Source organism: Halovenus marina (assembly GCF_051414115.1).
Taxonomy (GTDB): Archaea; Halobacteriota; Halobacteria; order Halobacteriales; family Haloarculaceae; genus Halovenus; species Halovenus marina.
Genome location: NZ_JBLKNZ010000001.1, coordinates 163,703 through 272,985, shown reverse-complemented (window position 1 = coordinate 272,985; position 109,283 = coordinate 163,703). Strand labels below are relative to the sequence as shown.

Sequence of the window (109,283 nt, the reverse complement as noted above, 5' to 3'; positions counted from 1 at the left end):
CGCCCGAGACTGACCCGTCGTATTTCACCACCAGATCGGTCGCTGCGTCGGCAATCGACTCCATCTGTTCGCGGCCCGTCTTCGTGTTCACGAGCGGGCGGATGTGGAGCACGCCGGGGCCAGCGTGGGCGTAAAACGTCGCGTAGGTGTCGTGCTCTTCGAGAATCTCCTGAAACTCCGCGACGAACTCCCGGAGGTTTTCGGGCGGGACGGCGGTGTCCTCGATGAAGGAGGCGTGTTTTTCATCGGTCGTCCGCGAGAGCAGGATTGGCATCGCGGACTTGCGGAGTTTCCAGATTCGCGCACGCTCGTCTTCGTCGTGGGCTTCGAGTGCGTCGAATGCGACGACGGGCTGGTCGCTCGCAGTTCGACCCTCGGCCGGACTGGCGACGTCGCCCGGTTCGGCTGACGGACAGCGGTCTGCGAGTAGGTTCGCCACCGTTTGCCTCCCGTCGGCGTCACTCTCGGCGTAGAACTCGACTATCAGCGCGGCCTCAGTTCCGGCGGGCAGCATCTCCGTGACGGGTGCGAACTCGGCTGTCTCGCGAGCCAGGTCGAGAAACACGTCGTCAAGCACCTCGACGGCCGCCGGGTCGTGTTCGAGCACCGCCGAGACGTCGTCGACGGCGTCGAGCAGTCCCTCGTAGGAGAGCAGCGCCATGCTCTTTGTCTCGGGGACTGGCTCCAGCGAAACCGTCGCCTCGGTGACGATAGCGAGCGTCCCCTCACTGCCACAGAGGAGTTTCGCGAGGTTGACCGTCTCGCCCGTGCCGTCGGGTTCACCGACGCCGCGAGCGGCCCCACGGATATCCTCGACCAGCCAGTCCAGATTGTACCCCGAGACGTTGCGCTTGAGGTCCGGGTACGTCTCCTCGATCAGATCAGCCTCCTCGTCGAGGATGCGGGCGACTTCGGCGTAGATGCGCGATTCGAGGTCGTCGCCCGCCGCGAGTTCGGGCAGATCCGAGAGCGCCACCTCGCCAACGCGAGTGACGGTGCCGTCTGCGAGTACCACCTCACACTCCTCGACGTAAGCGTCGGTCTTACCGTACTGGAGCGAGTGGGCACCCGTCGAGTTGTTCCCGATTGCGCCGCCGATGACGCTCTTGTCTCCCCACGCAGGGTCGGGCGCGAACTTCAGCCCCGCCTCGGCAAGCGTTTCGTTCAGCGATCCGAGTGTGACGCCGGGCTGAACGGTCGCCGTCCGTCCGTCGGGGTCGGTCGAGACGATGTCGGTCATGTATCGGGAGAAATCGAGAACCACGGCCTCGTTGACGGTCTGCCCCCCGAGACTTGTTCCGGCACCGCGTGGCAGGACGGGGATCGCTTCGCTTGCGCAGTACGTCATCACCGCCGCGACGTCGTCGGTCGAGCGGGGGCAGACGACGCCGATTGGCGTGACCTCGTAGAGGCTGGCGTCGGTCGAGTACAGCAGTTTCGAGTACGAGTCGAAGCGAACGTCGCCGTCGACACGCGCTCTGAGTGCCGCCGCCAGGTCCGGGCGCTCGACGGCGTTGCTCTGGTAGTCGTAGCCAGCGCGGTCGTCCGCGTTCGGGGGGCGTCCGTGCATCGTGTTGCTGGCCCGACGTGGCACACGGGAACGGATAAGCGTACGGGTCTCGGTACCACGCCACGAAGGCGCTGGTTGTACTATCACCTCTGGAGGCCCCGGCCTTTAACAACGTCTCCAAAGAGAGAGAAGGTATGCACGACCACGACCTGACCGGCAAGACGGCGATTGTGACGGGTGGTGCGGGTGGAACCGGTGTGGCGATCTGTCTCGCGCTCGCTCGCTGTGGCGCAGACATCGTCATCGCGCAGCGTTCGAAAACGGGCGTCGACGCGCTCACAGAGCGAATCGAGGAACTCGGGTCGCAAGCGGCGTACGTCGAGACTGACCTCGCAAACGACGAAGACATCGTCGCGCTCGTCGAGGCGACTAACGAGCGATTCGGCGGGCCGAACATCGTCGTCAACAACGCCGTCGACCCGAGCAAGGAACCCGCGGCGACGATGTCCCGGGAGTACATCGACCGGACGCTCGCGGTCAATCTCGTCGCCCCTTTTCGACTGGCACAGGAGGCCTACCCTCACATGCTCGAATCTGGGTACGGGCGCATCGTCTACATCGGTGCGATTCAGGCACACTCCCCGTGGAAGGGGTCGGCCACCTATGCGATGGCGAAGGCGGGACTGGAGGGACTCGTCCGGTCGCTCACGCTCGAATGGGCGGACACGAACGAGGCCGACATCACGGCGAACACGCTCCACGTCGGCGAGTACCGGAAGGGGTTCGAGCGCGACGAGTCGAAACCGCTCGAAGAGCAGTACGGCCACGTTCCACCGGAGGAAGACGCCGACGCGCTCACACTCGTCGGGCGCTGGGGACGGACGCGAGACATCGCAAACGCCGTGGCCTTCCTTGCATCCCCCGCGAGTGCCTTCATTACGGGCCAGTCGATCAACTGCGACGGCGGCCGCCTGATCAGCAGAAAGCCGGCACCGCAGTCACACCTCTGAGTGGTGTTGAGCATCCTCCGAATGTTGTTGCTGATAATTTCACCAGTAGATATATTTAGGAGGGGAATGCGATTTGGAGATATCCCCCATGAGTGACAGTTCGTATACATCCTCCGAAACAACAGACACCGAGCGGATCGAGCGAGAGACCGCCCACGAGCACTTGGTCGCGGAGTACACCGAGTCACTCGATGGATTAGACGAGCGCGAGCGACTCCGGCACGAACGCGACCTCTGGCGCGACCTGTTCAATCAACTCGTTGCCGAGTATCCACAGGGCATTCTCGTCACCGATACTGAGGGGACGCTCACCCACTGGAACGACGAGATGGAGGCCGACCTCAACATTTCCCGCGAGGAAGCAGTCGACAACTACGCACACGACGTTATTGGGGCGAAAGGCGAAGAGGAGACACTCGCCGAAGAGATCGTCCGAACGGAGCAAGCGATTGTCGAAGACCAGACCCGAGAGGCACCGACCACCGACGACGTGTTTCAGGTGTACGGGCTCCCGCTTCGCGCGCCGAACGGGAGCGTCATCGGGGCCTTCGAGGTGACGATGGACGTGACCGAACACATCGAACGCCAGCGCGAACTCGAAGCCCTCCAACGGGAGGTCCAGACGGAGGTGCGCGGGAGCGTCGACGACCTGATCGACACGTTCGACGAGGTGGAGTCCTTCGCGACCGAAGCCGATACGTTCGCGACCGACCAGACCGAACGGATCGACGAGATAACCGAGGAGGTGTCGATGCTGTCGGCCGCCGTGCAGGAAATCGCCGCGAGTGCCGACGAGATGAAGTCGGTGAGCAACGAGGCCGTCGAGCAGGCGACGGAGGGACAGGAGGCGGCAACCGAGGCCGCCGACGCGATGGCCGACGCCGAGAACGTGAGCACGACAACGACCGAGACGGTCGACCAACTGAAAGCACAGGCCGAAGAAATTGGCGAGATCACCGAGGTGATAAACGACATCGCCGACCGGACGAACATGCTGGCGCTGAACGCCTCCATCGAGGCCGCTCGCGCCGACCAGGGGGGAGACGGCTTCACGGTCGTCGCCGACGAGGTGAAATCGCTCGCCGAGGAGAGTCAGTCACAGGCCGAGGAGGTGAGCGACCTCGTGGAGGGAATTCAGGACCTGAGTGACGAGACCGCAGACAGACTGGAGCGGATGAACGAGGCGGTACAGCAGGCCCAAGATCAGATCGGCGACGCCACGTCCGCGCTCGACGAAATCGTGGCCGCAATCGAGGAGACCGCAGACGAGGCCACCGAGATTGCGACTGCGACCGACCAGCAGGCCGCCTCCTCCGAGGAGATTGCGGCCACCGTGGAGAACGCCTCCGGCGAACTCGAACACATGGCAGACCGGATCGAACAACTCGCCACCGCCGTCGACCGGAGCCGCGAACACGTCGACACGGTCGACGAGCAGGTCGCGTCACTGACCGAGTGAGAGGCCATTCTGTCGCTAGAGTGACGGACGGGAGAGAACAGAAGGTCGACTACTCGCTGTCTGACTGTTCGCTTTCCTCGGCGTCTTCGAGTGCCTGCCGAACCGCAAGCAGGTTCCGGTAGGTCTCCGTCTGGAGTTTCTCTGCGTCCCCCTCCTCGTAGGTGTAGTACCCCTTGCCCGTCTTGGGGCCGAGTTCGTCGTTTTCCATCTTTTCGACGACGCTCTCGGGCGGTTCGAACCGCTCCCCGAGTTCGTCGCTGAGGTACTCGTCGACGTAGTAGAGGATGTCCACGCCGCCGAGGTCGATGAACTCGATGAGACCCATCGAGGCCATCCGAAGGCCGACGCCGGACTGGAGTGCTCGGTCGATCTCTTCGGCGGAGGCGACTTCGTCCTCCCAGGCCCGGACTGCCTCGTTCATCGCCGCGGCCTGGATGCGCGCGCCGACGAAGCCGGGGCTGTCCCGGCAGACGATGGGTTCCTTGTCGAGGCTGTCGAGCAGATCCACGGTCGCCTCGACCGCCGCCTCGTCGGTGAACTCCGCCTGCGCGACTTCGACCAGCGGGACGATGAATGCGGGGTTCAGCCAGTGGGTGATGAGCAGTCGACTTGGGTCCTCGACTGCGGGCGCGAGCGTGTCGAGGCTGATCGAGGACGTCGTGGTCGCGAGCGTGCACTCGTCTGGGACATGCGCGGACGCGTCCGCGAAGAGGTCCTTCTTGATCTCCGGATCCTCGGGGAGCGCCTCGAACAGCCAATCTGCGTCCGACAGTGCCCCGTCCATGTCAGTCGTGAACTCGATCCGGTCGACCACGTCCTGTCTGTCGCCGTCGAAGCGATCCGCCTCAGCAAGAAAGTCCAGGTGGGATCGCACCTCCGAGCGGACGTGCTCGAACTTGTCTTCGCGCTCGCTCTCCGAGCGGTCTTTCACGTCGAGCAGTCGCACTCGGTGGCCAGCGGTGGCGAACACGCTGACGATACCGATCCCCATCCGTCCCGGGCCGACGACGGTGATCGTCGGGTTCTCGGGGACGCTCATGCCTCGAACCCCCGTTCGAGGACGGCCTGTACCTGTTCCGGATCGTCGGTGTCGATGCCGAGTCGAGCGAGGTTGCGGCCCGTCTCGCGGTAGGACTCGTCCATCAACACGTCGGCGAGATGCATCAGGGAATCGAGGGTCGGCGTCTCGACCCCGAACGTCGCGCCGAGCGACGACTGGAGGACGCCCGCGATGCGAACGTCCTCGTGGACGTATCGGTCGTCGAGCGAGGGCGGATCCTCGCTGAAGGTGTCGGCGGCCGTCAGTGCGTCCCGGGAGTTTGCGCCGTAGAAGTGTTCGCCCGTTTCGGGGCCGGTCCGGTAATACGCCTCCTGCGGGAAGTGTGGCTCTCCGTATCCCAGTGCCTCGCGGATGCGGATCCGCTCGCGGTCGACGGAGAGGACGACCTTCAGCGTCCGCTCGGTGACGCCGTGGCGGTGGACGTTGAACTCGAACTCGCCACACTCGATCGCACCGGCGTTGATGAGCGTCGGCGTGGCGTTGACGCCCACATTACTGTTGTTGAGGGCGGCATCGAGCGCGTCGACCGCGGGAAGCGCCGCGTCGTACAGCGTCGAGAAGGCATCGTAGGCGCGTTCCATCTCGTTGCCGGGGAACGCGCCGACGGGGAGTCGAACTGCATCGAGGTTGATCGTCACCTCGCCGGGGCCGGATTTGCGTGTCACGTAGGGGAGTGTCGGTGTCTCAGCGACGACGACGTCTGCTGGCGGGTCGGGGAGGTCGTCGATCGCCTGTCGAAAGATGAGCGAGCCAGCGTTGCCGGGACAGACGAAGACGGCCTGTCCGTCTTCGAGATGCGGGGCGACGGCCTCGCTCACAGCCTCCTGAGCCGTCGTCGGGAGCGGGATCAGAACGGCGTCTGCACCCGAAATCGCCTCGTTCAGGTCAGTCGTCACGGTATCGAGGTCCACGTCCCGGACCGTCCCCGGCGTTCGGCGGCCGATGTAGTTTTCCGAAACGCGGAGTGTCACCTGTTCGTCGTCGAGCACCTGTCGGTGATTGTCGGGGGAGCGAACGTACCACTGGACGTCGAAGCCGCTGTCGGCGAAGTCCGCCGCCGCGGCGTACCCGCCGTTGCTCCCGCCGATAACTGAGACGGTCTGCATCACCCGAGAGAATGTATCGGGGGCACGTAAATCACGTGGGTGGACACAGCCGGGACAAAGAGTTCGGAAACTGTCTCCCGAACATTTATTCGTAAATTCGATCTACTGGCACACGATAACTATGCCAGCGGAGGACACGTCCTTCGGGACGATCACAGTCGACTGGGCGGAGGAACCGGTACCGAATCTGGCGGCGTTCGAGGACTACGAGGACGCCCGCGAGTCGTTCGAGTGGGACATCCCCGAGACGTTCAACATCGCGACTGACACAGTGACCAAACACGCCGACAAGCGCGGAAGTGTCGCGCTCTTTCAGGACATCGAGGACGGCCCGGACCGGACGCACACGTTCTGGCAACTCGACCGGCGCTCGAACCAGATTGCGAACGCGCTCGACGCGCGAGGGATCGGTGAAGGCGACCGGATCGCAATCCTGGGCACTCGGAGCGACAAGGTGATGCTCACCCATCTGGCGGCGTGGAAGCTCGGCGCGATCAGCGTCCCACTCTCGGTGCTGTACGGGCCGGACGGACTCTCCTTCCGCCTCGAAGACTGTGAAGCCACGGCGGTGTTTGCCGCGCCCGACCTGTTCGACACCGTCGCCGAATCGGTTGCGAACGTCGACACCGTCGAACTCATCGCCGGGTTCCGCGAGGAACCGACGATTGAGGGGTCCGAGACGATCCAGTTCGACGAACTCGGGGCCGACCGCTCGCACCAGTTCGACGCAGTCGAGACCGACCCCGAGGACCCGGCGATGATCCTCTACACGAGCGGGACGACCGGCAAGCCAAAGGGCGTCGTGCAGGCCCATCAGGCACTGATCGGCTGGCTGCCGAGCTTTCAGATGTGCTTCGAGTTGCCCTGGTCGGACGACGACCCACTGCTGTACGTGACGCCGGATCTCGCGTGGATCGGCGGGCTGAATCTCATTCTCGGCACGTGGCACTACGGCTGTCCAGCCTTCCGGTACGACTCGAACTCCGGGTTCGACCCGACCACAGTGTACGACAACATCGAGAAGTGGGGGCCGACGCGGGCCGTGCTCGTCCCCGGGATGCTCAAGCCGATGTCCGAACTCGACTCCTCGCAGTGGGACCTGTCGACGCTCTCGGTCGTGATGTCCGGCTCCGAACCGGTCTCGGAGTCGCTGTACGACTTCGTGACGGAGACGCTGGGTGCAAATCTAAACGAGATGTACGGGCAGACCGAGGCGATCCATCTCGTCACGACCTGCTCACAGTGGTTCGATGTCGAACCCGGCAGCCTCGGCTTCCCGGCCCCTGGTCACGACGTCGCCATCGTCGACGACGACGGCGAGCGCGTCGACGTGGAAGAGACCGGCCACATCGCGCTCCGCAAGCCCGACCCGGCGATGTTCCGACGACTCTGGAACGACGAGGAGGGGACCGAGAAGAAGTTCATCGGCGAGTGGATGGACACAAGCGACCTCGGCTACCGGGACGAAGACGGCCGCCTGTGGTTCAAATCGCGCGACGACAACCTCATCATCACGCAGGGCTACCGGGTCGGCCCGCCCGAAGTCGAGGACTCGATCATCGAACTCACGGAGGTAGCGAACGTCGGCGTCATCGGCGTCGAAGACAGCCAGCGCGGCGAAATCGTCAAAGCCTACGTCGAACCGCAGGAGGGCGTCGAACCCGGTGCCGAACTCAGAGAGCAGATTCAGACGCACGTCCGCGAGCAACTCGCGAAGTACCAGTACCCTCGCGAGATCGAGTTCATCGACGAGATGCCGACCACGGTCACGGGGAAGGTTCGCCGCCACGAACTCGAAGAACTCGAAGCACAAAACGGATAACCACTGTCGGTCGCCAACACGTTCCAAGGGCCGCCGACCAGACCGGCAAATCCGAGCGTTCAGGGACAGAAAGCAGCACAATCCGCCGTAGTTGATCGCTTTGTGTGTCACCGGCTCCCGCTGGATTTAAGTACGTAAGATGACCAGATCATCACGGTGTACACATAATGTCGCAGACACACACGTTCCCAGAGGTGAGGGTTTTCCATGGAATTTAATGATACGTTCACACTCGAAGACGTAACGATGGAGGAGGTGTGGATGGCCCTCTCCGACCCAGAGATGATCAAGGAAGCCCTTCCAGGCTGTCAGTTCCTCGTCGAGGTCGAAGACGACGATCCTGACTTCGATGCGCTGCTCGCAGAGGCTCAGGAGAACGACGAAGACGTTCCGATCCTCCCGGACGCGGACCCAGACGATGTCGCAGCCCGTGCGTTCAAGGAGGGTGGCAAGTACGCGGCAGTGATGCAACTGAGTGTCGGCAGCGTCAAGCCGACGTTCGAGACTGTCGTCACGATCGAACACCGTGAGTTCCCCGAGATGCGCTCTTCAGGCAAGGGGAGTGCGAGCGACAGTAGCTTCGAGATGAATGCCGGGATGGAGCTGCGAGAGATCGAGAACGGCGTCGAGGTCGATTGGTGGGCGGAGACAAGCGTGTTCGGCCGGATCGCAAACATGGGACAGCGCGTCATCAGCCCGGTTGCGAACCGCGTCATCAACCGCTTTTTCAAGAAGGTCCAAAAACAGCTTCAGGACGTCGGCGATGAGAGCGGGAACCTCCGTGACCGAATCAAGAGCTATTTCTAACCGATGAGTTCACACGAGATCACACTCACTGTCAACGGAACCGAACAGACGCTGACTGTCGAATCGCGAACGCTGCTCGTGCACGCGCTCCGAGACGAACTCGGCTACACGGGCCCGAACGTCGGCTGTGAGAGTAGCATGTGCGGTGCCTGTACGGTCGAAGTCGACGGCGACGTGGTCAAGTCCTGCACCATGCTCGCCGTGCAGGCCGACGGGGCCGAGATTACGACCGTCGAAGGATTGGCCGAGGCCCACGACGACCTGCATCCACTGCAGGAAACGTTCAACGAGGAGCACGGACTCCAGTGCGGCTACTGCACGCCCGGCATGATCATGACCGCAAAGGAGTTCCTCGAGGAGACCGAGGACCCGAACCCGGACGACGAGGAGATCCGGGAAGCGATCGAGGGGAATCTCTGCCGGTGTACGGGCTATCAGAACATCGTCCGTGCGGTCGAATCCGCAGCAGAACGAATGTACGGTGACGAAGCCGAGTCGGCGACCGACGGCGGCGTCCCGGCCGAAACTGGTGGTGACTGATCGATGTATCCCGACAGCTTCGATTACCACCGACCGGAGAGCGTCGAGGAAGCGCTCGATATGCTCGCGGACAACCCCGGAGCGGAACTGCTCGCTGGCGGGCACAGCCTGCTCCCGACGATGAAATCCGGGCTCTCCAGCCCTGATTCGCTCGTCGACATCAGCGAGGTCGACGACCTGACCGGAATCGAGTACGGCGAGGAGACGATCACGGTCGGCGCAGCGACGACCTACGCCACCGTCGTCGACGACGACCAACTCTGGGAGGAGAACACGGTTATCGCCGAGACGACCCACGCAGTCGGTGACAAGCAGGTCCGGAATCGCGGGACGTTCGGCGGAAATCTCGCTCACTCCGACCCCGCGTCGGACCTCCCGGCGGCGGCGCTCGCTGCCGACGTGACCGTTCACGTGCAGGGTCCAGACGGCGAGCGAGCGATTCCCATCGACGACTTCTTCCACGGGATGTACGCGAACGACATCGCGGAAGACGAGATTCTGACGGCCGTCGAAATCCCGCGGCAACCCGATGCAAGCGGGGCATACGTCAAAAAGCCCAGCCCATCGTCGGGCTACGCGCTCGTCGGCGTCGCCGCAAACCTGCAGGCCGAAGACGGGACGCTCACCGACGTTCGCATCGCCGCAAACGGCGTGATGGACCACGGGGTCCGTCTCGGCCCCGTCGAGGACGCGCTCACCGGCGAGTCGGTCGACTCGCTTTCATCGGAGGAGATCGAGGACGCCGCCGCGCACGCGCCCGACGACCTCGACGAGTTCATGGTCATGGACGACATGCAGGCCTCCCCCGAGTTCCGCCTGCAACTGCTGAAGGTCTACACCGAGGACGCAGTCGAAGCCGCACTCGACTCGCTGTAATCGACGATGAGTGGGACACACCAGCCGAGCGCGTTCGAGGACATCTCCGAGGAGCGACTTCGAGAGGGCTTCGAGAGCGCCGACTACGTCGCAGACGACGACATCGTGACCACGGTGTTGCTCGCGCTCCGGCTGGGGAAGCCGCTGCTCGTCGAGGGGCCTCCCGGCGCGGGCAAGACCGAACTCGCGAAGGTGCTCTCCGAGGGACTCGCGACGGAACTGATCCGTCTGCAGTGTTACGAGGGGCTGGTCGCCGAGAACGCGCTGTACGAGTGGAACTACACGAAACAGATCCTCGCCGTGCAGTCCCGAACGACCGGCGCGGAGACCGACGAGTCCCTGCCTGAAGCGTCCGTGTTCTCCGAGGAGTACCTGCTCGAACGCCCGCTCTTGCGCGCACTCCGCGCGAGCGAGGACCGCCCGTCCGTGTTACTGATCGACGAAGTCGACCGGGCCGACGAGGAGTTCGAGGCGCTGTTGCTGGAATTTCTCTCCGAGTTTCAGGTGACTGTCCCCGAACTGGGAACGATCACTGCCGACGTACCGCCGATCGTGGTCATCACGTCGAATCGGACGCGTGCGCTGTCCGACGCGCTCAAGCGCCGGTGTCTGTACCTGTATCTCGAACCACCTGCCGCCGACAAGGAGGAGGAAATCGTCCGACGGAAGGTGCCCCAACTCGACCGGACGATCGCCGCCGAGATCGTCGGGGTCGTGCAGAATCTCAGAAAGGAACCGCTTCGCAAGCCGCCGGGAGTCTCGGAGACGCTCGACTGGGCGAACGCACTCGCCGCCCTCGAGGAGACGTCGCTCTCGACAGAAACCGTCCACAGGACGCTCGGAACGCTGCTCAAGGAGGCCGAGGACATCGAGCGAATGGACGACGAGACGCTGGAAACGCTCGTGAACGCCGCTGGAACTGAGACATCACATGACGAAGCGTAACGGCGACGAGTCCGCGGATGCGGAACCGACCACACCGGACAGTCAGCAGGATGTGGCTGTGGCGGATCAACAGCAGAACGGCCACACGACGCCCACTGACCGATTCCGCGAGGAACTGGTCGCCTTTACCCGTGCGCTCAGACAGCAGGGCGCAGACGTGCCAGCGAACGCGAGTCAGACGGCCGCCGAAGCACTCGCCGAGATTGGTCTCAGCGACCGCGAGCGCGTGCAGCGCTCGCTGCGCGCTGCGTTGCTCACACGACCGACCGACTACGACCTGTTCGACCGCCTGTTCGCCCAGTTCTGGTCGCGGGTACAGGATCTCACTGACCCGACGACAGAACCGGCCGACGAGGAACAGACAGGTGGGCTGGAACCGCCGACAGTCGAAACGCCTCAGGGCGACGACGAGGAGCGAACGAGACGCGAGGGCGATGCTGGCTCCGAGGGCGTGCGTCGCGGCGTCACCGAGGGACAGTCGGGCGAACCCGCAGACGACAATACGAGTGCGACCTACAGCCCGGCCGGTCAGTCCGAGCGAGTCGACCCGTCTGGCGTGTTCGGCGACGGGGACCGGACCGAGACGGCGACGCAGCGACTGACTCGGGCACTCGCCACGCTGCCCGGCCGTCGGACCGAGCGAGCGAACCGGGGTCGACGCCTCGACGTTCGCCGCTCGCTACGCCGGAGTGCCGTGACAGGCGGCACGCCGCTGTCGCTGCCGAAACGCGACTTCACGCCGACCGAACTCCGCGGCGTCGTCTTCGTCGACGTGAGCCGGTCGGTGCTCGACGTGATCGACCGGGACTTTCTCGTTCGATTCCTCTGTGAGTTGCGGACGGAGTGGCGCTCGCTTCGGATCTTCCTGTTCGATACAGACGTACAGGAAGTATCGGCCGCATTCGACGCCGAGACCACGACAGCGGCCTACGACGCACTCGAACGCGCGGAGGCCCAGTGGGGCGGCGGGACCCGCATCGGCGGCGCGCTGACGGCCGTCCGTGACCGCCATCCGGGCGCGGTCGACCGCCGAACCATCACGCTCGTGATCAGCGACGGGCTGGAGATGGGCGACGTGTCGGAACTCGAAGACGGCGTCGTGTGGCTGTCTCAGCGCTCGCCGCTGGTCCTGTGGCTCAACCCGCTCGCCGCCTCACCGTCGTTCGAGCCGACCGCAAGCGGGATGCAAGCGGCTGACCCGTACGTCGACGGCATCTTCCCCTTTGCGGGCGCGGCCGACATCGAGGAACTGGCTCGACAGCTCGAACAGTACACGGGAACCGAACCACTTGGCTATCACCGAACTGGAGTACACACATGACAGACGACGAATCAGAACACTGGAGCGTCCCCGAGTCCGCCGTCATGCGAGCGCTCGACCGCTCGCTCGGCGACGACTCTGCAGTCCTTGCGACCATCATCGACGTCGAGGGCAACGCCTTCCGCCGCCCGGGCGCGAAGATGGTCGTCTCGGAGGAGAGCGCGGGTGTCGGAAGCATCACCGCTGGCTGTCTCGAAGACGAAGTGCTGGATCTGGCCGCGGAGGTTCGCTCGGACGGCCGGGCGCGCGTGGAGCAGTTCGACCTGACCGGCGACGACGACGTGTGGGGGCTCGGACTCGGCTGTAACGGCATCATCGACCTGCTGGTCGAACCGCTGACCGACGACTACCGACCGGTCGTCGACGCCTACGAGAGCGGCGAGGACATGGTCGTCCTGACCGTTCTCGACGGTGACGGAATCGAACAGGGTGACCGGATGCTCGTCCCCGACGGCGACATCTCAGGGGCGACGACCGTCGTCGGCGACTGGCCGGAGTGGCTCGTCGACCAGTTGGAGAAGCCAGTCGAGACGCTGCTCTCGGCTGGACAATCCGATACGCTGGAGGTCGAACACGAAGGTGAGACAGTCCGCGTGTTCGTCGACAGCGTGACTGCACGACCCGACCTCGTCGTCTTCGGCACCGGCCACGACGTGACGCCCGTGGTCGAACTCGCCGACCGGATGGACTTTCGGGTCACCGTCATCGGCTTTCGGGGCGGACTCGCCACGGCCGAGCGGTTCCCGAACGCCGACCGCGTGCTGTCGACGTCGCCAGCCCAGATCCACGAGACGCTGGCGTTCGACGAAGACACCTACGCCGTCGTGATGACACACAACGTCGTCGACGACACCATCACTATCGAGGAGTTGCTGGAGACCGAGACGCCCTACATCGGCCTGATGGGACCGACAGAGCGATTCGAGGAGGTCGTCGAGGATATCGAGGCAGACCGAGAACCGCTTTCCGACGCCGAACTCGACCGGATCTACACGCCGGTCGGACTCGACCTCGGCGGCGGCACGCCCTATCAGATCGCGTTGAGTATCGTCGGAGAGGTGCAGGCGGTCGCCAACGAACGGGACCCACAGCACCTCCGCGACCGGAAGTCCCCGATCCACGAGCGCGTGGAGGTGGACCGATGAGCGACCACAGCCGCGTGTCACTAGTTGCCACGCACATGAGCAAACCTCATGACACTGCACGCCGAACGAACTATCAGACAGACTGACTCACTACGAACCCATGACAAGCAACATATCTGACGCAACGGAATCGGACAAGGTAGTTGGCTCGCCAGTCGACCGTGTCGAAGACCGGGAGTTCACCACCGGTCGCGCGACTTACACGGATGACATCGACGTCGCGCGGGCAGGCCACGCCGCGGTCTACCGGAGCCAGTACGCACACGCAGAGATAAACGACATCGACACGAGCAAAGCGGAAGCGCTGGACGGCGTGATCGCCGTCTTCACCGCGGAGGACATGGACGAGGCGGAGACACCCGCGCCGCGAAAGATCCCCTCGATGTCGACGGATTACATCGAGGTGCCACCGGAACTGTTCCGGCCGGTCATCGCGCGCGACAAGGTTCGCTATCAGGGCGAACCGCTCGCCATCGCCATCGCGGAGGACCGCTACCGCGCACAGGACGCCGTCGACGCAATCGAAGTCGACTACGAACGACTCGATTCCGTGACGGACCCCGAGGAAGCGCTCTCCGAGGACGCGCCGACGCTCCACGAGAACTACGAGGACAACCTCGCCTACGAGTGGGAGTTCGGCGACGAGGAGGCCGTCGAGGAGGCCTTCGAGGAGGCCGCCCACACCGCGAGCGTCAGCGTCGACGAACAGCGCATCATCCCCGACGCGCTCGAACCGCGAGCGGCCATCGCCACGTACAACTCGGGCAGCGACGACCTGACGATCCAGATGAGTACGCAGACGCCCCACTCCGACCGGTCGGCGATTTCGGGGATCATCCGCCATCCGGAACACAAGATCCACATCGACGCACCCCGCGTCGGCGGCGGGTTCGGGGCGAAGATCCACAACTACGACATCGAGGCGCTCGTTCCGTGGGTCGCGCGCGAACTCGAACGGTCGATCAAGTGGCAGGCCAAGCGAACGGAGATCCACCAGACCTCCTCGCACGGCCGCGGGCTGAACTACGAGGGCGACATCGCCCTCGACGAGGACGGGAACATTCTGGCGATCAGAACCGAGGGACTCGCCGACGTGGGCGGGTACGTCTCCTCACACGTCCACATGCTGACGACGATTTTCTCGGTGGACCTGCTCCCCGGCCAGTACGACCTGCCGGAACTGCACGCCCGCATCGAGGGTGCGCTGACGAACGCGACGCCGCTCGATTCGTTCCGCGGCGTCCACGAAGTCTCTGCGATCACGTTCACCGAGCGACTGGTGAGCGCCGCCGCCGAGGAGATCGGCATGGACCCGGCCGAACTCCGCCGGAAGAACTTCATCCCCACCGACGCCTTCCCCTACGAGTCAGTCACCGGCGAGCGCTACGACAGCGGCAACTTCCACAAAGCGCTGGACAAGGCGCTCGATCTGGCCGATTACGACGAGATCCGCGAGCGGCAGGAAGCACGAAGTGACGATGACGACCGCTATCTCGGCGTCGGCCTGTCCTGTTACGCCCACGTCAGCGGCGTCGGCCCCGCGGACATCTGTAAGAAGGCAGGCATCTTCAAGACCCACTGGGAGTCCGGTCGCGTCACGATCAACCCATCGGGTACCGTGACCGCCTACTGCGGGACGATGGACTTCGGGATGGGGCACGACACGGCCTACGCCCAGATCCTCTCTGACGAACTCGGCGTACCCATCGAGGACATCGAGATCATCGAGGGCGACACCCGCCAACTCAACGACGGAACCGGTACCCACGCGAGTCGGAGTCTGGTCGTCGGCGGGTCGGCGCTCGTCGAGAGCGCACGGGACGTAGTCGAGGACGCCCGCGAAATCGCTGCGCACGAACTCGAAGCGGCCGCGGAGGACGTGGAGTTCGAGAACGGCGAGTTCTACATCTCCGGCGCGCCCGAGCGCTCGCTGACGATTCAGGACATCGCCAACTCGGCCCATCGGGCCTTCGACCTGCCCGGCGAAGTCGAGCCAGGGCTCGAATCGACCGCGTACTGGCTGCCGGACGAACTGACGATGACGACGGGAACACACGTCGCCGTCGTCGCAATCGACCCCGACACGGGCGAGATCGAGTTCGAGAACTACGTCGCAGTCGACGACGTCGGCAACCGCGTCAACCCGAAGATCGTCGAGGGACAGCTCCACGGCGGCATCGCCCAGGGCATCGCACAGGCGATGTACGAGGATGTCGCCTACGACGAGAGCGGCAACATGATGACGAGTTCGCTGCAGGACTACGCGATGCCAAAGTCCTACCACGTGCCCGAGATGGAGATCGACGGGATCTCCTCGCCGTCGCCGGACAACCCGCTCGGAGCCAAAGGCGTCGGCGAAAGCGGCCCGACTGCGGCCAACGTGGCAGTCATAAACGCCATCTGTGACGCACTGAAGCCGTTTGGCTTCGGCGAGGAAGTCGACACGCCGATCACCCCCGAGGACGTCTGGCGCGTCATCAACGAGAGCGACTAGATGCCGACCCGACGAGTCGAGAACTGAACGGTCTGTTTCTGCTGTCCCGGGCGATCCGTCTCGTGGTAGAATCGAACGGGGCGCAACATCGTGCGGAAACCTCACGTGACGAGGCGTGATGCTGTGAATTTATTACGCGGGATAGAATATGTGAGGATGATGCCCAAGCGTATAGGATTCGACGTAGGTGGTACCTTTACCGATTTTGTTCTCGTCGACGAAGAGAGTGGCGAACTGGACGTGTACAAGTACCCAACCGACCGGGAGAACCCCGCTCGTGGGATCCTCAACGGGATCGACGAGTTCCTCGGCGAGGTCGACGCGTCGCTGGATGACGTCCGGCAGATCATCCACGCAACGACTCTCGCGACGAACACGGTCCTCGAACGGAAGGGCGCAGAGACGGCCCTCGTCACGACCGAGGGCTTTCGCGACGTGCCCATCCTCGGGCGACAGAAGCGATACGACCTCTACGACCTGTTCATCGAAAAGCCCGACCCCATTATCGACCGCGAGGACATCTACGAGGTTTCCGAACGGATTCACCCCCGCGAGGACGTCATCACGCCGCTCGACGAAGGCGAGGTGCGCGACCTGGCGAACGACCTCTCCGAGGAGTACGAGTCGGTCGCCGTCAGCTTCCTCCACTCCTACGACGACGACAGCCACGAGGTCGAGGCCGAGTCGATCATCAACGAGGAAGCGCCGGAACTCCAGACCGCCCGCGCGTCGAACATCTCGAAACAGTACCGCGAGTACGAACGAACCAACACCGCCGCAGTCGATGCCTACATCAAGCCCCGCGTCCACGAGTATCTCGGCAAGATCGGGGGCTCACTCGACGAACGGGAGTACGACGGCTCCTTCTTCATGATGAAATCCAGCGGCGGCGTCGCGACCCCCGAGATGATCCAGGAGTCGCCCGTCCAGATCACCGAGTCCGGCCCCGTCGCGGGCGCGCTCAGCGCCGCCCACCTCGGCCAGACGCTCGGCGAGGACAACATCTTCTCCTTCGACATGGGCGGCACCACCGCGAAGATCTGTTTCGTCGTCACCGGCCAACCAAAGCGCACCGACGTCTTCGAGGTCGACGAAGCGAAGATGAAGGAAGGCAGCGGCCTCCCGATCAACCTGACCGTCGTCGACATGATCGAGATCAGCGCAGGCGGCGGGTCGATCGCTGGCGTGGACTCGACTGGCCGCATCACGGTCGGCCCGGAGAGCGCGGGCGCACAGCCCGGTCCGATCTGCTACGACCGCGGCGGGACGGAACCGACCGTCACCGACGCCGACCTGGCACTGGGCTACATCAACCCCGACTTCTTCCTCGGCGGCCGGATGGACATCGATGTCGAGGGCGCACACGAGGGGATCGAGCGCACCGTCAGCGACCCGCTCGACATCGACGTGCCGAAGGCGGCCTGGGGAATCAAAGAGATTGTCGACAACGAGATGACCCGCGCGAGTCAGATCCACGCCTCCGAGCGCGGCCTCGACCCGCGGAAGTTCGCGATGATCATGTACGGCGGTGCAGGCCCCGTCCACGGTGCCTTCATCGCCCACGAACTCAACGTCCCCCGGGTGTACGTCCCCGAGGGCGCGGGCGTCGCCTCCGCCGGTGGCTTGCTCGTCGCCGATATCGAGTTCCACCTCGACCAGACCCACATCACGGAACTGACCGCAGACGCCGTCGACGACATCCTCGACATCTACGAGCAACTCGAAGCCGAGGGGCGCGAACTCATCGAGATGGCAGGCGGGGACGACGTCGTCGTCGAGCGCGAGGCAGACATGAAGTACGTGGGACAGGCCCACGAGATCGGCGTCGAGATCCCAAACGGCGAGCTCGGTGCCGAGGACGTCGAGACCATCCAGCAGCGGTTCCACGACACCTACGAGCGCACGTACGGCTACAGCGACCCCGACGAGGACGTCGAGGGGATCACCTGGAAGGTCACCGTTCGCAGCCCGACGGAGTCGATGTCGCGGACCAAGATCGAGGGAGGGTCCTCGCGCGCAAGCGACGCGCGCAAGGGCACCCGCGAGGCCTACTTCGAGTCCGCAGGCGGCTTCACCGAGACGAGCATCTACGACCGCGACGAACTCGGGCCGGGCGCGACGCTTTCTGGCCCCGCCGTCGTCGAGGAGATAAACTCCACGACGGTCGTCCCGCCGGGTGACCAGTTGACCGTCGACGAGTACGGCAATCTGCGGATCGACGTTGGAGGTGCACAATGAGCGACCAAGACACACCTGAGACAGACAGCGCAGACATCGACTCGGAGAACCTCGACCCGATCACGTTCACCGTCATCTGGGACCGACTCAGCGCGATGTGCAACGAGATGGGGTCGGTGCTCCAGCGAACCGGAAAAAGCGAGGCAGTCTCGCTCGGACAGGACTTCTCGACCGGCCTCTTCGACAAGGACGGCCGCCTCGTCGCACAGGGCAACTTCAGCCCCGGCCACCTCGGGTCGATGCCCTACGCCGTCGAACACGTCCGCGAACGCTTCTCGGAGGAGGATCTGGAACCCGGCGACGGAATCGTATTGAACGACTCCGAGATGGGGTCGGGCCACCTGCCCGATATGTTTCTCGTCTCACCGATTTTCGTCGACGACCAGATCGAAGGCTACGCGGTGACCATCGCCCACATGATCGACGTCGGCGGGCGCTCGCCCGGGTCGCAGGCCACCGACGCGACCGAGATCTATCAGGAGGGGCTTCGCCTGTTCCCGACGAAGGCAATCGAGGGCGGCGAACTCACCGACTGGTTCACGGAACTCATCGAGGCGAACGTTCGCCTCCCCGACATGGTGATCGGTGACATCAGAGCACAGCAAAACGCCAACCACCGCGGCAACGAACTGTTCAGCGAACTGTTCGACGAGTACGGCCGCGAGACGGTCTACGCGACCATCGACCGCCTCATCGACGTCTCCGAGGAGCGCGTCCGCGAGGACCTGGAGGAGATGCCCGACGGCGAGTACAACTTCACTGATGTGATGGACAACGTCTACGAGGGTAGCGGCCCCGTGAACCTCGAAGTCACTATCGAGATTGCGGGCGACGAGATGATCTTCGACTACGAGGGGACCGACCCCCAGACTGCCTCCGCGATCAACAGTTACATCAACTACACGCGGGCGTACTCGGCCTTTGTCCTCAAGGCGATCACCGAAAAGTACCTCCCACAGAACGAGGGGATCATGCGCCCGATGACCGTCCGGGCACCCCGCGGCAGTTTCCTCAATCCCGAACCGCCGTGTGCGGCAAACGCCCGCCCGATCATCAATCAGCGCCTCGTCGAACTCAATCTGGGCGCGCTCGCGAAGGCCGTCCCCGATCAGGTCATCGCAGCCAGCAGTCACTTCGGGAACCCCAACTTCAGCGGGACTGACCCCGAGACCGACGAGCGATTCATCCTCTACGACTTCATGATCGGCGGCGTCGGCGCCGCCGGCCACAAGGACGGCGAAGAGGGCATCTGTTCATCGTTCAACGTCACCAACATCCCGGTCGAACTCCACGAGACCCGCTATCCGGTCGTGATCGAGGAGTTGTCGCTCCGTCCTGATACCGGCGGCGCGGGTCGCCAGCGCGGCGGCCTCGGCCTCCGGAAGGACCTGACGCTGCTCGGCGAGAACATCACGTTCACCAACCTCCTCGAACGAACCGAGTCCAGCCCGTGGGGACTCGAAGGCGGCGAGGGTGGCGAGAAGGGACAGACGATCCTCAACCCCGGCGAGGACGGCAAGGAACTTCACCCCAAAGGCGAGTACAGCCTCGAATACGGCGACACAGTGAGCTTCCAGCTGTCGGGTGCTGGCGGCTTCGGTGACCCGACCGAGCGCGACCCCGAGGCCGTGCTGACGGACGTCCAGAAGGATTACGTCACCCGCGAGGAGGCACGCGAAGCCTACGGCGTCGTCCTCACCGAAGAGGGCGACGAACTCGCAGTCGACGAGGACGCGACCGAACAACGCCGCGCTGAAATGTAAGTCTGGAGTTTGGTTTTACGCTGACTGCGATTCGTCACGCAGATCCGCAGGATGGTCGATATCGCGCCTGACACCGGGGTCGCCAGTCTCGATTCCGACTGCTTCTCCTGACTCGGTGAGGAGTTCCCTGCCGCCCACGTCGCCCTCGATGTCGGCCAGCGTCTCGAAGTACTCGGCACCAAAGAGAGTCGGATTGCCGCGCTCGCCCTGGTAGGCGGCCGCGAGAATGTTTGCGATGCCGTACCTGTACGCGTCGGCAAGCAGGTCGACGGTTCTGGTCGTGACCCACGGCATGTCCCCTAACGCGATCAGCGCCGCGTCCGCACCGCGTTCGCTGGCATCGCGGATTCCCTCGCGAAGCGACGTGCTCTGACCCGCTCTGTAGTTGTCGTTGACCCGAACCGTCACGTCGAGGCCAGAAATCGCCTCGCGAACCCGTTCTGCCTCGTGGCCGACGACGACGGTGACGCCGTCGAGCGAACTCTCGACGAGCGCTCGAGTCGCTCGTGTGACGACCGGTTCGCCCTCCACCGTCGCCGTGAGTTTGTTTTCCGCTCCGTATCGGCTGCTCGTCCCCGCCGCGAGGACGACCCCGCGGATGACGGTGTCGGGTCGCTCGAACGTGTCGGGAAACGTCGCCGGATCACGAACAGGAAGGTCGGTGAGACTCATCTCACTCGACGACCGGGTAGGGGACCACGTCGACAGTCTCCTCGGCGGGAAGGTCGGACTGGGTGAGGACGAACCCGTCGGCGCGGGTCGCTCGCGTACTCGAAGAGAGGACGCTCGGGTCGAAGGTTCGCTCGTAGACCGACAGCGGCGAGTCGACGTGACCGAGTGGGGTGGCGGTTCCGTCGTTAAGCGTGACCGGAATCGCGTACTCGAAGCCCTCGGGGCCAAGATCAACGTCGACTGCCATCGTCGCTTCGAGGGCGGGCAGCGCCGACCGGCCGGTGAAAAACGGCCCCATGACGAGCGTCGAGACGGTGTGTGCGCCGAGTGGCTTCCCGGGGATGGCGAAGACGACCGAATCGTCGACGGTGGCGACGGCGATGGGCTTGCCCGGGCGGAGTCGAACCCGATGGAAATGCACCTCACCGAGGTCTGAGAGCGCCTGCACGACGTAGTCCTTGTGCCCGACGCTCGTCCCGCCGGTGGTGATCACGACATCGTACGCGTCGGTGAGGTTGGCGAGTGTCTCGCGTACTCGCTCTTCCTCGTCGGGGACGGTGCCCTCGTAGGTCGCTTCGTGGCCCCACGACCGGACGAGCGACGCCAGCATCGGGGAGTCGAGATCCGACTGTCTGCTCTCGTGGATCTCGGTCCCGGTCGCGAGCACGCCCGTCGAGAACTGCTCGTGGACGGTGATCTGGTCGTATCCCAGATCCCCCAGAAAGATGGCGTCTTTTGCCGAGAGCGACTCGCCCGCGGCGAAGAGTTGCTCTCCGGCACTCACGTTGCTCCCGCGTTCGTAGGCGTAGGTCCCCGGTTCGATGTCCGCCCCGGTGAGTTGTCCGTCCGTGACCTCGGACTCCTCGCGTTTGAGCACCGCGTTTGCTTCAGGTGGGAGACTCGCGCCGGTCGCGATTCGCACTGCCTCGCCGGGTTCGATAGACGGCGGTTCGTCCTCGGGAAACACCTCCTCGTCGAGTACCGTGAAGGGGTAATCCTCGCTCGCGTCGAAGGCGAAGCCGTCCATCGTCGCGTGGTCGTGTTCGGGGATGTCCGTCTCCGCGACGATTCCCGCTGCGAGCGTTCGGCCACCGAGTTCGTCGATAGGAATAGACTCGGTTCCCTGCGTCGCGAGCGCCGACTCTCGAATCGAGCGGACGGTCTCGACTGACTCCGCCCGCCAGATCATGTCGTCGTGGTCGTGTGCCATTACCATCGTGTTGTCCCGGACTGGGCAAAAGGCTACCGTACGGACGTTGGCTGGGGGTTGAGTATGGGAGCTATGCAGGTGCCGATTATTCAGACAGCCAGAAAGCCCTCGTGCTCTCGGGTCGGGGGACTTGCTGCGCGCTTCACTCCCTTCGGTCGTTGTAGTGCTTGCTGCGTCCACCTTCCCCGAGAGACACCGGGAGACGCAGTCTCCCGAGCAATCGGCGCGCAGCGCCGATGACGGCCCCTTTCAGTCCCACCCGCATAGACAGGGTAATCAGCCGAATCGGGTGGGACTGAAAGGGGCGAGTCTCTGGACGAACTCCGGCGACGCAAGCAGGGCGAGACCTTCGGTCTCGCTTGCCGTGCGGGCGACTCACGGGTCGCCCGCAGACACACGCAACGACTGAAAGGAGTGAGAAGCGCAGCGAGCCGAAGGAGTCCAGAGACTCGGGGCTTTCTGGCCGTTTGTGACTCCAGTAAACTCAATACATCCTATCCAAAATCCGCACAGAACACAAAACCCAAGCGAGTGGCTTCCGAGAGTACACCCATGACCGTCGACAGCATCGAGACCGATATCGTCGTCGCTGGCGCTGGCATGGCGGGCCTGAGCGCTGGCGTGCAGGCAGTCGAACGCGGCAACGACGTGGTAGTTCTTGAGAAAGGCGAACGCGCGGGCGGGTCGATGCGAATCTCCGCAGGCCTGATCTGGTCGTACGAGACGCTCGCAGAGGCACAGGAAAACGTCCCGAAGGGCAACCCAGCGCTGCAACAGCTGGTCGTCGAGAACCTCGACGACGGGTTCGAGTGGATCGAGTCGCTCGGCGTCGAGGTGAAAGAGCCACCGGTCGAACTCCCGACCGGCGACGTGGTGACGGCACCGACGCCCGGCGCGAACTGCGGCAAGGTCGACTCCGACGAACTCACTCTGCAGATGGTCGAAGAAATCGAGAACGCGGGCGGGGATGTCCTGCTCGAAACGCCGATGACCGACCTCCGAACCGACGAGGCAAACCGCGTCATCGGCGTCGACACACGCGGGCCAGATGGTCCGATCCAGATCACCGCAGACGCAGTGATCCTCGCAACGGGTGGCTTCCACGGCAACGAGGAGTTGCTCCAGCGTCACGTGACCCCACACGTGGAGAACCTCTGGATCCGGTCGAACCCGTGGAGCACCGGCGACGGACTCGAAGCCGCCCGCGACGTCGGCGCGCGAACCACCGGCGGGATGCACACCTTCTACGGGCACAACCTCGCCGCGCCGCCCGCCGAGGTGACGCCCGACACGTTTCTCGATCTGACCCAGTACTATGGCCCCTTCGCCGTCGCCATCGACCGCGACGGGGAGCGGTACACCGACGAGTCCGAGTCGGATCTGGAACACACGCTCGCACAGGACACCGCGCTGGAGGCTGGCGGGCGCGCCTACTACGTCGTCGACGGCGACCTCTACGAGGACGAGGTGTTCAGCATGGGTCGGGTCGGCACCATCATCGAACGCTCCGAGGAGGCGGGCGCGGAGGTACTGCGCGCGAAGACGCTCGACGGTCTCGGCGAGGAACTGACCGCGGCCGGTGCCGACGGAAGCACAGCCGTCGAGACCATCCGCGAGTACAACGAAGCCGTCCGCGATGGGAGGGCAGACCTGCTGAACCCACCACGGCGCGAACACGCCAGCCCGCTCGATTCCCCGCCATTCTGTGCGGTAGCCGTTCAGCCCGGAATCACGTTCACGATGGGCGGCATCGCCGTCGACGAGCGACTGCGCGTGCTCGACAGAGCGGACAGTTCCTCGTCACTGTTCGAGTACGACGACTACGCTGAGGAGGGGCGAACACGACCGGTCCCCGGCCTCTACGCGGCTGGCGTCGACATCGGCGGCGTCAACAACCGTCACTACATGGGCGGACTGGCGCAGGCGCTGGTCACAGGACGACACGCTGTCGACGTGATCGCAGAGAAGTAAAATCCAGTTCTGTCTTGCCGTTCCTACAGGTCGTATCCGCCAGCAGGGTCGTCAGCGCCGCGAATGGAGAGGCCACTGTCGGCCTCGATGATCGTCCCAGTCGACGCACGGGAGTCTCGCTCCGAGGCGAGCAGGACGTAGTAACCAGCGTACTCCTCGGGCATGGGAATTTTGAGCGGGTAGCGCTCGTCGATTTCCTCGGGGACGGCCGAACTCGACTCCTGACCGAGCGCGTCCGTACCCGAGAGGTTCGTCGGACTGTATCCGGGCGCGACGCCGTTGACGCGAATCTTCGGCGAGAGTTCGTAGGCCAGTTGCCGGATGATACCCGCGATGGCGTGCTTTGCGGGGGTGTAGAGAATTCCGCCAGTCGCGGGGTAGAAACTGGAGTAGGAGGCGGTAAAGACCATACAACCCTCGGATTCGATGAGTTCCGGGAGCGCGGCCTTCGCGCCGAGCATGTAGCCGAGCACGTTCACGCCGAACAGTTCCCAGAAGCCGTCCTGGAGTTCCTCGGGCGAGAGGTCGTTGAGATGCACCGCGTCGTCGAAGATGCCCGCGTTCCCGACGAACACGTCGAGACCACCGAACTGGTCGACTGTCGCTTCGACGGCGGCCTGATTGTCCTCCCACTCGGAGACGTCGCCCTGCATCGCGTGGACGGCGTCGGGGTACTCGTCGTTCAGTTCCTCGACGCGCTCGTCGACGAGTTCGAGGACGGCGACCTGTGCGCCCTCCTCGACGTACCGGTCGACGACGGCACGGCCGATGCCGGAGCCACCGCCGGTGAGGAGGACGCGCTTGCCGTCGAGGTCACCCATCTACGACCCCTCCCCGAGGAACGTCGCCGGTGGCGCGGCGCCGCCCCAGCGCGAGACGGTATTCGTCGAGGTGTCGATCTCTCGGACGCCCGTCTCGGCTTCGTGGTCGACGGTCGCCACCTCGGCGCTGATCTCGATCCGGTTGCCGCCCGGCGTCCACAGGTACAGAAAGAGGTTCGCACCCGCGTTGTGGCGGCTCGGACCGTACTCGATATCGTGTCCGTTGTCCGCAAGCGTGTCTGCGAGGCGCTTGATGTGCTCCATCGAGTCGGCCTCGAACGAGAGGTGATGGAGTGTGTACTGGACGTTGTCGGCCGTCGAAATCCCGACGTCGTGGTGGAACTCGCCCGAGCGTAGCCAGGCCTGAATCGAAAAGCCCGACTCGCCGACAATCTCGTCGGAGACCTGAAAGTCGAGGTGCTCGGTCAGCACGTCCTTGTCCTCGTCGACGTTCCAGCTCATCAGGTTGATGTGGTCGACGTCGAGCGGGGCGACCGCATCGCGGTCCTCGTGGGTCTCAGTCGGGTGGTGATACGATGAGTCAGCCACGGTCACTAGTTCCATGTCCGCGCCGCTCGGAAGAGTGAATCGGACGCCTTCCTCCTGGTTTGGCTCTGCGCCGTCGGTTCGCTCCGTCTCGATGCCCGCAGACTGGAGTCGCTGTTCGTAGGTCGCGAGTTCCTCGCTGTCGTCCATCCGGACTGCGAAGTGGTCGACGCCAGTCTTGCCTTCGACCAGCCCGACGTCGTAGTTCTCGTCCATCCCACAGCCGAGATAGACCGCTCCGTCCGACCGGTCGATCTCGACGAGACCGAGGACGTCCTTGTAAAACTCGACTGCTGCTTCCAGATCCGTCACGCGGAGTTGCGCGTGCTCAAATCTCTTTACGCCTGTCATACTCTCTGTTCCGACCCGTACCGGTTTATAACTTGCTTCACCGGCTGGGGAGTGTTCAGGTATACTGTCAGAAAGCAGTTGGCCGCTGGGTCACTCAGTGGCCGTGGTCGTGGTCGTCGCCGCCGGGGCCGAAGGGCGTTTCGAGCCACTCGGTGAACGTCTCGTGCGTTCGCGTCGTCAGCCAGGCGAGTTCCCGTGGCCCGACTTCGATGTCGTAGCCGAGCTTCGGTGCCTCGATTCTGAGCCGTGGGCCCTCTGGTGTCTCGATGTGTTCGAGTTCGGCGAGTGCGAACTCGCTGCTGACTGTGATCGGGTCGCGGTCCGCTTGCACGGCGTCGCTTTCGGCCACTGCACTTCCGGCAGCCGGAAGTTCATCGGCGGCCTTGCTCGCGAGTTCCTCGCTGTCCTGCCAGGCGACGCTTTCGAGCATGATCGCATCCAGCCGGATCGACTGGTCGCCGGAACGAATCTCCAGTCGCTCGCCCATCCGCGTGAAAATCTTCTGGACGACGACGTCGGCGGCCTCGTCTGCGAGCCGGATCGGTTCGCCGGTTGTGACGGTTCGTGTTGGTGTCATGGTCAGAAGAACACCGAGATGTTTTTCATCGGAAGGACGGTGTGGTCGAGGAGGATGTCCCGCTCGGCGAGTTTCAGGTCACCGTCGACGCGCCGGAGCGTGTCCTGACGCTCGGCGGAGAGCAAGACTCCTTCGGTGTCTTCGCCCTGGCCGCGAAAGAGCAGGAGGTTGGTCTTGGTCTCGACTTCGTCACCGTCGGTGTCGACGACGCGAACGTTCGAGACGTGATGGCGCGTCCGGGAGGGCGGGTCCTCCGACCACGCGAATTCGGACTGGAAGCGCTCGACGCGCGCTTCTAGCGTCGAGTAGTCCTCGCGGTAGTTGAAGCCTTCTTCGCTGAACTCCGAGCGCTCGGCGCCCTTTTCGCGGCTGGTCCGTATCGGCATGTCGTACTGGACATCCTCGGTCATCAGCTCCAGCCAGTCTTCGAGTTCCTTCGCATCCAGCAGTTCCGCCTCCTCGTTGTAAAACTGGACGCACTCGTAGTGCAGTTCCATGTCCGTCGGGTGCTGTTGTGATTGACTCATTGTTAGAGGTGGTCCTCGGGGTAGCTCATGCCGACGTCCTCGCCGCTCATGGCCTTGTGCCAGTTGCCGTGGAAGGTGCGACAGGTCCCCTCTTCGAGGTTGGTATCCCAAGCGACGCCCGGCCCTTGGAAGTCCTCGTCGATCGATGCTGACGACGCCTGCTCAAGCCCCATCTGATAGTTCATCTCGAAGTTGCTCTGTTCGGCGTACACGGAGCCTGCGGCGTCAGCGATGCCGTCCCAGACGGCGAAGTCGTCCTGCTCGAAGTTGCCCGAGGGACTGAAGGTGCCGAGTGCCACGTCGTAGGCGCGCTGCTTGTACTCGTCGGAGGCTGCCGCCGGGGCGAGCACCCACGACCACGCCTCCATCTCGCCGGGACCAGCAGGCTGCCACTGTCGGAGCGAGAGAAAGCCATCGAGGTCCTTGTCGGGGTCGTTGGTTGCAGCAAGATGAATGAACGAAAGGTTGGGAAACACTGTCGCGGTCGCCGCACCGCAGGCCGCGGCCACGTCGGCCTGTGCGTCTGACAGCTTCGAGGTGTCGACGTATTCCTTGGGGTAGCCGAAGTAGATCTCGTCTTCGGGTTTGAGCAGTCGGAGACTCGTCGACCCCGAATCGATGTGGGTGACGTGACGCTGTGTCTCCTGACCTGCCGTCCCCGAGATCTCCTCTGAGCCGAAGCCGACCTCGAAGACAGAGCGGTGTGCAACACCGGTGTGGTAGCTGTCGGCAGAGAAGTTGTCAGAGCCGGACTTCCAGTCGCTGTCCGCGCGCCAGCGGTGGGGTTCCCCGATGACTTCCATGCCGCCTTTCGCGATGTCGAGGTGGATGTCGAGATACCATTTGAAATCACCGAGATACTCCTCCAGCGACGGCCCGTCTTCAGCGAGCGAGGCAAAGACCATCCCCTTGTAGTTCTCGACGCGTGGTGCGGCCGACATGCCCCATTCGCTCGGGTCGAGGTTATCGAACGCCTGATGTTTCAGCGGGATACCGGCGAGGTCGCCCGTGTTTTTGAACGTCCAGCCGTGGTAGGGACAGCGGAAGTGTGAGCTGTTGCCCTGCTCGGCACGGCAGAGTTTGCTGCCGTGGTGCGTACACGAGTCAAACAGGACGCGAATTTCGTCGTCCTCGCCCCGAACGAATATGAACGGGTCCTTGCCAATATAGCGCTGTGAGTAATCACCAGGTTCGGGAATCTCCGTCTCGTGACCGATAAAGACCCAGTTTTGGCCGAAAATTCGTCGGAGTTCTGCCTGGTGAATTTCCTCGTCGTTATACACTTTCGCCGGAAGCCGACCATCCTTCAACGCCTCACCATGACGCTGGATGATCTGCTCTGCCCTGTCGGATATCTCGAAGTTGCCAGCACCCACAGATGGTTGTTCGCCCTCATCGTGTGGACACGCATCTCTGTCTTCTGTCGCCATACGCAAATGCAATCGCTCCGTGAACTTAACCATTAGCCATCTAAACCTACGAATTTCAACAGTTTCAGGATCTACGATCCGGTGAGATCAAGACGAGTCAGTACCGCTCAGTGGCGACACACACGACGGTCCGTTTCGTGACTGGATGTCGACAACCAGATTCGACCGATCACGAGACGGATCCGGCGACTTATGAAATATAAATATTTTTAGTTATAGTACCTAAAAACTTTGTTAATATATCGATGTTAGTCTGGATGTGATCGGGCTGAGAGTATTGGTACGTATCCCAGTGAATGAACGCAATACACACCGTTATCGTAGGTAATACGTAGATAGAGAGGGATACGTTCGGTTCGGCAAGTCTGAAGGGATATAATTTGTTGAAAGCCGATAAAGGGGTATAAAACAACAAAAAGTAAGAATAATAGACGAGGAGAGAGAAGATCGAAATTTACGAATAGTATTGAAAGAACAGTCAGTACAGCACAGTGTTGTCAGATTAGAGGGAGTTAAATTATACAACATTCCATATATAAAAATGGTAATGAATATTATATTTATGATATCGTAGCACTCGGAACCAGCTATCGGTAGTTGTCTCGCAAATGGGTCGGAGCGACAGTGTTTGCGATAGAGCAACGAAACGAACGTGTTACCAGTCAGATAGCGCTCACGAGACGGTTCTGTCCGACAATCTATCGGTACAGGCGGTGCGAGGGGGCGTTACTATGTCACTCGCGGATCAGTCCCGCAGCTATCCGTTCGGCAGTGCGCTGTTCCCCCCTGTCCCCCGTCGTTTACCTGTGCCCCTGACCGAGCACCAGCGCAACGACGTTGACCGCCACCAGCGCGACGAAGGCGATCACCGTCTGCTGGGACTGGAGCCCAGTCGCGAGCAGCGGCAGGTGAAGGAACGGCAAGACGACAGCGGCCCAGAAGGCAAGCTGTCTGACCGGACGGACGAACAGGCCGGACAGGCCTGGACCGTCTGCATCGCCGAAGAGTACATCAGGGTCGGTGATAGAGGATCCCGACATCGTACCTGGTGCAACGACCCATTACCATATAATACCGGACGAGAGTTGCCGTCGTTTCGAGTCGTTTCACTCTCGCTGTCAGACCGCCATCGTTTTAATACCGGCCGAGAGCTCTCGAAACGTTTTATGCAGCGCACTCTATCCGTTTCCGAGAACTACGATAGAGACCTCGTGCGGGCCGTCAGGTGTTGGAATCTGGGCCCGGTTGCGAATACAGGATGGAATCGTCTGACGCCAGTCAGCCACGCGCTGTGTGTGGTACTCGCGATGAGCGTCGACCGAGTACGTTCGGTCCGGGTCTGCCCGGAGCTGCTCTTCAGTGTCGGCGGGCGCGGATACGGCGGCGGGTCATCGAGGACCGTCTCCGGGTCGATGTGGACTGGCCTGGGCGTCTCGTCGTACGCACCCCGTTCGACGTGGAGTCGAGCACGCATCCGACCGCTGAACGGCGGGGTGAGGCGAACGACAGCGTGTTCGCCGCTCGTCACGTTCGTCTCCAGCGCAGTCACGACGTCCTCGGCGCGAACGACGACGACTGAGACGACGGTCGGGTCCGGGGACTCCGCCATGGACGTGGCTTCGAGTGGACCTCTAAAGACGTTGCGCTCCAGCGTGTTCTCGTGATGGCGCTGTTCTGATACTGTCGGCTGTGTCATCTCGGAACGAATTCGCCACACAGGGCGGCGAATAGTTGTACGTCCGTACAGCCGACAGTATGACGTGACATGCGCTGAACGGTATTTTCACGACGAGAAGTCGGCCAGTACTGTTTTATTTTACCTCCCCGTTGTCCATCGATATGTTCTGGGCTGGAGGGACAGCGGGAGAGTGGGCCACGACGGTGCTGGTGAGTGACGGTCGTGTGCTCGACTGGCTCGCCGGACCGGGGCGCACTGCCGAAATGGATTTACGCGGACGGTGCACAGACACATCCGTGAACCGGGCGACGCCTGCATCCGAGGTGGCAACTGATGAGTGACCGCTTGCCGACGATCCTCGTCGTCGACGACGAGGAGGATATCGCAGATCTGTACACGACGTGGCTCGACATCGAGTACGAGGTCCGGACGGCGTACGGCGGCGAGGAGGCACTGGAGAAAGTCGACGAGGATGTCGATATCGTCTTTCTCGACCGGCAGATGCCAAAACTATCGGGTGACGATGTGCTCGAACGAATCCGCGAGCGGGAACTCGACTGTCGGGTCGTGATGGTCACTGCGGTCGACCCCGATTTCGATATCGTCTCGATGCCCTTTGACGACTATCTCACGAAGCCGGTGATGCGGGAGGACCTCGAGAACGCCGTCGCGACGATGCTCGAACGCGACGAGTACGGCGAACAGTTACAGGAGTACTACGCGCTGACGGCGAAGAAGGCGACACTCGAAGTCGAGAAGACCCCGAAACAGCTCGAATCGAGCGACCAGTACCAGCAGATGGTCGAACGCGTCGAACAGCTCGAAGCCGAGGCCGACGAGACCATAACCCAACTCGACGACGACTACGAATCGCTGTTCAAGGATTTCCCGGGCGGGGAGTAGATCGACCAACGTGTGGTATTTTGTATCTCGGCCGGTATGGTTTCGTATGAAGATCCGTCGTCCGCGTCGCTCGCGACGATTTCGTCCGGCGGATTCGGCACAGCAGATCGTCGGCGGGTTCCTGCTTGCCGGACCGTTCGTCGTCACCGAGGAGGTCTGGACACTCGCGCGGGATATGACAGCGGTGCAGACGTTCGTGACGATCGGGATCGTCTTTGCAATCGGCTATGCGACGTTGTACAAGGCGGATACGAAACGCGACCCCGACGACGAACAGGAGATCGCGGGGGTGCCGACACGATTCATCTCGCTGATGTGTGTCTCCTTTGGCTCGGTGGCGATTCTGGCACTCGCCTTTGGCGCGCCCGACACCTTTCTCGACACCGTTGAATCCACGCGGGAAAGTGCGGTGATCACCTTCAAAGCCGTGAGTGTCGGTGCCGTCTTCAGCGTCGTCGGCGCGGCGACTGCCGACAGCGTCTTCTCGCGGTGAACACGCTCACGCGATCCTCCGGTGAGAGGCCGTGCCGCGTTTTCGTTGTCTCGTCCGACTGGTCGGTACAACCAACTGGTTTATAACCCGACGATTCGTTGAACCGACTGCACGGAAGGTAAATTGTGGCAGAGGAATTTCTGATCCCGCTGGTTGCGGGGATCATCGGGCTGGGAGTTCTCGCCCAGATTCTCGCAGCGCGACTCCGGGTCCCGAGCATCATCTTCTTCCTGCTCGTGGGGGTGATCATCGGACAACCAGGCCTGGGGCTCGTGACAACCGAGACGTTCGGCGATGCCATGCCAGCAATCGTCGGCCTCGCGGTCGCTGTCATCGTCTTCGAGGGGGCCTTCCATCTGGAGTTCGACCGGATCCGGGAAGCACCCCGGGCCGCCGTTCGACTCGTGACTGTCGGCGCGGCTATCGCGCTGGTCGGCACTGCAGTCGCCGTCAACCTGCTGATCGGATTGTCCTGGGAACTGTCGTTCGTGGTCGGTGCGCTGCTGGTCGCCACCGGCCCGACAGTCATCACGCCGATACTCGCAGTCGTCCCGGTTCGTGACCGCGTCGCGGCGGTGCTGGAAACCGAAGGGATCGTCAACGACGTGACCGCTGCGATTACGGCGGTCGTGCTCTTCGAGGCAGTGAACCCAACCGTCGCCGCCGAGGGACTGATCCAGGGGTTTGCGATCCGTCTCGGTGAGGGGTTGCTCGTCGGCATCATCGTCGCGGGCCTCCTGTACTATCTGTTGCGGTACATCGACCTCTCGCCGGGCGCAGCACCGCGAAACGCACGGCTGATCGTCCTCGCCGGAGCGCTGGTCGCCTTTGCGGGTGCGAACCAACTCGCGAGCGAGGCTGGCGTCGCCGCCGCTGCGACTGCCGGTCTCGTCCTCGGGAACATGGACATCCCATACAAGGCGGAGATCACCGACTTCAAAGGCGACATCACGCTGCTCGTCCTCGCGTTCGTGTTCATCGCGCTCACCGCTCAGTTGCCACCGGGGGCAATTCTTGATGTGGGACTCCCAGGAATCGGCGTCGTGCTCATCGTCGCGCTGGTGCTCCGACCAGTCCTGGTGTTCGTCTCGACTATTGGCGACCGGTTCACCGTCTCGGAGCGACTGTTTATCAGCGCAATCGGCCCGCGCGGGATCATCCCGGCGTCGGTCGCGACGCTCTTTGCCGTCGAACTCCGGACCGCCGCCACGGAACTCAACGACCCCGCGCTGGCACAGCAGGCAGACCTCCTGATCGGGACTGTCTTTCTGGTCATTTTCGTCACCGCCCTCGTCGAGGGCGGCCTGGCACGCTACATCGCACAGTACCTTGACGTGATACCCATGAGAGTTATCATCGTTGGAGGCGGACAGGTGGGCCGTTCGCTCGCCGAACGCCTCGAAGACCGCGGCGAGAACGTCGTCATCATCGAAGAAGACGAGAACGTCGTCGAACTGGCACGAAACGAAGGCTACGCCACCGTCATCGGCGATGGCACCGACACGGAGGTGTTACGTGAGGCCGGTGCAGAAAACGCGAAAATCGTCGTTGCCGCCACCGGTGACGACGACGTGAACCTGCTGGTCTCGCAACTCGCGAAGTCGAAATTCGACATCGAGCGAGTCATCGCGAAGGCGAACAACTCCGACAACGTCGATGCCTTCGAGGATCTGGACGTGCGCACCATCTCCGCGGCGATGGCCTCCGCGTGGGCCATCGACAACCAGATCGAGCGACCCGCAATCGCCCACTGGATGACCGACATCGGCCGGGTCGGTGACGTGCAGGAAGTCGAGGTCACCAACGAGGAACTCATCGGGAAGACCGTCCGCGAGATCGGCCCGATGCTCCCCGAGGCGTGCCTGATCGCCCTCCTCAGCAAGGGCGACCACGACTCGGCCGAGGTGCCGACTGCAGACACTGTCATCGAACGTGGCGACCACGTCACTCTGCTGGGTCGGGCCGAGTCCGTCAAAGACGGGATGGCGCTCGTCAATTCCGAGTGATGGTCGTGCGCGATACTTACGGAACAATATTTCCTTTAATCGGTATCGCTGACATCGTACTCGCCACGGACAGAACTGATTCTTAATGAAGTACGCAATTGCTTACTACATAGTAGAATCTCACTGAGTTCTTAGATACACCACTATTTCTACGCTCTTCCGTAGGAAATCGGTGATACCGGCGGGATTTTCACTTCTATCGAATGGATCGGAAGCTCGTGAAACCGACGGTCGGATCCGAAAACTACGACATCCACAAATTCCCAAACTGGCAATATCGCTCTACATCAACTACGTACTCCACACCAGCGAATCAAGTAATTGCAATATAACAAAAACGATCGAACCCAGTGTTTGGGTATTGTGATTCGGCGGCGCACGTATCTCAGTCTCGTGTTCGCCGGGATAGGTGACGGGTGGACAAGGAGGGAGACGAATGGGAACTTGGTCGAGGGACAGAAGCCGACGATACGCCCCAGACGATTCTCGGCACGGTTCCAAGAGCAGAAACTCGTGCCCGAGGACGGTGACGAAAGCTATATTTTCGGCGAGTCGGCGGTAATGGTCGGTCAGACAGCCGTCGTCGGGGCGATCGGGGCTGTCACTTCGGACGGCGAACGTACTGGTGCTGCATACGTGTTCGAACAAACTGGTGGGGAGTGGGTGCAGCAGACGAAACTCACGCCCCGGCCTGCAAACGAAGACGCCCGGTTTGGCAAGTCCGTCGCAGTAACGAACGACGGTACGCGAATACTTGTGGGGGCACCTAAAAGCACTGGTAACACAGGGGCAGTATATGTGTTTGAATTGGGGGAGGACAGATGGAGCCAACAGGCTATTCTCAAAGGTACTGATGTTGAAGCCAAAGATCAGTTTGGGTGGTCGGTCTCGATAGATGGCGATACAGCTCTGATTGGGGCCAATCAGGCAGCTAGGTCGGATGAACTGGGTGTCGGGGCAGCATATGTCTTCGTTAATCGGGACGATCAGTGGCGACAGGAAGCCAAGCTCACGACTGAGGACGTTGATGCGAACGACAACTTTGGCACGTCAGTAACACTCAAACGAGACACAGCTTTGGTAGGCGTGCAGCCGTCTGAAACAGGTGCCGAACCAAATGTCGAGCAACGAGTGCTGCGGGCGGCGTACGTGTTTACGCGGGATACTGAACAGTGGCACCAGCAGGCGGAACTGACCGTCGAGGGGTCGGATCGCGCCGGGTTAGCAGTTGCACTCGATGGGGACAACGCACTCGTTGGCGCACCAGACATCGATGCGGTATACGCATACGAGCGAGGGGGTACAGGGTGGAGCCAGCAAACCGAACTCACGGCGACAGATCGTGATGGTGGAGATTGGTTCGGGGAGTCACTCGTTTTACATGACAACACCGCTATCGTCGGTGCACCCCGTGACGAGGATCCGAACGGTCGACTCGCCGGTTCAGCGTATGTGTTCCTCCGGGACAGCGATGGGTGGATCCAACACGCGAAACTCGCTGCCAGCGACGGCAGCACCGACGAGAATTTCGGGAGAGCAGTGGCGATGGCAAACGATACGGTTCTCGTCGGTGTCCCCTGGGACAGTGAACCGAATGGCTCCCGGTCAGGATCTGTGTATCTGTATACGATATCGAGGGATGAGACTGTTTCTAACACCAGAGTCAACACGACCACAAGTAGTGACACTGGGCCCACTCCGGGAGAAACGACCAATAATACCGAAGCTCAACCCGGAGAAATAGACGGTGATGATACTATGACCGATCAGACCACTGGTGAAGACGGCACTGAATTCACCTTTTTGAGTGCAATCGCTGTCTTTACGGGAGCGGGGTATCTGCTGTGGCGCTGGACGAAAGGCACAGATGACTGATAGGAATGCGTTCTATTTTCGAACTGCTGAATCGTTACCTTCGTCCGATTCGTGTAGTGTTTTGATGCGTTGAGTTTGACGGGGACGGTGCGTTTGACCTCCATCCTCTATTTACGTACTAACCTTCATTTATCTGTCATACGCCTATATTGGTGAGTCAGCCCTGCCGTTATCCGTGGTTGTTGCATAGAGCTTACGCGCTTCCTTCCACGGCTAAAGCCGATGGACTTCCGCGCTGTTACCGCTGTGAGACCTCCAGGTTCGTCACCCTCTGTTGGCATATCAGACTCATCACTCGCGATGTTCGTTTTTCGTCAGAATATGCCCGGGGAGGGCTCTATACCAGACCTTTACATGCCCGCCATCCGTTGACGTCTCGTAATGCCCGACGACCCGCAACGCGCTGTCGAAACCATGCGCAACAAACTCGACAGCGGCGAGTACGACATCACCGACGCCGACCGGGAGATTCTCCTCGAGTTGGACCGGACGATACAGCTGCTCGGACCGAGTGAAGTGGGGACACATCAACATGAGTTTCTCCTCCGCCGGAACCTGAAGCTCGCCAAGGACGTCGGCGGCCTCGCCGCCGCCCTCGAGGACCGCAGCGCTGCCGAGGACCTCGTCACCTGGATCCATCGCAAACAGAACGGCTCTCCGGAGACGAACAAGGACTACCGCGTCGCCCTCCGGAACTTCGGGAAGCACGTCACCGACGGTGACAATCCCCCGGAAACGCTCGAGTGGATCCCGGGCGGGTATCCCAGCGACTACGACCCGGCCCCAGATCCCGCGAACATGCTCAAATGGGATGGTGATGTCTTGCCGATGGTTGAGGCCTGTCACAACTCCCGCGACCGAGCGCTGATCACGCTCGCCTGGGACCTCGGCCCTCGACCCGGAGAGCTGTTCGACCTGACGCCGAACGACATCACGAGCCACAAGTATGGCCTGCAGGTTACCCTCGACGGGAAGACGGGGCAGCGCTCGCCCGTTCTGATTCCGTCGGTCCCCTACGTCCGCCGCTGGCTCGACGATCACCCCGGTAACGGATCCGACCCCCTGTGGTGTGGATTGAACACTGGCGACTCGATTACAAACAACCGCATCCGCGATGCACTGAAAGATGCTGCCGACCGTGCTGGGGTCGACAAGCCCGTGACCCCAACGAACTTCCGAAAGAGCAGCGCGAGCTACCTCGCCAGCCAGAACGTCTCGCAGGCACATCTCGAAGACCATCACGGCTGGACGCGTGGGAGTGACATCGCCGCTCGGTACATCGCCGTCTTCGACGATGCGAACGAACGTGAGATTGCACGCGCCCACGGGATGGACGTCGAGGCCGACGAGCCCGACGCCGTGGGCCCCATCATCTGCCCGCGGTGTGAACAGAAGACGCCACGAGAAAAGGACGCCTGTGTCTGGTGTGATCACGTGCTCTCCCAGCAGGCTGCCGAGGAGATCGAGGCGCAACGTCAGTCCGCAGTGACTGGGATGCCGAAGGCCGACCGTGACGTCCAGGAGGCGCTCGCGACTATCGAGTCCGAGCTCGGTGACGACGTCAGCATTCGCGTCGAGATGCTCGACGAGTGACGCCTCAGACATCGTACCCCTCCTGCCGGAGTGTTTCGAGTGCGTTCTGGGCGTACTGTGCGTAGTCGATATCAGACTCGGCCACGATTTTGAGTTCCTCGCGAAGCTCGTACAGCCGGTCGAGATTCGCCTCTCGTTTCTGTTCGTGGTCGGGGAGTTCGAGTGTACTCATAGCAAAATCACCACCAGGAAGATCGTGGTCAGGCCGAGCAGCATCGTCAGCAGGCCAGCCTGCAGCGGCGTCGTCGTCGCGCGCTCGCCGGGACGGTAGTCCCGTTCGGGCGTTGGGTCAGCGTAGTCTGCGGGGACGACGGTCGTGAACTCCGAGACGCCGGGCTTGGTGCTCGTGGCAGTCACGACGTCGCCCCGATTCGCGAGGATATGAATGCAGACCTTGACGTGGCTGACCGAGTAGCGGTCGGAGTACTCACCGACAGCTTCGAGGGTCGGCCACCCGTTGAGTCCTGTCTCGATGTCCGCTCGCCCGGCGAGCCCCTCGACGAGTCCGCGGACGTGGTCGAGCGCGTCCTCGCTGGCTTTGTTCTGTGGCGTCATCCGAACACCGCCTCCAGTTGCTTGCGCTCTTTGTCCAGCTCGTCGTCCTCACCGTCGTAGGCGGCCTCGGCCAGCGAGTACAAACACCGACGTCCGTCGTCTGGGTCCTGGCGCTTCTCGACGATACCGTCCTCCTGGAGATTGGAAAGGTGAATGTGGATGGTGTTCTCTGCTCTTTCAGTCAGCGTTTCAAGCTCGGTGACCGGCAATTCACCTTCCAAATCCAGCGTCTCGACGATCTCCCACGCCGTCGGCGGGAAGTTCTCTTCGTCGAGAAGCAGCGTGGATGGGTCGTCACGCTCAACGATTCGGTTCGGCTCGACGACGACCACGTCGCCGTCCGGGCTGTATTCGATCTCGTCGCCCGGCACGACGTCGAGCATCTCCCCGACTACCTGCTGGTTCTGCGGACACGCCGAGTTATCGGCCTGATAATCCATGCAGTCGTCGGGGCCGGGTCCCGGCGCGATCTCGACGCGCCCCTCACGCTCGCGGAAGTGAACGCGCTCGGTGTCGAAGTAGTCACACACGATGCTCGGGACGTTGAACTGCGCGCCCGTTCGGTGGGACCCTTCGGTAACGTCGACGGTGTCGTAGTGGCCGAAGTCCACCGGTTCGTATGGGTTTTCGGACTCGGCTTGGTCGCCCTGCTCGTTGGTATCCTCTGGCTCTGGATCTGCCTCGTCTTGGTCGTCGAGCGTCTCCGGCGGGTATATCGACCCCGGGACGCCCTCGTCGACGTCCTCCGGGATTACGAGTTCAACCGTTGCCTCTACATCACCAGTTTGGAGCGTTTGGACGTCTCGGATAGGTTCGACGTCGACGCCAGCATCCTCGAGGGCACCCACGACCTCGGACAGCGCTGCGAGTTGTTCACTCGTTGGCATCGACGTCACCTCCCTCGAACGTCATCTCGAACTCGATTACGTCATGGAGTGGTTCTCCGTTGAGTGTCGCTCCAGTGTAGGCCTCCTCGACGTCGACCGGCTCCTCGCCGATCGCGCCGAACTCGTGAGCTTCGATCGCGAAGCCGACTGCAACCCACCGATGGGGCGCGGTGACCGGCGGGCCGATCGGCTCGACGTCCTCACCGTCGTCATCACTGCTACTCGACGAGAGCGTGATCAGCGGATGACCAAACAGGTCCGACCGGGACGTCGAGCCGCTGCCGTCGTCGATGACGACCGCCTCGTAGGCAGTGCCATCGCTGGACTGGCCGACGCGGACAGAGTAGTCGCCCGCCTCGACCGTCTCGATAGTCGTGATGTCAGTCACCGTCATCACCTCCGACGAAACAACTGCTACAGGGCAACTCGCCGGGCTCGACGTGCGGACACGCGCCCTGGTCGACCTGCTCGCCCTCGCGACGGGCGGCTATCGCGTCGTCGTGATCGAAGCGTTCGGGGTCAGGGTGGCGCTCCGAGGCCGACGGGCCCGTGGGGCCTTCGCCGCTGGCGTTCCAGCCGCCGTCGGTGACGGGTTCGTCGCGGTCAGATACCGTATCTACTGAGCGATCACGCGCCTTTGCGACTACCTCATCTGACGACCCAACCGTCGTCATGTGACCAAACTCGAACGTGGTATGCGCCTCCGCAGCGGCAAGTACGTCGGCGTACTCGTGATCATCAGGAGTTGCGAACCAGTCGCAGTCGTGGCAGTATGCGTGAACACCTGACCGATCAGTCCCGTCCACAGTCTGACCGCCGTCGGCGACCAGCGGCGGCGCAGCGCCACCGCTGTCATCATCGTCGATGCCGACAAGATCCTTCCCGCACTCGCTGCAGCGCCAGTCACCGTCGTCGTTCGCTGCGCCACAGGCTGGACAGGTCGTCGTCATCGGTCACCTCCGTCCTTCGCGACGCCGCCGTCGAGCGTGCTCTGCCCCTGGGCGTCAGCGTCACCGAGGCCTTGCTGCTCAACCTGCCACTCGTCGTCGCGGTCGTTTTGGTCGCTCGCCGTGCCGCCGACCGGGCCGGTCGACCGGTGCTCGTCGCGACCGCACTCCTTGCATAGTCGCGAGCGCGGAGTCGGGCACCCACAGCGATCGCACCCCATCAGTCGTCACCTCCGTTGGTCGCGCCCTCGACGTCCTGGCCGCCGTCTGTTTCGACAGCCTGTTCAGCGTTCGGACACCCGTCGACATGACCAACGGTGCCGCGTTCCTCGCCAGTCGCGCCACAGCGGTCGCACTTCCAGAACGTCCCACTCGTGATCTTCTCGATCTCGGTAAGCGTTCCGCCATCCGTGACGACTGGGGCGTCCTCGGTCTCCCAGACGAGCGTGGTGTCGCTGGCCTCGAGCTCAGCGATGCGCTCGCCGGAGACGACCAGGACGACGTCGTCATCCTTGGCGGCCTCGCGGATTGCGTCGCCCCGTTCCTGGTAGCTCCCGCCGATGACAGCGCTACGATCCTTCTCGTAGAGATACCAGCCGTCAGTGTCGACGGTGTCGTCGAACTCGCGGAGCTGCTCGGCGTTTCGGCTGGCGTGGGCGTTCTCGTCCGGGCACTCGTCATCGCGAAGGTCGGCCCGGTCTGGGTTCCAGTCCTGGCCGCCGTCGGTGACCGCGCGTCGTTTGATGTGCCACGTGACGGGCGAGGTGCCGTCGGCGCTCCAGCGCTCGACGGTGAAGTGGGTACTCTCGCTGCGAAGGACGGCCAGTGCCGTCCCGATCTGGACAGGTTTCGCGTCGAGTTCGTCGGCAAGATGCCGGGCTTTGAAATACTCCGCGTCGTCGACGACGTCGTCAAGGTGGTCGGTGAGTTCGTCGATGACGGCCTGACTGACGACGCCGCCGGTTTTATCCCTGGGACTCGTCGATTCGTCCAGGGCCTGTTCCCTTGCCCCTGTCTGATTCCCTTTCTGCGCGACGGCGTCGTCAGATGTCATCAGGACCACCTCCGAGTCGTGCGTCGAGATCGGCGAGCACGGCAGCCGCCACCTCCGTCTCCGGCGTTCCGTGTATTTCGCCGCAGTTCTTCTCGTAGTCGATGAAGTCAGCCTCGTCGAGCGTGTCGAGGTGCGTCTGGTACAGCGCGACGTAGACGCGTTTTCGCTGGGTGGACGTCACCTCCTCCGGCGTGCATCCCGCTTCGTAGGCTGCGATGTGTCGCGAGAGGTCGCCGATCCGCATCGGCGCGGTGCGCTCGGCGAGCGCGCGGATGACGAGGCGGCGGCGCTCGGACGCCAGCTGGTCGAGTAGCGTGTCGATGTCGACGCCAGCCGTCGGGTTCGGCCGGTCGTCGGTCGTGTCGGCGCCAGGGGCGAGTCCGGACAGCCTGTCGACGAGGCCTGCGAGCGGGCCGGTGTCGTCGGTAGCATCGTCTTTGTCGCTGGTAGGTGGTCTGTTACTATTCGTCCGTCGGCCTGATGTGTCGAGTGCAGTCAGTTGCATGGTTGCGTGTCCGGACTGCTTGGGACAGTCCGGGCGATTTTACCGACCGACGAGAACAGACCGAGCGGCGCGTGGGGCCGGGAGTCTTTTATATGCTCCCTGTCTATCGCCGCTCGGTCTGTGTGTCGGCCGCGTTCAGCGGGCGATGCATGGGCCGGTCATCGCGTGCGAGCAGATCGATTGGATGGCGGTGTGCTCGCACGCGACAGTGGCTAATTTGCGACCTGTTCCTGCCCGGCGTCTTCCGTTTTGTCGAGGAGATCGTTGATCACTCCATCGAACGAATCACCGGGGCCTTTCTGCGACCGTAGGCGTTCCCACGTATCTCGCTTGATTCTGATCGACGTATCCTCCGTCATACTTGCCTCGCATGTGTGCATACGTGCCTTGCACAAATAGATTAGGGTTGTTGGTATGCGTAATTGCACACAAAGTATCCTCTTGGGGTTAGGTATAAAACTGTGCAAATGCCACATGCATACATGTCCGACGACGATGTCAACATCCGGATCAAACGGGATACGTGGAAACGGTTGAACAGTCGGAAGGAACCAAACGACTCGTTCAACGATGTGCTCGAACGGGTCCTGGATAAGGTGGAGGCTGAAGAGGGAAACGGGAGCAGGATGACGCCACCAACGGCTGACTGACCTTAGCATATTCTACGCCACCCTCGCGACCCGGTGGAGCGCGTCGTCCAGCCAGTCCGGCTCGTCGAGATCCGCCAGCTGCCCATCTCGCCACGTCGTCTCGATCTCCTTCAGCGAGCCAGTGCCCGTGACCGTGAGCAGCCAGCGACGGCCGTCCTCATGGGAGACGTCCAGTCGTGCGCCCGCGCCATCGGGGCCCTTGTGTTCGATCGTGAGGTCGTTGCCGTACAGGGTGATGTCGATAGAGTCCTGTGGCATACAGGCTGACCGAGGGGCTGATTGGGGTTAAAAAGGTGCTAGATGTCCGGGTCGTAATCTTCACTAGGAACCCAATCATGGCGTTCCCATCCCTCATAGTGTTTTAACCGAATCTCAATTTTATCGGCATCCCAAGAACATTGGTGATATAGATAGTCAGCCAGGATATTGAATTTGCTATTATTCAACTGAATTCCTCGCATCCCACAATCGAGAATGAACCTTGCATCACGTAACTCGTCGAAAAGATCTTTTGCTTCCCCCTGTTGATCGACGCGAATCCCTGCTCTATTGACCGTGGTTTCTTTGTCCACTGGACTTCCGTACCGGTGTTTTGAAATCAGATATCCCAGAATACTGCAAACAATATCAGGCTCACTCATTCGATTAAAGTTCTACAACCGCCCCGACAAAAAAGCGGGTGACAATTTAGGTTGGCACCATCCCAAAAGCTATATGCATTCCGGCATCTGAGATAATATGCATGACAAACGATAGTTCCAGTGACGATTTTGACGTCAAAAAATCTCGGCTGGAAACGAACCCGAGTGGTTGGATGACACTCACGCGCTATGAGACGGTCCGGCTGATCGTCGACGCATTATTAGAGGCACCACCGGGATACCAGTTCAACAAATCGGAGCTTGAGCGGAGAGCGGGCGTCAGCCGTGAGGCAATACGTGAACATATTCCGCTTTTGATAGAGTTGGGTGTCGTCGAGGAGATTGATAATGGTGCGTGGGCCGAGTATCAGCTAAATGACGATGGGAAGGTTACAAGACAAATATTCCAGTTAAATAATGCAGCCAATTCTGTGCTCGCTGGCGAGCGAAAGAATGTAAGGTCAAAGCCCATCCCAGCAGTAGAGGAAGCCATTCAAATTGACGAAGAAGCCACTCATCATGTGTTCCAAGGTGAAGACGAAGTGAAACGTGAGATTGGAGCGCAGACTGGAGCGAGTGATGAGTTGATCGATCTCCCGCCATCTCAACGTTCCGTAACTAATGCCCAGTAGAGAACGGATCCGTGGGTCACTTGTTGAGATAACCGAGGGTTTGCAGGAGATGGGCTACGAGATAGATGATTTCTCAGGTCCGATAAAAGAGGATGGGGAAGAGGTAGAACCAGAAAAGATAGAAGATGAAGAGGATGGACGATTTCGATATTACCTTACAATCAAGTTAGAAGGAAGTCAATGTTACATAGTTTTTGACACTGCATTCCGCCATGCCGAGATAACATATCCTCTAAATATTGCTAATACCGTTTCCCGACAATTAGAAACCGACGAGATAGAAGAATTAACCGGTGAGTCGGTCGATTGGGAGAGTCTTGATGAATTGGAGGAATCGGATCTAAAAAGAAACGCTGCGTTAAAGGTGATAGACAACACTGACCCATCGACTGCACATAGAGCATCTTTTAATTTATCTGCATACACGAGTACTGCTCTTGTAGACTATAGACATCGGTTGGCTGAGAATAATTTTCCTATCGAATTTCAATGTACGAGATCTATGTTCCCTTACACGGAAGATGTGACATTACAATATCTTGATGATAGAATTATGCCCGTAATTATTGCTGGCGAACGGGGACGTCGATATGCACAGTATTCATTCGCCATCGAGAAAGAGGACAGACAACCTGCAGAATATGAAATTGAATCGTTATAGGGGTAGAGATATTCACTGAATTTGATACAGAGCCGTTTCATGGGACTTAACACACCCATCACAAACAATATATGTCTGGTTTCGGTTCCCCCCTTGGATTGTGACAAGATCGTAGTCCTCTAACTTCTGCAGTTTCCGCCGCCGAGCACGCTTCGAAAGCGGTGTCTGTTTACGTCCAGCGTAGGCCTGATCTGCAGTCCGTTCATATCGCTCGTGCAGCGTCTCCCCGTCGATCTCTCCGGCCTCGCGAATCAACTCATACAGCACGTGATGGTGGAACGGCAGCGACGCCAGCTGTTCTTCGCGAACGCGACGCCGTGCGCGCTCGTAGGCCTCCGGAAGATCGTCCTGGTCGATGGTCCGCATCCCCCGGTCGCTTGCGACCAGCGCTGCCTCGCGGAGCGCCTGGATACCGAACCGCGCGACGCCCGCGACGTCGTCGGCGATCGTCTCCAACTCCGCGCGCCCGGCGGCCCCATGCCGAAGCCCCTGACTCGCCCGCGCCTCGAGGATGTCCGCGAGCTCGTCGACACCATATCGATCGAGGCCGAGCTCCTGCCAGTCGAACGCCCGGCGTGGGCGGTCGTCGACGCGCGAGAGCCAGCTATCGACATCGTGGGTGATCGCGACGATCGAGAGTGGGTCGACGTCGGCGAGCCGATCGAGGACGCCCGTCGTAGGGACGTCGTCAGCCTCGTCGAGCACCGCGATGACCGGGCCATGCTCGGCGACGCGCTCGCGAAGGGCGAGACAGAGGTCCTCGTGGGGCGTGTTGCTCGCGGGGTCCTCGCCAGGGAGGTCCTCGAGGATCGACCGGATGATCCCGGTGTCGGTCTTCCCGAGACAGCGGACGCGGGCCACCTGTACCCCACCCTCGTCGCGAAGGCGCTGGAGGGCGTGTCGCGTCAAGACGGTCTTGCCGACGCCACTGGGCCCGTGCAGCAGGACGTCCTTCGCGCGCTGCTCGGCGAGCGCGGGCGACCAGGCTCGCAGGAGTGTGTCGACGGCGCTCTCGCGGTGGAGGAGTCGCCGCGGAAGGTGGTCTTCGTCGAAGATGCGCTCGTCGACGATCATGCGAGTCGGAGGTGATGGGTGGCTGGTATATAAATCGGTGCGTCATTTCCGGGTCGGAGAGATATTGCGTGTGGTTTTACAACAACGGCCGTACATGTCCCGGGCATGGAACGACGCCGATACCTCGCCCTGCTCGGCTCGGCGACAGCGCTGCCGCTCGCTGGGTGCTCTAGTGATGACGAAAGTGATGGTGGTAACAGTGGGGATGACTCTACACCAACAGAAACTCCGGAGTCGACACCTACGACCACACCAACAGCGACACCGACGGAGACGCCAGGACGTCCAAATTATAGTCTTAGTGTGAGTGGCGTTCCTGGATCTGTCGAAATTGGTGAAGAATTTACCTATGAGATTACGTTGTCAAACGATGGCGGAAGTACTGGCGATGCGGTATTCGGTGTTGATTTTTCAACCCCAGGCGAGGAGTGGCAAAACGTCGCTGAACAAACGGTTCAAATTGCTCCTGACGAATCCAGAACGCGTGAATCCGACCCGTTCTCATTTAGTCGGATGCGTGTTGTACAATGGCGATTCTGGCTCGAAGGTGAGGACAACGAATCGTACACGTATGAGACAGATGTGGTGAGTGCCTCGTTGGAAATGGAAGAGGGGTATACGAATCCCGAGGACGTCTACGTCGAAGCAATACGGATACAGATGAGCGATTTCTATTCGTATCGAGACTGGCAGGATGAAGTCACAAGAGAGTATGCTGATGAAGGGTCAAAGTGGGCATTATTGATGTTTCGTGCCGAAAACAAAGCCGACTCACCCAAACTGATCCCGTTCCGTGACGATGTCGTCCTGCTTTCAGGCTCGTCACAATTTGATCCGGTGTATATCAATAAAGAGGAAGACATGTATGAGAGTGGTGAGGTGCAACCTGGCGTTGTTCGCGAGGGATGGATTCCCTACGAGATCCCCGCATCGCTCTCAAGAGATGACCTGCAGATCATCTATAGCGGCTCAGACTTTGAAGGTGAATGGCGTGTCGTGTGGCAACCGTAAAAAGGAAAGTTACTCACAAACTGAGTGATCGTGTAGTGGGCCGAACTCCTTTCCTGCGAGTCGGCAAGCTGCGTCGTGAACTATCTCGAAAAGCGTCTCGTCGAGATTCCCACATTCATCGCATCTGAAACAGACAACCTCGTCGTGATGGATGGAGCGGCCTCGATCGGTCGTATCCCATTTCAAGACGGTAAACAGCGTATCGCTACGATACTCTCCTGACTCTTGCATATTTATTGGTTCGGGGTTGTTGCCGTATCGCGAGCGCCCATGGCGGCCAGACAGGTCACACCCAGGTTCGTGGACGATTTGTTCGAGAGTTTCATCGCTCTGATGGCAGATCTCACACCACCACCCAAGCGTCTCACCATGATGAATGTCGAGTTCTGGACGTGATTCAGCTGCCACCAAACCGATGATCGGCTGATCGGGAAGTGGATCTGGTCGAACGTCCATCAGGCGATCACCCCTCTATCTGGGTTTTCAAGCATCCTGTACCTCCAGGTGGGAGTGGACAGCGACGTCTGTCGATGCTGCGATCATCTCATCCAGCTGATCGTCAAGCGTCTCCAAGTCGTATAGGAGATCGATGTCAGCGAGCCATCCATACATCGCGCGTTCACTCGCGACCATAGCGTGTAGCATCCGGTCAACGGTCAGACTCTCCGTTTCGCCGAAGGCTGCCCCGACCGAGTGCTGCTTGACGAGGTCGTCATCGTGTTTAACCGCGTAGCTGACTGAAATAGTCTCTCGCTCATCGCTCCACCGCACCTGTACTTCGACTGCGACACGCTGTAGTTTCACCTCACGGCCGTTTTCCACATCGCGACCGGCTTCCATCGCGATAAGTGGACTGTACTCTGGTTCGATACTGCGGACGCGGGTTTCGTACTCAGGCATCGGCCACCTCCAAGTTCTTAAGAAGGAGTTCGTCGACGCGAGCGTCGGCCTCGAGCAGCGGCGTCAGATCGATCTCGCCGCGCACCATTCGCACCCGACGGATGTGCTTGCACCCGTCGGCGCCGAGTTCATCGGAACGATGTTGCCAGTCACCGCAGGTACAGGCTGGGAGGTCGGGCTCGACGACGTACTGCTCGCCGTCGCCGTTGTCGACGAGGAACAAACCGTCTGCGAGTTGCGCCGTCGCCATGCGCTCGCAGGCCGCTCGGACGCTGCGGACGGTCGTCGCGGGCGTGTCGACGTCGTCAGCGGTCGCCATCTCAGGCACCCTCCTGCACCGCGTCGGTGAGCATCTCGACGAGTCCGACGCCGTACTCGCAGTGGCTCCAGCCCCAGCTGTCGTCGACGGCGTCCATCCAGTCGTCGACGGACTGCGTGTCGTCGAGCAGCCGACGGCCGCGCGAGCCGTCCGGGTGGACGATATGGATTGTCTCCGTGGTCGTGTCGTAGACGTGATGGGCGTCGCGTTCGTCGACGCCGAGCGGGATGTAGTTCGATCGTGGGTCGGTACTTCTTTCAGCGCGTCGTGCGGAGTTTGAAATGCTTCGACTCATGATTCGGGTCGGAGCGCGGTCGGGCGTGCTCCAACACGCCCCGGCCAATTTCTGACCGGCGTCCCGCGCTTCCTATCTCATACTCTAGTCGCCATGCACATTAAACTTACGTTGTAATGTGTAGTAGTACGCTTACAACAAAATACTTACAACGTTGGCACACATCGGTACACTTGTGAGTACGACAACCGACAGCCCAGGTATGCTCAACCCTGGCGACTTGAACGAGATGGATCGGCAGTTGCTGGCGTACCTGTCGGACGGCCGCGTGACACCGGCATATGCTCGAGCACGTCTCGATGACGAGGATGTAGGCGACTACAGTCGAGGGTACGTACAACAGCGCCTGGCTCGGCTGGTCGAGCACAGTCACGCAACCAACCTCTACGACACGGGCCTCTACGAGCTCGTCGACGACCCTCGCGAGGACGATCATGGCGATGGCTGACCCGAAGACCACCGACGCGGACGTCCAGATCACCGTCGGCGAGACCGATTCCAGCGAGGAGTACCGCCTCCCTGTTGAGGATCTGCTCACCGGCCGGGCGTTCGTCACCGGGAAGAGCGGCAGCGGGAAGTCAAACACCGCTAGCGTCATCGCCGAGGAACTCCTCGAACAGGGGCATCCGTTCCTCGTGGTCGACATCGACGGCGAGTACTACGGCCTCAAAGAAGAGTACGAGGTGCTGCACGTCGGCGCCACCGACGAATGCGACCTGCAGGTCGGCCCCGAGCACGCTGGCAAGCTGGCCGAACTCGCCCTCGACCAGCTCGTCCCGATCGTCCTGGACGTCTCCGGCTACGTCGACGAAGACACCGCCGACGAACTCGTTCACAACGTCGCGCGGGAGCTATTCGTTCGCGAGCAGGATGCCCTGCAGCCGTTCCTCCTGGTCGTCGAGGAGATCCACGAGTACATCCCCCAGCAGGGTAGTCTCGGCGACACCGGCGAGATGCTCAAGCGCATCGCGAAACGTGGCCGCAAGCGCGGGCTCGGCATCGTCGGCGTCTCGCAGCGACCTGCCGACGTCGACAAATCGTTCATCACGCAGGCCGACCTGCTCGTCTGGCATCGCCTCACCTGGGACAACGACACCGACGTCGTCAAGCGCGTCGTCGGCGACACCTATGCTGACGCCGTCGAAGACCTCGACGATGGGCAGGCGTTCGTCCAGGCCGACTGGGACGCCGCCGACGTCGAGACGGTGCAGTTCCGTCGGAAGCACACCTTCGACGCTGGTGCGGCGCCCGGCCTCGAGGACGTCGACCGCCCGGAGCTCAAGAGTATCGGCGATGACCTCGTCGACGAACTCGAAGAGATCTCCCAGCAGCACGACCGCCGCCAGGGCCGGATCGCCGAACTCGAAGCGACTGTCGAAGAGAAAGAGGAACGCATCGCAGAACTCGAGGACGAACTCGATGACGCTCGCGACCTCCAACGGCTGGGTGAAGCGCTCGTCGACGGCCTCCAGGGCGAGGACGACGTCGCCGATGTCGACCGGGAGCTCCTCGAGGAGAAAAACGAGACCATCGCCGAGCAGCGCGACAAGATCGACGCGCTCGAAGACAGACTGGACGACCTCGAAGCCGAGCGCGACGAACTGCAGAGTGAGGTTGATCGCCTCCAGGGCGTCGAGGAGCGCGTCGAGCAGGCCGAGGCCATCGAGGAAGAGATCGAGGCGGTCAAAGCGTGGTTCGCGAGCGCCCCCGATGCCCTTCGGGACGTCGACGATCGAGCGCGCGACCTCTTCGCGGCGGTCGGAGACCAGGAGGACGTCGACGAACAACTCCGGACGGAACTCGAGGACGCACGCGAGCGCATCGACGAACTCGAGACCGATAACGAACGTCTCCGCGAGGAGGGAGGCAGCGCTGGCGGCGCGAGTGAGCTATCCGATCTCGTCCAGCACGACGCAGTCCAGGCAGCCGTCGACGTCGCGAAGGACAGCTGTGACCGGTCGCCGGAGCACATCGACCGCGTGCTGGCGGTACTCGCGAGTTCAGACGGCGGGCCGTTATCGGTCGCAGAGATCGAACCCTTGACCGAGACGTCGGAGACGACCGTCCGGCAAGCGTGCAAGGCGCTGTTCGAGGCTGGCGTGCTGCGCCGGGAGAGTGACGGCCGGAGCCATCAGTACGCGCTCGACGAGGACTTTCTGCAGCGTCGGATCGAAGTCGCTGAGCAGCAGGTCAACTAGCCAGCCCTCGAAGTCCAAGAACGAGGGCGGCGAGTGTGATCCCGCCTACTGCAGCGAAGGTCATGTACTGGATAAACCCAGTGAGTAGCCATTCTACCATGGCGCGATTCTGTCAGGCCCCGATTTCACAAAAATGTTTGGTCAGATCACATCTGACTCCATTCCACTCTGCGACGGACAGCTTTGAAGGCACTCGCGTCGAGAACCACCATAGGTGGTGACCAACCCAGGACCCTCATGCTCGGCGCTGCTGACACTCGTGGTTGTCAGCGCTGTCCTGGAAGGACTTGACCTCGTTTAGCTCGTAGAAATGGGAGCCGGTTGGGGGTCTGAAACTGAACAGATAGGGGGATGGCACCGGCTCCATTCGATGGTACTTCGCCGACGAGTATAATGCCTGTGGCTGCGCTCCCGGAAACCCGGAAGCCACCCGGGTAGCCTTTTCTTACCCCCGCCCGACAGCCATCGTATGGCACGATGTCCAGAGTGCGGCACGGAAAACCCAGCGACCGTCCAGCATATCGACACTCCGACCGAGAGCTATCAGCTGCTCGTCTGTGAGACGTGTGACGTCATCCTCGGTGGGAGCGTGTGACAGCGCTGCCGCTGGTTGTTGTGGGGAACCAAATTGAGGAAGAGCGGTAACTAGGAAGAGAACCTACGGGAGCGATGGCCTCAGACGCTCCCAAGGCCCCAACCTATTTGGGAGGCCGCCAATTGCCCATTTGTTATCAAAAAGTATAAAATGAAAGGATAGTTCAGTGCTCAGACGGCTATCGAAATGAGTATTTGACCCACTATCAGGTGACGGATCCCACGGTAGTCAGTCCTCAAAAATGTCGATGCCAGCCGACTGGAGCGCGTCGGCGACGATCTCGTGGGGGTCGCCCGACACCTGTTGGTCACCGCCGACGTGTGCGTCGGGGTCGGTCACGCTGGGCTCGTAGTGGCCCAAGACATCGTACCCGTCACCGTCGGCCGCGGGGAAGATGTGGACGTCCTGCTGCCAGCCAGCCCCAGCGCTGTCGCGATACACAACCGAGAGTCCGTACTGCCGTCGGCCGTCAGGGTGCGTCCGGAACTTAACCGTCGAGAGCGGGTTCCAGCGCAGTCCGGCATCCCACAGCGCTCGCAGGAGTGCCAAGAGCCCGACGTCGACGGTCGCGATGTACTCGTCGCGACGCTCGGAGACGTCAGTCAGAAGTCGCCGACCGATGGGTGGCCGCCGGACGACCGGGTCGAGCAGTCGCCACAGCGCACGTCGAAGTCGGTCGAGTGCAATCGCACGCCGTGGGCCGACGTCCCGCAGCGCGAGCACGAGGGCCAGCAGCACGGCGCCGAGAATCGATACGAGTCGGGGGTCGTTGAGGATGGTCTCTGCGAGGGTCATGGTCAGCCCGGGACAGCCGACAGCTGCGGCTGCCCGGAACGTGTCAGAACGGACTGGTTCTCAAGCACCAAAGCGGTCAGTCGCGGTCAGGACTGGTCGTAGAAACATCCCGCGTTTGGATATGGTCAGTTGGGCCCGCTTACTGGTCGACTTCGCGCGTCTGGATGTGGGTCGCGGGAACGGCGTCGATGATCGCCTGCTCGGTGCTGTCGGAGAGATCGGACATGTCAAGACTGTCGATCCGAACCTCCGTCCGGCCTGCAGACGAGACTATCATCAGATCCCTGCGATTAATTTCCGAGGTAGATGCCGAAACCGAAAATCCAACTCCTCCGTCTGACGGGAGCAGTTGGCCATCGACGGCCGCCCCGGACACGTCGGCCCTGAATTCGAGACAGATCATGGCCGCCACCCCACTTCCAAATAGTCACAAAAGGCCCTGTGAGCTGGGTCAGCACTTTTGTATGCCCACCCGAACACTCGCTGCGACTCAAAGTCGGGAATGGCTGCTAAGTCAGCATCTGGGGAATCTCCTTTCCGGGGGTCGCTATCAATATAGAATCCGGTGTGCCCGGCCGACAAATAGATCCCATCAATATCTATGAGCACGGTATAGCTGTGTAGCTGGTTGTCCATCGTAGGGTAATTGACCGCCCCATCAGCATCTGTGCCGTTACTGTCAACCCTCACGTTTCCGGCTGTCTGGTCGCCCTGGGCAGGAGCAAAGAGGGCTACATTAGTGGCAGTCACATCGTCCGAGAGAGATTCTTCGAACATACCCACGAAAACCTGATCAGAAAAATCACTAATTGATCTATCGATCCCCAGCGTGGCCTTGATGAGGAGCGCCCCGACAGACCGTTTTTGTGCCCAATCGCTGTCCTTGCCAGAACCACCAGACGTAATCAGCCCCGTGTCTCCAACGGCCGTAGAGCGCGCCTCTGCTTGGTATCTGTTGAAAGTCGGGACTGCTCCACTCCCGGAGACAGTAAGTACCGTCTCTTCAGCTTCTTTCACCGGGCCACGATACCCCCACATCCACCGCCCGTCACTCTCGTCCGCGCCGTCCGCGAGTTCAGACTGACTACTCCCTGCGTTCGACACCTTATCGTCGAGATTGTCTTCAACACGCTGGACAGTCTGAACTTTGACCCACGAACTGCCGTCATAGGCCTTCGCCACGGGCGGACTATTCGTCGTATCGAGCCACCAGTCTCCCGATTGACCGCCGCTGGGTGTACTACTCCCTACGAACTGAAAGTCTTGTCCAACTGGTACGAGTGTCATGTTCCGTCCTCCACGTAAATACGGTCCTCGTCTTGCACGTACACCTGGGTCCCCTCGGGCAGCGTCGTCGACACGTCCCCAAGCGTCGGGTAGACGGGGAGAGTCAGTTCATCGGCTGCACTGACCGCTCCGAAGTCGCCGCTATCAGCCTGGACGGTCGGTCCGAGTGCCCGGAGATCCGACGTGCCGGTTACTCCCGAGCCGTCCGTATCGATGGTCCAAATCTCCGTTTTCGGATCGTTCGATCCGAAGTCGCTGGCGGGGCCGATGATGACGGTGTCTCTGACACCGTCCTGCCAGCCGACGTAGAGCGTCGTCGTCGCCGACGCTGGCAGCGTCACGGTCGTCGTCGTGTCTCGGGCGAGGTACGCCCCTCGGACCAGTGCCTCGCCAGTGTCGATCGTCACGTCGAGCGACGACGCGGAGTGAGACTCGTCGAAAGCGTTCAGCGCGCCGGTCGCCAATTCCCCTTCAGAGTCTGCGACGAGACGTTCAGCGCTGGGCTGCACCCAGTCTCCTGAGCCGTACCGACGAGCGACGCTCATCTCCCGGCTCCGGTACTTCCGGCCGAACGAAACATGGACTTTGTCAGTCATCGTATTACGCGTCCTCCGCGGTCAGGTCGACGTCGATCGTGACTGTCGAGTCGGCATCCTTCTGGATGGGGCTGATGAGCGCGTGGTTCAGCAGCGTCCCGCCGCTGCTGGCCGTTGTCAGCCCGACCTCCGCGAGCGTGTTCCCGTTCAACTGCGACGAGTCGATGAACACGGAGGACTTGAGCGTCGACGCGACGTCGATGGAATCGGTGATACTCACGACGCCGACCTGGTTGTTGAGGCTCGTGTCGCCGGTCGACGGCTGTGTCCCGTCGTCGCTCCCGACCGCCAGATGCGACGCGTCGATGTCGACCGTCTGATCGGGGTGGAGGTCGTCGATGGCGTACTCGTGGAGCCCGACACAGGTCACGTTCGAGACGTGGTCAGTCTCGCGGGGCGGGACGCCACGAGTCCGTTCGAGTTTCTCCTCGCGGTCGAGATCGTCCCACTCGGGATATCGAGCGCGGAGTTCGTCGAGGTCGTGGACGCGGACGTAGACGTTCGCTGTCCAGCCGACCTCGCTGATGATATGGCGATACCACGGTCTGAGCTGGCGCTGGAGCCAGCCGATGACTGTCTGTATCATGGTGTACTGATATGCTGATGGCTACCCGACGCGGTCGTCACCGTCGGCGACGGACTCGTCAGCGACGAACTCGCCGCCAGTCTCGACGGTCGTCGTGACCGTGTCATCGAACCCGACCTGCTCGTCGACGAGCCGGTCCTGGAGGCGCGCGGCGACGGCGTCCCGAAGCCCCAGCTGCTCGTCGACGATGACGTCCTGCAGCCGAGCCGTGACATCGTCACCAAACCCGAGTTGCGCCTCAACGAGTCGGTCCTGCAGCCGGGCGTCGATCGCGTCGGAGAATCCAAGTTGCTCGTCAACCTGCCGGATGATCCGCAAGATGCCCTCAGAACGGCGGCCAGACTTGAGTCGCTCGACGTCCTCTTTGATCGAACGGAGACGCTTAACCGCATCACGCAGCGGGTCATCAGTCATAGGCTACTTGCCTCCTGAAGTGTCAAATCGGTCGTCAGTCGTGCCGCGTCATAGCTCGTCGCCCGCTCGGTGACGATATACGCGCCGTCGACCGGCGCGCCCTGCCAGTCGGTCGCCGTCGTGTCAACGACATCGCCAGGTGTGAGTCGGTGCGCCCGCAGGCTCTCGGCTTCCCCGCTGATCTGCCAGGCTGGCCTCGTCGCATGGCGGAGTCGCGAGGTCGCTTTATCCTGGACAGCCTGGAACGTCCCCAGCGAGTCGTCGGTGATCCGCTCGTCCCGCCGACGGTACTCATCCGCTGCGCCGGAATCGCGCGCTCGCGTCAGGAGCGGGTACGGGTAGCTGGCCGTGTAGGTCATGTTGCCCGATCCGTCGGTGCCAACGTCGTGGCCGGTCGAGCCAGTGGCCTCGACGATCAACCAGGGATTCTCGTCCGGCGGGAGCGTGTGATCGGGCAAGATGAACGTCGTCAGCCCGTCACTGTCGAGAAAGTCTGACGCGAGTTCTTTGGTTGCGATGTCGCTGGTGCGATCATTAATCGCGATGGGCGCGCCACCGTCGTCAGCCTGCAGTCGGACGACCAGTTTGTCCGATGATCCCGAATCGCGCTGCGTGTAGACCTCGACACGGTCTACCTCGGATTTGCGGGTGTTGATCCGAGTCGTGAGTCGGTCTGTCTCGGTGACACGCGTCGTCGTCGACTGTGTGGTTTGCTCGTCGTCAACCGCGTAGTCCGTGCCACCGTCGACGCGGACGAGTGTGATGAGGTCGTCATCCGACCCGCTGATCGAGATCTCGTTGCGGAAGTCACCGGGCGTGAGTGGGTGCTTAACGCTGATCTCCGACAGCGGCTCGAAGACGAGACTGGTGCCGTCCTGCGCGACGACCGCGTCGGCGATCGGCGCGAGGTCCTCGACGATGACTGATCGGAGGTCGCGGCCATTAAGAAACAGATCGGTGGTCTGAGCGACCGTCGCGATCTGCGACCGATCGATTTCTGGAGCGTCAGTCACGAGTAGGCGGTCGAGGATCGCGGTGTCGGAGCCCGCGATCTGCCGATCCTCGAAATCGTTGTAGGCCTGTCGCCACGAGAGCGTCGCGAAGACAAAATCCCGCGCCGGAATCTCGATTTGTCGGCGGCGCGCACCCTCCAGCGTGTAGGTCGGCGGTTTGGCGATAGCCGTCCAGCGCCGAGACAGGCCGCCACCGCCAGCGAGTGCGACGTCGAACTCCAATCGATCGCCGGTAGTCAACCCGAGGTCGTCGTAGGTACCGTCAGTATTGTCGATCGTGATTGACCCCTGGTCAATCTCGCCCTGCGCGCGTTCGCTGATATCGACTGACTGGATGCCAGTGTTAGATATCGTCGCGAACGCCGTGTTCTCCTGGGGCTTGTATGCCCGCAGCTCGACGTCAGTGACAGTGCGCGTCATATGTCGTAGGCGTCGAGTTCATCCCGGAGGCCACGGGCTGCGGCCCGCCCCTCGGCGCGGCTGGACGCTTCGATGCGCTCGATGTGGATCGTAGTTCCTTCGATCGGCGCTGGGCCGCGGTCGTCGACTTGCGCCGCAGGGACGACGCGCTCGCCAGCGTGGACGTTTAGCAACCCGCCCGTGTCGATGTAGCCACCCGTCTCAGCACCTTCCAGCGTGTCGATCGGTACCCCAGGGATGTTGACCGAACCACCACCATAGGGACCGATCTGTGGGAATCTGACCTCGTTGGGTACCCCAGGGACTTTGCCAGCTGGCCCTGTGTCGATTATGTTGCCTCCATACGGTCCGATCTGTGGGACGCCGATAGAGTTAGGCAAGAAGTTATTAACTGATCGAATTGCGGTATTGATCCCGCTGCGGATCTTATTCTTGATGCCTGTTGCGATACCAGTGATTGAGTCAATGACTTCGTCAACGATCGCGCCTCCGACGTCGCCCAAAACACTTCCCATATTGTTGACGAGCCAGTCTCCTGCATCAGAGATCTCGTCTTTCAATACAGAGTTGCCAACGAGTCCGGCGAAGAGTCCTTTTACCCCCTCGATAATCGAATTGACGATCGACGCACCGACTGCGCGGAAAAGCTGCGGGGAGTTGCTGACGAGCCACGTCGCTGCATCAGCCAGCATGTCCCAAATCTCGCTGTTTTTCCCACGCAGGGGATTCGTGAAGTCGACGAGAGCTCCGCGGATTGCATTCCCGACGCCTTCCGCGGCAGCACCGAGGAGTTTTGGCGCGGTGGTACTGAGGAAGACATCCGCTTGATCGACCGTTTCGCTCAGGACTCCCGAAGATCCATTCGGCCCGACGAGGATGTTTGAGAGAGTATCGACGCTATCAACTGACGCGCTTACGACGGCACCAAAGGCTTCCTCGACTGCCGTCGTTCCCTCAGACTGGAGCCAGTTCTGCGCATCCGACACAGCGGTATCAGCCACAGCGGTGAGTCCGCCACTGCCACCAGAGCCAACCAGCGTTGTCTCGATACTCTCGAAGGCACTATCGGCCGCTGAGGTGAGTGAATCAAACCCGCTACTCCATTTGCCACGAGATAGTTGCAAGATACCGTCGCTCGCGCTGCTCAGAGATTCCTGTAGGTCGCCGATGCTTGCCTGGGTCGTCTCGTTTTCGTTGACGAATGTCGTCAACGCGGTCGACGCATCGCCGAGCGCCGACTGGGCTGTGTCAGCTGTCGACGTCAAGGCGTCACGGACCGACTCGTATTTCGTCATATCCTGGACCAACCTATTCGTTTTCGTGCGGATGTTGCCGATATTCTCGGTCCAAGCAAACCCAAGGCTACCCACTGCAGCTGTCACCAGTCCGAGTATCGGGTTGATTCCTGTGAGTCGTGTCGCTACAGACCCAAGTACAGGTGCAACCAGCGACGCTTTCGCTGCGGTTGATTGCTGGGCACTGGAGAGGTTGTTGAACTTTCCAGCCACGTCAGCGACCTTCGATCCAGCCACTTCCAGCGCAGGGACGACGTCCTCGAGAACTGTTAGCCCGAACTGGTTGATCTTCGGGATAGCCGTTGTCGCCGCACCAGCCAAATCCGGGACCAGTTCAACTATTCTGTCAGTTGTGTCGGCCATCTCTTCCATGATCGGCACAGCATTATCAGCGAGATAGCTCCCGAAGCGACGGACGGCTGGGAGCGCGTCGCGCCCCATATCCATCATCTGAGCGACTATCCTCGGGATAACGTCGAAAGCCGCCTGTCCGGCATCGCGGAGTGCTGCAGCGAACGGGCTGAGTGGACCGATCGCTCGCTCGATCCGACGGATGAATGCTGGCAGCGCATCAATTGCATCGCCGATAAGCGGCGTGAATTCCGAGCCAAGTGTCATCGCCGTCTCGTGGAGCTGAGCGCGCGCGGGCTCAAGTTCATGAGATAGGCCCCCCATCGCGGTCTCCACACCTTCAGTACTGTCGGCAACCTCCTCGCCGTAAGCGACCATCCCCGTCCCGATCACAGCGGCTAAACCAGTAGCGACCCCGCCAGCAGCGGTCGCGAGTCCACCCATCGTGGCCGTCAGTGGGACGGCCGTCGCCGACAGCGTCGCCAGCGCCGGGATGAGCGACGCCGAAGTCGCCAAGGCGAGGCCGGATGTGGTCGCAGACGTCGTGGAGATCGTTGCACCGAGTGCACCGACAGACGTCGCGGTCGTCGTTGACTTGTCGCCAAGCCGTTCAACGCTGCGAGCCGCACCACGAGACTGGTCATCCAGTTCGTCAGTCCGGTTGATCGCGAGCTGGAGGCTGCTGACGTAGTCTCCAGCGTCTGCCGATACCTCGGCATGCATCGGGTTTCCTACCATTATTGAAAAGTGTCGAGTTGGCTATTCGAAGCCGAGATCGTCGAGCATCTCCTGGCGGCTCTGCTCCTGTCCACGACGGATCTTCCGGCGTTGCTTGTCAGCGCTGCCGCCATCACCACCCGCGAGTTGCTCGGGGTACTCACGGCGGAGATAGCCCAACTGGAGACGGGCGAGTTCCTGTTGCGTGTACTGTGCCCGAGTCATATTGTCGAGGCCGCAGTCAGCGTGAAGGAACGCGTCCATCTCGGCGATCAAGTCCGTCTTGTCTACTCCGCCTGTGCCGCCGTGTCCGCTGCCGTCTCCACGGTCTCTGCTGAGGGTTGTGCCGTCTCCGTGCCCTCCTCTCCGTTTCCCTGAGCGACATCCTTCGCTGCTTCGTTGAGTTTATCGACGAACTCGTCAGTGTCTTCAGCGTCGAAGATCTTCGCCAGGATGACCCCAGTGTAAGCGTCAGTGATGGCTGGACGGAGATCCTCGTACGACTCTGCGCCCTGGAAGTCCGACGGTTCGTAGCCAGCGAACTCCTCGAGCAGATCGAGGACGAGATCCTCAGCGAGTTCGGCACCATCGTCATCTGCGAGTCGTTCCCGCCACTCGTTTTGCTGTCCTGTCGTCGGCGGGATGACCTTCAGTTCGACAGTCTCTCCATGGACCTCCGTCGTTTCCGTGACGGGGAGTAGTTCGCCGTCGCCGTTTCGCTGATGTGCCAGGTCTGTGATCGACCGTGGCTGATCGTTGTCACTCATGAGTTAGGCCTGTGAGAACTGGATCATCGGCTGGCCGCTCGGTTCGAACGTCTCGGACATGCTCGCGACGGCCTGGTCAGCCGAGACCGACCGCGTCGCGGAGTCCGTCGGGACTGCGTTCGGAAAGACGACCAGCCCGCCGGAGAGCTCGTGTTCGAGGTTGTGCTGTTCTTTCTGCAGTGACTCCAGCATCGAGTTGTGCGAGACGTATTCTCCGCCGATGTCAGCGTCGACAGACACAGCCCGGTTGCCTTCGTCCACTGCCGGGAGTCGCGTGGAGTGGAGCGAACTCGTCTCGGTATTGTTCTCAACTGACCAGCCAGCGCTGTTGACGCGTGGCCGGACCGCACTACCGGACGGCCGCTCGAACCGGTCGCCGACGAAGTGCTCGAAGGATGTCCCGATCTCGCTGGCGTGCGAGCCCGTCCCAGTTGCAGGAACGCCGCGGTCACCGTCAACGGCCTGACTGTCGTCGCTGTAGGTCAGGCCGCCCTCGATCTCGCACACGACTGTCGATGAACTCGATCCCTCGATGGTGATCTCACCCTCAGGGTTATCGTCGATGAAGACGGCGTCGATGTTCTGGAACGACGTCGATCCGGTGCCGCCCATCGAGATGTCTTCACTGGTGCCGTCGTCAGCTTCGACGGTGACCGTCAGGCCTGAATCCGCGCTGGACTCTGTGCTGGAGACGGAGAGCGTCTCCGCAGACGAGAGCTGATGGATGAGATACGACCGGACTTTGACCGGCTGTGTCTCCATACTCCACAAGATCGGTTGCTCGCTACTGGGGTCCAGATCAGGTTCGTTCGTATCCGGGACGGCACCACGCACGACCGTGTACTCGCGGACGCCAGCATCGTCGTTGCCGCCGGGATACTTCCGGCGATAGACGATGCACAGCGACCCCGGGAGTCGATTGTGCTGATCCCGGACGAGACCGTAGCCCGACGGATCGTTCGGGACGACAGCTTCAGTCGTGCCCTGCGAGTCAGTCGTTCCGAGCGCCGTCCCAGCGCTGCCGCTGTTGTCGATCGAGACGGTGATCGTGCCGGACAGGCTACTGCCGACCTCGACGCGCTGGATGGTCGCGAACGTCGTTGATCCCGAGATAAACGTCGTCCCGTCACTGCCGTCAGTCGTGATCGTCTCTGACGTGCCGTCGTGCGCGTAGATCGTGACTGGGATGTCCGTATCGCCCGCATCAGACGATGCGATACCGACCGCAGAGGCCGAGTCGACGATCTCCGGGCTCTCGAAGTTAACGGTGACCGGGAAGCGTTGAAGGTCGTACTCGATGCTCGCCGACGGCTCTTCTGTGCCCCGGTTGTGATCGAGTGCATCCGGCGTCCCGAGCGCATCCTGCCGGCCGAGGCTCGCGCCCGGTTCGAATTCAGCGTCGCGGACTGCGTCGCTGAAGTACTGCCAGTCAGGATCTGTCGGGAAGACGCCACGGGACGGTTCGACTGCCCATTCGAGACGACCGGGCAGCAGCCCAGTCTCAGGCGTGCTGTCGTCACTTGCGGGACTCATTCGCTATCGCCCTCCGTGTCTGTTGGTTCGAAGTCTCCGGAGGGGTGTTCGAGCAGCTGCTCGCCAGCCTCCTCCGAGACCCGGACTTTTCCGTTTGTCGTGACCTCGCGCTTCTCCGTCATCCCGTATTGGGGATAGAAGATCGCCTCGAGGTCGTCGTTGAGTACGTTCATGTACATGATTCGTGCGCCGGGTTGCGGCCCCGGCTGGCCGGTGTGCTACGGAATCCGCTGCCAGCTGTAGACGACGATACACTGCTCGATCCGCACGGTCGGTGTCGCCTCGAAGTCGTCCGGAGCGTCCGCGCCGCGGTAACCCCCCAGCGGTGAGATCTCCGTCTGATGCGCCTCGGCGTTCGCGAGGCAGACGTCTTCGACCTCGTCGATCAGCGTGTTCACGAGCGTGTCCGCGTCGACGGCGTCGTGTGTCGCCGAGTCGCCCGTGTACGTTGTACCTTCCTCAGCCCGGGCGGTCGCCAAGAGTTGCCCCTGTCGGTCCTGCCCGGGGCCGTCCGGTGCGAGGAAGTTGTAGCTCGTGCTCCCGGGCGTGGTCTCGTTCGTCCGCTGGATCGTCAGCGATGGGTACGCCTCGCCGACGTCGTCGAGTGAGTTCCCGACCGGGATGAACGCGTCCGCCTGTGGGTCGCCCTCCTGGACGTCGTAGCCGACGGCAGTACTCGGCTCCCAGTCAGGCAGGAGCGCATCGTCGATGAACACCTGCTCGGCGGGCCCGGACAGTCGCGTCTTCGTCATACTTCGACGACCTCCAGCACAGTCAGACCGTTGTGTTTGTCGACGTGCGTCGATACCTCGTACCGGATGCCAGTCGCCGTGTCACGGATGTGCGCCGGAGCATCACTCTCCTCGCCCCAGCCAGTCCACTGCTGGCCGGTGTCATCGCGAACACGTACCTCAGCGTCGATCTCGGCGGTCGTCCCCGAGCGTTGTCTGTCTTCGTCAGCGCTCGGCGAGTCGACACGTGCATCGTAGGTGGCGTCAGGCGAGCCCGGGAAGTCAGGATACGAGACGTCGAAGCCATCGCCCTGCGAGTACGACACCGCGGGCTCGAACACTTCGATAGTGGTGTTGTGGAGTTCGGTGGAGTGAACACGCCGAAGCGCGTTCTGGAGCCGATCCCGAGTCATGCTGTGGCTTCCTCCTCGAAGTCAGCCGGATCCAGGTCGACATCTGCCCGGGACGCCACGTCACCACGTGTCTTGAGTTCAGCCGTCGAATCGACAGCCTGCACAGATGCACGTAGCGCGCCCGTATCGATCAATCCCTTCTCCGTGATGATCTCCTTCACACGGCGTTCGAGAGCGAACGCGATCGTCTCGACGAGTTCGTCAGCCGAGTCGATCGTCCGGAGTGATTTCCCGGTGTTGTCGGCGACAAACGACTCCAGGTCACGCTGAGCTTCGACAAGTGCGGGCCTGAAAAACGGCTTCGCATCCATCTTGCTCGTCCCAAACTCGAGATAAATCGAGTACTCAACGGCAGTCCCGACCTGCATCGTCTTTGAATCCATCCAGTCGCGACGCTCCTCTTTGAGCGCCTCCAGCTGGGCGCGGACGCCGCTGATGTCGAAGCCGAAGTCGCTCATCAGTCGTTGATCCCCTTCGCGTCTGGAACGTTGACCGAGGGCGCAGGCTTGTCACTCGTCGCGAGTTTGCCCGTCGGGTCGAGCGTGACGGCCATCTGACCGTACGTCGAGCCCGAGAGACCCTCGCCAGTCTCGCCCTCGAAGGACACGTTGCCGCCGCCTTCACCGGCGGATGAGACTTGACGCTCCGGGCCTGTCGCGACGAGGTGTGCGGTCAGCTGCGTGACCACGTCGTCGCGAACGTCAGCGTCGACGGTATTGCCGCTGGTTAGGTTGTCGTACATCCGACCGGCCGCCTCGATGAACGGCGACAGGTCGGCGATCTCTGTCGACCCGAGCACCTGCTCGACGTCGTCGTGTTCAACTGTCATGGAGCGTGAAAACGGTGTTACTCGTCCGCGAGGTCGCCAAGGCGGTTCTCGACCGCCTCACGAACACCGACACGATCGTCGGCGCTTGCTTCAGTCGACCCGATGGCGAAGACCGCTGCAGGGTCGTCGATGTCAGCGAGCTTCTCCTCGACCTCACCGACGGTGTGCTCCGAGGGAGAGAACGGGAGTGTTCCGCTTTCGCCGAACACATCGTCTTCGAGACTCTCGGGCACCTCGATGTCCACGTCTGCCGACTCGACGTCTTCTTCTGCCTCGGTCTCGTCGTCGCCATCCGCTTCGTCTTCGATCTCCTCGACGTCGTGTGGGTGCGCTGCAGCGATACGCTCGGCAACGCCGTCTGGAATCTCGTCGCCGGGTTCGATGACGCGATCGTTGGCGTGATCTCGGTAGGCGTGTGTGCCTGTCCAGCGGTAGGACATCTCAGATCACCTACGCGACCCCGTCGTAGTCGACGACACCGAGGATGTCGTCGTAGGTGCTTCGGAAGAACGGCACGCGGCTGGAGAGTGCCTTGTACCGGGTCGCCATCGGGCCGGGCTCCCAGGAGAGGTTGGTCGGGCCCTGCGCGTTGACCACGCTCATGACGCGGCTGTCGCGCACGACCATGACGACCTCACTCTCCGGGATGAACGGCGTTTCTCGGAGCGTGACGTACGGATGATCCTGCTGGATGCGCTGTCGGATGGACATGTTGCCATCGCCGCGCGGGTCGGATTTGTCCAGCGTGCTGTTGTGCGCCTGGTTGTAGTACAGGTACACGCCTCGCGAGCGCGGCATCAGGTTGCGTTCGTCGTTCGCGCCGACAGTCTCCAGGTCAGACACCATCTTCTCGATGGTGTCTTGCGGCGCTTCGAGGTTCGACGTCGAACCATCGCCCCACGTGTCCGGTGCCGAGCCCGTGATTCGAGCGTCGGTGTTGAGGTAGCCGTCGACGCCGAACGTCTGCCCATTCGGCCCTTCGACTTCGAGACCCCAGCCGTTGGCCATGATGTCGTCTTCCTTCTCGCGGATCAGACGACCGGCCTCCTCGGCGAGTTTTGCTTCCTTGTCCGAGCCCATGTTCTCCGACTGAGCCTGGTCGCGGGCTCCGATCGAGTAGTCGACGTGGATGATCGGCTGGGCGATGCCGACCGGAACGGTCGCAGTATCGTCCTCGTCGCCCTTGGCCTGGCCATCCATAGAGACGGACGCTTCCTGCTGCATCTGGCTCTCGGCCTGTTCGGTGTAGATGGTGAACGACAGGTCAGAGCCGACGGTGTCGATCCCCATCGCGTCGTCGAGCAGCGTCAGCTCGACTTCGACCTCTTCGATGATCTCGTCCGAGCGGTTGACCCACTCGTCGTAGTCGTACAGCTGTGCGTTCGCCCGGACGCTCGTGCCGTCGTCAGGCCGAGGGTTGAGATACCCCTTGATGAACGCGCCGTCGAGCGTGTTCCAGAAGTCCGGGCCTTTTACTGAGTTGGCACGGATCTGCTTGCGTGCCTTCTCGCGAGCGTTCGCAGTCGGCCCGAACAGGGCCTGTCGATGCAGCTGCGTCGGCGGTTCCAGATTGTCTGCTGTTCCGATGTTGGTCTCCATTGTCAGAGCACCTCCACAGTGAGGCGGGCTCGTTCACCCGCTGCCGCACCGCTGTTGTCGTTCGCTTCCCGTGCGACGGCGACGGCCGCACCGCCCGTCGTCGTGATCTTCAGCGACCCGTCGTCGTTGGTGCCGAGCCGATCGCCCGGCGAGACGTTGGCGTCACTCGCGGACGCCAGGTCGGTACCAGATGCGAGGAGCGCGTTCTGCACTCTCTCGCCAGCCGTGAACACACGCACCTCGACGAGCGTCCCGCTGGAGATCGTCTGGTCGATCGGATCCGTGTCCGACGTGTCTTCCTGCGGCGGCGTCGACGGTACCATCGCGAACTGTGCCTGCGGGCCCAGCTGGTCGACCGTCGAGACGGCATCGTAGATCGGTTCGTCGTTGGCGTTCGTGCCCGTCTGAACGACGATTTCGCCTGGCGTGAGAGCGCTACCTGCTTCGCCCTCCTTGTAGCGCGCTTCGTCGTAGGTTCGCCCGGCGATCTCAGTGATTGACTTCGACATCAGAGATCACCTCCGATGCTACCGTCACTGTACTCGTCGAGGTCGTCGCCACCACTCGCGTTCGCGGTCGCACGGTCAGCCGCGCCGGTCGATCCGGGCAGCGTTCCGTTGCTCGACAGTCCTGCTTCGATGTCCTCGAGGACACCCTCCGGCGTCTCCATCAGCGTCTCCTTGTCTTCGGAGTCGTACTCCGCAGAGTTGGCGATGATGCGCTCGACGCGCTCTTCCTTCTCGCTCTGCTGCTGGGCGTTCGCGACCGCCTCGCTGACGTCGCCCTCGGTGACGAACCCTTGCTGTTCGAGGCCGTCAGCCAGTTCGTCGATCGTCATGTCAGCGAGCGTCTGCCCGCTACCGCTGGTTGTTTCGTCGTCCTCTTCCTCTCCGCCGTCGCCTTCCTCGTTGGCGACGACATGCTCGTGTGTCGACTGAAGGCACTGGTCACCCATGCCCTCCAGCGACTCACGCTTGATGTTGCTGTTCGCCGTGATCTCGTTGATGAGTTTGTCTCGTTCCATAGTCGATCCCGGCATGTCTGCCGGGTCAGAACTGCCTCTGGCAGAGGGTCGGATGACACCGTAGCCACCCTTCTCTCCAGAACCATCCACAGGGGATTCCGCCCCCATCGTTTCGTTCGATGCAGTCAGCCCGAGCGTCGACGCAAACCAGTCCCGCATCTTCGACAGTGCGTTCGACGTCGGCTCGCCATCCTCGGTCGACCCGAAGAGGTCGTCAGGCGCTTCCTCAAGCATCTCGTTGACCCACTCAGACACGTCGTCGGCGACGTTCTGACCGAGGCCCTCTACGCCGCCACGGCCACCCGAGAGTGCCGCGTCGATCGCGACCAGGGCTCGAGTGTTGACCGGGGCGTCGGGCGCTGTCCGAAACGGCAGTTTCCAGTTGATTTTCGCGTCCCGGGACTCCTCGTCGGTCGGATGGACAGCGTGGGTCGCATCGAGGAGGTCTCCGGCGTCGTTGTCTTCGCTGGGGTTCGGCAGACTGGCGATCGCGTCACTGCCGTCCCACTCGTCGTCTGTCCACTCGTCGACATCGTCGGGGCCGATATCGGTCAGCGCGTAGTTGACCGCGTTCGCGCTCGTGTCGCGACCGGAAGAGCTCGCTCCGGTGGGGTCATCACTCGCGTTCGCGACCGGTGCCCGAACCATCTCGGCGTTGGCCGTCGCCTGCTGCGGCTGGAACCCACAGCCATCTTCGAGCGAGCAGACGCCGTCCTTGTTCGGCAGGATCGCGATGCTGTCTGCGTTCGCGATCGCCTCGGCCTCCTCGCGGTACTCGCCGTCGTACGTCCCCGACGGGAGTGGCTGCGGGAAGTACTGCGAAGAGACGTCGAACGACTCGCCATCCTCGAGTGCGTCGAGGAGCGCTGACGCCGCGTCGGCATCCTCCCGAGAAACGGCCTCGCCGTTCGCTATCGCCTCCAGCCGATCGGCGTTGTGGGCGAGGTCAGCCGAGACTGACCCGTCGCCGTTCCTGGTCGGATTCTCCGCATGGCCGATGACCTTTCGTCGACGAACCTCGTCGCTCGCGTTGGCGGCGATGTAAAAGCCGTCGTAGTCCGGGTCGTACCACGGACGGTCAGGCAGGTTCTTCGGATGGTTGATCGTCAGCGGTTGTTCGTCCCACGCCAGCGTCGAGTTCGCGACCGACTGTTCGGGCACGTACCCGCCAGCGAGTTCCATCGGACGGATGAAGGGGACGTCCTTCGCGACCAGATAGCGATCGCCGTCGATCGTTCGTTCCTCTACCTGGTCGGGGTCGACGCTGTTCGCGATGAGTGTGTAGTGCATGGTATCAGGCTCCTGAAAGTACCGTTCCGGGCACGCGCTCCGAGAGTGGCGACGTCGGCGGCTCACCACCAACACTGGGGAGGATCACGCAGCGGCCATTCGGGTGCGATGGCGGGGCCAGCCGGTAAATCTGGCCGCGCCACTCGACCGTTCCGGAGCGCATCTCGTCGATGGTCAGCTCGGCCCCGGACAGTCGCCGACAGAACGCGCAGGTGTCGTCATCCTGCGTTGCCTGCCACTCGCCGTGGGAGACGACGTCAACACCAGCACGCTCGTAGTTCCGCAGCGTCGATTCCGTGTGTGCGTTGATCGTCTCCGTACGAGCGAGTGTCTCTGCCCGCATGTGCTGAATGTCGCGCACCTCAGCAGTGATCTCCCGAGCCATCTTTCGCGGGTTCCAGCCCTGTGCGAACCCACGCGTGACGGTGTCGCGAACCTGCGGGGCTGCCTCTTCGGTGACCGTTTCGAGGTTCTCGTAGGTGCGAGTGTAGAGATCTCGCAACGTCTGCTCGAAGATCGGCCGCGTCGGGATCTGGTCATCCGGGATGTTCTCGAGCGAGACGCCCTGCTGGAAGAGGAGCCCCGTCGACTGGTTGACGCCGCGGACGACAGCCGCACGAATGTATGCTGCCGTCCAGTGCTGACCGTCAGCGACCTCTCCCCGGTCAAGCGGATCGAGCACCTCATCACGAAGCGCCTGTGTCAGCCAGCTTGTGAACTGCTCGATCTTGCCGCTATCTGTCGGGAAGTCAAACGATTCCCGTTCCTCAGCGTTGGCCGAGAGTCCGAATGCGTCGTTCTCGTAGCCGACTGTTCGGCGAACGAGTCCGCGGACGCGTTTCCAGCGCCGGTGCATCTCGCGGAGAAACTGCTCCTCAACGACAGTCGACGTCGCCCGGCCTCGGCGGTTTGCCGTGACCTGGTCGTGCTGGATTGTGCTCATGATGTCACTCTGCCCAGCCGCCGCGCCATTGCTCCGTGCCGAGTACCTCGTCTTTCATCGCCGCGCAGAACTCGTTAGCCCGACCAGGACTCATCCCGGACGACACCATCTCACCCTTGCAGCAGGCCCCGCCACAATCGAACTGAGCGCCCATCGACGCCCATGCGTCCAGCAGGATCACACGCGACGGCGTCTCGCTCTTGCGCCATGACGGCGGCATCGACCAGTCGTTGGCCGTGATATCCGCACCGAGGATGTCCATCCACGCGGCGAGGGCGCCTGCTGAACTGTTCGCTGTCGCGAGCTCATCACCCGGATCTCCGATGTCAGTCTCAGGCCCTTCCGTTGCCTGGATATCGCTGGCGCGGTAGAAGTCGACCGTCGCCTCGTCGAGCATGATCACCGCGTAGACTGGGGAGTCGCTGCTGGCCTCCATACCATCGACAGTTCCGTCCTGGACGGCGTCATCGATGAGTCCTTTTCCATCGGGCGTATCAACCCAGTCACCAGCTTCGTAGCGGGTGTCGTTCCCGACGATGTCGTCGAACACCTCCTGGACACGAGGATCATCCTCGTCGACGTTTCCTGCAGTTTCTCCGTCCTCGCGCTCGGAAAACTCGCCCGTCTCGACGAACTCCTCAGCACGCTCTCCTCGCAGTGCTGGAACTGCGGTCTGCAGGTTGGTGATGACCTCGGCGCGCGTCGACATGACCTCAGCCTCTTCCTGCTCGGACATCTCGGCCAGATCCGGCCAGATGATGTCGTACCAGTCGCCTTCGAAGTCAGGGAGAACCTCATCCTCCAGATGGTGGTCGATGATCGCCCGAGCGATGTACGGCTCGGCGTACTGTCGCTGCCGTTCGGCGATCATGCCGAGGTACTGCTCCTCGTCTTTTTCGGCGCTGGCCAACTCGCCCAGTGACGCGCCCTCAAGGACGCGCTGTGGAATGCCCGTCTGCGTCGAAAGCGCCCGGACGTTGTTGTCGACGATCCCCGAGGGATCCTTTACCTCGCCGCCGAGGCGGTTGACGTCCGCGCCGGTCGTCCGCAAGAAGGGCTGAAGGCCATGGTACCAGTCTTGGAGATCACTCTCCATCATGTCGAGCGCGTCGCCAGACGTGTCCACCTTGTCCGGGTCGAGGTTGACGTTCAGCCCGTAGTCCGCAGCGCGGTAGGAGAGTTCCGCCGTCGATCCGAGAGCCTTCTCGATGTCGAGGATGTTGTTGAGTACCGGTTCCTGGCGTGGCCGGGCGCGCGTTTCGTCGTCGTCCAGGACTCGTGCGGGGACGTCGACGACCCGGGAGTGGTGGATAGTGAGGGTCGTGTTCTCCTCGTCCTGCGACCCGGCGTCGGCGTCGTCGCCGAGGTCGATCTGATATTCGACTGGTTTTCCCCAGCGGTCACTCCCCGCCTTGCCCCACTCGATATCCTCGATCATCGGCTCCGGGTAGACGCGGTAACCGTTGATCATGTCGAGTCCGGTGGTGTTCTCGACACCGGTGAACTCGTCTTCGAAGTCCTCGGGACTGTTCGTGTCCGCGTAGTCGATTACCAACAGTCCATGGCGACCGACGCCAGCCATCCGATCCACACGATGGGCGTAGTGCCAGAGATCGTGCTCGCGGTCGAGTTTCGTGATAGCCCGCTCGAAGTCGGTCGGATCACGCTGGGCATCCTCCTCTTGGTCGGCTCGATCGCGGATTTCAGGGGCGTGTTTCCACGTTGTCTTCGGCTTCTGGGCGACGACAGCGTACGCGTACGCGTTCCGAAGGTACAGCGCGTAGTAGTTGTCAGCGTCCCAGTCAGCGTTGTTGCCGCGATTCGGCCAGCCGAAGGTTTCGTACCAGTCACGAGCGTCGTGCCCGGAGTCGCCGAGCTCGTTCGCGAGCGAGTACCGAAGACCGTCAATAACAGCGTTTGCTCGGAGCGCAACCTCCCCAGCTGTCTTTGGGCTCTCGCCGTTCTGTGTGTTGCTACTCATGAGTTAGAACCTCTGTCTGAAGTCCGGTGTGACGCGGTTGATCGACGCGCCAGCCTGGGCGATAAGAGCGATATATTTTAGCTCGCTCACCTTTTCCTGCATCTGCTCTGTTTCCTTGCCACCAGGCGTGTTGCCCTGGCCACCATCAGCGTTCGCGACATCAATCTGCCTGCCGCGAGGAATGGTCTTTCCTTCTGGTGAAAATGTCGAGATAGTCACAGTGCCGCTGTCGTATTCACCGACATTCGCTGAGTCTCCTTGCTCAACACCTTCGATGGCTGTCTCGTCGGGATTCTGGTTCCCTGGAGCGATCCACTCGGAGTCTGCTGGTAGTCCAGACAGAAACTCTGGAAGAACCTCGCGGACCTCAACACGACAGTCCCCGCTGCCAGCCTGGATGTCGAGAGCGTTGATCGTTACAGCAACTTCTTTGTATCCATCCTTGATCCGATACACCCCGATGACCTGGAACGAGCCAGAGTCAATAGCCGAGTTGACGGTAACATCCCGAATCGTCGTTTCCTTCGTCCGGGACGGATCTCCACTGACGCGCGATTGTAGAAGTGAAGCGGCCCGACGCGAACCGTATATGCCGATGACCGACCACTATCAGCAGTGACTCGAACAGAGTTCGGTAGGTTGTACTGAGCCAGGAGCGGATCCTCGATGATACCGACGGTCGAACACTCGACGTAGTGCGACCGGGCGTCCTGGTCGCGTATCTTGAGGAATTGCGTATTGTCGCCCGCGCCGTAGAGGTCGAACTCCTGCCGCTTGACCGAAAACTTTGCCAGGTCGTATTTGAAATCCTCATCAGCGAAGGGGTCAAAGTCCCAGTCTCCAGCCTCGAGACTGTTAGAGACCACCTCGTTGCCGTTCTTGTAAATCGTGTGACTGACATCGTCGGGCTCGAAGATCAGCGGAAATCCATCTTCGTTGTTCTCACGAAGTACGGCATATCCCGTTGCCAGCTCGATCCCGTCAGGAACATACTGCCCGTCCGGTCCAGTGTCGTCGACCTCGCTCGCGACGGCTGCTGTAGAGTCAAATCCCGGAATGTACGCGTTGCGATCCTTACCCCGGACGATCCACGTCTCCCCGGGCTGGACGTCGATCTCGTACAGTGGCGGGGCGTGCGTGACCAGCGAGTCGATCTGGTCGCGGTTCAGAACCTCGCCGTCGCGGATGAATATGTAGCGGTCGTTCGGTGGAAACGTCGACGAGGACGCTTCTTGCAACTCGATTCCGTTTGCTCGCAGTTCGTTCCAGGACGTTCCTGCATTCAGAAGTGCGGCTGCTGTATCCCGCTCTGCGCTCCCCGTTCCGATGTAGTCATCTGGTGTTGGCATGAAGAATTACCACGTAGGTGACGGCTTCTCGTCCTGCTCGGGGTCGACCTGGTCGATCCAGATCGCCATCAGCGCCGCGTCGAGGTAGTCCGGCGAGTGGCCGAGTTCCTCCTTGATGGCGTCCTTCGAGGTCGCCTGGTAGACCTCGGCCCCATTCTGGCCGCGACTGTCGAGCGTTCGCTCGGAGTACTGGATGACGCGGGCCGCCGCGAGCGCTTCCTTCCGGAGCTGCGTGCTGGCGATGCTGCCGCCCTCGTCGAGGAACTCGCCGAGATGGTGCAGCGCCTCCGCCCACTTGTCTTTCCAACGCGTCATCGCGACCGGCTTCGTCCCGTTCTGGAAGCTGTGGACGTTCGGACAGCGGTCGTTGACGTAGTCGTGAAAGCCAGGCGCGTAGCCCTTGTCGACCGCAACGTCGGGCGAAGGCCACTCGCTTAGTCCCGGCGTCGAATCCGTCCCGTCGACGACCTCGGGTTTCTGGTGCTCGTGATTGTCGCCCTGCTCGGCGTAGTGGACGCGCAACTCCATGTCGTGAACGCCGATCATCACGGTGGTGTCGGTCGTCCGGGCGACGTCAATCCCGACAGCCTGCGGCGTCTCGCGAACGCGCCCGGGCTGCCGGTCGTAGGCCGCGCGGACTGCGGCCGGGGCGAGTGGCCGGAGGATGCTGGCACTCCCCGGTGGGATGATCCCGGCGCGGCGGCGATACCAGAGCGAGTGCAGGTCGTCGCGGAACTCGTCGTTCGGTGGGTCTTCGGGGACGATCGCGCTGGACTCGTCGACGCCATACCACGGGTCTGACCAGCGGATCGCTTGCTCCAGGCCCGGCCAGTCCTCGTCGTGGTACTCCCGCCAGTCCTGTTTGAGTTTGTACGTCGTCGCGAGCCCGCCGATCTCCTCGGCGTCGTCGTCCTCGAGGCCGCGGTCGATGCGGACGTTGTGCGAATCCCACGTCGGAAACTGGAGATGGTGCCACTGGTCGCTCTCGATGAGCTGGTGGACGACGTTGCCTTGCTCTTCCGGTGGGTTCGCGATGACGAGGACCCGGTCGTCTTCGTCGGTCGCCGTCGAGCGGACGGAGTCGATGTGCTCGGCGGAGACACCGGGTTTGTCGGCCTCTTCGACGATGTAGATGACGTGGTCGTTGTGCGGGCCCTCCAGGTCGTCGGGGTACCGGGGACTGACGCACTCGAAGAACCACTCATCATCGAGGCCGGTCCGGATCTCGCGGTCGCCGTCCATCGTCCGCCCGCCGAACATCGCCGGGAGCGGGCTGTCCCGATACAGCGACCGCGCGGGCTTCCAGATGTTCGTCTTCAGCGTTCCCGACGTCCCGGCCGTGACGTTGACGATCGTGTCCGGGTTGCAGTGGAGTGCGGCGACGCCGCCCGCCGCAGCGATGTAGGACTTCCCGAGGCCGTTCGCCGCAGCGACAACGACCTGGTCGTGCTCGTGGAGCGCCGCGAGGATCTGATCCTGCGCGTACGTCCGCTGGAGGTCGAGCAGATCCGCGATGAACCGAGCATACCGATCCGGGCCCGTCGACGGCGCGTACTGCGCCATGACCTTCCGGATCGTGTCGACGTCCAGATCGGCCTGTGAGCTCGTTGTCGTACTCATGTGTTCAGGGCCTCCAGGACTTGCTCCGTTCGAGCGCTCGGTTCGTAACCGGTGATGAACGCACGTCGTCGGGCCACGTCCCACGGGACGCCGTCACCGTCCGACGGGTCGGCGAGCGACAGGTCGACGACTATCTCGCCGTCGCGAAGGAACCAGTGCGTGCCCTCGTAGCGCTCGTCGACGTCGTCCCACGAGAGACAGTAGATGTCCAGCCCGCTGTCCTGGCCGCCCTGCAGGTGGAAGTACGCCTCGGAAAGGACGTAACAGGACTCGCGAACCGGGTTATCACACTCCCGATAGTCCTTGTGTCTGACCTCGGGATGGTCGCGAACGTACTCGCGGATCCGTCGCGCTGTCTTGTCCGGCTCAACGACGATGTCGGGCATTACTGGAGTACCTCCCGAAGCGCGTCGGCGACGTCTTCCCGTGCAGCCGCCTGCTGACTGTCCGGATCCTCGAGGAGGCCAAGGTCTTTCAGCCACATCCGGCGGTCGTTCGAGAGTTTCTTCTGGGCCGCCAGCACGACCGACTCCCGATAGCGTCGTTGCGTCTCGGTCGCGCCGTCGCCGATCGGGACGATCTCCGTCTCCTCGTCGACGAGCGGATGCCCACTCTCCAGGCCGTCCGGTTTCTCGTCAGCCCAGCGGTCGAGTCCGATGTCTTTTGCGTGCGTGACGGCCACCCGGAACAGCTCGGCCTCGATCCCGAGTGGTAACTCGCCGTGGAGCTGCTCGTATTTCTCGTAGTAGTCCGCGAAGACGTCGTCGACGAACTCCCGCATCGCGTCGTCGAGGATGTTCTGGTAATACGAGTTCTCGTCAGCATACGCGCCGTGCGTGACGGCGTTCGTGTTGTCTTCTGGCGCTCCCGAGTCTTCGCGAGCGCCGCCTTCTGCACACCCGCCGTGATGTTTACATCGACCCTCGCCGACGTGGTCAGTCCCACGCCCAGGAGTCGATCGACAGTACCCCACGAACTCGCCGGATTTTGACCGGCGGCCCATGCAGTGATCGTCAGTCGGATCCTGCTTGGGAACCTCAGAGATGGGCTCGCCGAGGAGTTCCTGTTCATCGACGTCCATGGGATGATTGTATCACAGATGCTCCGATTCGACGCACTGGCGGGCGTGCCGGATGCCAGCCGCGTATTCGGCATTATGGTCGGCCGCTTCGATCTCGAGTTCCTGGAGGGTACGCCGCAGGTCCTCGGGGTCGATGTCGTCAGTCATCGGTTGCCTCCTCAACCGCATCGGAGACGCCGTCGGCGGCCTCCGACAGCTGGTCGGCGTAGACCCACAGCAGCGTGACGAGCCCAGCGTATGCAGCCCACCTCCTCGTCGGCCCGGTCGCGACGATCGTCTCGACGGCCTTGGTCCACCCGAGCAGCGGGAGCGTCGGCGAACTGGTCAGTTTCCGCGAGAGTGAGCGGATGCGCTGCCGGGCAGTCTGGTCACTCATCGTCGTCGAAGTACGTCGTGTCTTCGGGCTGGAGAACGTCCTCGCGGACGAGTACCCACTCCATCGCTTTCGGACCGGAGATGATCGTCGCCGCGATCATAATCGCCAGTATTGGGTCAGCCCCAGCGCTGATCGCGTAGCCGGAGAGTGCCAACGCGCCGATGCTGACGATGGAGTCGAGAACTCTCCACATGACTATCGACACTCCAAGAAACCGTCGACAGGCGTGATCGACGCGGCGGGTATGCGCCCGCAGCGAGTCGCGGATTTGATCACCGTTCGTTGCGCCGGACATTGCATATCACAAGATCACTCGCGGGGAGTCGAACCCCGCCACGCCCACTCCGAGCGTGTCGACCTGAGAGTGATGGGAACGGCCCACTGTATGCCGGATGCTGGTTGCGCGAGCGACGCCGATCAGACGTCGGGCCGCTATGCGTACGATGCAGACCCTCGCGATGAGACTCGGTCATCGGGGCACCTGACGAGTTTTTGACTACAATCACACAATTTCGTAAAAAGTAAGAGACATGAATTTGAATCCGAGATTATGCCTGGACAAGAATATCAACGACTCGTCCGCTTGATTCACGACCGTGCAGGGGACAATTTCCGGTCAGCGTGGAAATACGATATTACTGATTGGGAAGTGCTGTATATCCGGGACGATATTGCGACACCAGAACTCAAGAAGGCAGTTGTTGAAATTTTCCAGCACGCTCGCGACTACGAACCGATCGTAGATGCCAACAAATACGAGAAGATGGGGGAGATCGAAGCAAGCGTCGAACTCTACACAGATGCTGTATTAATTCATTTCTCTGAGACTGGAGAAGGTGGTGTCGTCGTGACACTCGAACGGGAAGCGAGTAAGGACTTAGCTGCGTTCGTCGATAATTGTAATTCGATCTTGAATCGGTCGTAGACGGCTATCGGAGCGCCCGGCCGACTGACAGCTCGAGATCGTCAGTCAGCCAGAGCTGGTCGGCGAGCTCAGCGACGTCGACGGCGTCGTCGCGACGACCGTCAGCGACGAGTTGCCGACTGGCGAGCCCGAGATACCAGTGGAACGGCGTCCGGTCGCGAACCTCCGTCCAGTCGAGGTCGTGGTCGACGGCGCCACAGGTACACTCGAGCCCGTAGGGCCCCATGTCGACGTGCTCGGTCGCGTACTCGAAGCCGACCATCGCCTCCGCAGTCCACCGACCACGGCCGCGCTTTGCTTCGGCCGTCGGCCGCTCGATGCTTTTGCGTTGTCTAAAGCACGACCAGCAAAAGCGGTGGTCCTGCTCGATGTCCTGGAGGAGTGCCCGCCCAGCTGCGCGAGCAGCACACTCGTCGGAGCAGTACGACCCGGCGATCGATGTCGACGGTGTTCGCTCCTGGTCGCACTCTTCGAGCGCGCACTCGTAGCGTTGCTCTGGGACGAGATCGACTGTAGACATGGGTGAGGAAACCAGTGGCTGTCGACCGACCGGCGCTGTGAACGCCGAGCGGGACAGACGTTATCACGATGTATCGGATTCCGGAGGGTTATAGGTGCGCTTACCCGCCAAAGTGGCAACTACCTGCCTGAGGTCCTCGGGATTCTGCTCGAGAGAGATATAGCCGCCATTTTGTAGGGTTTCTAGCGCCCGGGAAAGTGTCCGCTCGGAGAGATATGTCTCCGACAGCAGTTGCTGTCTCGTGACGGGTTCGTCTGCTTCGATCTTATCAAGGACGTAGGCGGCACTGGGCGGAAGGCTCTCGGCCCGCGTCGATGAGCCGCCGTTTGTAGTCATCCGTTGGGGTGTCCACCCCCGTCAGTTGCACTCTGCCAGTCCCAGACCTCACCTTCTACCTGTGCATCAGGGGTGTTGTCTGCATCAAGGGTGGGTGCTGGGTCGTGGATCGCCAACGACCACGTATAGGGATCCTGTACGTGGTCGTTGGTGGTTTCACCAAGATCGACGACTCCGGTGTTTGGCAACCCATCGTCCGAGTAGACAGTGGCCCCATGCTCACCCATTCCGGCGAGTGCATCGACAGCGCCGAGCGCTTCCAGTCGCTCCAGGGTCTGGCGGACGTGCTCTTTCGACAGGCCAGTAGCGTCGGCGATCTCGCGAGCGGTTTTCGATGTCTTCGACGAGCGGAGTTCGTCGACGATCGCCCGTTGCTTGTCCGAGAAGACCCACTCGATACCGTCGACCTGGACGTCGGCGAAGTCAGCTGGCATCGCATCAGTCCGAACGAACACTGTCGCGTGGCTCTCGGGGTCGTCTGGATTCCGGGCGTAGCGCCCGGCTGCCTGTGCGGTATGGTTCTCGCGAACGCTGGCGAGGATCGCCGCTGCGGTGTCAGCATCAGGGCCCGTGAATCCACGACCGTGGGCGCGCTCTTGCTCACCGTCCACGTCGACAGTCTCGGGCTCGGCGTCGAGGTCGAGTTCGGCGAGCAGATCCAGGACGTAGTCGTCGCCGGGGTCGACACAGCCTTCGACGAGTCCGACGCCCTCGTTCGCGAAGTCGTTGCGTGACTTCTCCTCACCGTAGTGCATCGTCTTCTCGTCGACGTCGTCGACGCCAGCGTCCTCGAGGATAGCCTGCAGTTGGTCCTCGACGGCGTTGGTGGTGATCGCCGTTCGGAAGTCACTGCCGTACTCTGCTCGGAGATGCTCGACGAGCGTCTCGACCTGGTCGCGCTGGAAGTACTCCCCACTCGCGAGTGGTCGAGTGGCTTCGCCGACCTGGACGACGCGCAACCCGCGTTCGTACCGGCGCCACAGTTGCCGCTCCTCCGACGCGAGGACCTCGGTCGTGTTGATGTGGGGCACCGTGTTGACTGCCCAGACGGGTTGGGCAGGGTGGGCATCCAGGCCGATCACGCTGCGGGCCTGTGAGAAGTCCGGCGCCGTCCGGACGGTGCGGATGTCGTTGTTTTCGTCCATCGCGACGGTCACCCAGACTCGGTTCCAGCCGTCGTCGTCGGCTGCGTTGGCGTCCAGGCGTGGGGGTTCGTGCGGTGTCTTCCCGACGCGTCGGCCGTTGCCCCGTGGTTCGGCGTGGAAGATCGCTCTCGCGAGCGCTGGCGCCAGTGTGTGGGCGTCGTCGTGTTCGATGTACCACTCGCGGTCTGGCTCGTAGTCGAGCGCACTCCGCAGCTGGTCACGCTCCTTGCCCGCGTCGCCACCCCAGCCGTCGTGCTCGACCAGCGAGATGAACGTCTCCCAGGTCTTGACCGGCGCGTCGGCAACTTGCAGGTAGGCGGTGATGGCGCGGGCGATCCGGTCCTTCGAGAGATCGGCGGTGAAGTCTGGCTCCTCGTCGATAACGACGTTGGTGTGCGCTCGTAGCGAGGGCACGTGCGCGAAGTTGTGCGTCGCGATGACGAGCGGATAGTCGCCGTTGCGGAGTTGCTCCCACTGACGGATTGCTGGGCACTCGGCTGGCTCGCCGTCATCGAAGTCGCCATCCTCCTCGTCGTAGGTCGTCGACGAGCCACGGCAACAGGGTAGCGTGACGTCCTGGTCGTTGTGGTCTTCGAGATACTGGTGGGCAGCACTGAACGGGATGCCCTTGCCCTCGCACTGCTGGTCGAGCCACTGGCTCGCAGGGACACCGTCCAGCGTGAGGACCTGTCGATCCTCGTCATCGCACTCGCGGGCTTCGCGAGGGTCGTGGTCGCCCGCTGCGACGGGGCAGGCTTCATGTCGACTTTTCAAGACGAAATACTGCCCTCCCTCGTCGGCGGCCGCCGCAGCGGCTTCGTCGCGTGCGTCCCGCGTCGCCGACAGATGGACGACCGGCTTGTCACCGGTGACGTCGTCGAACGCATCCCATCGGGTCGTCGCGACCGAGTAGGACTTTCCAAGCGACGTCGGCGCGTCGACGACCGTCTCGTCTCCGTGGCGCATCGTCTCCTTGAGTGTATCCAGAAGTTGGTCGCGAGCGTCGTCAGTCGTCGGCCACTCCAGCCCCCGACGTTGTGCAGCGCGTCGGCGCTCGTCGTGGGGCAGCGCTTCGAGTTGAGCGAGCGGAAGCGTACTCTCCGGGCTCGCGTCGACGTCCTGGTCGTCGTCGAGGATCGCGGCCTCGAGAAGCGGATGGTCCTCGCCGTCACCCGAACCGACGTCGTCGGATGAATCGTATGTCGGGATATCAAAGCCGAGGTCACGCAGGTGCTCGACGCCACGCCACCACTGCTGTCCCGTGGCTCGCTTTGGCGATGCGCGTTCCGGGCGCATCTCGCCAGCGTCGATGAGCGCCATCACAACCGGGCTGCCATACCCACCGCGGTCGCCGGTGTCCTGCCAAATACGGTCGTTGACGATGTTCGCCCGGCCGTTCGACGAGCGACCCCAGGTCGGCCAGAACGCACGGTAGCCGTCACTCGTCGAGACGTCGTCGTTCCACTGTGCGACGATCGTCTTCGCGGCGACGCGCTGGGCGTCCAACCGCTCCAGCGCTGCGAAGATATCACGGATGTCGTCCGTCGTTTCGTCTGCAGACGTCGCGACTGGCTCGTGTTCGTCGAGGTCGTACTCCCGTCGGTCAGTAGAGACGTCTTCGCGAGCGCGGTCACGGTTGGTCGTCGCGACCTCGTCGTTGGCCTCTAGGAGCGGATCGATGACGTCCTCGTCCCACTCGCGCACCTCGACGGGAGTGCCAGGGACGTGGTCGCCGGTCATCACGCACACACGCTTGCCGGGGTAAATCTCGATCGCAGGGAGGTCGTCGTTCTCGCCCCACGGGTCGGCGTCGAGTTGCCAGCTGGCTTGCTTGACTCCCTCGGGCAGGTCACCGCGATAGATGGCGTGAACACCGGCGCCGGACTGGGAGACGTCGGCATACGTGACACCGAGATGCTCGAGGAGCGCCACAAAGGCCGGGTGGACGTCGCCCGTCTCGGGACAGCGGACGTCGTCACCGTCGACGTAGACGTATGGGTCGGCTTCCTGCTGGAGGAACGCGCGCCCGTCGAGTCGGGGGTCGACCTCGGCCTTCGCGATGCCGGGGCCGTCGAGGTAGTTCTCGGTAAGCCCCCACTTCCAGCGGGCATCCTCGTCGGCGTCCGCATCGGCATGATCGCGGTCGGCCCAAGGGGCGAACGGCTTCTTATCCTGGTGACCCATCCACTGCTCGCGATCGAGAAGTTCGTCGGGCCAAGTTGCTGGTTCGGGGCTCGCGAAGTCTGCCTCGTCCCAGTCATCGAACCGTTTCTCGAAGTCTGTTCGTGACCGCGAGCGCGACCCTCTTATGCGGTCTCGGGTTCTCTCAGTGATATATTGCTCAATTTCCGGGGGGTCGCCGTCGACGACCTCGCGAACAGCAGCGGGTGATTCGCCGACAGCGCCAGCGATCTCGGGGATGTTGGCCTCGGGGTGGGTCTGCAGATACTGCTTGACCCTCTCCTCGAGTGGGAGTTTGTCGCCCGTCACGCTGACCACCCCCAGTCGTCGAGTGTGGTCTGTCCATCGCCCTCCGGCCGTCGATTAAGATCGGGGACGCCCTCCGTGGTCTCCTCACCGACATCGTCGTCGGTCACGACGTCGACGGTCTCACCGTCGGGGTCGTTGTACGCTGGGGCTTCGCTGATGTGCTGGTAGCTGGCGTCGATGCCGACGCCGTCGACGGAGCGCTTGCCAGCGACCATCAGGCGGTCACCCCCTGCTGCCCGCCGTTCGTTATAGTAACATGCGGTGTATCACTCGGCGTCTCGACATATCCACACCCGCCGCTGTCCGGCGTTCCCACTTGGGCATGACAAGTTTCAGTAAAGTGCCCGGGGAGGGCTCCGAACCCTCGATCTCCGCATATCCCAGGTCCGCGGATGACCGCGGCCGAGTGCGGGGAATGCCGCATGCAGTGAAACCCTATGAGTGCGGCGCTATGTCCAGCTAAGCCACCCGGGCGCACTCGTTGGTAACGCGGTGGGTGTCTTTAACGTTCTCATCGCAGTCGACTGGATCGGGAGTTTTGTTAGCTGTTTGTTTTTTCGAGGTTGTAGACACCAAGAAAGCCCCCGCCAGCTAAACTCGGGGTCTCGCTGTCGTTCGAAAGACGCTCCGCGTCTTTCGTGATGACGAGAGAGCTTCGCTCTCTCGAACCACGCGCTTCCCTCGCTTCCGCTCGGTCAGTGCTTGCGTCACCGGGAGAGCAAGCTCTCCCGAGCCCGCGGCGAAGCCGCGGACGCCCGCCTTCGTTTAGCTGGCAGCCCCTTTCAGTCCCACCTGCAGAGGCTGATCGGCCAGCCGAAGCGGGTGGGGCTTTCTTGGTGGTCAAAGCAATCGTCGGTACAACACCGCACAGTCCTAGAGCGCGAATCCGAGTCCGAACGTCAACACGAGTCCGAGAACGAGAACGACCAGCCCGAGACCAACCTGTCTGGGGGTGAAGTCACTCTGGGGTGCGGTGCTGCGAAGCGGCGGTTCGCGCGCTGGCGGCGTCGGTTCCGCTGGGTCGTACTCCGGCCGGTCGGATCCGTGGTCTGCCATGTCCGTGGCTTGGTCGGTCGGTCACTTCGGTGTATCGGCTCACTGTGATGACGCCACCGAGAGACAGCGTTCACACCCACGCGTCATGGAAAACCGGACGCCCACGCATCATGGAAAGTCATAGGTGCGCATACGGCCTATATCGAGTCAGCAACCAGTATGGTACTCACGAAACGCATCATTCCCTGCATCGACGTCGACGTGGACGAGGACGGCAACGCAGCGGTGTACACGGGCGTCAACTTCGAGGACCTGGAGTACACCGGCGACCCCGTCGAGATGGCAAAGCGGTACAACGAGTCCGGGGCCGACGAGTTCGTCTTCCTCGATATCACCGCCTCCGCGGAGGGGCGGGAGACGATGCTCGACACCGTGCGCGCTGTCGCAGACGAGATCTTCATCCCCCTGACCGTCGGCGGTGGCATCCGCACCCGCGAGGACATCAAGGAGACGCTCCGTGCTGGGGCCGACAAGGTGTCGATAAACACCGGCGCGCTCGACCGGCCGGAACTCATCGAGGAGGGCGCGGCCGCCTTCGGCAGTCAGTGTATCGTCATCTCCGTGGACGCACGGCGGCGCTACGACGACGAGGGTGACCACTACGTCGACGTCGACGGCGAGTCCTGCTGGTTCGAGTGTACGGTCAAGGGCGGCCGCGAGGGAACCGGCGTGGACGTGATCACGTGGGCCCGAGAGGCCGAACGCCGCGGCGCGGGCGAATTGTTCATCAACTCCATCGACGCCGACGGCACCAAGGAGGGGTACGACATCCCGCTGATGCGCGCTGTCTGTGACGAAGTCTCGACGCCAGTCATCGCCTCCTCAGGATGTGGCAGTCCAGAACACGCCTACGAGGTATTCACCGACGCCGACGCCGACGCCGCCCTCGCAGCGTCGATATTCCACTTCGGGGAGTACACCATCAGAGAGACCAAGGAGTATCTGGCCGAGCGCGGCGTTCCGGTTCGGCTGTGAACCGCGGGAAAGCCGTCTTCACGCGTTCTGCCTCACACCGCGTGAAGCGACATTCTTATCGTTCGGAGACAGCTATCGTCGGGCGATGGAGTGGCGGTGTGAGTGGTGTGGAAAGCCCCACGGGACCGACGACCCACCGTGTGACAACTGTGGCCACGGATCCTTCGAGAAGGCGGTCGTCAGACAGACCGACCTCGGGACAGAGGGCCACGAGTCGACGAAGATGTGGGTCTGTACGGAGTGTGGCCGCGAGCATCCGAAACACACACCACCCTGTTCTCGCTGCGGGGCGATGTCGCTCGAACGCCGCGAGGTTCGCGTCGACGACAGGGAGCTCTCGACCGGGGGCTACCTTGAGTATCTCGGGCAGAAACAGCTTCTCGCGCTCGGTGTCGCCGCCGCGCTGGCGCTCGTGCTCGCACTTGGCGTGTTCGGCGTTATCGACCTGCCTGGCCTCGGAGACAGCGGCGTCCCCACCGTCTCGAACGTGCCCGGAAACGCCTCGACGACAGGAGATGTCTCGCTGTCCGCGGTCGAATCGTCGTATCTCGCGACGCTGAACGACCGACGGACCGGCGCGGAATCGCAGCCACTCGACCGGGTGCCGGGAATCGACGCCGTTGCGACATACTACAATCAGCGCTGGGTCAAAGCTGAGTACGGCGACGGGTCAGTTTCGACGGAGGATATCTCGGGGCTGCTCGCCGACCGGTGTGACCGGACGCCGACGCTCAACGCATTTCGGGTGGAACGGCTCGGCTCTGACCCGGGCAGGACACTCGCGGAGTCACGACTCGCTCAGTCGCCACGGCTGGCCTCACTGACCGCCTCCCGAACTGGCATCGACACGCACGTCGCGCCGAACGGACGCGTGTTCGTCACGCAGATACTCTGTTAAAACTCGTCACGCAGATTCTGTTTTCGAACTAGCTCGCCGCCGTCTCGTAGGCGTCCTGAAAGCCCTCAGCCTTGTCGATGACACGCTGTGCGCCCGACTCGAGTGCGTCCAGGGCGTCAACGTCTGACTCCGTTTTGATGGTCAGGATCGGTTCGGTCTGCCCACCAGACTGCTCGGGGTTGACGTCGTAGGTGGCGGCCGACACGCCGTCGGTTTCGAGCAGCGCACCCTTCAGGACGTTCATGAACGTGTGATCTTCGCCAGCGACCTCGATGGAGAGCATCGTCTCCTCCTTTTCGATGACCCGCAGTTCCATACCCCACTATCCGCCGCTTGCGTACCTCAACCTTTCGACTCGAATCGAAAGCCGTGGCTCACAGTCTGCGAACGGCGTCGAGCGAACGCGCGCTCAAAACGGGAGTTTGGGCTCCAGCCGCGTGACGAGTTCCCGGATCGCCTCCTGATTGTAGTAGCCGACCACCGACAGGACCACGACGACCCAGACGAGCAAGAGCCCCGAGAGCAACTGCCCGTCGGCAATCTGTCCGCCCGCATACACGGTGAGGACGTACGCTGGCAGGCGGCCGATGCTGATGACCAGCAGGAACGTCCGCAGACGCCACTTCGTGAGACCGCTAAGAAAGCAGACCGCATCGTCGGGCAGGCCGGGGATGATCACGAAGGCGATCAGCCCCGGAATCCCGACGCTGTCGACGAACCCGTCGAAGCGAGCGATGACATCCTCGTGGAGCACGCTCTCGACGAACGGCCGACCGTAGCGCTTCGAGAGGCTGAACGCGATAGCACTGCCCAGAAGGACTCCTACGACGCTGTAGACGGTTCCGAGCGCGGCCCCAAACAGATAGCCAGCGATGAGGGCGACGACCTGGCCGGGGATCGGTGCAACGATCACCTGAAGCGCCTGAATGACGACAAACACCATCGGTGCGAAGAGACCGAACTGTTCGATCCAGGCGCGCAGTTCCTCCGGATCGAACAGAAATGGCGCGTATCGACGAGCCCAGAGATAGACCCCGATGACAATGGCGAGCAGCAGAACCATCGCCAGCACCCCCCGTATCCGGTCTTCCCGCGAGGAGAACAGCTTCATCCCCCTCGTACTACGGAAGCTGTCAACCTTCAATCTTCTCTGTTCCGGTCAGTTAGTTCGACACGTCAGCAACAGTCGGGTTGGAGGTGGTCCACCATGGCGCTGGATTTTTACGCGCTTGGCCGCGCCTTCCAGTATGGATCATCTGTCCTCGTGTTATTTCTGCGGCGTTGCAATCGAGGAACCACTCGGAACCTACCGACTCCCCGACAGCGGACCGACGGTCACGCTGTGTCCGACCTGTCGACGAAAGCTCGACACCCTACTCGAATCGACGTCTGCGGGCGTCGTGGCGAGTGTCACGGGCGCCGCCACAGATGTGGACGACAGCGCGGAACCCGCGAATCCCGATCACCCTGCCGAACAGGACGAGAGTGACAGTCAACAGTCCGAAGCTGCGGCGGAGAGTTCGTCTGCGGTGGAAACCGATGAATCTGCGCCCACCGATTCCGGAACGCGCGACGGCGACGCTTCCGACACCGAGGACGAATCTGAACGTGCTGACTCGGAGCGTGAGGACGTATCCGAAAGCAACGAGACGGACGACGAAGTGCTCGGAGAACCCGATGAGAAGGCCAGTGAGGACGAGCGCGAAAGCGAGTTGCAGGCGCAGATGGAACCCGACGTTCCCGACGAGTTCGAGGGCTCCGATGCGTCTGGCGACACGGACAGTTCGGACGCGGAGCCGTCCGACGAAGTCGACCAGGAGGTTCGCGAGGCCGACGACCTGGCGACGGGCGCGGTCGACATCGACGAACAACTCGACGCAGAACTCGACTCCGACCCGCTGGGCGACATCGACGAGTCCGGGGCGAGTAGCGACATGGACGCAGTCGATGAATCCAACGTGAGCAACGAGGCGGACGCAGCCGACGATTCGGGAGCGAGCGATACTGCAGACGAAGCGGCGGATGTTGCGTCGACAGACACCGACAGTGAATCCGCAGACGCTGGCGGTGCGGCCGGAGACAGCGCGGAGAGCACCGATGAGACGACAGCTACTGGTTCGGACACCGCCGCGCACGATTCGACAGGTTCGGAAAGCGAAACGGAGCCAGCAGACGAGGAGTCATCAGACGCATCGCGTGTCACCATCTCCGCACTCGAATACAACAAGGTGATGCGACTGCTCCAGAATCGGGAGTTCCCGGTCGACCGGGCCGAGATAGAGACGGTCGCGGCCAACGCCTACGGTCTCGCTGAGTCGGACTGTGCCGCAGTCATCGATCTGGCGATCGACCGCGACCTGCTGCGCGAGGAGGGTGGGCAACTGCGTCGCCCGTCGTGAACCCGTGAACTGTCTTCCGCTGTAATCGCGAGTCACGAGGAAACACATACGGGCGCTCGGGGTGAAGCGACGGTATGCAGTGTCAGACCCTCTGTGACAAACTCGACGAGCGACTCGACACCGACGCCTACGCGGATCTGGACGCGAGTGAGAACGGACTGCAGGTCGGCCCGGCCTCCCAGGAGGTAGATACCGTCGCCTTCGCAGTGGACGCCGCCGTCGAGACCATCGACCGCGCGGCCGCGGCCGACGCCGACCTGCTCGTGACCCACCACGGCATCTCCTGGGGCGGACTCGACCGCGTGACCGACAGCGCGTACCGACGGATCGCGCCGCTCATCGACAGCGACATCGCGCTGTACGCCGCACACCTGCCCCTCGACGGGCACCAGACCCACGGCAACGCCGCGGGCGTCGCAGACGCGCTCGACCTGAACAACCGCGCACCATTTGGCGAACTCGGACCCGAGTACGTCGGCCAGCGTGGCGTCCTCCCCGAGTCGACCACCATCGACGAGTTCACGGACCAGCTTGGAGGCAAACTCGATGCCGATCCGCAGGTTCTGGATTTCGGCCCCTCGACGATCCGAGACGTGGCGGTCGTGACCGGGAGCGGTGTCGACTGGCTCGAAGAGGCAAATCGCCACGACGTCGACGCCTTCGTCACTGGCGAGGGCAAACAGAAGGTGTACCACGAGGCCCGCGAGGCCGGGATCCACGTCCTGCTCGCCGGTCACTACGCGACCGAAACCTTCGGCGTTCGCTCGCTGCAGGAACTCGTCGACTCGTGGGGGCTCGAAACGACGTTCATCGACTGTCCGACCGGGCTGTGAGCGCGTCTGACTGATCGGCTGGATTCGCGCTCATCGCGGAACCGCACCGTTGAAACCTGCCGGTAGCGAACACCCGCGCATGACTGACGACCACACCGAGCCTTCGGGGGACAACGACTCCGAGGCGGGGCGCGAGGAGTTCAGCCACGACCCGGTCGGCCACGCGACTATCACCGCCGGGATGAGCGTCGCCGAACTCGTCGAGGAGTATGCGAAGGCAGGCATCGGCGCACAGACGATCCACGAGGCAGTCGACATCTACGCCGAGATGCTCGCTGGCGAGGACGTGCGGAACTTCTTCGGACTCGCCGGGGCGATGGTGCCCGCCGGGATGCGTCGGATCGTCTCGGATCTCATTCGTGATGGCCACATCGACGTGCTGGTGACGACAGGGGCGAACCTCACCCACGACAGCATCGAGGCCATCGGGGGCAAGCACCACCACGGCCGCGAGTCGGTCCCCGACCGGTCCGAGCGCGAACACGACGAACAGCTCCGCGATGAGGGCGTCGACCGAATCTACAACGTCTATCTGCCACAGGAGCACTTCGCGCTCTTCGAGAACCACCTCAGAAGCGAAGTCTTTCCCGAACTCGCAGACGAGGGGACCGTCTCGATCCAGCGCTTTACCGAACAGTTGGGCAAGGCAAACAGCAAGAGAAACGAGCGCGATGACGTCGACGAAGCGCCGGGCATCGCCGCCACGGCCTACGAACACGACGTTCCCATCTTCTGTCCTGCAGTGCAGGACTCAGTACTTGGGATTCAGGCGTGGGTGTACAGTCAGACCTCGGACTTCTCGCTGGATGCGCTCGCGGACATGACGATGCTCAACGACTTGGCCCACGAGAGCGAGCGAGCGGGCGCGATGGTCGTCGGCGGCGGCGTCCCGAAAAACTACGTGCTCCAGACGATGCTCGTCGCCCCCGACGCCTACGACTACGGCGTCCAGTTGACGATGGATCCGCCCCGGACTGGCGGTCTCTCGGGCGCGACGCTGGACGAGGCGCGCTCGTGGGGTAAACTCGAACCGAGCGCGCGGAACATCTCCGTCTACGGCGACGCGACGGTCACACTGCCGCTCGTCGTCGCTGGCGCTCGGGACGCACTCGCCGAGTGAAGGCCTCGTAGCAGTCCCGAACCCAGCGACAGCCACCGGTCGAGTTAATTACGTATAGACCGTACTACTGGCATGAGCGACGGATCACTGACCGAGGCGAACCGACCCGTGTCCCTCCAGACCGAGGAGGAACTCGACGACTTCGTGGCCGAGCACAGCGTCGCACTCGTCGAGTTCTACACCGAGGGGTGTGGCATCTGTCAGAGCATGGAGCCAGTTCTGGGCACCGTCGCGCGCGAGACGGACGCCGCTGTCGCAACGATCAACCCGCGCGACGACCCGCCACTCGTCGACCGATTCGAGGTGCAGAGCGTTCCGCTGTTCGTACTCGTTGTCGACGGTGAACCGGTCGCGCGGCGCGCCGAGGGGTTCATTCCGGCAGCGGATCTGCTCGACTGGATCGCAGACCGGTAGTCCGCGAACGCACTCGACTCAGCGAGTGCTGGTGGGCGAACGAACGCACCCGAAAGAGCATATCAGCGTACAGATACAGCTACAGAGAGAGGTCTGTCGTCCACGGTTCGAGATGCCGTTGTCGTCGGTCGTTTGTTCATCATGGTCTCCGTGGCAGTCTCAGATCGTCTTGATCTCGACGATATCGACCCGGTGGCCGGTGTCGTCGACGTGGCCTTCCGCTCGCGACTCCGCAGCGACTCGCGAGGGGTGAAAGTCGACCTGCCCGCACGCTTCACACTGGATTTCGTACATCGCGGATCGATAATCGTTTTCAACATTATTAATCATTATGGTTAGCGCAACTCAACTGGTGTCGAGTTGTTCCTGCCACTGTTGGACGCGGGCGAGCAGTTCGACAGGCGGGGTTTCGTTCACGTCGATGGCCTCAAGTTCGTCCAGTACTGCGCTGGTCTCCGGGTCGAGCGAGTCGGCTTCCGCCTCGTCGTTTTCCCCATCTGTGACTCCCGACTGGAACTCGCCCTGACCGAGATTGAACACCGCCTGCACCGGTTCGCCGCTCCCGCCTTTGGCCTCGATGGCTTTCTCCTCGCGGAGTCGTTCGAGCACGTCCCGGGAGCGGTCGACCACGGGGTCTGGCACGCCAGCCATGTCAGCGACGTGGATGCCGTAGCTTCGGTCTGTCGCACCCTCCCGGACGGTTCGGAGGAAGGTCACCTCGTCCGCAGAGGGATCCGCTGGAGAGTCTGGTTCACCGGCGACTGCCACGTGGACGTTCTCGACGCGGTCGAGGTGGTCGGCGAGCGCGGTCAGTTCGTGGTAGTGGGTCGCAAATAGCGTCTTCGCCCGGACCGTGTTGTGCAGGTACTCGGTGGCGGCCCACGCTATCGAGATGCCGTCGTAGGTGGCGGTCCCTCGGCCCACCTCGTCGAGGATGACAAGCGACCGCTCGCTGGCCGAGTGGAGGATGTTCGAGAGTTCCTGCATTTCGACCATGAACGTCGACCGCCCGCCAGCGAGTTCGTCGAGCGCGCCGACGCGGGTGTAGATACCGTCGACGACCCCGACGCGAGCGGACTGGGCGGGGACGAAGCTGCCGACCTGCGCGAGCAGCGTGATGAGCGCGGCCTGGCGCATGTAGGTCGACTTCCCGCTCATGTTCGGCCCGGTGACGATCAGAAACTGCCGACCTGCGTCGAGCAAGAGGTCGTTCGGGACGAAATCGGTCGTCTGTTCGACGACCGGGTGGCGGCCAGCCTCGATAGAAAGTGCCTGCCCGTCGTGCAGTTGTGGGCGCGTCCAGTCGTTGCCGACGGCATGTGCTGCGAAACTCGCGAGCACGTCGGTCTCTGCGAGTGCCCGGCCGACAGACTGCAACAGGTCGGCGCGCGCCCCCACACGGTCGCGTAGCGCCTCGAATCGCTGTCGTTCGAGGTCGTGGCGGCGCTCTTCGAGTCGGAGAATCTCGCGTTCGCGTTCCTCCAGTTCCGGGATGGTGTAGCGTGTGCTGTTTTTCAGCGACTTGATCTGCTCGTACTCGTCGGGGACAGCGTCGGTTTCGCTGTTGCCGACCTGGATGTAGTAGCCGTCGGTCTTGTTGCGGTCGACCGAGAGATGCGTAATTCCGTGTCTGTCCTTCTCACGCTCCGGCAGTCGATCGATCCACGCGAGCGCCTGCTCGTGGTCGGCGACGAGTTCGTCGAGTTCGTCGTCGTAGCCACGGGCGATGATTCCGCCCTGCGTGATCGTTCCGGGCGGTTCCGCGACCAGCGCACGGTCGAGTTCCACCGCCAGATCCGCGGCCGCGTCCAGATCCGGTGCTGCGAGCACGTCCACGAGCGCCGAGTCTGCAAGCCGGTCGGTCTGCTCGACCAGTTCGACCAGGTCCGAGACGACGCCGAGCGTCTCCGCGGCCGCCCGGAGGTCACGGGCGTCGGCGCTTCCCGACGTAGCACGCGAGGCGAGTCGCTCCAGGTCGTAGGTGCCATCCAGCAGGTCACGGAGTTGCTCGCGGGCCATCGCCGCTTCAGCGAGGGCAGCCACAGCGGACTGGCGGCGTTCGATCTCCGCGGTCGACTGACGGGGCCGCTGGAGCCACTCCGCGAGCAGGCGTCTGCCTGCGCTCGTGACGGTGTGGTCGACCGTCGAGAGGAGACTGCCGCTGTGCTCGCCGTGCATCGTCTCGGTGAGTTCGAGGTTGCGCTGGGTCGTCGCGTCGAGTTCGACGTGGTCGCCCCCGTCGTGTGTCTGCAGGCGCGTCATCGATTCGAGCACGCCCACGCCGCTGTCCTCGACGTAGGAGAGGACCGCCCCCGCCGCACGGATTGCCTGCTCGCCCGCGCCGACGCTCGCCGCCGTCTCCTCGCCGAACTGCTCGTGGACGCGGTGGCGCGCTCGGCCGGGCGCAAATGCCTCCGCCGAGTGAAGCGTCACGGTCGCGTCGGTTCGGTCGCGCAGTCTGTCGAGCAGCGACTCCTCGGCGCGCAGGTCCGGCCCCGGAAGCACCTCGACGGGGTCGAACCGGTAGAGTTCGGTCAGCAGTTCGTCCTGCGAGTCGGCCTCGGTGGCGTGAAATCGCCCGGTCGTCACGTCCGCGAAGGCGAGGCCGTACCCGTCCGTTCCCGAGACGAGCGCCGCGAGATACTGCGCATCGGCGTCGGTCGTTTCGAGCAGCGTTCCGGGCGTGACGACGCGCGTTATCTCGCGGGCGTGCCCGTCCGCAGTCTCGTACTGGTCAGCGACGGCGACGCGATAGCCGCGTTCGACCAGCGCCGTCAAATAGGGTTGCAGGTCGTCGACCGGAACGCCGGCCATCGGATACGAGGAGCCATGCGAGGACTTCTGGGAGACCTGCAAGTCGAGTTCTGCGGCGACCCGCTCGGCGTCCTCTGCGAAAAACTCGTAGAAGTCACCGCACTGCATCGCCAGCAGGTCGGCGTCGGTCTCGGCTTTCAGGTCGAAGAACTCGCCGACGATGCCCCCGGCTTCTGTCATACCCATCCGTGGGTGCGTGGGTGATTAAAACGCTGTGGGTCACATCGCGACCGTCGACACGACCGGAGAGACCGACACACGAACGCGAGCGGGGCACAGCCGACTCAACTATCGATCGGTCCGTCAAGGTCGATATCAAATTTGTTGCTCATGTACTCTTCGACGGTCTCGACCTCCTCGGTCGCGAGTTTCCGGTCGAAGATGGTCAGTTCTGCCATCCGGCCGTCGAAGTACCACATCGGGTCGCCCTCTGACGGAACGCGCTCCCAGCGGCCGACCTGAATGTCCCGATTGGAGGACAGGTCCAGTTCGTCAGGCGACCGGGCGACTTCCTGCCCGTTGACTCTGATGACGAACTCCTCGCCGTTGTACATGTGCGTCAACACGATCCACTCGTCTTTGCTCTCGGAGCCGGAGCTAAAGTCCACGTCGGCGGATCCCCAGTGCTGGCCGCGCCACTTCCCCTCGACATCGCTCGGTGGGTGCTGGCACTGGTCGACGGCGTAGGAACTGCACGTTCGCATCGAGAACTCCTGACCGGGGGAGCCCGCCTCCCCGACGGTCCACGCCCCGCCCCGCGAGAAGGTTTCCACCTTCAGCGTCGCCACGATAACGATCCCCGAATCGCCGTCGACACCCATCTCGGTGACGTCGCGGTTGATCCTGAGGTAGTCACCGTCGGTGTCTCCAGGGTCCGGGTCGGAATCGCTCGGGTCGACGCCGCTGTGGTCCGCGTCGAACTCGACGACGTCGCGCCCGAGCGCTGAATCCGTCACCAGTTCCGGTCGATGGCTCGCATCCGGCTGTGTCGCGTGGAAGTCGTTCGGCCCCTCGTCGGTCCACTCGGTGACCGCTCCGCTCTCAGTCTCGACTGCGTCCGCTCTGAGCCACAGGGCGCAGTTGTTCTCCCGGAGTTCGGAGAGGAGCGCGGAAAAGTCGTCGCCGGTCGCGTCGAACTGCGTCTGCTGAAAGCCGGGACATGCGTCCTCGTCGTGGATCCCAATATCCTCGTCGAGTCTGTCCGGGACGCCGAGTACCATCCCGGCGAGAACCACCGCGAGGAGCAGCACAATCGCGACCATCAGTACCACACCGACGGCTGGTGAGATACCGCGTTCGCTCCACCGGGGTGGTTCGACCATTACACTAATACCCATATCTGATAATAATAAAGACATACCAGTGAATTCAGAGCGTGAGAATGCCCGAATTTAGCGAGATACGGCCAATTCCGCAGAAGCCCAGTCTGCTATCAAATCGTGATCTGAGTATGCAGCGGGGGACGGAACGGGGGCTGCATACGGGGTCGGCTCCGAGACGGTCAGCCCTCGACGATATCGAGAAGCGTCGCCGTGCGCTCGACGAGCATCGCCGCGTCGGGGGCGACGAGCGTCAGCGACGAGCGTGCGTCGTCGCGTCCGACGAGCGCGACCGGTGCGGATCCGCTCTCGGTGAGCGCACCAGTCACCGTCTGGTCGATCCGCCCCTCGTCTGCTGGCTGGTCGTACTCGACGAGCGGCCACTCCAGACGCTCCAGGGCGAGTTCGATGTCCGCGTCGAGGCGACAGTTGACAGCAAACCGGCAGTCGGCGTCGACCTCTCTCGCGGCGAGCAACGTTCGTGCGACACGGTCCGACCCGCCGAAGCGAACGTCACCACAGGCCCGGACTCCGTCCTGTGTTCGGTGGAGATGGCCGTCGACTGCGGCACATTCGCCGGGTACCTCTGCGTAGGGGGTCGCGCCGACGACGTTCGTCCCCACGTCGGGCACGAGTCGGGAGATATCTCGCTCGACGAACTCATCGACGATGTCGCGGACGCGCTCGGCGGTTGGCTGTCGTTCCGCGCGGTCCCGGACTGCGACCATGTGGTGGACTGCACCGGGACCCTCGCCCACGTCGAGGTGATAGCGAACCGCGCGAGCGAGCAGGTCGATACCCGCCCGGACCGCGACGGGCAGGTCGTCGCCGTACGCGAGTCGTGTCGCGATTGCGGCCGACAGCGTACAGCCAGACCCGTGGGTCGCGTCAGTCTCGACGCGCGGGTGTCTGACCGTCTCGACGACGTCGTCGGTGACGAGCACGTCGACGACGTCCTCGCCGGGGACGTGCCCGCCCTTGACTAAAGCGCCGTCGACACCCATCTCGACGAGGGCCTCGCCAGCGCGCTGTGCCTGTTCGGTGTCGGTGACGTCGATGCCGGTGAGCACTTCTGCTTCGTCGGCGTTTGGCGTCACCAGCGTCGCCTCGGTGGCCAGGTCCTCGTAGGCCGCCTCCGCGTCGGGGTCGAGCAACCGGTCGCCTGAGGCCGCGACCATCACGGGGTCGACGACCGCTGGCAGATCCGCCTCCCGGAGCGTCTCCGTGACGAGTTCGACCACCTCCGTCGTGGCGAGCATCCCCGTCTTGACCGCCGCCACGTCGAAATCACCGAGGACTGCCTGACACTGTGCCTCGACTTCGTCGATGGGGAGGACGTGCGTGCTCTCGACGCCCTGCGTGTGCTGGGCGGTGGCGCTCGTGATCGCGCTCGTTCCGAACGCACCACCGGCCTCGATAGTCTTGAGATCAGCCTGAATGCCCGCTCCGCCGCCCGAGTCGCTGCCAGCGATGGTCAGCACGACCGGAGGCGAAACTGGCGCTTCCCTGCGAGTCATATCCGGTGGTACAACCCGGCGATACAAAGCCGTAGCGGGATCGCACAGTCGTCCGATCACTCCAGTCGCTTCTCGAAGTGACGGAGTTCGTAGTCGGCTTCGGTCGATGTCCCGACCGCGACGTAGCCTGCGGTGCGATAGAACGCGACCGCCCGAGTCTGACGCGTCGCAGTAGTCACGAACACGCGCTCGAAGCCACGCGTACTGGCAGTCGCTTCGAGTCGGTCGAGGATCTGCCGTCCGTATCCCTCACCTTGCGCGGGCGGGGCGACACGCATCCGGTGCAGCGCCGCTGCGTCCGGGGCCGTTCGTTCGTCGCTGTGACTCGCCTCGCTCGGCACCATCCCACCCATCGCGACGACCGACCCGTCGAACGTCTCCGATCGTTCGTCCGCCACGCTCGCTGCGCTCGGGTCGACGCCGACCAGAAACGTCCCGCCACTGTCGACGTACACGCCCTCGATATTCCGCAGGTCGTCTGTGTCCGGAATGTCCGCGGGGTCGGTTCCCGCCTCCCGCATCGCCCACTTGTGGAGGTGAACGAGCGCCTCGGTGTCTCGTGGGTCGTACTCGCGGATGTGAAGGTTGGTGTCGCCGGTCATCGCTTGTCGCGGACGACCGTCTCGTTGGGCGTCGTTCTGGCGTCGGTTCCGAGGACGACGCCCGCGTTGAGCGTCGTGTCGATGCCCGTCTTCGCGCCGTCACCGACGACGACGCCGAACTTCCGTCGGTCGGTCGAAACGCGCTCGCCCTTGACGGTACACCGGACGGTCTCGTCGTCGTGTCGCAGGTTCGCCACTGTGGTTCCGGCCCCGAAGTTGACCGACCGTCCGATGACGCTGTCGCCCACGTAGGACTGATGTGGGACAGCGCTGCCCGCCATCAGCACGGTGTTTTTCACCTCGACTGCGTTGCCAACGTGTGTCTGCTCGCCCAACAGCGTGTGACCGCGAACGTACGCGTTCGGGCCAACGGTCGCACCCGAGCGGACGAGGGTTGGTCCCTCGATGACGACGCCGGGTTCGACCGTCGCGCCCGCCTCGACCACGACGTCGCCACGAACGGTCGCGCCCTCGGCAACTGTCCCGCGCAGGTCCCGGTCGAGCGCGCCGAGTTTCCACTCGTTCGCTTCGAGCAGTTCCCACGGACGGCCGACGTCGAGCCAGCGGTCGAGTTCGACCGCCCGCACGTCGTACTCCCGAATGACGCGTGCGACCACGTCTGTCAGTTCGTACTCGCCGCGCTCGGAGGGGTCCACGTCGAGCCACTCACAGGCCTGCTCGGGGAAGACGTAGACGCCAGCGTTCGCGAGCGAGGACGGCGGGTCGGCGGGCTTTTCGACGATGCCCGTCACGCGACCCCCTTCCGTCGAGAGCACCCCGTAGTTGGTCGGATCGTCGACGCGCATAGCGGCGATGGCTGGCCCGCCGTCGAACAGCGTGGCGATGTCGGCCGGGTCGTAGAGGTTGTCGCCGTTCAGGACAATAAACTGGCCGTCGAGATGCTCACGGGCCGCCCGGACTGCGTCGGCGGTGCCGCGCTGTTCCTCCTGGACGGCGTAGGTAACCGACACCTCGCGGTACTCGTCACCGAAGTACTCGCGGAGGGCCTCCGATTCGTAGCCGACGACGAGCACCAGTTCCGTCGCGCCAGCGTCGACAGCGCTGTCGGCAACGTGGGCCACGAGCGGCCGGTCGGCGACGGGGAGCAACGGCTTGGGCCGCCGTTCGGTCAGCGGCCGCATGCGCGTTCCCTCGCCAGCGGCGAGAATGACTGTCTGCATAGATGCGAGATACATCGGCGTCGACTAATGACTACCGACTGCGGGCACGCCGACCCGGCGGATCGCTCATCGGCGCTTCTTGCCGCGGCGAGCGGAGACTGGCGCTCGGTCCTCGAAGGACCGTCCACAGCTCGGACAGCACCCCTCCTCGAAGAAGACCGTCGGCCCCTCGCGCGTCTCCGGGTTCCATCGGACGCGGTAGCCACAGTTGTTACAGCGCGTGTGCTGCCAGCCCATACACACAGTTCGTGCCCATTCACCAAAATACTCCCGTCGAGGAGCGTATCTCGTGCGGTCGACAGACCGGTACCAGACCGCTTAACTACCCCCGGTCGCTACCCGTTCGTATGGGACTGGAACTGGTAATGGAATGTCCGGAGTGCGGGGCCGATACGTTCTACCGGGCGGCCAGCACGCAGGTTCATCTCGGTGAGAAGGTCAAGTGGAACTGCACGGAGTGTGACTACGGGTTCGTCCGGATCAACGGCGCCGTGGATACGAGCACCGCCTGAACATGGCTGATTCGATCCGCGTACTCGTCGTCGACGAAGATGTTGACGTGCTGGAGCTGACAGCGACGTTTCTCGAACGCGAGGGCGACCGGATCACAGTCGAGACTGAACAGACGGCCGCTGGCGCACTCGACCGAGCGGGCGACTTTGACTGCATCGTCAGCGACCTCCGGATGCCGGAGATGGACGGTATCGAACTGTTCGAGGCCATCCGCGACCAGGGACACGAGATCCCGTTTTTCGTCTTTAGCGCTGCCTCCGACGGGGACACGACCGACCGGATCCGCTCTGCCGACGTGACCGGGTTCGTCAAGAAGGGGGCGGGAACCGACCATTACACCGAACTCGCAGAGCGCATCGAGCAGGCCGCCTAGACGATGCACCTGAAAAAGACCACGATATTCTAGCCGTGTGTATTTAACCGACAGGCGGGAAACGTTCAGTCATGTACGAGAAGATCCTCTTCCCAACAGACGGGAGCGTCGGCACAGCACACGTCGCCCTGCAAGCAATTGATCTCGCTCGCCAGTACGGGGCAACCATCCACGTACTCCACGTCGTCGACGAAGACTTCCGGACGCGACTTGGCGAGTTCACCGGCGCTGACGACGAACTGGACCGCCGCGGCGAACAGGCGGTCGAGCGTGTCGAGCGCATGGTCACAGCACACGACGTACCAGTCGAGACGGCCCTCGAAACAGGCGACCCGGCGACGACCATCGTCGAATACGCAGGCGACATCGACGCGGACGTCATCGTGCTCGGTACCCACGGGCGGTCGGGCGTCGAGCGCCGCCTCATCGGTAGTGTCGCAGAGCGGGTCGTCCGACAGTCGCCCTGTCCCGTTCTGACCGTCAGGCTTCCCGGGACGGACGTCACCGTCGAGACCGAAGGGCAGGCCACAGAGATCGCGCAGGCGACGCTCGACGACAAGCAGATCGACGCGACCGCGACCGCCGCCGACCGACAGCGAAACGTCTGGGTGGTCGAAGCCGAGGGCGGCGACCGGTCGCTGCTCGTCTACGTCGACCCCGTAACACAGCGAGCGAGCGTCATCGACCGGTCGGACTGATACTGTCGGATCGGCAGAATGGAGAGAGTGCAGGTAAATCGCGCTCAGTACGTGTCTCATCGGGTCGGACTTCCCAATAAGTAAATTATTACCATCCAGAAGGTATGCTTATCTTTCATAGGTGTGAGAAAGGCGTATGGCAAAGGAGACGGCCAGGGCGTCTGAAGGGCACAGTACAGACAGCGTTGAGACCGTGAATCAGTCAGTACGACGAGGGAGTTTGACTGCAGGGATCGCGCTACTGGTGATGACGCCACTGGCCGTGTTTGCCAATTTTGCCGTATTAGAGTCGCTTGTTACACCAGGTAACGCCGCACAAACAGCGACCGAGATTCTGGATACGGAGGGGACGTTCCGCCTGGCCACTGCCAGTCTTTTCGTAGTCGCTGTGCTCGATTTGATCGTCGCATGGGCGTTGTACACAGTTTTCAGACCAGTGAACAGTAGTATCGCGTTGCTCATGGCCTGGAGTCGAGTCGTCTTCGCCGGAGTGTTCATGGTTGCAATTAGTCACCTCGTGGGCGCGCTTTCGATATTGAACACCGCCGACTCGGCGTTCAGCACGGATCAGCACTACGCTCAGGCGCTACTCGAAATCGACGCCTTCTACGACATTTGGGACGCAGCACTGATTCTGGTTGGTGTCCACCTGGTGATACTGGGATATCTTGTGTACCGATCAGGCGCGATCCCGTCGTACAAATCCGGGTATATTCCGAAGGTGCTTGGCGTCCTTTTGGCGATTGCCGGAGCGGGCTATATGATCGATAGTTTCGGCCGAGTACTCGTCGCTGATTACTTGTTCGAGGTCGCCGTATTCACCTTTCTGGGCGAAATTCTGCTGATCTTCTGGTTGTTCATCTACGGGCGCCGTGTCAATCTAGACGGAGAGAGGATATCCGCGGCAGACTGAATCGGTCCCTCGTCTCAGCATGTGACCAATTCGCGCTGTGTGTATCGGTCAGGCCAGTCCGGGCAACCGAAGCCGGATCCCCGCACCCCCGAGGTCCGTCTCGACGCGCTCGATACTGCCGCCGTATGCCTCAGTGACCCAGCGGGCCGTCCACAGTCCGAGTCCGCTCCCGTGAGAGAGCTGTGTGATCTCGGTCGTGCCGCTGATAACCGCCCATTCGAGGTCGGGCAATCCCGGCCCGTCGTCTTCGACGGCGATCAGAAGATCCGCCCCGTCTGCCTCTGCACCGACGCGCACGTGTGGTGCCATCCCGGCGTGGTCGACTGCGTTCTCGACCAGTTCACCGATGGCGAGTCGCAGGCGGTTGTCCCCGCGACACTCGAACGCGTCGTCGATTGCGATTTCGACTGTCGCATCCGAACCGTCCGGGACATACTCCTCGCGGACGGATTCGACGAACTCACGGAGTGCCATCGGCTCTGTCGGTCCGCCCTCGTTTTTCAGTATCTCCTGCACCATCCGCGCCTGCTCGCTCATCGCTGAGAGGCCGTGGATCCGCTCACAGAGCGACTCGGCGGTCTCGACGAGCGCCTCGTCGGTGCTCTGCTCGCGCAACTGCTCTGCGTGCCCGAGCAGGACCGTCAACTCGTTTCTGAGGTTGTGCCTGAGCACCCGATTCAACACCTGGAGGCGTTGCTCACGGCGCTTTCGTTCCGTGATATCCGTGTAGATTCCGAAGCCGTGGTCGTCGCCGTCCGGCGTCTGATAGGGAACGCCGCGAAACAGGAAGTGACGAATCCCGTCGACGGTCAATCGCTCGATTTCGCCCTGCCAGACCGTCCCCTCCGTGGTTATCTCGTCGATTCGTCGACCGTGGTCGCGTTCGTCCTCGGGGAGGATGTAGTCGTTGAGTGAGTTGCCGACGAGCGTCTGTTCGTCGTAGCCGAAGATGTCCTCGAAGGCGTCGTTCACCGACTGAACGATCGGTTCGGCGTCCTCGAACCGAGCGTCCGAGATGGCGTCAGGGAGGTTGTTGAACAGATACGAGAACCGGTCGCGCTCGACTTCGAGTTGTCGTCGCGTCTCCCGAAGCGCCGTCAGGTCCCGGACGACACCGATAGTTCCCTCGAAGGAACTGTTCTCGGGCGGGACCGAAATCTCGATTTCCACCGGGCGCGTGCGTCCGTCCGCCGTCTGCAGTTCCGTCTCGAGCGTCGTGCTCGCCTGCTCGTTCGACAGGAGGTCCTGTGTCACCCGCTCGAATCGGCTGTACTCATCCTCCGGGAAGATTCGCGCCGGATCGCTCGCGAGCAGCGTGTCGCGGTCGGAGCCGACCCACTCCGCGAGCGGGTCCGTGACGACCTCGAACTGCCGGTCACTGTCGAGCGCGTACACCATCCCCTGAACCGTTTCGAGAACGGTCTCGTTGATCCGGAGTTCCTGCTCGCGCTCGACGCGCTCGAAGGCGAGTGCGGCGTGAGAGGCGAGCACCTCCGCGAGCGACCGGTCGGTGTCGTCGAACGCCGTGTCGGCCGTCCCGACGCTCAACACGCCAAAGTCCGCTATCGGGATGTACATCGTGGCCGCCATCGACTCGAAGGTCGCTGGGTCTGGGCCGTCATCCGCGGTCTCTGCCCGCTCGGATGGCTGCTCGACGAGGACCGTTTCGCCCGTTCGATACGCCTCTCCCGGCCCCCAGCCGCTGACATCGTGGGTCGCTCGCGTTCCCGCCGTCTCTGTGGTCGGGTCAGACACCGCAAGCGGGACGAGTTGGCCGTCGTCGTGATAGCGAACTGCACAGAGGTCGTAGCCGAGCACCTCCATCGTCGCGTCGAGCACGACGCGTGCAACGTCCTCGACGGACTGCACGCGGGCGAGTTCCTGCGTGTGCTCGTGCATCGCCGAGAGCGCCCGGGTGTACTCGTACCGTTCGGTCACGTCGCTGAAATACACCGAGAGTCCATCCTCGGACGGGTAGGCGCTGACCTGAAACCACTTCTCCAGTGGCGGATAGTACTCCTCGAAGGTGACCGGCTCCTGCGTCTCCATCGCCTGACGATACTGCGTCTCGAACGTCGAATCGACTGCCTCTGGGAACTGCTCCCAGACGTTCTCGCCGATCACGTCCTCGCTTGGCTTTCCGAGCACCTCCTCGGCGCGGCGGTTGAAGTAGGTGAACTCCCAGTCATCGTCGACCGCAAAGAAGGCGTCCTCGATTCGTTCGAGGATGTGCTCGACGCGTTCGCGCTCCTCGCGGAGGCGGTCACGCTGGCGCTGTTTCGTGAGTTCGTAGCCCACCCAGTCCGCGAGCACCTCCAGAAAGGCGATGTCGGCGTCGTCGAACTCCTGATCGGTCGCTGCCTCGTCTGCGAAACAGAGGGTCCCGTACTGTTCGCCCTCGACAGTCACCGTCTCGCCGAGATAACACGACATCCCCCAGAGTTCGTAAATGTCGTCCGGAACGACGTCGTCGTCGTCGATATTCCCGATGATGAGCGGTTCGTCCTGCTCGATGGTGTACTGGCAGTAGGTCTGGTCGAGCGGCGCGCTCATGCCTGCCTCGGTGAGTTCGTTGTCCCCAGTCGTGACGACGAGCGTCTCCTCTCCCTCTTCGATCAGGCTCAGAAAGCCAAAGGAGACGCCCAGTCGTTCGCGGTGGTCGTCGATGACGCGCCGAATCTTCTCCATGCTCGACAGCGACCGGTCGGATGCGACCTCGTGGAGTTGCCTGAGCGACCGGGCCTGAGACTTGCGCCCGCTGATGTCCCTGATCAGTCCGGTGAAAAAGCGCTCGCCCTCGCGCTCGAAGTCGCTGAACGAGACTGCGACCGGGATCTCGGTTCCGTCTCTGTGCTCGATGGCGAGTTCGATGTACTCCCAATTGACGTTTCGTTCCCCCGTCTCCAGATACCGCTCGACGCCTGCGTGGTGTGCCTCGCGAAACCGTTCGGGCATCACCATCGTGAACGACTCGCCGACCAGTTCGTCGCGGTCGTATCCCGTCAGTTCTGCGAGCCCGTCGTTCGCGAACTGGATCTCGCTGTCGGTGTCGATGGTCACGACGGCGTCGTTGATCGTCTCTGCGATCCGGACGAACGGCGTCTCGTGGGTCACCGCGCCGCCGTCGACTCGCTGCTGGCCCGTCACGTCGACCGTCTCGTCCTCCACCGTCGTGATCCAGTCGTCGGATGCCTTGCCTGACCGGTGGGCCTCGGTGAGTATCGACGCAATCCGATCCTCGACGGGTTCCTCGCTACTCCGAACGTGATACGCGGTCACGTCGTGGCGAGTTGCCTCGCTCGCAATCTGCCCGTCCGGTTCGGCCGTCCGCAACACGATCGGTAGGTCGGTGTCGGTGCCGCGCAGTCGCTCCAGTAACTCCAGCCCCGTCCCCGAATCGAGTTCCTGCTCGGTGAGCACGCAGTCGACTCGCTGGTGTGTGACCACGTCGAGTGCCTCGGACACAGTGTGTGCGTCCCTGACCACAGGTTCGATAGCTGCTCGGTCGGTGAATGCAAGAGAATCGTCCGCAGACCGGGCGTGTAGCACCGAGACACTCATCGAGATTGTATGAGTGGATTGGTCCCCGAGTACAAAGGCGTTGTTACCGCTCCTCCTCCAGCGTCTGCCAGGAGAGGTGTGGGTTCCGCGCGGCCTCGACCTGGTCGATGCGGCGCGCTGCGGTTCGGTCCGGTGCGTTCGCAATCGTCGCCTCGTCCTCGCGTGCGACTTCGTTGAATGCGTTTGCGAGCAGGTCGAGTGTCCGTCGGCTTTCGACCTCCGTGGGTTCGGTCATCAGCGCCTCGGAGACGATTTCGGGCCACTTCGTCGTCGGCGGGTGGACGCCGTAGTCGAGCATCCGCTTTGCCACGTCCGCGGCGTCCTGGTCGCCAGCGCTCGCGACGAACTCGTGATGGAAAGGGCCGAATGGAATCTCGTAGTCGACCTGTTCGGCCAGATAGTTGGCGTTGAGCACTGCCTTCGCGCTCGTGTCCGTGAGTCCTTCATCTCCGAGTCTGCGGATGTACGCGCAGGCCTTGACGAGTACCAGCCAGTTGCCGCAGAAGCCGTGGACCTTGCCGGTGGTCTTGTCGGGTTCGAACAGTTCGTAGCCGGTTTCGGTCGCACGGACGCTCGGCGCTGGCAGGAAGTCGGTGAGTTCCTCGACGACGCCGACCGGCCCCGCGCCGGGACCGCCGCCGCCGTGTGGTGTCGCGAAGGTCTTGTGGACGTTGTAGTGCATCACGTCGAAGCCCATGTCGCCCGGCCGGGCGCGGCCGAGCAGGGCGTTGAGGTTCGCGCCGTCGTAGTACAGCAGGCCGCCAGCGTCGTGGACCATATCGGCAATATCTTCGATATCGCGCTCGAAGAGACCGAGCGTGTTGGGGTTCGTCAACATGAGCGCCGCAGTCTCCGGGCCGATGGCGGCTTCGAGCGCATCGAGGTCGACGCGGCCGTCCTCGCCGCTTGGCAGTTCCACCACGTCGAAGCCAGCCATCGCCGCGCTGGCGAAGTTCGTCCCGTGGGCGCTGTCGGGGACGACGATTTCCGAGCGGTCGTCGCCGCGGTCCTCGTGGTAGGCCTTCGCGATGAGCACGCCGGTCAGCTCCCCCGCCGCGCCAGCGGGTGGCTGCATGGTGACGCCGTCCATGCCACCGATCTCGCCGAGATACTCCGCGAGTCGGGCGTACAGGCCGAGTGTCCCCTGAATGGATCTGTCGGAGCGGTCGGGGTGGACCTGTGCGGCTGATAGCGCGGCCAGATCCTCGGTGAAGGAGGGGTTGTACTTCATCGTACACGACCCCAGCGGGAACGGGCCAGTCTCGACGCCGTAGTTCATCTGTGACAGTCGCGTGTAGTGACGAGCCACCTCCGGTTCGCTCAGGTCCGGCAGTTCGAGCGAGTCACGCGTCAACTCGTCGGGAAGCGGCGCCTCCACGTCGACTTCGGTCTGGTCTTTCTCCGCGAGCAGGGGTTCGTAACCGTCGTCGTCGCTGAACCGGGCCTGGTCGTAGTTCATCAAGCCACCCCCGAGAGTGCGGCAACGAGTCCGTCGACAGCCGTCTCGTTGGTCTCGGTGACACACACCTGCAGCAGATGTTCGTCGACGGCGTGGACTGCGTATCCTTCCGTCGCGGCTTCTGTCGCGAGGGCTGGCGCGGGCTGGTCGGTGTGTGCGACGAACTCCCGGAAGTGGTGTCGGTCGTGCACGGGAGCGCGGATTCCGGAAATGCTGTCGATCCGGTCTGCAGTCTCGCGCGCCAGTTCGATGCAGTCAGTTGCGGTGTCGACGAGTCCTTGTGGACCGAGGAGCGAAGCGTGGATCGCCGCCCGAAGCGCGAGCCACGCCTGATTCGTACAGATGTTCGAGGTGGCTCGCTCCCGGCGGATGTGCTGTTCGCGGGTCTGGAGCGTGAGCGTGTAGGCCCGCCGCTCCGTCGCGTCGGTACTCGCCCCGACCAGTCGGCCGGGAACCTGCCGGAGAAAGTCCTCGCGGGTGACAAACAGACCGAGTCCCATCCCGTAGGCCGTCCCGAGTCCGAGCGTTCCGGCCTCGCCGATGACGACGTCCGCGCCGACCGACGCGGGCGTTTCGAGGACGGAGAGCGCGACCGGGTCCGAGCCCAGACAGAACAGCGCGTCGTGGTCGTCAGTCAGGTCTCCGATCGCAGACAGCGACTCCTCGATGACGCCCCGAACGGTTGGGTTCTCGGCGTAGACGAGCAACACGTCGTCGTCCATTCGGTCGGCGAGCGCGTCGATATCGACCGCGCCGTCGTCCATCGGATACGAGTCGATGGAGAGTCCGGGGCCGTCGACGTAGTTTTCCAGGACGCGGCGCTTGCCTGCACGCAGGTGCGCCGGGACGAGAACCGTCGCGCCGGTCGTCGACCGAACGCGGTCCGCGAGCGTCGCGGCCTCGCCAAGGGCCGTCGCAGCGTCGTACATCGAGCAGTTGGCCACGCCGAGTCCGGTGAGTTCGACCAGCAGTGACTGGTACTCGAAGAGTGCCTGCAAGAATCCCTGCGCAATCTCGGGTTGATACTGCGTGTAGGAGGTGAGAAACTCCTGGCGGTCGGCGAGGTGGTCCACCAGCGAGGGGACGAAGTGGTCGTAGTGACCGCGACCGAGAAATTCGACGAGGTCGTCGTTTCGTTCGAGCAGGGTCGTCATCTCTCGGGTCACCGCTTGTTCGCTCGCCGGGTCGATTCCAACGTCACCGTCGAACTGCACGGATGGGGGGATATCGAACAGGTCGGCTTCGGTGTCGGCACCGACAGCATCGAGCATCGCGGCCGTCTCCGATTCGGTGTGGGGTGCGTACGGGCTTCCGGTGTCCTCGACCATTACACCCCCATTTGGAAGCGAGCAAGGAATGTTTTCGGTTCCCGGCGGTGTCGAACCGAGCGGGCGCTCCGAGAGGAAACCTTTGTAGCCAGTGGCCACCAACGACGATGTGATGGACGGGCCGCTGTGGACCGAACGACACTCGCCGGATATCGACGACCTCCCGCAGTCGGAGGTTCGAGAGAACCTCAGGCGGGCGCTCGAAGAGCCGATGAATCTGGTCGTGCACGGACCGAAGGGAAGCGGCAAGACCGCTGCGATCCGTGCGCTGACCCGAGAAGCACACGCCCATCCCGACGCCGACCGCATCGAGATCAACGTCGCGGACTTCTTCGATTCGAGCAAGAAGGAGATTGCACAGGACCCGCGGTTCGAGTCCTTTATCGACGCGAAGCGACGGCGCAACTCCTCGAAGGCAGACCTGATCAATCACGTCCTCAAAGAGTCCGCAAGCTATGCCCCGATGAGCGGCGAGTACAAGACCGTCCTGCTGGACAACGCCGAGGGGATGCGCGAGGACTTCCAGCAGGCACTTCGCCGGGTGATGGAGCAGTACCACGAGGCAACCCAGTTCGTCATCGCGACGCGTCAACCCTCCTCGCTCATCGCACCGATCCGCTCGCGCTGCTATCCGATCCCGGTTCGCGCGCCGACGGGGGCGGAGATCGTCACTGTACTCGAATCCATCGTCGAGGCCGAGGGCGTCGAGTACGAGGACGACGGGCTGGAATACGTCGCGGGCGCGTCGGGCGGTGACCTCCGGCGAGCGATCCTGAGCGCGCAGACGACCGCCGAGCAGGAAGGCGAGATAACGATGCAGGCGGCCTACGAGACGCTCTCCTCGGTCGGCGTCGACGAACGCGTTCAGGAGATGATCGCCGACGCCGAGGCCGGGTCCTTTACCGACGCCCGGTCGACGCTCGACGAGTTACTCGTCGACGAGGGCTACAGCGGGAGCGAAGTCCTCGCTGACGTCCTCGACGTCGCCCGGTCGCGCTACTCCGGGCGGGAACTCGCCGAACTCGTCCGGACGGCGGGCGAAATCGACATGGACCTGCAGACGGGGACCACCGACCGCCTGCATATCGCGCACTTGCTCACCGTTCTCGACGAGGGGTGAGGCTGTCGTACACGGGCCTCAGATTACTCACAGTGAGAGCATCTCGCGGCGGATATCGAGCACGGACGCGAAATCGGCCCGCGAGACAGCACCGATCGGTTCTCCGTCACGCTCGATCAGTGCCACATTCTGTCTGCTGGAGAGCAGTTCGTACATGCCGTCGAAGGCACTCGTCTCGGCATCGATCCGCGGGACGTCCGTCGTCGCGATCTCACCGACGGTCGTCGTCCCGTAGGCGTTGGGGTCGACCTCGCGCAACCGTTCTGCGGTCACGATTCCGACGATCTGACCGTTCTCAGCGACGGCGATATCACTCCGCCGAGCGCCGAGCAGTCGAGCCAGCGCGTCCTCGACGGAGGTACCAGCAGGAAGTGGCTCTTCGCGTTCGATGATATCGGCGACCGAAAGCCCTTCGAGCAGTTCGCCGAGGACGACAGCCCGGGACTCGCCGGTTGCGGCGGCGTAGATAAACAGCGCGAGCAACAGCATGATCGGGCTGAGTGCGAGTACGCCGAGGATGGCAAACAGGAACGCAAAGAGGGTCCCGATGCGCGCGGCGGTCTGTGTCGCGCTCACGTAGGAGCGACGGCGAGCGAGCAGTGCCCGGAGAATCCGCCCGCCATCCATCGGAAAGGCAGGGAGCATGTTGAACACGGCGAGAAAGATGTTCATCACCGCGAGAAAGCCGACCACGAACACGACGAGCGTCAGGTCCGAGGGGATGGCATACAGCGCGGCGAAGGAAACGGCCCCGAGCAGGACACTCGTCACGGGACCAGCGATAGCGATCCAGAACTCGCGGTTCCACTCCTTTGGCATCTCCGCGAGACTGGCGAGTCCGCCGAGGATCCACAGGGTGATCGACTCGACACCGATCCCGTATCGCATCGCCATCCACGAGTGACCGAGTTCGTGGACGGCCACGCTCGCAAAGAGTCCGACGGAGGCGGAGACTCCGACGACCCAGCGGTCCTGTTCGGCGAGTGCGACCTCGTCGACTGAAGCCGGTGTGACTGCGTTTATGAGGTCCGTGTAGACCCCAAGTTGGGTGCCGCTCCCGATCAACCACGCGAGAATCGGCAGGAACACCAGCAGCGAGATGTTCACTCGGATCGGAATGCCCCAGATTCGAAAGAGCGTGTAGTTGCTTTTCACATCATAATAAACGAAGTACTGCGGCTTAGTAGTTGGTACCAAATAGCAAAGTTCGCGCGTCGGCACAATCCTGCGATTCCCCGCATCGAAATCCTTTTAGGCGGTTCGCGGGGATTCTAGGGCAAGACTATGGACATCGAGATCAAGGCGGAGGACGAAAATCCCATGTTGCATCGAACAGACGTTCGCTTCGAGTTGACCCACGAGGAAGCCACGCCGTCGCGACTCTCCGTGCGTGACTCGCTCGCGGCAAAGCTCAACAAGGACTCGAAGGAAGTCGTCGTGCACGAACTCGACACGAAGTTCGGGATGCGAAAGACTGTCGGCTACGCGAAGGTCTACGAGTCGCCCGACCACGCGCTCGACGTCGAGCAGGACCACATGCTCGAACGGAACAAGATAACCGCAGACGGCGATGCCCCGGCCGAAGACGAGGGCGAGGAGGCCTGAAATGCCCCGCTACGAACTATACGGCGAGGATGGCACGACTGACCGCCAGCATTGTGACCGCTGTGGCGACTCGTTTCTCGCAGACCACGGTGACCGACTTCACTGTGGGAAGTGTGGCTACACCGAGTGGAAGTAAGGGGCAGGCGGTATCGGCGTTTTTCAGCGAATCATTCCGGTAGCAGCGCCACTCCCGAACAGCAGCATCACTCGCTGACGGCCGCGATAGCATCAGCGAGGCGGTCGTCCTCCGCCAGCAGTTCGAGAATCGCGTCGCCGTCTGCAGCGAGGGAGTACCGCGGCCGACCCTTGCCCGCCGGTGATTGTTGATTTGTGTGTTCCTCGATAGCGGGGTCCGCGCTCAGCCCGTTCAGCGCTCGCATGATGTCCTGTTCTCCGGGCGTGCTCAGCGATTCGACCTCGACCAGATCCAGAAGGCTCGTACATCGGCTTTTGATCTCCAGTGCGGTCACCGGCATCTCGCTGTCCCGTGCCTCGTCGACGAGGCCGAGAAGGACAACTCGCTGCGTAAACGAAAGCGACGCCAAGTCCGGTTTCTGACTCATATGCGTACCTTCTCCCGCATCGATAATTAGTGTGGCTATCCGCGAACTGCTCTTCTTCGGGATATCGAAGTCGTCTTTTCGCTCGCTGACGGAGAGACGGCTAATGAGCGGCAACTCTGGGGACGTTCGCGTGCTCGGCATCGAGGGAACTGCGTGGGCGGCGAGCGCGGCCGTCTACGATGCTGGTGCTGACACGGTCGACATCGAAACCGAGGCGTACGTCCCGGACAGCGGCGGCCTCCATCCGCGCGAGGCCGCCGAGCACATGTCCGACGCACTCCCAGCAGTCATCGAAACGGCCCTGGAGCGCGCCCGAGAGATGGGTGAGGACCGACGGCCCGCTATCGACGCGGTGGCCTTTTCGCGTGGACCAGGACTCGGGCCGTGTCTCCGACTCGTGGGGACCAGCGCCAGAGCGCTCGCACAGCGACTCGACGTTCCGCTCGTGGGCGTCAACCACATGGTCGCCCACCTCGAAATCGGTCGTCACCGCTCGGGCTTTGACGCGCCGGTCTGTCTCAACGCGAGCGGCGCGAACGCCCACGCGCTGGCCTATCAGACAGGCCGGTATCGGGTGCTCGGTGAGACGATGGACACCGGTGTCGGCAACGCCATCGACAAGTTCACCCGCCACGTCGGGTGGTCACACCCCGGCGGCCCGAAGGTCGAAGCCGCCGCCGAGGATGGGTCGTACATCGACCTGCCCTACGTCGTCAAGGGGATGGATTTTTCCTTCTCAGGAATTATGTCCGCCGCGAAGGAGGCCTACGACGACGGCGAGGCAGTCGAGGACATCTGCTACAGCCTCCAGGAGAACATCTTCGCGATGCTGACGGAAGTGTCAGAGCGTGCGCTCTCGCTGACCGGGCGTGACGAACTCGTCCTCGGCGGCGGCGTGGGACAGAACGAGCGTCTCCAGGGAATGCTCACCGAGATGTGCGACCACCGCGGCGCGGACTTTTTCGCCCCAGAAGACCGACTGTTGCGCGACAACGCCGGGATGATCGCCGTCCTCGGGGCGAAGATGTACGCCGCAGGCGACACCATCGCAATCGAAGAGTCGACGATCGACGCCGACTTCCGACCCGACGAGGTTGCGGTGACCTGGCGCGACCCCGACAGTCCACCGAGGCGACCGGCGACGGGGACCGTCCAGGGGGCGGAAGCGACGGTCCACATCACCGACGACGAAGTGGTGAAACGGCGACTGCCGCGGACGTATCGCCACCGGAATCTGGACGAGCGATTGCGGCGCGAGCGCACCCGACAGGAGGCACGCCTCACGACCGAGGCCAGACGACTCGGCGTTCCGACACCAGTAATCCGAGATATCGACCCGGACACCTCGACGATCACTTTCCAGACGGTCGGCCACTCCGACCTGCGCGATGCGCTCGAAGCGTCCCACGTCGAGACGCTCGCGCGCCATCTCGCGACGATTCACGACGCGGGGTTCGTCCACGGTGACCCGACCACCCGAAACGTCCGCGTCGGCGACCAGATCTATCTGATCGATTTCGGACTCGGCTACTACACGCAGGACCCCGAGGACCACGCGATGGATCTCCACGTCCTCGCACAAAGCCTCGCGGGAACGAGCACACGGGCGGAGCAACTCCGAGAGACGCTCGAAGCCACCTACGGCGACGTCGGCAACGAGGCGGTGCTTGCGAGTCTCGCCGCAATCGAGGGGCGCGGCCGGTATCAGTAGCCGAGGAAGTAAGCAACTGGCGTAACTGGACACGCGTCCAGAAGGCATATACACCCTGACAGAACGATCGAATCGTATGGAGGCGCTCCCCCTCGCACGCTGGGCGGTCATGCTGGCGGTGTTGACCGTCGTCGGCGCGCCGCTGTCTGCCTTCGTGTTCGCCCGCCTGCCGCGCCGGGGTGCCGCGTTTTCGCTTCCGACCGCACTGCTTGTGTGGGCGACTGTCGTCTTTCTCGTCGGCCAGGTTACCTTCGGCCGCCACACGGTCGTACTCGGCGTGGTGGTCGTCGCTGCGCTCTCCCTGCTCGCCTACTGGAAAGGATACGTTCCGAACTGGCGTGCAGTCGCCGGATCGTACGGCGTCATGCTCGTCGGTTTTTGCATCTACGCAATCTGGGCAACAAATCACGGGACAATAACGCCCCGGGGCGGCGAGCAGTTCCTGCACTACGGGCTAACAAATTCCCTCGTAGGCACTGAACAGTTACCCCCCGAGGACTTCTGGTTTGCTGGCGAGCAGATCCGCTACTACTACGGGACGCAACTGCAGGTCGCGGGGCTGTCCGTGCTCTCCGGGACGGAACTGCGGATCGGATACAACCTCGGGCTGGCGACGTTTTTCAGCGTGCTCGTGGTGTCTGCCTACGGCCTCGTTGGATCGGTCGTCGCGTCGGCAGACCGCTCCTTTCGCACCGGCGGGGCGCTCGGGGTCGTTCTGGTCGCGTTCGGCGGAACCCTCGTTCCGGCGGTTCGACAGCTTCTGGGTCGCCTTCCGACGAACGTTGGCGAGCGATACGCAGACGCCGCATTCGGCGGGATTCCCCACTTCGAGACGGCGACGCAGGCGCTCGCAGAGCAAGGATCGAGCGAGCAGTGGAGCTGGTTTTTTTCCAGATACGTCATCGAAGCCGGCCTCCACGAGTTTCCGCTGTACTCGTTCATCAAGGCGGACCTGCACGGACACACGCTCTCACTCGGCTACGTCCTGGTCGCGGCCGCGCTCGCGTACAGCTACTATCTGACCCCAGCATCAGACCGGTGGCGACGGGCGGGCATTCTCTACGGCGGCCTCGGCGTCGTCGCTGGCGTCTTCGGCTTCATGAACACGTGGTCGTTCCCCACAGCGCTCGGGCTTGCGTGGCTCGCAATCGCGGCGGGACCCCATCCAGCGTCGCTGCTGGGTAGATCCGACACCCTCTCGATTTCCGAGGCTGGCTCCGAACGACCTGCCGACAGTCACATACTGGGGCGACTGTCAGACGAACTGTGGCGACTCGTACTCGGAGCGCTTCTCACAGTTCCGGTTGCTGTCGTCGGGTTCGCAATCGCCTCGCCGTTCCTGCTCGGTGGCGTGCCCACGAACGAGGGGGTCGGTTTCTTCCCGCCGCGGACGGAACTGCTCCCCTTCCTCCTCATGTACGGTGGCCTCCTCGCAGTCGCCGGAGCCTATCTGCTCGGCCGAAGTCTCCCGGCCGTCCGATCGAATCCGACAGCGACGGCTGTGGCTGTCGGTGCCACGTTCGCGCTCGTGGCGGGGTTGTTCATCGCCGACGCCGCAGTCATCGCGGTGTCGCTGCCCGTCCTGCTCTGTGCGTGGTGGCTCGTCCGCACAGAACGGGGCGGATTCGCGGCCGTGCTCCTGGTCGCGGGGCTGGGGCTGCTCGTCTCGCTCGAACTCGTCTACGCGAAGGTGTGGCCGCTCGAACGGATCCGCTGGAACACCACACTCAAAGTCGCAGTACAGGGGTACACGCTGCTCGCGGCCGGGGTGGCCGCGATGGCGGCGCTGCTTCTCGCAGAGTCCCGCGACCGACTCCGTTCGGCCGTTCGCAGTCAGCGGTCTGAGACGACATCGGACTCGTTCGATGTACGATTGCCTGACCGGTCGACGGTCGCTGCGGTCGGCGTCGTCGTGCTGGTCGTCGGCGTCGTCCTCGCGAGTCTGCCGTTTGCCGGGTTGCTCGCCACCAACTACGTCGGGTTCGAGGGGGCCGACCCAACCGAGGGAACGCTCGACTCGCTCGCGGCCCACGACACCTATCGGGGCGAGGAGATGGCGGCGATGTACTGGCTCGACGAGCGGCCGAACCCGACCATCGTCGAGGCCCCATCGTGGTTCAACTACCGCTGGGAGAACGCGGCCTCGGTGTTCACCGACGCTGTGACAGTCGCTGGCTGGAACCATCAGGCGGGTTACCGCGGCGTGAACGCC

At 62.6% G+C, this 109,283-nt stretch carries 116 protein-coding genes, 1 tRNA gene and 2 pseudogenes (2 of these 119 running past the window's edge); 41 read left to right on the top strand and 78 right to left on the bottom strand.

The genetic code is table 11. The features are described 5' to 3' along the window. Window positions 1-1,570 carry the 5' portion of an FAD-binding and (Fe-S)-binding domain-containing protein gene (locus ACMGFL_RS01480; protein ID WP_436933758.1) on the bottom strand. The gene continues 1,487 nt to the left of window position 1, outside the view, so only the first 1,570 of its 3,057 coding nucleotides appear in the window; the start codon lies at window positions 1,568-1,570; its stop codon lies off the left edge, out of view. Window positions 1,571-1,704: 134 nt separating this feature from the next. On the opposite strand from ACMGFL_RS01480, the gene ACMGFL_RS01475 reads away from it, so the two are divergent. Together ACMGFL_RS01475 and ACMGFL_RS01470 are read left to right on the top strand one after the other, a co-directional pair. Then, a complete protein-coding gene (locus ACMGFL_RS01475) occupies window positions 1,705-2,520 on the top strand; it encodes an SDR family NAD(P)-dependent oxidoreductase (protein WP_436933757.1) in 816 nt (271 codons plus the stop codon). 88 nt (window positions 2,521-2,608) lie between these two features. Next, window positions 2,609-3,979, top strand: a complete 1,371-nt coding sequence (locus ACMGFL_RS01470) for a methyl-accepting chemotaxis protein (protein ID WP_436933756.1) — start codon at window positions 2,609-2,611, stop codon at window positions 3,977-3,979. 49 nt (window positions 3,980-4,028) lie between these two features. Here the strand turns inward: ACMGFL_RS01470 and ACMGFL_RS01465 are convergent, their stop codons facing one another. Then, complete coding sequence (locus tag ACMGFL_RS01465) at window positions 4,029-5,018, bottom strand: 3-hydroxyacyl-CoA dehydrogenase family protein (RefSeq protein ID WP_436933755.1); 990 nt, start codon at window positions 5,016-5,018, stop codon at window positions 4,029-4,031. Beyond that, window positions 5,015-6,145 carry an NAD/NADP octopine/nopaline dehydrogenase family protein gene (locus ACMGFL_RS01460; RefSeq protein WP_436933754.1) on the bottom strand — a complete coding sequence of 377 codons (1,131 nt, stop codon included), beginning with the start codon at window positions 6,143-6,145 and terminating at the stop codon, window positions 5,015-5,017. Before ACMGFL_RS01460 ends, ACMGFL_RS01465 begins: the two co-directional genes overlap by 4 nt. A 121-nt stretch (window positions 6,146-6,266) precedes the next feature. Between ACMGFL_RS01460 and ACMGFL_RS01455 the strand changes: the two genes are divergently transcribed. From ACMGFL_RS01455 to ACMGFL_RS01410, 10 genes are all read left to right on the top strand, one after another. Then, a complete protein-coding gene (locus ACMGFL_RS01455) occupies window positions 6,267-7,967 on the top strand; it encodes an acetate--CoA ligase (protein WP_436933753.1) in 1,701 nt (566 codons plus the stop codon). Between the two features lie 207 nt (window positions 7,968-8,174). After that, complete coding sequence (locus ACMGFL_RS01450) at window positions 8,175-8,774, top strand: SRPBCC family protein (RefSeq protein WP_436933752.1); 600 nt, start codon at window positions 8,175-8,177, stop codon at window positions 8,772-8,774. Window positions 8,775-8,777: 3 nt separating this feature from the next. Further along, window positions 8,778-9,314 carry a (2Fe-2S)-binding protein gene (locus ACMGFL_RS01445; RefSeq protein ID WP_436933751.1) on the top strand — a complete coding sequence of 179 codons (537 nt, stop codon included), beginning with the start codon at window positions 8,778-8,780 and terminating at the stop codon, window positions 9,312-9,314. A 3-nt stretch (window positions 9,315-9,317) separates the two neighbouring features. Beyond that, window positions 9,318-10,190, top strand: coding sequence for an FAD binding domain-containing protein (locus ACMGFL_RS01440; RefSeq protein WP_436933750.1), 873 nt, complete (start codon window positions 9,318-9,320; stop codon window positions 10,188-10,190). 6 nt (window positions 10,191-10,196) lie between these two features. Next, on the top strand, window positions 10,197-11,135 hold the full coding sequence (locus ACMGFL_RS01435) for an AAA family ATPase (protein ID WP_436933749.1): 939 nt from the start codon (window positions 10,197-10,199) through the stop codon (window positions 11,133-11,135). Beyond that, complete coding sequence (locus ACMGFL_RS01430) at window positions 11,122-12,456, top strand: vWA domain-containing protein (RefSeq protein ID WP_436933748.1); 1,335 nt, start codon at window positions 11,122-11,124, stop codon at window positions 12,454-12,456. The genes ACMGFL_RS01435 and ACMGFL_RS01430 overlap by 14 nt, the downstream gene beginning before the upstream one ends. After that, a complete protein-coding gene (locus tag ACMGFL_RS01425) occupies window positions 12,453-13,601 on the top strand; it encodes an XdhC family protein (RefSeq protein WP_436933747.1) in 1,149 nt (382 codons plus the stop codon). The genes ACMGFL_RS01430 and ACMGFL_RS01425 overlap by 4 nt, the downstream gene beginning before the upstream one ends. Before the next feature lie 100 nt (window positions 13,602-13,701). Further along, on the top strand, window positions 13,702-16,095 hold the full coding sequence (locus ACMGFL_RS01420; RefSeq protein WP_436933746.1) for a xanthine dehydrogenase family protein molybdopterin-binding subunit: 2,394 nt from the start codon (window positions 13,702-13,704) through the stop codon (window positions 16,093-16,095). A 159-nt stretch (window positions 16,096-16,254) separates the two neighbouring features. Then, on the top strand, window positions 16,255-18,333 hold the full coding sequence (locus ACMGFL_RS01415; protein WP_436933745.1) for a hydantoinase/oxoprolinase family protein: 2,079 nt from the start codon (window positions 16,255-16,257) through the stop codon (window positions 18,331-18,333). Continuing rightward, the gene (locus ACMGFL_RS01410) at window positions 18,330-20,096 is read left to right on the top strand and encodes a hydantoinase B/oxoprolinase family protein (protein WP_436933744.1); all 1,767 of its coding nucleotides are present in this window, start codon (window positions 18,330-18,332) and stop codon (window positions 20,094-20,096) included. The genes ACMGFL_RS01415 and ACMGFL_RS01410 overlap by 4 nt, the downstream gene beginning before the upstream one ends. 15 nt (window positions 20,097-20,111) lie before the next feature. On the opposite strand, the gene ACMGFL_RS01405 is transcribed toward ACMGFL_RS01410, so the two are convergent. Then, window positions 20,112-20,768 carry a nucleotidyltransferase family protein gene (locus tag ACMGFL_RS01405; protein WP_436933743.1) on the bottom strand — a complete coding sequence of 219 codons (657 nt, stop codon included), beginning with the start codon at window positions 20,766-20,768 and terminating at the stop codon, window positions 20,112-20,114. Window position 20,769: 1 nt separating this feature from the next. After that, window positions 20,770-21,978, bottom strand: a complete 1,209-nt coding sequence (locus tag ACMGFL_RS01400) for a molybdopterin molybdotransferase MoeA (RefSeq protein WP_436933742.1) — start codon at window positions 21,976-21,978, stop codon at window positions 20,770-20,772. Window positions 21,979-22,530: 552 nt separating this feature from the next. Between ACMGFL_RS01400 and ACMGFL_RS01395 the strand changes: the two genes are divergently transcribed. Further along, window positions 22,531-23,949, top strand: a complete 1,419-nt coding sequence (locus ACMGFL_RS01395; protein WP_436933741.1) for an FAD-dependent oxidoreductase — start codon at window positions 22,531-22,533, stop codon at window positions 23,947-23,949. Window positions 23,950-23,972: 23 nt separating this feature from the next. On the opposite strand, the gene hcaB is transcribed toward ACMGFL_RS01395, so the two are convergent. From hcaB to ACMGFL_RS15910, 8 genes and pseudogenes are all read right to left on the bottom strand, one after another. Further along, entirely contained in the window at window positions 23,973-24,770 is a 798-nt protein-coding gene (gene hcaB, locus ACMGFL_RS01390; RefSeq protein WP_436933740.1) for a 3-(cis-5,6-dihydroxycyclohexa-1,3-dien-1-yl)propanoate dehydrogenase, read from the bottom strand. Further along, a complete protein-coding gene (locus tag ACMGFL_RS01385) occupies window positions 24,771-25,667 on the bottom strand; it encodes a VOC family protein (protein ID WP_436933739.1) in 897 nt (298 codons plus the stop codon). It abuts the gene before it with no gap. A 94-nt stretch (window positions 25,668-25,761) separates the two neighbouring features. Beyond that, window positions 25,762-26,244: a hypothetical protein gene (locus ACMGFL_RS01380; RefSeq protein ID WP_436933738.1), complete on the bottom strand. Its 483-nt coding sequence runs from the start codon at window positions 26,242-26,244 to the stop codon at window positions 25,762-25,764. Between the two features lie 2 nt (window positions 26,245-26,246). Continuing rightward, window positions 26,247-26,771 (bottom strand): aromatic-ring-hydroxylating dioxygenase subunit beta, encoded by a 525-nt coding sequence (locus ACMGFL_RS01375; protein ID WP_436933737.1) that lies wholly within the window; start codon window positions 26,769-26,771, stop codon window positions 26,247-26,249. A 2-nt stretch (window positions 26,772-26,773) separates the two neighbouring features. Next, window positions 26,774-28,201 (bottom strand): aromatic ring-hydroxylating oxygenase subunit alpha, encoded by a 1,428-nt coding sequence (locus ACMGFL_RS01370; protein ID WP_436933736.1) that lies wholly within the window; start codon window positions 28,199-28,201, stop codon window positions 26,774-26,776. An 800-nt stretch (window positions 28,202-29,001) separates the two neighbouring features. Beyond that, window positions 29,002-29,241, bottom strand: a complete 240-nt coding sequence (locus ACMGFL_RS01365) for a DUF8028 family protein (RefSeq protein ID WP_436933735.1) — start codon at window positions 29,239-29,241, stop codon at window positions 29,002-29,004. A gap of 138 nt (window positions 29,242-29,379) precedes the next feature. Next, a pseudogene (locus ACMGFL_RS15915) lies at window positions 29,380-29,508 on the bottom strand (DUF8009 family protein); the annotation flags it as partial. Between the two features lie 131 nt (window positions 29,509-29,639). Continuing rightward, window positions 29,640-29,810 (bottom strand): annotated as a pseudogene (locus ACMGFL_RS15910) (DUF8009 family protein); the annotation flags it as partial. Window positions 29,811-30,212: 402 nt separating this feature from the next. Here ACMGFL_RS15910 and ACMGFL_RS01355 point away from each other — a divergent pair. The 5 genes from ACMGFL_RS01355 to ACMGFL_RS01335 all read left to right on the top strand — a co-directional run bounded on the left by ACMGFL_RS01355 (window position 30,213) and on the right by ACMGFL_RS01335 (window position 36,749). Beyond that, window positions 30,213-30,782: a HalX domain-containing protein gene (locus ACMGFL_RS01355; protein WP_436933733.1), complete on the top strand. Its 570-nt coding sequence runs from the start codon at window positions 30,213-30,215 to the stop codon at window positions 30,780-30,782. A 46-nt stretch (window positions 30,783-30,828) separates the two neighbouring features. Continuing rightward, window positions 30,829-31,275, top strand: coding sequence for a DUF2391 domain-containing protein (locus ACMGFL_RS01350; RefSeq protein WP_436933732.1), 447 nt, complete (start codon window positions 30,829-30,831; stop codon window positions 31,273-31,275). 125 nt (window positions 31,276-31,400) lie between these two features. After that, window positions 31,401-33,281 (top strand): NAD-binding protein, encoded by a 1,881-nt coding sequence (locus tag ACMGFL_RS01345; RefSeq protein ID WP_436933731.1) that lies wholly within the window; start codon window positions 31,401-31,403, stop codon window positions 33,279-33,281. A gap of 444 nt (window positions 33,282-33,725) precedes the next feature. Further along, window positions 33,726-35,156, top strand: a complete 1,431-nt coding sequence (locus tag ACMGFL_RS01340) for a hypothetical protein (RefSeq protein ID WP_436933730.1) — start codon at window positions 33,726-33,728, stop codon at window positions 35,154-35,156. Between the two features lie 381 nt (window positions 35,157-35,537). Beyond that, on the top strand, window positions 35,538-36,749 hold the full coding sequence (locus tag ACMGFL_RS01335; RefSeq protein WP_436933729.1) for a tyrosine-type recombinase/integrase: 1,212 nt from the start codon (window positions 35,538-35,540) through the stop codon (window positions 36,747-36,749). A 4-nt stretch (window positions 36,750-36,753) separates the two neighbouring features. On the opposite strand, the gene ACMGFL_RS01330 is transcribed toward ACMGFL_RS01335, so the two are convergent. From ACMGFL_RS01330 to ACMGFL_RS01290, 9 genes are all read right to left on the bottom strand, one after another. Continuing rightward, window positions 36,754-36,921: a hypothetical protein gene (locus ACMGFL_RS01330; RefSeq protein WP_436933728.1), complete on the bottom strand. Its 168-nt coding sequence runs from the start codon at window positions 36,919-36,921 to the stop codon at window positions 36,754-36,756. Then, window positions 36,918-37,304: a hypothetical protein gene (locus tag ACMGFL_RS01325; protein WP_436933727.1), complete on the bottom strand. Its 387-nt coding sequence runs from the start codon at window positions 37,302-37,304 to the stop codon at window positions 36,918-36,920. The genes ACMGFL_RS01330 and ACMGFL_RS01325 overlap by 4 nt, the downstream gene beginning before the upstream one ends. Further along, the gene (locus ACMGFL_RS01320) at window positions 37,301-38,191 is read right to left on the bottom strand and encodes an ArsR/SmtB family transcription factor (RefSeq protein ID WP_436933726.1); all 891 of its coding nucleotides are present in this window, start codon (window positions 38,189-38,191) and stop codon (window positions 37,301-37,303) included. The genes ACMGFL_RS01325 and ACMGFL_RS01320 overlap by 4 nt, the downstream gene beginning before the upstream one ends. Then, on the bottom strand, window positions 38,178-38,579 hold the full coding sequence (locus ACMGFL_RS01315; protein ID WP_436933725.1) for a hypothetical protein: 402 nt from the start codon (window positions 38,577-38,579) through the stop codon (window positions 38,178-38,180). Before ACMGFL_RS01315 ends, ACMGFL_RS01320 begins: the two co-directional genes overlap by 14 nt. Then, complete coding sequence (locus tag ACMGFL_RS01310; RefSeq protein WP_436933724.1) at window positions 38,572-39,141, bottom strand: hypothetical protein; 570 nt, start codon at window positions 39,139-39,141, stop codon at window positions 38,572-38,574. Before ACMGFL_RS01310 ends, ACMGFL_RS01315 begins: the two co-directional genes overlap by 8 nt. Continuing rightward, the gene (locus ACMGFL_RS01305; RefSeq protein ID WP_436933723.1) at window positions 39,138-39,359 is read right to left on the bottom strand and encodes a hypothetical protein; all 222 of its coding nucleotides are present in this window, start codon (window positions 39,357-39,359) and stop codon (window positions 39,138-39,140) included. The genes ACMGFL_RS01310 and ACMGFL_RS01305 overlap by 4 nt, the downstream gene beginning before the upstream one ends. Further along, window positions 39,359-40,192 carry a DUF7123 family protein gene (locus ACMGFL_RS01300; protein ID WP_436933722.1) on the bottom strand — a complete coding sequence of 278 codons (834 nt, stop codon included), beginning with the start codon at window positions 40,190-40,192 and terminating at the stop codon, window positions 39,359-39,361. Before ACMGFL_RS01300 ends, ACMGFL_RS01305 begins: the two co-directional genes overlap by 1 nt. Next, window positions 40,182-40,697, bottom strand: a complete 516-nt coding sequence (locus ACMGFL_RS01295; RefSeq protein ID WP_436933721.1) for a DUF7344 domain-containing protein — start codon at window positions 40,695-40,697, stop codon at window positions 40,182-40,184. Before ACMGFL_RS01295 ends, ACMGFL_RS01300 begins: the two co-directional genes overlap by 11 nt. Window positions 40,698-40,909: 212 nt before the next feature. Then, entirely contained in the window at window positions 40,910-41,056 is a 147-nt protein-coding gene (locus ACMGFL_RS01290) for an antitoxin VapB family protein (protein ID WP_436933720.1), read from the bottom strand. A 123-nt stretch (window positions 41,057-41,179) separates the two neighbouring features. On the opposite strand from ACMGFL_RS01290, the gene ACMGFL_RS01285 reads away from it, so the two are divergent. Further along, complete coding sequence (locus tag ACMGFL_RS01285) at window positions 41,180-41,347, top strand: antitoxin VapB family protein (RefSeq protein WP_436933719.1); 168 nt, start codon at window positions 41,180-41,182, stop codon at window positions 41,345-41,347. Window positions 41,348-41,359: 12 nt separating this feature from the next. Here ACMGFL_RS01285 and ACMGFL_RS01280 read toward each other — a convergent pair whose 3' ends face one another. Together ACMGFL_RS01280 and ACMGFL_RS01275 are read right to left on the bottom strand one after the other, a co-directional pair. Beyond that, the gene (locus tag ACMGFL_RS01280) at window positions 41,360-41,605 is read right to left on the bottom strand and encodes a hypothetical protein (RefSeq protein ID WP_436933718.1); all 246 of its coding nucleotides are present in this window, start codon (window positions 41,603-41,605) and stop codon (window positions 41,360-41,362) included. A 38-nt stretch (window positions 41,606-41,643) separates the two neighbouring features. Beyond that, window positions 41,644-41,988, bottom strand: a complete 345-nt coding sequence (locus ACMGFL_RS01275) for a hypothetical protein (protein WP_436933717.1) — start codon at window positions 41,986-41,988, stop codon at window positions 41,644-41,646. A 101-nt stretch (window positions 41,989-42,089) separates the two neighbouring features. Here ACMGFL_RS01275 and ACMGFL_RS01270 point away from each other — a divergent pair, with 101 nt between their 5' ends. Further along, on the top strand, window positions 42,090-42,620 hold the full coding sequence (locus ACMGFL_RS01270; protein WP_436933716.1) for a winged helix-turn-helix domain-containing protein: 531 nt from the start codon (window positions 42,090-42,092) through the stop codon (window positions 42,618-42,620). A 49-nt stretch (window positions 42,621-42,669) separates the two neighbouring features. Then, window positions 42,670-43,281 (top strand): hypothetical protein, encoded by a 612-nt coding sequence (locus ACMGFL_RS01265; protein ID WP_436933715.1) that lies wholly within the window; start codon window positions 42,670-42,672, stop codon window positions 43,279-43,281. A 12-nt stretch (window positions 43,282-43,293) separates the two neighbouring features. Here the strand turns inward: ACMGFL_RS01265 and ACMGFL_RS01260 are convergent, their stop codons facing one another. Next, the gene (locus tag ACMGFL_RS01260) at window positions 43,294-44,355 is read right to left on the bottom strand and encodes a Cdc6/Cdc18 family protein (protein ID WP_436933714.1); all 1,062 of its coding nucleotides are present in this window, start codon (window positions 44,353-44,355) and stop codon (window positions 43,294-43,296) included. A gap of 105 nt (window positions 44,356-44,460) precedes the next feature. On the opposite strand from ACMGFL_RS01260, the gene ACMGFL_RS01255 reads away from it, so the two are divergent. Beyond that, the gene (locus tag ACMGFL_RS01255) at window positions 44,461-45,366 is read left to right on the top strand and encodes a hypothetical protein (RefSeq protein WP_436933713.1); all 906 of its coding nucleotides are present in this window, start codon (window positions 44,461-44,463) and stop codon (window positions 45,364-45,366) included. Between the two features lie 483 nt (window positions 45,367-45,849). On the opposite strand, the gene ACMGFL_RS01250 is transcribed toward ACMGFL_RS01255, so the two are convergent. The 3 genes from ACMGFL_RS01250 to ACMGFL_RS01240 are packed head-to-tail and all read right to left on the bottom strand — an operon-like array spanning window position 45,850 to window position 46,880. Beyond that, window positions 45,850-46,266 carry a hypothetical protein gene (locus tag ACMGFL_RS01250; RefSeq protein WP_436933712.1) on the bottom strand — a complete coding sequence of 139 codons (417 nt, stop codon included), beginning with the start codon at window positions 46,264-46,266 and terminating at the stop codon, window positions 45,850-45,852. Next, window positions 46,259-46,585 (bottom strand): hypothetical protein, encoded by a 327-nt coding sequence (locus tag ACMGFL_RS01245; protein ID WP_436933711.1) that lies wholly within the window; start codon window positions 46,583-46,585, stop codon window positions 46,259-46,261. Before ACMGFL_RS01245 ends, ACMGFL_RS01250 begins: the two co-directional genes overlap by 8 nt. A 1-nt stretch (window position 46,586) precedes the next feature. After that, on the bottom strand, window positions 46,587-46,880 hold the full coding sequence (locus ACMGFL_RS01240; RefSeq protein ID WP_436933710.1) for a hypothetical protein: 294 nt from the start codon (window positions 46,878-46,880) through the stop codon (window positions 46,587-46,589). Between the two features lie 202 nt (window positions 46,881-47,082). Between ACMGFL_RS01240 and ACMGFL_RS01235 the strand changes: the two genes are divergently transcribed. From ACMGFL_RS01235 to ACMGFL_RS01225, 3 genes are all read left to right on the top strand, one after another. Continuing rightward, complete coding sequence (locus ACMGFL_RS01235; RefSeq protein WP_436933709.1) at window positions 47,083-47,328, top strand: hypothetical protein; 246 nt, start codon at window positions 47,083-47,085, stop codon at window positions 47,326-47,328. After that, a complete protein-coding gene (locus tag ACMGFL_RS01230; protein ID WP_436933708.1) occupies window positions 47,321-49,078 on the top strand; it encodes a helicase HerA domain-containing protein in 1,758 nt (585 codons plus the stop codon). Before ACMGFL_RS01235 ends, ACMGFL_RS01230 begins: the two co-directional genes overlap by 8 nt. Before the next feature lie 469 nt (window positions 49,079-49,547). After that, complete coding sequence (locus ACMGFL_RS01225; protein ID WP_436933707.1) at window positions 49,548-49,673, top strand: hypothetical protein; 126 nt, start codon at window positions 49,548-49,550, stop codon at window positions 49,671-49,673. 228 nt (window positions 49,674-49,901) lie between these two features. Here ACMGFL_RS01225 and ACMGFL_RS01220 read toward each other — a convergent pair whose 3' ends face one another. The 30 genes from ACMGFL_RS01220 to ACMGFL_RS01075 form a co-directional block, all read right to left on the bottom strand. After that, window positions 49,902-50,468, bottom strand: coding sequence for a hypothetical protein (locus ACMGFL_RS01220; RefSeq protein WP_436933706.1), 567 nt, complete (start codon window positions 50,466-50,468; stop codon window positions 49,902-49,904). 139 nt (window positions 50,469-50,607) lie between these two features. After that, the gene (locus ACMGFL_RS01215; protein WP_436933705.1) at window positions 50,608-50,871 is read right to left on the bottom strand and encodes a hypothetical protein; all 264 of its coding nucleotides are present in this window, start codon (window positions 50,869-50,871) and stop codon (window positions 50,608-50,610) included. Beyond that, on the bottom strand, window positions 50,868-51,755 hold the full coding sequence (locus tag ACMGFL_RS01210) for a hypothetical protein (RefSeq protein ID WP_436933704.1): 888 nt from the start codon (window positions 51,753-51,755) through the stop codon (window positions 50,868-50,870). The genes ACMGFL_RS01215 and ACMGFL_RS01210 overlap by 4 nt, the downstream gene beginning before the upstream one ends. Then, a complete protein-coding gene (locus ACMGFL_RS01205; RefSeq protein ID WP_436933703.1) occupies window positions 51,752-52,351 on the bottom strand; it encodes a hypothetical protein in 600 nt (199 codons plus the stop codon). The genes ACMGFL_RS01210 and ACMGFL_RS01205 overlap by 4 nt, the downstream gene beginning before the upstream one ends. A 4-nt stretch (window positions 52,352-52,355) precedes the next feature. Further along, window positions 52,356-52,937, bottom strand: coding sequence for a hypothetical protein (locus ACMGFL_RS01200; protein ID WP_436933702.1), 582 nt, complete (start codon window positions 52,935-52,937; stop codon window positions 52,356-52,358). Between the two features lie 21 nt (window positions 52,938-52,958). Beyond that, window positions 52,959-53,351 carry a hypothetical protein gene (locus tag ACMGFL_RS01195; protein WP_436933701.1) on the bottom strand — a complete coding sequence of 131 codons (393 nt, stop codon included), beginning with the start codon at window positions 53,349-53,351 and terminating at the stop codon, window positions 52,959-52,961. Then, on the bottom strand, window positions 53,348-54,784 hold the full coding sequence (locus ACMGFL_RS01190; RefSeq protein ID WP_436933700.1) for a hypothetical protein: 1,437 nt from the start codon (window positions 54,782-54,784) through the stop codon (window positions 53,348-53,350). The genes ACMGFL_RS01195 and ACMGFL_RS01190 overlap by 4 nt, the downstream gene beginning before the upstream one ends. Then, window positions 54,781-56,874, bottom strand: a complete 2,094-nt coding sequence (locus ACMGFL_RS01185; RefSeq protein WP_436933699.1) for a hypothetical protein — start codon at window positions 56,872-56,874, stop codon at window positions 54,781-54,783. Before ACMGFL_RS01185 ends, ACMGFL_RS01190 begins: the two co-directional genes overlap by 4 nt. A 315-nt stretch (window positions 56,875-57,189) precedes the next feature. After that, on the bottom strand, window positions 57,190-57,411 hold the full coding sequence (locus ACMGFL_RS01180; protein ID WP_436933698.1) for a hypothetical protein: 222 nt from the start codon (window positions 57,409-57,411) through the stop codon (window positions 57,190-57,192). Window positions 57,412-57,434: 23 nt separating this feature from the next. Next, window positions 57,435-57,914 carry a hypothetical protein gene (locus ACMGFL_RS01175; RefSeq protein WP_436933697.1) on the bottom strand — a complete coding sequence of 160 codons (480 nt, stop codon included), beginning with the start codon at window positions 57,912-57,914 and terminating at the stop codon, window positions 57,435-57,437. A 3-nt stretch (window positions 57,915-57,917) separates the two neighbouring features. Further along, window positions 57,918-59,447, bottom strand: a complete 1,530-nt coding sequence (locus tag ACMGFL_RS01170; RefSeq protein WP_436933696.1) for a hypothetical protein — start codon at window positions 59,445-59,447, stop codon at window positions 57,918-57,920. After that, on the bottom strand, window positions 59,444-59,620 hold the full coding sequence (locus ACMGFL_RS01165; protein WP_436933695.1) for a hypothetical protein: 177 nt from the start codon (window positions 59,618-59,620) through the stop codon (window positions 59,444-59,446). The genes ACMGFL_RS01170 and ACMGFL_RS01165 overlap by 4 nt, the downstream gene beginning before the upstream one ends. Window positions 59,621-59,665: 45 nt before the next feature. Then, window positions 59,666-60,199: a hypothetical protein gene (locus tag ACMGFL_RS01160; RefSeq protein WP_436933694.1), complete on the bottom strand. Its 534-nt coding sequence runs from the start codon at window positions 60,197-60,199 to the stop codon at window positions 59,666-59,668. Next, window positions 60,196-60,591 (bottom strand): hypothetical protein, encoded by a 396-nt coding sequence (locus ACMGFL_RS01155; protein WP_436933693.1) that lies wholly within the window; start codon window positions 60,589-60,591, stop codon window positions 60,196-60,198. The genes ACMGFL_RS01160 and ACMGFL_RS01155 overlap by 4 nt, the downstream gene beginning before the upstream one ends. Continuing rightward, window positions 60,588-61,049, bottom strand: coding sequence for an HK97-gp10 family putative phage morphogenesis protein (locus tag ACMGFL_RS01150; protein ID WP_436933692.1), 462 nt, complete (start codon window positions 61,047-61,049; stop codon window positions 60,588-60,590). The genes ACMGFL_RS01155 and ACMGFL_RS01150 overlap by 4 nt, the downstream gene beginning before the upstream one ends. Continuing rightward, window positions 61,049-61,420 (bottom strand): hypothetical protein, encoded by a 372-nt coding sequence (locus ACMGFL_RS01145; RefSeq protein WP_436933691.1) that lies wholly within the window; start codon window positions 61,418-61,420, stop codon window positions 61,049-61,051. The genes ACMGFL_RS01150 and ACMGFL_RS01145 overlap by 1 nt, the downstream gene beginning before the upstream one ends. A gap of 17 nt (window positions 61,421-61,437) precedes the next feature. Further along, the gene (locus ACMGFL_RS01140) at window positions 61,438-61,860 is read right to left on the bottom strand and encodes a hypothetical protein (protein ID WP_436933690.1); all 423 of its coding nucleotides are present in this window, start codon (window positions 61,858-61,860) and stop codon (window positions 61,438-61,440) included. Window positions 61,861-61,870: 10 nt separating this feature from the next. After that, window positions 61,871-63,019 (bottom strand): major capsid protein, encoded by a 1,149-nt coding sequence (locus ACMGFL_RS01135; RefSeq protein ID WP_436933689.1) that lies wholly within the window; start codon window positions 63,017-63,019, stop codon window positions 61,871-61,873. A gap of 2 nt (window positions 63,020-63,021) precedes the next feature. Further along, window positions 63,022-63,528, bottom strand: coding sequence for a hypothetical protein (locus ACMGFL_RS01130; RefSeq protein ID WP_436933688.1), 507 nt, complete (start codon window positions 63,526-63,528; stop codon window positions 63,022-63,024). Next, on the bottom strand, window positions 63,528-65,333 hold the full coding sequence (locus tag ACMGFL_RS01125) for a hypothetical protein (protein WP_436933687.1): 1,806 nt from the start codon (window positions 65,331-65,333) through the stop codon (window positions 63,528-63,530). Before ACMGFL_RS01125 ends, ACMGFL_RS01130 begins: the two co-directional genes overlap by 1 nt. Window positions 65,334-65,337: 4 nt before the next feature. Then, window positions 65,338-66,276: a phage minor head protein gene (locus tag ACMGFL_RS01120; protein WP_436933686.1), complete on the bottom strand. Its 939-nt coding sequence runs from the start codon at window positions 66,274-66,276 to the stop codon at window positions 65,338-65,340. Window positions 66,277-66,280: 4 nt separating this feature from the next. After that, complete coding sequence (locus ACMGFL_RS01115) at window positions 66,281-68,257, bottom strand: anti-CBASS protein Acb1 family protein (RefSeq protein WP_436933685.1); 1,977 nt, start codon at window positions 68,255-68,257, stop codon at window positions 66,281-66,283. A gap of 3 nt (window positions 68,258-68,260) precedes the next feature. Further along, window positions 68,261-68,713, bottom strand: coding sequence for a hypothetical protein (locus ACMGFL_RS01110; protein WP_436933684.1), 453 nt, complete (start codon window positions 68,711-68,713; stop codon window positions 68,261-68,263). Continuing rightward, the gene (locus ACMGFL_RS01105; RefSeq protein WP_436933683.1) at window positions 68,674-69,495 is read right to left on the bottom strand and encodes a hypothetical protein; all 822 of its coding nucleotides are present in this window, start codon (window positions 69,493-69,495) and stop codon (window positions 68,674-68,676) included. Before ACMGFL_RS01105 ends, ACMGFL_RS01110 begins: the two co-directional genes overlap by 40 nt. 117 nt (window positions 69,496-69,612) lie before the next feature. Then, window positions 69,613-71,226, bottom strand: coding sequence for a hypothetical protein (locus ACMGFL_RS01100; protein ID WP_436933682.1), 1,614 nt, complete (start codon window positions 71,224-71,226; stop codon window positions 69,613-69,615). Then, on the bottom strand, window positions 71,223-71,612 hold the full coding sequence (locus tag ACMGFL_RS01095; protein WP_436933681.1) for a hypothetical protein: 390 nt from the start codon (window positions 71,610-71,612) through the stop codon (window positions 71,223-71,225). Before ACMGFL_RS01095 ends, ACMGFL_RS01100 begins: the two co-directional genes overlap by 4 nt. Then, entirely contained in the window at window positions 71,612-72,307 is a 696-nt protein-coding gene (locus ACMGFL_RS01090; protein WP_436933680.1) for a hypothetical protein, read from the bottom strand. Before ACMGFL_RS01090 ends, ACMGFL_RS01095 begins: the two co-directional genes overlap by 1 nt. Window positions 72,308-72,319: 12 nt before the next feature. After that, window positions 72,320-72,454, bottom strand: coding sequence for a hypothetical protein (locus ACMGFL_RS01085; protein WP_436933679.1), 135 nt, complete (start codon window positions 72,452-72,454; stop codon window positions 72,320-72,322). Continuing rightward, a complete protein-coding gene (locus ACMGFL_RS01080) occupies window positions 72,447-72,683 on the bottom strand; it encodes a hypothetical protein (protein WP_436933678.1) in 237 nt (78 codons plus the stop codon). Before ACMGFL_RS01080 ends, ACMGFL_RS01085 begins: the two co-directional genes overlap by 8 nt. Continuing rightward, on the bottom strand, window positions 72,676-72,876 hold the full coding sequence (locus ACMGFL_RS01075; RefSeq protein ID WP_436933677.1) for a hypothetical protein: 201 nt from the start codon (window positions 72,874-72,876) through the stop codon (window positions 72,676-72,678). Before ACMGFL_RS01075 ends, ACMGFL_RS01080 begins: the two co-directional genes overlap by 8 nt. Window positions 72,877-73,233: 357 nt before the next feature. Between ACMGFL_RS01075 and ACMGFL_RS01070 the strand changes: the two genes are divergently transcribed. Then, window positions 73,234-73,608, top strand: coding sequence for a DUF7522 family protein (locus tag ACMGFL_RS01070; RefSeq protein ID WP_436933676.1), 375 nt, complete (start codon window positions 73,234-73,236; stop codon window positions 73,606-73,608). Between the two features lie 4 nt (window positions 73,609-73,612). Here the strand turns inward: ACMGFL_RS01070 and ACMGFL_RS01065 are convergent, their stop codons facing one another. The 6 genes from ACMGFL_RS01065 to ACMGFL_RS01040 form a co-directional block, all read right to left on the bottom strand. Continuing rightward, window positions 73,613-74,128: a hypothetical protein gene (locus ACMGFL_RS01065; protein WP_436933675.1), complete on the bottom strand. Its 516-nt coding sequence runs from the start codon at window positions 74,126-74,128 to the stop codon at window positions 73,613-73,615. Window positions 74,129-74,191: 63 nt separating this feature from the next. Next, window positions 74,192-74,464 carry a MarR family transcriptional regulator gene (locus ACMGFL_RS01060; protein WP_436933674.1) on the bottom strand — a complete coding sequence of 91 codons (273 nt, stop codon included), beginning with the start codon at window positions 74,462-74,464 and terminating at the stop codon, window positions 74,192-74,194. After that, entirely contained in the window at window positions 74,461-78,099 is a 3,639-nt protein-coding gene (locus ACMGFL_RS01055) for a hypothetical protein (RefSeq protein ID WP_436933673.1), read from the bottom strand. The genes ACMGFL_RS01060 and ACMGFL_RS01055 overlap by 4 nt, the downstream gene beginning before the upstream one ends. Then, window positions 78,096-78,314, bottom strand: a complete 219-nt coding sequence (locus ACMGFL_RS01050) for a hypothetical protein (protein ID WP_436933672.1) — start codon at window positions 78,312-78,314, stop codon at window positions 78,096-78,098. Before ACMGFL_RS01050 ends, ACMGFL_RS01055 begins: the two co-directional genes overlap by 4 nt. Before the next feature lie 126 nt (window positions 78,315-78,440). Beyond that, window positions 78,441-78,573: transfer RNA gene (locus ACMGFL_RS01045), tRNA-Met, on the bottom strand. Window positions 78,574-78,972: 399 nt separating this feature from the next. After that, window positions 78,973-79,155 (bottom strand): DUF7550 family protein, encoded by a 183-nt coding sequence (locus tag ACMGFL_RS01040; RefSeq protein WP_436933671.1) that lies wholly within the window; start codon window positions 79,153-79,155, stop codon window positions 78,973-78,975. A gap of 159 nt (window positions 79,156-79,314) precedes the next feature. Between ACMGFL_RS01040 and hisF the strand changes: the two genes are divergently transcribed. Both hisF and ACMGFL_RS01030 read left to right on the top strand, forming a co-directional pair. Beyond that, a complete protein-coding gene (hisF, locus tag ACMGFL_RS01035) occupies window positions 79,315-80,130 on the top strand; it encodes an imidazole glycerol phosphate synthase subunit HisF (RefSeq protein WP_436933670.1) in 816 nt (271 codons plus the stop codon). 85 nt (window positions 80,131-80,215) lie between these two features. Continuing rightward, window positions 80,216-81,028 carry a hypothetical protein gene (locus ACMGFL_RS01030; protein WP_436933669.1) on the top strand — a complete coding sequence of 271 codons (813 nt, stop codon included), beginning with the start codon at window positions 80,216-80,218 and terminating at the stop codon, window positions 81,026-81,028. Between the two features lie 28 nt (window positions 81,029-81,056). Here ACMGFL_RS01030 and ACMGFL_RS01025 read toward each other — a convergent pair whose 3' ends face one another. Together ACMGFL_RS01025 and ACMGFL_RS01020 are read right to left on the bottom strand one after the other, a co-directional pair. Next, the gene (locus ACMGFL_RS01025) at window positions 81,057-81,344 is read right to left on the bottom strand and encodes a DNA-directed RNA polymerase subunit L (protein WP_436933668.1); all 288 of its coding nucleotides are present in this window, start codon (window positions 81,342-81,344) and stop codon (window positions 81,057-81,059) included. 93 nt (window positions 81,345-81,437) lie between these two features. Then, window positions 81,438-82,139 carry a TVP38/TMEM64 family protein gene (locus ACMGFL_RS01020; RefSeq protein ID WP_436933667.1) on the bottom strand — a complete coding sequence of 234 codons (702 nt, stop codon included), beginning with the start codon at window positions 82,137-82,139 and terminating at the stop codon, window positions 81,438-81,440. Window positions 82,140-82,275: 136 nt separating this feature from the next. On the opposite strand from ACMGFL_RS01020, the gene ACMGFL_RS01015 reads away from it, so the two are divergent. From ACMGFL_RS01015 to ACMGFL_RS01000, 4 genes are all read left to right on the top strand, one after another. Beyond that, the gene (locus tag ACMGFL_RS01015; RefSeq protein WP_436933666.1) at window positions 82,276-83,427 is read left to right on the top strand and encodes a putative sodium/potassium/calcium exchanger; all 1,152 of its coding nucleotides are present in this window, start codon (window positions 82,276-82,278) and stop codon (window positions 83,425-83,427) included. A gap of 74 nt (window positions 83,428-83,501) precedes the next feature. Next, window positions 83,502-84,260 (top strand): Nif3-like dinuclear metal center hexameric protein, encoded by a 759-nt coding sequence (locus ACMGFL_RS01010; protein WP_436933665.1) that lies wholly within the window; start codon window positions 83,502-83,504, stop codon window positions 84,258-84,260. 79 nt (window positions 84,261-84,339) lie between these two features. Continuing rightward, window positions 84,340-85,380 carry a deoxyhypusine synthase gene (locus ACMGFL_RS01005; RefSeq protein ID WP_436933664.1) on the top strand — a complete coding sequence of 347 codons (1,041 nt, stop codon included), beginning with the start codon at window positions 84,340-84,342 and terminating at the stop codon, window positions 85,378-85,380. Between the two features lie 72 nt (window positions 85,381-85,452). Next, entirely contained in the window at window positions 85,453-85,794 is a 342-nt protein-coding gene (locus tag ACMGFL_RS01000) for a thioredoxin family protein (RefSeq protein ID WP_436933663.1), read from the top strand. A 159-nt stretch (window positions 85,795-85,953) separates the two neighbouring features. On the opposite strand, the gene ACMGFL_RS00995 is transcribed toward ACMGFL_RS01000, so the two are convergent. The 7 genes from ACMGFL_RS00995 to ACMGFL_RS00965 all read right to left on the bottom strand — a co-directional run bounded on the left by ACMGFL_RS00995 (window position 85,954) and on the right by ACMGFL_RS00965 (window position 93,464). Then, the gene (locus ACMGFL_RS00995) at window positions 85,954-86,088 is read right to left on the bottom strand and encodes a hypothetical protein (protein WP_436933662.1); all 135 of its coding nucleotides are present in this window, start codon (window positions 86,086-86,088) and stop codon (window positions 85,954-85,956) included. 51 nt (window positions 86,089-86,139) lie between these two features. After that, entirely contained in the window at window positions 86,140-88,788 is a 2,649-nt protein-coding gene (gene mutS, locus ACMGFL_RS00990) for a DNA mismatch repair protein MutS (protein WP_436933661.1), read from the bottom strand. A 104-nt stretch (window positions 88,789-88,892) separates the two neighbouring features. Continuing rightward, entirely contained in the window at window positions 88,893-89,930 is a 1,038-nt protein-coding gene (locus ACMGFL_RS00985; RefSeq protein WP_436933660.1) for an archaellin/type IV pilin N-terminal domain-containing protein, read from the bottom strand. 179 nt (window positions 89,931-90,109) lie between these two features. Then, the gene (thiD, locus tag ACMGFL_RS00980; RefSeq protein ID WP_436933659.1) at window positions 90,110-91,444 is read right to left on the bottom strand and encodes a bifunctional hydroxymethylpyrimidine kinase/phosphomethylpyrimidine kinase; all 1,335 of its coding nucleotides are present in this window, start codon (window positions 91,442-91,444) and stop codon (window positions 90,110-90,112) included. Between the two features lie 56 nt (window positions 91,445-91,500). Further along, window positions 91,501-92,046 carry a GNAT family N-acetyltransferase gene (locus ACMGFL_RS00975; RefSeq protein WP_436933658.1) on the bottom strand — a complete coding sequence of 182 codons (546 nt, stop codon included), beginning with the start codon at window positions 92,044-92,046 and terminating at the stop codon, window positions 91,501-91,503. Then, the gene (gene glmU / locus ACMGFL_RS00970) at window positions 92,043-93,227 is read right to left on the bottom strand and encodes a bifunctional sugar-1-phosphate nucleotidylyltransferase/acetyltransferase (RefSeq protein WP_436933657.1); all 1,185 of its coding nucleotides are present in this window, start codon (window positions 93,225-93,227) and stop codon (window positions 92,043-92,045) included. Before glmU ends, ACMGFL_RS00975 begins: the two co-directional genes overlap by 4 nt. Window positions 93,228-93,293: 66 nt before the next feature. Beyond that, window positions 93,294-93,464 (bottom strand): hypothetical protein, encoded by a 171-nt coding sequence (locus ACMGFL_RS00965; RefSeq protein WP_436933656.1) that lies wholly within the window; start codon window positions 93,462-93,464, stop codon window positions 93,294-93,296. Window positions 93,465-93,574: 110 nt separating this feature from the next. Here ACMGFL_RS00965 and ACMGFL_RS00960 point away from each other — a divergent pair, with 110 nt between their 5' ends. The 4 genes from ACMGFL_RS00960 (at window position 93,575) to ACMGFL_RS00945 (ending at window position 95,724) form a co-directional block, all read left to right on the top strand. Next, the gene (locus ACMGFL_RS00960; RefSeq protein WP_436933655.1) at window positions 93,575-93,739 is read left to right on the top strand and encodes a DUF7838 family putative zinc beta-ribbon protein; all 165 of its coding nucleotides are present in this window, start codon (window positions 93,575-93,577) and stop codon (window positions 93,737-93,739) included. 2 nt (window positions 93,740-93,741) lie between these two features. Next, window positions 93,742-94,113: a response regulator gene (locus ACMGFL_RS00955; protein WP_436933654.1), complete on the top strand. Its 372-nt coding sequence runs from the start codon at window positions 93,742-93,744 to the stop codon at window positions 94,111-94,113. A gap of 71 nt (window positions 94,114-94,184) precedes the next feature. Continuing rightward, on the top strand, window positions 94,185-94,811 hold the full coding sequence (locus tag ACMGFL_RS00950) for a universal stress protein (protein ID WP_436933653.1): 627 nt from the start codon (window positions 94,185-94,187) through the stop codon (window positions 94,809-94,811). Between the two features lie 136 nt (window positions 94,812-94,947). Next, window positions 94,948-95,724, top strand: a complete 777-nt coding sequence (locus ACMGFL_RS00945) for a DUF4386 domain-containing protein (RefSeq protein WP_436933652.1) — start codon at window positions 94,948-94,950, stop codon at window positions 95,722-95,724. Window positions 95,725-95,772: 48 nt separating this feature from the next. On the opposite strand, the gene ACMGFL_RS00940 is transcribed toward ACMGFL_RS00945, so the two are convergent. Genes ACMGFL_RS00940 through gcvPA form a run of 3 tightly spaced genes read right to left on the bottom strand, consistent with a single transcriptional unit; the run spans window position 95,773 to window position 102,072 of the window. Next, window positions 95,773-99,285, bottom strand: a complete 3,513-nt coding sequence (locus ACMGFL_RS00940; protein ID WP_436933651.1) for a PAS domain S-box protein — start codon at window positions 99,283-99,285, stop codon at window positions 95,773-95,775. Window positions 99,286-99,328: 43 nt separating this feature from the next. Then, a complete protein-coding gene (gcvPB, locus tag ACMGFL_RS00935; RefSeq protein WP_436933650.1) occupies window positions 99,329-100,744 on the bottom strand; it encodes an aminomethyl-transferring glycine dehydrogenase subunit GcvPB in 1,416 nt (471 codons plus the stop codon). Continuing rightward, entirely contained in the window at window positions 100,744-102,072 is a 1,329-nt protein-coding gene (gene gcvPA, locus ACMGFL_RS00930; RefSeq protein ID WP_436933649.1) for an aminomethyl-transferring glycine dehydrogenase subunit GcvPA, read from the bottom strand. The genes gcvPB and gcvPA overlap by 1 nt, the downstream gene beginning before the upstream one ends. Window positions 102,073-102,184: 112 nt before the next feature. Here gcvPA and ACMGFL_RS00925 point away from each other — a divergent pair, with 112 nt between their 5' ends. Further along, window positions 102,185-103,192: an AAA family ATPase gene (locus ACMGFL_RS00925; RefSeq protein WP_436933648.1), complete on the top strand. Its 1,008-nt coding sequence runs from the start codon at window positions 102,185-102,187 to the stop codon at window positions 103,190-103,192. A gap of 27 nt (window positions 103,193-103,219) precedes the next feature. Here ACMGFL_RS00925 and ACMGFL_RS00920 read toward each other — a convergent pair whose 3' ends face one another. Beyond that, on the bottom strand, window positions 103,220-104,347 hold the full coding sequence (locus ACMGFL_RS00920) for a site-2 protease family protein (protein ID WP_436933647.1): 1,128 nt from the start codon (window positions 104,345-104,347) through the stop codon (window positions 103,220-103,222). Between the two features lie 129 nt (window positions 104,348-104,476). Here ACMGFL_RS00920 and ACMGFL_RS00915 point away from each other — a divergent pair, with 129 nt between their 5' ends. Continuing rightward, window positions 104,477-104,797, top strand: a complete 321-nt coding sequence (locus tag ACMGFL_RS00915; protein ID WP_436933646.1) for a 30S ribosomal protein S24e — start codon at window positions 104,477-104,479, stop codon at window positions 104,795-104,797. Between the two features lies 1 nt (window position 104,798). Beyond that, window positions 104,799-104,933, top strand: a complete 135-nt coding sequence (locus ACMGFL_RS00910; protein ID WP_436933645.1) for a 30S ribosomal protein S27ae — start codon at window positions 104,799-104,801, stop codon at window positions 104,931-104,933. A gap of 67 nt (window positions 104,934-105,000) precedes the next feature. Here ACMGFL_RS00910 and ACMGFL_RS00905 read toward each other — a convergent pair whose 3' ends face one another. Continuing rightward, window positions 105,001-105,360, bottom strand: coding sequence for a hypothetical protein (locus ACMGFL_RS00905; RefSeq protein WP_436933644.1), 360 nt, complete (start codon window positions 105,358-105,360; stop codon window positions 105,001-105,003). Window positions 105,361-105,463: 103 nt separating this feature from the next. Between ACMGFL_RS00905 and ACMGFL_RS00900 the strand changes: the two genes are divergently transcribed. Further along, window positions 105,464-107,071, top strand: coding sequence for a bifunctional N(6)-L-threonylcarbamoyladenine synthase/serine/threonine protein kinase (locus ACMGFL_RS00900; RefSeq protein WP_436933643.1), 1,608 nt, complete (start codon window positions 105,464-105,466; stop codon window positions 107,069-107,071). 76 nt (window positions 107,072-107,147) lie between these two features. Continuing rightward, on the top strand, window positions 107,148-109,283 hold the 5' portion of the coding sequence (locus tag ACMGFL_RS00895) for a DUF2298 domain-containing protein (protein ID WP_436933642.1). The gene runs 219 nt beyond the window's last position; only the first 2,136 of its 2,355 coding nucleotides appear in the window; its start codon is at window positions 107,148-107,150; its stop codon lies beyond the right edge, outside the window.

Excerpts from the sequence above, each read along its gene's own strand:
- ACMGFL_RS01455 (WP_436933753.1), top strand. The coding sequence starts at position 6,267 with ATGCCAGCGGAGGACACGTCCTTCGGGACGATCACAGTCGACTGGGCG.
- ACMGFL_RS01400 (WP_436933742.1), bottom strand. The coding sequence starts at position 21,978 with ATGGCACACGACCACGACGACATGATCTGGCGGGCGGAGTCAGTCGAG.
- ACMGFL_RS01075 (WP_436933677.1), bottom strand. The coding sequence starts at position 72,876 with ATGTGGAGAGTTCTCGACTCCATCGTCAGCATCGGCGCGTTGGCACTC.
- ACMGFL_RS01050 (WP_436933672.1), bottom strand. The coding sequence starts at position 78,314 with ATGGTCGCTGGCAAGCGCTCCGTCGACGGCGTCGGCATCGACGCCAGC.
- ACMGFL_RS01320 (WP_436933726.1), bottom strand. The coding sequence starts at position 38,191 with ATGCCAACGAGTGAACAACTCGCAGCGCTGTCCGAGGTCGTGGGTGCC.
- ACMGFL_RS01230 (WP_436933708.1), top strand. The coding sequence starts at position 47,321 with ATGGCTGACCCGAAGACCACCGACGCGGACGTCCAGATCACCGTCGGC.
- ACMGFL_RS01060 (WP_436933674.1), bottom strand. The coding sequence starts at position 74,464 with ATGACTACAAACGGCGGCTCATCGACGCGGGCCGAGAGCCTTCCGCCC.
- ACMGFL_RS01435 (WP_436933749.1), top strand. The coding sequence starts at position 10,197 with ATGAGTGGGACACACCAGCCGAGCGCGTTCGAGGACATCTCCGAGGAG.
- ACMGFL_RS01095 (WP_436933681.1), bottom strand. The coding sequence starts at position 71,612 with ATGCCCGACATCGTCGTTGAGCCGGACAAGACAGCGCGACGGATCCGC.
- ACMGFL_RS01175 (WP_436933697.1), bottom strand. The coding sequence starts at position 57,914 with ATGAGTGACAACGATCAGCCACGGTCGATCACAGACCTGGCACATCAG.
- ACMGFL_RS01140 (WP_436933690.1), bottom strand. The coding sequence starts at position 61,860 with ATGTCCTACCGCTGGACAGGCACACACGCCTACCGAGATCACGCCAAC.
- ACMGFL_RS00940 (WP_436933651.1), bottom strand. The coding sequence starts at position 99,285 with ATGAGTGTCTCGGTGCTACACGCCCGGTCTGCGGACGATTCTCTTGCA.
- ACMGFL_RS01210 (WP_436933704.1), bottom strand. The coding sequence starts at position 51,755 with ATGACACTCGTACCAGTTGGACAAGACTTTCAGTTCGTAGGGAGTAGT.
- ACMGFL_RS01405 (WP_436933743.1), bottom strand. The coding sequence starts at position 20,768 with ATGAGTCTCACCGACCTTCCTGTTCGTGATCCGGCGACGTTTCCCGAC.
- ACMGFL_RS01020 (WP_436933667.1), bottom strand. The coding sequence starts at position 82,139 with ATGAAGCTGTTCTCCTCGCGGGAAGACCGGATACGGGGGGTGCTGGCG.
- ACMGFL_RS01010 (WP_436933665.1), top strand. The coding sequence starts at position 83,502 with ATGCAGTGTCAGACCCTCTGTGACAAACTCGACGAGCGACTCGACACC.
- ACMGFL_RS01275 (WP_436933717.1), bottom strand. The coding sequence starts at position 41,988 with ATGAGTGAGCCTGATATTGTTTGCAGTATTCTGGGATATCTGATTTCA.
- ACMGFL_RS01295 (WP_436933721.1), bottom strand. The coding sequence starts at position 40,697 with ATGCAACTGACTGCACTCGACACATCAGGCCGACGGACGAATAGTAAC.
- ACMGFL_RS01380 (WP_436933738.1), bottom strand. The coding sequence starts at position 26,244 with ATGACACCAACACGAACCGTCACAACCGGCGAACCGATCCGGCTCGCA.
- ACMGFL_RS01085 (WP_436933679.1), bottom strand. The coding sequence starts at position 72,454 with ATGACTGACGACATCGACCCCGAGGACCTGCGGCGTACCCTCCAGGAA.
- ACMGFL_RS01225 (WP_436933707.1), top strand. The coding sequence starts at position 49,548 with ATGGCACGATGTCCAGAGTGCGGCACGGAAAACCCAGCGACCGTCCAG.
- ACMGFL_RS01165 (WP_436933695.1), bottom strand. The coding sequence starts at position 59,620 with ATGAACGTACTCAACGACGACCTCGAGGCGATCTTCTATCCCCAATAC.
- ACMGFL_RS01150 (WP_436933692.1), bottom strand. The coding sequence starts at position 61,049 with ATGAGCGACTTCGGCTTCGACATCAGCGGCGTCCGCGCCCAGCTGGAG.
- ACMGFL_RS01215 (WP_436933705.1), bottom strand. The coding sequence starts at position 50,871 with ATGATCTGTCTCGAATTCAGGGCCGACGTGTCCGGGGCGGCCGTCGAT.
- ACMGFL_RS01065 (WP_436933675.1), bottom strand. The coding sequence starts at position 74,128 with ATGTCTACAGTCGATCTCGTCCCAGAGCAACGCTACGAGTGCGCGCTC.
- ACMGFL_RS01005 (WP_436933664.1), top strand. The coding sequence starts at position 84,340 with ATGACTGACGACCACACCGAGCCTTCGGGGGACAACGACTCCGAGGCG.
- ACMGFL_RS01115 (WP_436933685.1), bottom strand. The coding sequence starts at position 68,257 with ATGAGTAGCAACACACAGAACGGCGAGAGCCCAAAGACAGCTGGGGAG.
- ACMGFL_RS01415 (WP_436933745.1), top strand. The coding sequence starts at position 16,255 with ATGCCCAAGCGTATAGGATTCGACGTAGGTGGTACCTTTACCGATTTT.
- ACMGFL_RS01025 (WP_436933668.1), bottom strand. The coding sequence starts at position 81,344 with ATGGAACTGCGGGTCATCGAAAAGGAGGAGACGATGCTCTCCATCGAG.
- ACMGFL_RS00995 (WP_436933662.1), bottom strand. The coding sequence starts at position 86,088 with ATGTACGAAATCCAGTGTGAAGCGTGCGGGCAGGTCGACTTTCACCCC.
- gcvPB (WP_436933650.1), bottom strand. The coding sequence starts at position 100,744 with ATGAACTACGACCAGGCCCGGTTCAGCGACGACGACGGTTACGAACCC.
- ACMGFL_RS01330 (WP_436933728.1), bottom strand. The coding sequence starts at position 36,921 with ATGAGTACACTCGAACTCCCCGACCACGAACAGAAACGAGAGGCGAAT.
- ACMGFL_RS00985 (WP_436933660.1), bottom strand. The coding sequence starts at position 89,930 with ATGGTCGAACCACCCCGGTGGAGCGAACGCGGTATCTCACCAGCCGTC.
- ACMGFL_RS01450 (WP_436933752.1), top strand. The coding sequence starts at position 8,175 with ATGGAATTTAATGATACGTTCACACTCGAAGACGTAACGATGGAGGAG.
- ACMGFL_RS01325 (WP_436933727.1), bottom strand. The coding sequence starts at position 37,304 with ATGACGCCACAGAACAAAGCCAGCGAGGACGCGCTCGACCACGTCCGC.
- ACMGFL_RS01305 (WP_436933723.1), bottom strand. The coding sequence starts at position 39,359 with ATGGGGTGCGATCGCTGTGGGTGCCCGACTCCGCGCTCGCGACTATGC.
- hcaB (WP_436933740.1), bottom strand. The coding sequence starts at position 24,770 with ATGGGTGACCTCGACGGCAAGCGCGTCCTCCTCACCGGCGGTGGCTCC.
- ACMGFL_RS01255 (WP_436933713.1), top strand. The coding sequence starts at position 44,461 with ATGGAACGACGCCGATACCTCGCCCTGCTCGGCTCGGCGACAGCGCTG.
- ACMGFL_RS00955 (WP_436933654.1), top strand. The coding sequence starts at position 93,742 with ATGGCTGATTCGATCCGCGTACTCGTCGTCGACGAAGATGTTGACGTG.
- ACMGFL_RS00905 (WP_436933644.1), bottom strand. The coding sequence starts at position 105,360 with ATGAGTCAGAAACCGGACTTGGCGTCGCTTTCGTTTACGCAGCGAGTT.
- ACMGFL_RS01145 (WP_436933691.1), bottom strand. The coding sequence starts at position 61,420 with ATGACAGTTGAACACGACGACGTCGAGCAGGTGCTCGGGTCGACAGAG.
- ACMGFL_RS01155 (WP_436933693.1), bottom strand. The coding sequence starts at position 60,591 with ATGACTCGGGATCGGCTCCAGAACGCGCTTCGGCGTGTTCACTCCACC.
- ACMGFL_RS01130 (WP_436933688.1), bottom strand. The coding sequence starts at position 63,528 with ATGTCGAAGTCAATCACTGAGATCGCCGGGCGAACCTACGACGAAGCG.
- ACMGFL_RS01410 (WP_436933744.1), top strand. The coding sequence starts at position 18,330 with ATGAGCGACCAAGACACACCTGAGACAGACAGCGCAGACATCGACTCG.
- ACMGFL_RS01240 (WP_436933710.1), bottom strand. The coding sequence starts at position 46,880 with ATGAGTCGAAGCATTTCAAACTCCGCACGACGCGCTGAAAGAAGTACC.
- ACMGFL_RS01040 (WP_436933671.1), bottom strand. The coding sequence starts at position 79,155 with ATGGCAGACCACGGATCCGACCGGCCGGAGTACGACCCAGCGGAACCG.
- ACMGFL_RS01350 (WP_436933732.1), top strand. The coding sequence starts at position 30,829 with ATGAAGATCCGTCGTCCGCGTCGCTCGCGACGATTTCGTCCGGCGGAT.
- ACMGFL_RS00945 (WP_436933652.1), top strand. The coding sequence starts at position 94,948 with ATGGCAAAGGAGACGGCCAGGGCGTCTGAAGGGCACAGTACAGACAGC.
- ACMGFL_RS01445 (WP_436933751.1), top strand. The coding sequence starts at position 8,778 with ATGAGTTCACACGAGATCACACTCACTGTCAACGGAACCGAACAGACG.
- ACMGFL_RS01160 (WP_436933694.1), bottom strand. The coding sequence starts at position 60,199 with ATGACGAAGACGCGACTGTCCGGGCCCGCCGAGCAGGTGTTCATCGAC.
- thiD (WP_436933659.1), bottom strand. The coding sequence starts at position 91,444 with ATGACTCGCAGGGAAGCGCCAGTTTCGCCTCCGGTCGTGCTGACCATC.
- ACMGFL_RS01205 (WP_436933703.1), bottom strand. The coding sequence starts at position 52,351 with ATGACTGACAAAGTCCATGTTTCGTTCGGCCGGAAGTACCGGAGCCGG.
- ACMGFL_RS00925 (WP_436933648.1), top strand. The coding sequence starts at position 102,185 with ATGGACGGGCCGCTGTGGACCGAACGACACTCGCCGGATATCGACGAC.
- ACMGFL_RS01250 (WP_436933712.1), bottom strand. The coding sequence starts at position 46,266 with ATGCCTGAGTACGAAACCCGCGTCCGCAGTATCGAACCAGAGTACAGT.
- ACMGFL_RS00910 (WP_436933645.1), top strand. The coding sequence starts at position 104,799 with ATGCCCCGCTACGAACTATACGGCGAGGATGGCACGACTGACCGCCAG.
- ACMGFL_RS01440 (WP_436933750.1), top strand. The coding sequence starts at position 9,318 with ATGTATCCCGACAGCTTCGATTACCACCGACCGGAGAGCGTCGAGGAA.
- ACMGFL_RS01260 (WP_436933714.1), bottom strand. The coding sequence starts at position 44,355 with ATGATCGTCGACGAGCGCATCTTCGACGAAGACCACCTTCCGCGGCGA.
- ACMGFL_RS01135 (WP_436933689.1), bottom strand. The coding sequence starts at position 63,019 with ATGGAGACCAACATCGGAACAGCAGACAATCTGGAACCGCCGACGCAG.
- ACMGFL_RS01030 (WP_436933669.1), top strand. The coding sequence starts at position 80,216 with ATGGAGTGGCGGTGTGAGTGGTGTGGAAAGCCCCACGGGACCGACGAC.
- ACMGFL_RS01090 (WP_436933680.1), bottom strand. The coding sequence starts at position 72,307 with ATGGACGTCGATGAACAGGAACTCCTCGGCGAGCCCATCTCTGAGGTT.
- ACMGFL_RS00975 (WP_436933658.1), bottom strand. The coding sequence starts at position 92,046 with ATGACCGGCGACACCAACCTTCACATCCGCGAGTACGACCCACGAGAC.
- ACMGFL_RS00915 (WP_436933646.1), top strand. The coding sequence starts at position 104,477 with ATGGACATCGAGATCAAGGCGGAGGACGAAAATCCCATGTTGCATCGA.
- ACMGFL_RS01120 (WP_436933686.1), bottom strand. The coding sequence starts at position 66,276 with ATGAGCACAATCCAGCACGACCAGGTCACGGCAAACCGCCGAGGCCGG.
- hisF (WP_436933670.1), top strand. The coding sequence starts at position 79,315 with ATGGTACTCACGAAACGCATCATTCCCTGCATCGACGTCGACGTGGAC.
- ACMGFL_RS01285 (WP_436933719.1), top strand. The coding sequence starts at position 41,180 with ATGTCCGACGACGATGTCAACATCCGGATCAAACGGGATACGTGGAAA.
- mutS (WP_436933661.1), bottom strand. The coding sequence starts at position 88,788 with ATGACAGAAGCCGGGGGCATCGTCGGCGAGTTCTTCGACCTGAAAGCC.
- ACMGFL_RS01310 (WP_436933724.1), bottom strand. The coding sequence starts at position 39,141 with ATGACGACGACCTGTCCAGCCTGTGGCGCAGCGAACGACGACGGTGAC.
- ACMGFL_RS01000 (WP_436933663.1), top strand. The coding sequence starts at position 85,453 with ATGAGCGACGGATCACTGACCGAGGCGAACCGACCCGTGTCCCTCCAG.
- ACMGFL_RS01375 (WP_436933737.1), bottom strand. The coding sequence starts at position 26,771 with ATGAGTCAATCACAACAGCACCCGACGGACATGGAACTGCACTACGAG.
- ACMGFL_RS01080 (WP_436933678.1), bottom strand. The coding sequence starts at position 72,683 with ATGAGTGACCAGACTGCCCGGCAGCGCATCCGCTCACTCTCGCGGAAA.
- ACMGFL_RS01170 (WP_436933696.1), bottom strand. The coding sequence starts at position 59,447 with ATGAGTCCCGCAAGTGACGACAGCACGCCTGAGACTGGGCTGCTGCCC.
- ACMGFL_RS01280 (WP_436933718.1), bottom strand. The coding sequence starts at position 41,605 with ATGCCACAGGACTCTATCGACATCACCCTGTACGGCAACGACCTCACG.
- ACMGFL_RS01235 (WP_436933709.1), top strand. The coding sequence starts at position 47,083 with ATGCTCAACCCTGGCGACTTGAACGAGATGGATCGGCAGTTGCTGGCG.
- glmU (WP_436933657.1), bottom strand. The coding sequence starts at position 93,227 with ATGCAGACAGTCATTCTCGCCGCTGGCGAGGGAACGCGCATGCGGCCG.
- ACMGFL_RS01385 (WP_436933739.1), bottom strand. The coding sequence starts at position 25,667 with ATGACAGGCGTAAAGAGATTTGAGCACGCGCAACTCCGCGTGACGGAT.
- ACMGFL_RS01185 (WP_436933699.1), bottom strand. The coding sequence starts at position 56,874 with ATGGGTGGACTCGCGACCGCTGCTGGCGGGGTCGCTACTGGTTTAGCC.
- ACMGFL_RS01100 (WP_436933682.1), bottom strand. The coding sequence starts at position 71,226 with ATGAGTACGACAACGAGCTCACAGGCCGATCTGGACGTCGACACGATC.
- ACMGFL_RS01265 (WP_436933715.1), top strand. The coding sequence starts at position 42,670 with ATGGGCTACGAGATAGATGATTTCTCAGGTCCGATAAAAGAGGATGGG.
- ACMGFL_RS01395 (WP_436933741.1), top strand. The coding sequence starts at position 22,531 with ATGACCGTCGACAGCATCGAGACCGATATCGTCGTCGCTGGCGCTGGC.
- ACMGFL_RS01290 (WP_436933720.1), bottom strand. The coding sequence starts at position 41,056 with ATGACGGAGGATACGTCGATCAGAATCAAGCGAGATACGTGGGAACGC.
- ACMGFL_RS01430 (WP_436933748.1), top strand. The coding sequence starts at position 11,122 with ATGACGAAGCGTAACGGCGACGAGTCCGCGGATGCGGAACCGACCACA.
- ACMGFL_RS01365 (WP_436933735.1), bottom strand. The coding sequence starts at position 29,241 with ATGTCGGGATCCTCTATCACCGACCCTGATGTACTCTTCGGCGATGCA.
- ACMGFL_RS00965 (WP_436933656.1), bottom strand. The coding sequence starts at position 93,464 with ATGGGCTGGCAGCACACGCGCTGTAACAACTGTGGCTACCGCGTCCGA.
- ACMGFL_RS01195 (WP_436933701.1), bottom strand. The coding sequence starts at position 53,351 with ATGACTGATGACCCGCTGCGTGATGCGGTTAAGCGTCTCCGTTCGATC.
- ACMGFL_RS01125 (WP_436933687.1), bottom strand. The coding sequence starts at position 65,333 with ATGCACTACACACTCATCGCGAACAGCGTCGACCCCGACCAGGTAGAG.
- ACMGFL_RS01420 (WP_436933746.1), top strand. The coding sequence starts at position 13,702 with ATGACAAGCAACATATCTGACGCAACGGAATCGGACAAGGTAGTTGGC.
- ACMGFL_RS01470 (WP_436933756.1), top strand. The coding sequence starts at position 2,609 with ATGAGTGACAGTTCGTATACATCCTCCGAAACAACAGACACCGAGCGG.
- ACMGFL_RS01335 (WP_436933729.1), top strand. The coding sequence starts at position 35,538 with ATGCCCGACGACCCGCAACGCGCTGTCGAAACCATGCGCAACAAACTC.
- ACMGFL_RS01465 (WP_436933755.1), bottom strand. The coding sequence starts at position 5,018 with ATGAGCGTCCCCGAGAACCCGACGATCACCGTCGTCGGCCCGGGACGG.
- ACMGFL_RS01180 (WP_436933698.1), bottom strand. The coding sequence starts at position 57,411 with ATGGACGCGTTCCTTCACGCTGACTGCGGCCTCGACAATATGACTCGG.
- ACMGFL_RS01460 (WP_436933754.1), bottom strand. The coding sequence starts at position 6,145 with ATGCAGACCGTCTCAGTTATCGGCGGGAGCAACGGCGGGTACGCCGCG.
- ACMGFL_RS00960 (WP_436933655.1), top strand. The coding sequence starts at position 93,575 with ATGGGACTGGAACTGGTAATGGAATGTCCGGAGTGCGGGGCCGATACG.
- ACMGFL_RS01015 (WP_436933666.1), top strand. The coding sequence starts at position 82,276 with ATGGATCATCTGTCCTCGTGTTATTTCTGCGGCGTTGCAATCGAGGAA.
- ACMGFL_RS01475 (WP_436933757.1), top strand. The coding sequence starts at position 1,705 with ATGCACGACCACGACCTGACCGGCAAGACGGCGATTGTGACGGGTGGT.
- ACMGFL_RS01070 (WP_436933676.1), top strand. The coding sequence starts at position 73,234 with ATGCCTGGACAAGAATATCAACGACTCGTCCGCTTGATTCACGACCGT.
- ACMGFL_RS01245 (WP_436933711.1), bottom strand. The coding sequence starts at position 46,585 with ATGGCGACCGCTGACGACGTCGACACGCCCGCGACGACCGTCCGCAGC.
- ACMGFL_RS00950 (WP_436933653.1), top strand. The coding sequence starts at position 94,185 with ATGTACGAGAAGATCCTCTTCCCAACAGACGGGAGCGTCGGCACAGCA.
- ACMGFL_RS01190 (WP_436933700.1), bottom strand. The coding sequence starts at position 54,784 with ATGACGCGCACTGTCACTGACGTCGAGCTGCGGGCATACAAGCCCCAG.
- ACMGFL_RS00900 (WP_436933643.1), top strand. The coding sequence starts at position 105,464 with ATGAGCGGCAACTCTGGGGACGTTCGCGTGCTCGGCATCGAGGGAACT.
- ACMGFL_RS01370 (WP_436933736.1), bottom strand. The coding sequence starts at position 28,201 with ATGGCGACAGAAGACAGAGATGCGTGTCCACACGATGAGGGCGAACAA.
- ACMGFL_RS01200 (WP_436933702.1), bottom strand. The coding sequence starts at position 52,937 with ATGATACAGACAGTCATCGGCTGGCTCCAGCGCCAGCTCAGACCGTGG.
- ACMGFL_RS01300 (WP_436933722.1), bottom strand. The coding sequence starts at position 40,192 with ATGACATCTGACGACGCCGTCGCGCAGAAAGGGAATCAGACAGGGGCA.
- gcvPA (WP_436933649.1), bottom strand. The coding sequence starts at position 102,072 with ATGGTCGAGGACACCGGAAGCCCGTACGCACCCCACACCGAATCGGAG.
- ACMGFL_RS01220 (WP_436933706.1), bottom strand. The coding sequence starts at position 50,468 with ATGACCCTCGCAGAGACCATCCTCAACGACCCCCGACTCGTATCGATT.
- ACMGFL_RS01355 (WP_436933733.1), top strand. The coding sequence starts at position 30,213 with ATGAGTGACCGCTTGCCGACGATCCTCGTCGTCGACGACGAGGAGGAT.
- ACMGFL_RS01270 (WP_436933716.1), top strand. The coding sequence starts at position 42,090 with ATGACAAACGATAGTTCCAGTGACGATTTTGACGTCAAAAAATCTCGG.
- ACMGFL_RS01425 (WP_436933747.1), top strand. The coding sequence starts at position 12,453 with ATGACAGACGACGAATCAGAACACTGGAGCGTCCCCGAGTCCGCCGTC.